Annotated in this window: 87 protein-coding genes, 9 tRNA genes, 1 rRNA gene, 1 other RNA gene, 2 pseudogenes and 1 riboswitch; of the genes and pseudogenes, 8 read left to right on the forward strand and 92 right to left on the reverse strand. The window is 46.3% G+C overall.

The window, feature by feature from the left end; all coding sequences use genetic code 11:
- On the reverse strand, positions 1-2,587 hold a 2,587-nt coding region (locus ACFQZR_RS24910; protein WP_379351016.1), incomplete at its 3' end, for a MucBP domain-containing protein.
- Between the two features lie 72 nt (positions 2,588-2,659).
- A riboswitch (cyclic di-GMP riboswitch) is annotated at positions 2,660-2,746 on the reverse strand.
- Between the two features lie 527 nt (positions 2,747-3,273).
- On the opposite strand from ACFQZR_RS24910, the gene ACFQZR_RS24915 reads away from it, so the two are divergent.
- The gene (locus ACFQZR_RS24915; protein WP_379351018.1) at positions 3,274-4,824 is read left to right on the forward strand and encodes an ABC-F family ATP-binding cassette domain-containing protein; all 1,551 of its coding nucleotides are present in this window, start codon (positions 3,274-3,276) and stop codon (positions 4,822-4,824) included.
- Positions 4,825-4,924: 100 nt separating this feature from the next.
- On the opposite strand, the gene ACFQZR_RS24920 is transcribed toward ACFQZR_RS24915, so the two are convergent.
- Complete coding sequence (locus tag ACFQZR_RS24920) at positions 4,925-5,383, reverse strand: SRPBCC domain-containing protein (protein WP_379351020.1); 459 nt, start codon at positions 5,381-5,383, stop codon at positions 4,925-4,927.
- Positions 5,384-5,515: 132 nt separating this feature from the next.
- Between ACFQZR_RS24920 and ACFQZR_RS24925 the strand changes: the two genes are divergently transcribed.
- Positions 5,516-6,322, forward strand: coding sequence for a DUF6597 domain-containing transcriptional factor (locus ACFQZR_RS24925; protein ID WP_379351022.1), 807 nt, complete (start codon positions 5,516-5,518; stop codon positions 6,320-6,322).
- 19 nt (positions 6,323-6,341) lie between these two features.
- On the opposite strand, the gene ACFQZR_RS24930 is transcribed toward ACFQZR_RS24925, so the two are convergent.
- The 30 genes and pseudogenes from ACFQZR_RS24930 to ACFQZR_RS25075 all read right to left on the reverse strand — a co-directional run bounded on the left by ACFQZR_RS24930 (position 6,342) and on the right by ACFQZR_RS25075 (position 47,025).
- Positions 6,342-7,538 carry a copper amine oxidase N-terminal domain-containing protein gene (locus tag ACFQZR_RS24930; RefSeq protein WP_379351024.1) on the reverse strand — a complete coding sequence of 399 codons (1,197 nt, stop codon included), beginning with the start codon at positions 7,536-7,538 and terminating at the stop codon, positions 6,342-6,344.
- Positions 7,539-7,617: 79 nt separating this feature from the next.
- Positions 7,618-8,535 (reverse strand): DMT family transporter, encoded by a 918-nt coding sequence (locus ACFQZR_RS24935; RefSeq protein ID WP_379351026.1) that lies wholly within the window; start codon positions 8,533-8,535, stop codon positions 7,618-7,620.
- 93 nt (positions 8,536-8,628) lie between these two features.
- Positions 8,629-9,495 carry a hypothetical protein gene (locus ACFQZR_RS24940; protein ID WP_379351028.1) on the reverse strand — a complete coding sequence of 289 codons (867 nt, stop codon included), beginning with the start codon at positions 9,493-9,495 and terminating at the stop codon, positions 8,629-8,631.
- Positions 9,496-9,659: 164 nt separating this feature from the next.
- Positions 9,660-10,133, reverse strand: a complete 474-nt coding sequence (locus ACFQZR_RS24945) for a CcdC protein domain-containing protein (RefSeq protein ID WP_379351030.1) — start codon at positions 10,131-10,133, stop codon at positions 9,660-9,662.
- Positions 10,134-10,261: 128 nt separating this feature from the next.
- Entirely contained in the window at positions 10,262-11,518 is a 1,257-nt protein-coding gene (locus ACFQZR_RS24950; RefSeq protein WP_379351032.1) for an ATP-binding protein, read from the reverse strand.
- Between the two features lie 148 nt (positions 11,519-11,666).
- On the reverse strand, positions 11,667-12,758 hold the full coding sequence (locus ACFQZR_RS24955) for a threonine aldolase family protein (RefSeq protein ID WP_379351034.1): 1,092 nt from the start codon (positions 12,756-12,758) through the stop codon (positions 11,667-11,669).
- Positions 12,759-12,893: 135 nt separating this feature from the next.
- On the reverse strand, positions 12,894-13,841 hold the full coding sequence (locus ACFQZR_RS24960; RefSeq protein ID WP_379351036.1) for a cation diffusion facilitator family transporter: 948 nt from the start codon (positions 13,839-13,841) through the stop codon (positions 12,894-12,896).
- A 190-nt stretch (positions 13,842-14,031) separates the two neighbouring features.
- Positions 14,032-14,187, reverse strand: a complete 156-nt coding sequence (locus ACFQZR_RS24965; protein WP_379351038.1) for a hypothetical protein — start codon at positions 14,185-14,187, stop codon at positions 14,032-14,034.
- A gap of 9 nt (positions 14,188-14,196) precedes the next feature.
- A pseudogene (locus tag ACFQZR_RS24970) lies at positions 14,197-14,376 on the reverse strand (DUF3995 domain-containing protein); the annotation flags it as partial.
- Between the two features lie 36 nt (positions 14,377-14,412).
- On the reverse strand, positions 14,413-15,795 hold the full coding sequence (locus ACFQZR_RS24975; RefSeq protein ID WP_379351040.1) for a DUF5808 domain-containing protein: 1,383 nt from the start codon (positions 15,793-15,795) through the stop codon (positions 14,413-14,415).
- Between the two features lie 36 nt (positions 15,796-15,831).
- Positions 15,832-16,212, reverse strand: a complete 381-nt coding sequence (locus tag ACFQZR_RS24980; RefSeq protein ID WP_379351042.1) for a GntR family transcriptional regulator — start codon at positions 16,210-16,212, stop codon at positions 15,832-15,834.
- A 174-nt stretch (positions 16,213-16,386) separates the two neighbouring features.
- On the reverse strand, positions 16,387-17,406 hold the full coding sequence (locus ACFQZR_RS24985) for a LacI family DNA-binding transcriptional regulator (RefSeq protein WP_379351044.1): 1,020 nt from the start codon (positions 17,404-17,406) through the stop codon (positions 16,387-16,389).
- 24 nt (positions 17,407-17,430) lie between these two features.
- On the reverse strand, positions 17,431-18,786 hold the full coding sequence (locus ACFQZR_RS24990) for an alpha-L-rhamnosidase-related protein (RefSeq protein ID WP_379351046.1): 1,356 nt from the start codon (positions 18,784-18,786) through the stop codon (positions 17,431-17,433).
- Positions 18,787-20,580 (reverse strand): glycoside hydrolase family 36 protein, encoded by a 1,794-nt coding sequence (locus ACFQZR_RS24995; RefSeq protein ID WP_379351174.1) that lies wholly within the window; start codon positions 20,578-20,580, stop codon positions 18,787-18,789.
- Positions 20,581-20,631: 51 nt separating this feature from the next.
- Positions 20,632-21,528, reverse strand: a complete 897-nt coding sequence (locus ACFQZR_RS25000) for a carbohydrate ABC transporter permease (protein ID WP_379351048.1) — start codon at positions 21,526-21,528, stop codon at positions 20,632-20,634.
- 12 nt (positions 21,529-21,540) lie between these two features.
- Positions 21,541-22,494, reverse strand: a complete 954-nt coding sequence (locus ACFQZR_RS25005) for an ABC transporter permease (protein WP_379351051.1) — start codon at positions 22,492-22,494, stop codon at positions 21,541-21,543.
- A gap of 76 nt (positions 22,495-22,570) precedes the next feature.
- Positions 22,571-24,247 (reverse strand): type 2 periplasmic-binding domain-containing protein, encoded by a 1,677-nt coding sequence (locus ACFQZR_RS25010; RefSeq protein WP_379351053.1) that lies wholly within the window; start codon positions 24,245-24,247, stop codon positions 22,571-22,573.
- Between the two features lie 256 nt (positions 24,248-24,503).
- Entirely contained in the window at positions 24,504-25,739 is a 1,236-nt protein-coding gene (locus ACFQZR_RS25015; protein WP_379351055.1) for an MDR family MFS transporter, read from the reverse strand.
- A 78-nt stretch (positions 25,740-25,817) separates the two neighbouring features.
- Entirely contained in the window at positions 25,818-26,843 is a 1,026-nt protein-coding gene (locus ACFQZR_RS25020; protein ID WP_379351057.1) for a LacI family DNA-binding transcriptional regulator, read from the reverse strand.
- Between the two features lie 212 nt (positions 26,844-27,055).
- Complete coding sequence (locus tag ACFQZR_RS25025) at positions 27,056-32,554, reverse strand: DUF4855 domain-containing protein (RefSeq protein WP_379351059.1); 5,499 nt, start codon at positions 32,552-32,554, stop codon at positions 27,056-27,058.
- Between the two features lie 506 nt (positions 32,555-33,060).
- Positions 33,061-33,756, reverse strand: coding sequence for a histidine phosphatase family protein (locus tag ACFQZR_RS25030; RefSeq protein WP_379351061.1), 696 nt, complete (start codon positions 33,754-33,756; stop codon positions 33,061-33,063).
- A gap of 22 nt (positions 33,757-33,778) precedes the next feature.
- Positions 33,779-34,276 carry a sugar phosphate isomerase/epimerase family protein gene (locus ACFQZR_RS25035; protein ID WP_379351063.1) on the reverse strand — a complete coding sequence of 166 codons (498 nt, stop codon included), beginning with the start codon at positions 34,274-34,276 and terminating at the stop codon, positions 33,779-33,781.
- Positions 34,277-34,460: 184 nt separating this feature from the next.
- Positions 34,461-35,579 (reverse strand): Gfo/Idh/MocA family protein, encoded by a 1,119-nt coding sequence (locus tag ACFQZR_RS25040; RefSeq protein WP_379351065.1) that lies wholly within the window; start codon positions 35,577-35,579, stop codon positions 34,461-34,463.
- Positions 35,580-35,627: 48 nt separating this feature from the next.
- Positions 35,628-36,500 carry a sugar phosphate isomerase/epimerase family protein gene (locus ACFQZR_RS25045; RefSeq protein ID WP_379351067.1) on the reverse strand — a complete coding sequence of 291 codons (873 nt, stop codon included), beginning with the start codon at positions 36,498-36,500 and terminating at the stop codon, positions 35,628-35,630.
- Between the two features lie 86 nt (positions 36,501-36,586).
- Positions 36,587-38,176 (reverse strand): extracellular solute-binding protein, encoded by a 1,590-nt coding sequence (locus ACFQZR_RS25050; protein ID WP_379351175.1) that lies wholly within the window; start codon positions 38,174-38,176, stop codon positions 36,587-36,589.
- A gap of 38 nt (positions 38,177-38,214) precedes the next feature.
- On the reverse strand, positions 38,215-39,117 hold the full coding sequence (locus ACFQZR_RS25055; RefSeq protein WP_379351069.1) for a carbohydrate ABC transporter permease: 903 nt from the start codon (positions 39,115-39,117) through the stop codon (positions 38,215-38,217).
- Positions 39,111-40,034, reverse strand: coding sequence for an ABC transporter permease (locus tag ACFQZR_RS25060; RefSeq protein WP_379351071.1), 924 nt, complete (start codon positions 40,032-40,034; stop codon positions 39,111-39,113). Before ACFQZR_RS25060 ends, ACFQZR_RS25055 begins: the two co-directional genes overlap by 7 nt.
- 247 nt (positions 40,035-40,281) lie before the next feature.
- The gene (locus ACFQZR_RS25065) at positions 40,282-42,648 is read right to left on the reverse strand and encodes a helix-turn-helix domain-containing protein (protein WP_379351073.1); all 2,367 of its coding nucleotides are present in this window, start codon (positions 42,646-42,648) and stop codon (positions 40,282-40,284) included.
- 170 nt (positions 42,649-42,818) lie between these two features.
- Positions 42,819-45,599, reverse strand: a complete 2,781-nt coding sequence (locus ACFQZR_RS25070; protein WP_379351075.1) for a glycoside hydrolase family 3 C-terminal domain-containing protein — start codon at positions 45,597-45,599, stop codon at positions 42,819-42,821.
- Between the two features lie 376 nt (positions 45,600-45,975).
- Positions 45,976-47,025 carry a hypothetical protein gene (locus ACFQZR_RS25075; RefSeq protein WP_379351077.1) on the reverse strand — a complete coding sequence of 350 codons (1,050 nt, stop codon included), beginning with the start codon at positions 47,023-47,025 and terminating at the stop codon, positions 45,976-45,978.
- Between the two features lie 189 nt (positions 47,026-47,214).
- On the opposite strand from ACFQZR_RS25075, the gene ACFQZR_RS25080 reads away from it, so the two are divergent.
- Positions 47,215-47,844: an HD domain-containing protein gene (locus ACFQZR_RS25080; RefSeq protein ID WP_379351079.1), complete on the forward strand. Its 630-nt coding sequence runs from the start codon at positions 47,215-47,217 to the stop codon at positions 47,842-47,844.
- Positions 47,845-48,164: 320 nt separating this feature from the next.
- On the opposite strand, the gene ACFQZR_RS25085 is transcribed toward ACFQZR_RS25080, so the two are convergent.
- The 6 genes and pseudogenes from ACFQZR_RS25085 to ACFQZR_RS25110 form a co-directional block, all read right to left on the reverse strand.
- A complete protein-coding gene (locus ACFQZR_RS25085) occupies positions 48,165-49,412 on the reverse strand; it encodes a prolyl oligopeptidase family serine peptidase (protein WP_379351081.1) in 1,248 nt (415 codons plus the stop codon).
- A gap of 201 nt (positions 49,413-49,613) precedes the next feature.
- Positions 49,614-50,936 (reverse strand): HAMP domain-containing sensor histidine kinase, encoded by a 1,323-nt coding sequence (locus ACFQZR_RS25090; RefSeq protein ID WP_379351083.1) that lies wholly within the window; start codon positions 50,934-50,936, stop codon positions 49,614-49,616.
- Positions 50,929-51,624 (reverse strand): response regulator transcription factor, encoded by a 696-nt coding sequence (locus ACFQZR_RS25095; RefSeq protein WP_379351085.1) that lies wholly within the window; start codon positions 51,622-51,624, stop codon positions 50,929-50,931. The genes ACFQZR_RS25090 and ACFQZR_RS25095 overlap by 8 nt, the downstream gene beginning before the upstream one ends.
- Positions 51,625-51,771: 147 nt before the next feature.
- The gene (locus ACFQZR_RS25100) at positions 51,772-52,392 is read right to left on the reverse strand and encodes a TVP38/TMEM64 family protein (protein WP_379351087.1); all 621 of its coding nucleotides are present in this window, start codon (positions 52,390-52,392) and stop codon (positions 51,772-51,774) included.
- Between the two features lie 413 nt (positions 52,393-52,805).
- Complete coding sequence (locus tag ACFQZR_RS25105; RefSeq protein ID WP_379351089.1) at positions 52,806-53,594, reverse strand: sensor domain-containing protein; 789 nt, start codon at positions 53,592-53,594, stop codon at positions 52,806-52,808.
- Between the two features lie 636 nt (positions 53,595-54,230).
- A pseudogene (locus ACFQZR_RS25110) lies at positions 54,231-55,132 on the reverse strand (helix-turn-helix domain-containing protein).
- Between the two features lie 197 nt (positions 55,133-55,329).
- On the opposite strand from ACFQZR_RS25110, the gene ACFQZR_RS25115 reads away from it, so the two are divergent.
- On the forward strand, positions 55,330-55,974 hold the full coding sequence (locus ACFQZR_RS25115) for an SGNH/GDSL hydrolase family protein (RefSeq protein WP_379351091.1): 645 nt from the start codon (positions 55,330-55,332) through the stop codon (positions 55,972-55,974).
- 288 nt (positions 55,975-56,262) lie between these two features.
- Here the strand turns inward: ACFQZR_RS25115 and ACFQZR_RS25120 are convergent, their stop codons facing one another.
- Both ACFQZR_RS25120 and ACFQZR_RS25125 read right to left on the reverse strand, forming a co-directional pair.
- Positions 56,263-56,397: a hypothetical protein gene (locus tag ACFQZR_RS25120; protein ID WP_379351093.1), complete on the reverse strand. Its 135-nt coding sequence runs from the start codon at positions 56,395-56,397 to the stop codon at positions 56,263-56,265.
- 221 nt (positions 56,398-56,618) lie between these two features.
- The gene (locus tag ACFQZR_RS25125; protein WP_379351095.1) at positions 56,619-59,399 is read right to left on the reverse strand and encodes an S-layer homology domain-containing protein; all 2,781 of its coding nucleotides are present in this window, start codon (positions 59,397-59,399) and stop codon (positions 56,619-56,621) included.
- 568 nt (positions 59,400-59,967) lie between these two features.
- Here ACFQZR_RS25125 and ACFQZR_RS25130 point away from each other — a divergent pair.
- On the forward strand, positions 59,968-60,363 hold the full coding sequence (locus tag ACFQZR_RS25130; RefSeq protein WP_379351097.1) for a VOC family protein: 396 nt from the start codon (positions 59,968-59,970) through the stop codon (positions 60,361-60,363).
- A gap of 445 nt (positions 60,364-60,808) precedes the next feature.
- Here the strand turns inward: ACFQZR_RS25130 and ssrA are convergent.
- Together ssrA and smpB are read right to left on the reverse strand one after the other, a co-directional pair.
- Positions 60,809-61,172: a transfer-messenger RNA gene (gene ssrA, locus ACFQZR_RS25135) on the reverse strand.
- 252 nt (positions 61,173-61,424) lie between these two features.
- Positions 61,425-61,904, reverse strand: a complete 480-nt coding sequence (gene smpB / locus ACFQZR_RS25140) for an SsrA-binding protein SmpB (RefSeq protein WP_379351100.1) — start codon at positions 61,902-61,904, stop codon at positions 61,425-61,427.
- Between the two features lie 224 nt (positions 61,905-62,128).
- On the opposite strand from smpB, the gene ACFQZR_RS25145 reads away from it, so the two are divergent.
- Positions 62,129-63,229, forward strand: coding sequence for a class I SAM-dependent methyltransferase (locus tag ACFQZR_RS25145; protein WP_379351102.1), 1,101 nt, complete (start codon positions 62,129-62,131; stop codon positions 63,227-63,229).
- A 78-nt stretch (positions 63,230-63,307) separates the two neighbouring features.
- On the opposite strand, the gene rnr is transcribed toward ACFQZR_RS25145, so the two are convergent.
- The 8 genes from rnr to ACFQZR_RS25185 all read right to left on the reverse strand — a co-directional run bounded on the left by rnr (position 63,308) and on the right by ACFQZR_RS25185 (position 73,871).
- Positions 63,308-66,022, reverse strand: coding sequence for a ribonuclease R (gene rnr / locus ACFQZR_RS25150; RefSeq protein WP_379351104.1), 2,715 nt, complete (start codon positions 66,020-66,022; stop codon positions 63,308-63,310).
- A gap of 161 nt (positions 66,023-66,183) precedes the next feature.
- The gene (gene secG, locus ACFQZR_RS25155; protein WP_379351107.1) at positions 66,184-66,420 is read right to left on the reverse strand and encodes a preprotein translocase subunit SecG; all 237 of its coding nucleotides are present in this window, start codon (positions 66,418-66,420) and stop codon (positions 66,184-66,186) included.
- A gap of 218 nt (positions 66,421-66,638) precedes the next feature.
- Positions 66,639-67,925 carry a phosphopyruvate hydratase gene (gene eno, locus ACFQZR_RS25160; RefSeq protein ID WP_379351109.1) on the reverse strand — a complete coding sequence of 429 codons (1,287 nt, stop codon included), beginning with the start codon at positions 67,923-67,925 and terminating at the stop codon, positions 66,639-66,641.
- A 210-nt stretch (positions 67,926-68,135) separates the two neighbouring features.
- Positions 68,136-69,674 carry a 2,3-bisphosphoglycerate-independent phosphoglycerate mutase gene (gene gpmI, locus ACFQZR_RS25165; RefSeq protein WP_379351112.1) on the reverse strand — a complete coding sequence of 513 codons (1,539 nt, stop codon included), beginning with the start codon at positions 69,672-69,674 and terminating at the stop codon, positions 68,136-68,138.
- Entirely contained in the window at positions 69,675-70,430 is a 756-nt protein-coding gene (tpiA, locus tag ACFQZR_RS25170; protein WP_379351114.1) for a triose-phosphate isomerase, read from the reverse strand. It abuts the gene before it with no gap.
- Positions 70,431-70,474: 44 nt separating this feature from the next.
- The gene (locus tag ACFQZR_RS25175) at positions 70,475-71,656 is read right to left on the reverse strand and encodes a phosphoglycerate kinase (protein ID WP_379351116.1); all 1,182 of its coding nucleotides are present in this window, start codon (positions 71,654-71,656) and stop codon (positions 70,475-70,477) included.
- Positions 71,657-71,741: 85 nt separating this feature from the next.
- Complete coding sequence (gene gap / locus ACFQZR_RS25180; protein WP_379351118.1) at positions 71,742-72,752, reverse strand: type I glyceraldehyde-3-phosphate dehydrogenase; 1,011 nt, start codon at positions 72,750-72,752, stop codon at positions 71,742-71,744.
- Positions 72,753-72,824: 72 nt separating this feature from the next.
- Positions 72,825-73,871, reverse strand: a complete 1,047-nt coding sequence (locus ACFQZR_RS25185) for a sugar-binding transcriptional regulator (RefSeq protein WP_018759094.1) — start codon at positions 73,869-73,871, stop codon at positions 72,825-72,827.
- Positions 73,872-74,141: 270 nt separating this feature from the next.
- Here ACFQZR_RS25185 and ACFQZR_RS25190 point away from each other — a divergent pair.
- Positions 74,142-74,216, forward strand: a tRNA-Arg gene (locus ACFQZR_RS25190).
- 129 nt (positions 74,217-74,345) lie between these two features.
- Positions 74,346-74,927: an ATP-dependent Clp endopeptidase proteolytic subunit ClpP gene (gene clpP / locus ACFQZR_RS25195; protein WP_314586539.1), complete on the forward strand. Its 582-nt coding sequence runs from the start codon at positions 74,346-74,348 to the stop codon at positions 74,925-74,927.
- A 76-nt stretch (positions 74,928-75,003) separates the two neighbouring features.
- On the opposite strand, the gene ACFQZR_RS25200 is transcribed toward clpP, so the two are convergent.
- The 42 genes from ACFQZR_RS25200 to ACFQZR_RS25405 all read right to left on the reverse strand — a co-directional run.
- Complete coding sequence (locus ACFQZR_RS25200; protein ID WP_379351121.1) at positions 75,004-76,074, reverse strand: PdaC/SigV domain-containing protein; 1,071 nt, start codon at positions 76,072-76,074, stop codon at positions 75,004-75,006.
- 32 nt (positions 76,075-76,106) lie between these two features.
- A complete protein-coding gene (locus tag ACFQZR_RS25205; protein ID WP_018759091.1) occupies positions 76,107-77,159 on the reverse strand; it encodes an ABC transporter substrate-binding protein in 1,053 nt (350 codons plus the stop codon).
- Positions 77,160-77,195: 36 nt separating this feature from the next.
- On the reverse strand, positions 77,196-77,999 hold the full coding sequence (locus ACFQZR_RS25210; protein ID WP_018759090.1) for an ABC transporter permease: 804 nt from the start codon (positions 77,997-77,999) through the stop codon (positions 77,196-77,198).
- Complete coding sequence (locus tag ACFQZR_RS25215) at positions 77,996-78,847, reverse strand: ABC transporter permease (RefSeq protein ID WP_379351124.1); 852 nt, start codon at positions 78,845-78,847, stop codon at positions 77,996-77,998. The genes ACFQZR_RS25210 and ACFQZR_RS25215 overlap by 4 nt, the downstream gene beginning before the upstream one ends.
- Entirely contained in the window at positions 78,844-79,821 is a 978-nt protein-coding gene (locus ACFQZR_RS25220; protein ID WP_379351127.1) for an ABC transporter ATP-binding protein, read from the reverse strand. The genes ACFQZR_RS25215 and ACFQZR_RS25220 overlap by 4 nt, the downstream gene beginning before the upstream one ends.
- A gap of 238 nt (positions 79,822-80,059) precedes the next feature.
- Positions 80,060-80,833 (reverse strand): SIMPL domain-containing protein, encoded by a 774-nt coding sequence (locus tag ACFQZR_RS25225; protein ID WP_379351129.1) that lies wholly within the window; start codon positions 80,831-80,833, stop codon positions 80,060-80,062.
- 173 nt (positions 80,834-81,006) lie between these two features.
- Positions 81,007-81,276: an HPr family phosphocarrier protein gene (locus ACFQZR_RS25230; RefSeq protein WP_018759086.1), complete on the reverse strand. Its 270-nt coding sequence runs from the start codon at positions 81,274-81,276 to the stop codon at positions 81,007-81,009.
- A gap of 108 nt (positions 81,277-81,384) precedes the next feature.
- On the reverse strand, positions 81,385-82,314 hold the full coding sequence (whiA, locus tag ACFQZR_RS25235) for a DNA-binding protein WhiA (protein ID WP_379351131.1): 930 nt from the start codon (positions 82,312-82,314) through the stop codon (positions 81,385-81,387).
- 5 nt (positions 82,315-82,319) lie between these two features.
- Positions 82,320-83,306, reverse strand: a complete 987-nt coding sequence (locus tag ACFQZR_RS25240; protein WP_379351133.1) for a gluconeogenesis factor YvcK family protein — start codon at positions 83,304-83,306, stop codon at positions 82,320-82,322.
- A 33-nt stretch (positions 83,307-83,339) separates the two neighbouring features.
- Positions 83,340-84,230: an RNase adapter RapZ gene (rapZ, locus tag ACFQZR_RS25245; RefSeq protein WP_018759083.1), complete on the reverse strand. Its 891-nt coding sequence runs from the start codon at positions 84,228-84,230 to the stop codon at positions 83,340-83,342.
- A 34-nt stretch (positions 84,231-84,264) separates the two neighbouring features.
- A complete protein-coding gene (locus ACFQZR_RS25250; RefSeq protein ID WP_379351135.1) occupies positions 84,265-85,215 on the reverse strand; it encodes an ROK family glucokinase in 951 nt (316 codons plus the stop codon).
- Positions 85,216-85,400: 185 nt separating this feature from the next.
- Complete coding sequence (locus tag ACFQZR_RS25255) at positions 85,401-85,775, reverse strand: cupredoxin domain-containing protein (protein WP_379351138.1); 375 nt, start codon at positions 85,773-85,775, stop codon at positions 85,401-85,403.
- A 250-nt stretch (positions 85,776-86,025) separates the two neighbouring features.
- On the reverse strand, positions 86,026-86,952 hold the full coding sequence (gene trxB, locus ACFQZR_RS25260; RefSeq protein WP_379351140.1) for a thioredoxin-disulfide reductase: 927 nt from the start codon (positions 86,950-86,952) through the stop codon (positions 86,026-86,028).
- Between the two features lie 50 nt (positions 86,953-87,002).
- Entirely contained in the window at positions 87,003-88,760 is a 1,758-nt protein-coding gene (locus ACFQZR_RS25265) for a tetratricopeptide repeat protein (RefSeq protein WP_379351142.1), read from the reverse strand.
- Positions 88,761-88,873: 113 nt separating this feature from the next.
- On the reverse strand, positions 88,874-89,824 hold the full coding sequence (locus ACFQZR_RS25270; RefSeq protein WP_379351144.1) for a ribose-phosphate diphosphokinase: 951 nt from the start codon (positions 89,822-89,824) through the stop codon (positions 88,874-88,876).
- Between the two features lie 112 nt (positions 89,825-89,936).
- Entirely contained in the window at positions 89,937-90,761 is an 825-nt protein-coding gene (gene hisJ / locus ACFQZR_RS25275) for a histidinol-phosphatase HisJ (RefSeq protein WP_379351147.1), read from the reverse strand.
- A 17-nt stretch (positions 90,762-90,778) separates the two neighbouring features.
- Positions 90,779-91,498, reverse strand: coding sequence for a bifunctional phosphoribosyl-AMP cyclohydrolase/phosphoribosyl-ATP diphosphatase HisIE (gene hisIE / locus ACFQZR_RS25280; protein ID WP_379351150.1), 720 nt, complete (start codon positions 91,496-91,498; stop codon positions 90,779-90,781).
- Positions 91,495-92,253 carry an imidazole glycerol phosphate synthase subunit HisF gene (gene hisF / locus ACFQZR_RS25285; RefSeq protein ID WP_379351152.1) on the reverse strand — a complete coding sequence of 253 codons (759 nt, stop codon included), beginning with the start codon at positions 92,251-92,253 and terminating at the stop codon, positions 91,495-91,497. Before hisF ends, hisIE begins: the two co-directional genes overlap by 4 nt.
- A gap of 13 nt (positions 92,254-92,266) precedes the next feature.
- Positions 92,267-93,016 carry a 1-(5-phosphoribosyl)-5-[(5-phosphoribosylamino)methylideneamino]imidazole-4-carboxamide isomerase gene (gene hisA / locus ACFQZR_RS25290; RefSeq protein ID WP_379351154.1) on the reverse strand — a complete coding sequence of 250 codons (750 nt, stop codon included), beginning with the start codon at positions 93,014-93,016 and terminating at the stop codon, positions 92,267-92,269.
- 344 nt (positions 93,017-93,360) lie between these two features.
- The gene (gene hisH, locus ACFQZR_RS25295; RefSeq protein ID WP_379351156.1) at positions 93,361-93,996 is read right to left on the reverse strand and encodes an imidazole glycerol phosphate synthase subunit HisH; all 636 of its coding nucleotides are present in this window, start codon (positions 93,994-93,996) and stop codon (positions 93,361-93,363) included.
- Positions 93,997-93,998: 2 nt separating this feature from the next.
- On the reverse strand, positions 93,999-94,613 hold the full coding sequence (gene hisB / locus ACFQZR_RS25300; RefSeq protein ID WP_379351158.1) for an imidazoleglycerol-phosphate dehydratase HisB: 615 nt from the start codon (positions 94,611-94,613) through the stop codon (positions 93,999-94,001).
- Positions 94,610-95,902 (reverse strand): histidinol dehydrogenase, encoded by a 1,293-nt coding sequence (gene hisD / locus ACFQZR_RS25305; protein ID WP_379351160.1) that lies wholly within the window; start codon positions 95,900-95,902, stop codon positions 94,610-94,612. Before hisD ends, hisB begins: the two co-directional genes overlap by 4 nt.
- Before the next feature lie 64 nt (positions 95,903-95,966).
- A complete protein-coding gene (gene hisG, locus ACFQZR_RS25310; RefSeq protein ID WP_379351162.1) occupies positions 95,967-96,602 on the reverse strand; it encodes an ATP phosphoribosyltransferase in 636 nt (211 codons plus the stop codon).
- Positions 96,602-97,717, reverse strand: coding sequence for an ATP phosphoribosyltransferase regulatory subunit (locus tag ACFQZR_RS25315; RefSeq protein ID WP_379351164.1), 1,116 nt, complete (start codon positions 97,715-97,717; stop codon positions 96,602-96,604). The genes hisG and ACFQZR_RS25315 overlap by 1 nt, the downstream gene beginning before the upstream one ends.
- A gap of 308 nt (positions 97,718-98,025) precedes the next feature.
- Positions 98,026-98,949 (reverse strand): polysaccharide deacetylase family protein, encoded by a 924-nt coding sequence (locus tag ACFQZR_RS25320; protein WP_379351166.1) that lies wholly within the window; start codon positions 98,947-98,949, stop codon positions 98,026-98,028.
- A 150-nt stretch (positions 98,950-99,099) separates the two neighbouring features.
- Complete coding sequence (locus ACFQZR_RS25325) at positions 99,100-99,582, reverse strand: acyltransferase (protein ID WP_379351167.1); 483 nt, start codon at positions 99,580-99,582, stop codon at positions 99,100-99,102.
- Complete coding sequence (ppaX, locus tag ACFQZR_RS25330) at positions 99,579-100,232, reverse strand: pyrophosphatase PpaX (RefSeq protein WP_379351168.1); 654 nt, start codon at positions 100,230-100,232, stop codon at positions 99,579-99,581. The genes ACFQZR_RS25325 and ppaX overlap by 4 nt, the downstream gene beginning before the upstream one ends.
- Positions 100,229-101,281, reverse strand: a complete 1,053-nt coding sequence (lgt, locus tag ACFQZR_RS25335; RefSeq protein ID WP_379351169.1) for a prolipoprotein diacylglyceryl transferase — start codon at positions 101,279-101,281, stop codon at positions 100,229-100,231. Before lgt ends, ppaX begins: the two co-directional genes overlap by 4 nt.
- Positions 101,282-101,316: 35 nt before the next feature.
- Complete coding sequence (hprK, locus tag ACFQZR_RS25340) at positions 101,317-102,255, reverse strand: HPr(Ser) kinase/phosphatase (protein ID WP_018759064.1); 939 nt, start codon at positions 102,253-102,255, stop codon at positions 101,317-101,319.
- A 153-nt stretch (positions 102,256-102,408) separates the two neighbouring features.
- Positions 102,409-103,536, reverse strand: coding sequence for an ABC transporter ATP-binding protein (locus ACFQZR_RS25345; protein ID WP_379351170.1), 1,128 nt, complete (start codon positions 103,534-103,536; stop codon positions 102,409-102,411).
- 89 nt (positions 103,537-103,625) lie between these two features.
- Positions 103,626-104,657, reverse strand: coding sequence for a PucR family transcriptional regulator (locus ACFQZR_RS25350; protein WP_379351171.1), 1,032 nt, complete (start codon positions 104,655-104,657; stop codon positions 103,626-103,628).
- A gap of 157 nt (positions 104,658-104,814) precedes the next feature.
- Complete coding sequence (locus ACFQZR_RS25355) at positions 104,815-105,705, reverse strand: C40 family peptidase (RefSeq protein ID WP_379351172.1); 891 nt, start codon at positions 105,703-105,705, stop codon at positions 104,815-104,817.
- A gap of 35 nt (positions 105,706-105,740) precedes the next feature.
- Positions 105,741-106,751: a glycosyltransferase family 4 protein gene (locus ACFQZR_RS25360; RefSeq protein WP_379351173.1), complete on the reverse strand. Its 1,011-nt coding sequence runs from the start codon at positions 106,749-106,751 to the stop codon at positions 105,741-105,743.
- Positions 106,752-106,813: 62 nt separating this feature from the next.
- A tRNA-Lys gene (locus tag ACFQZR_RS25365) sits at positions 106,814-106,889 on the reverse strand.
- A gap of 18 nt (positions 106,890-106,907) precedes the next feature.
- Positions 106,908-106,992, reverse strand: a tRNA-Tyr gene (locus ACFQZR_RS25370).
- Between the two features lie 52 nt (positions 106,993-107,044).
- A tRNA-Phe gene (locus ACFQZR_RS25375) sits at positions 107,045-107,120 on the reverse strand.
- Between the two features lie 67 nt (positions 107,121-107,187).
- Positions 107,188-107,264, reverse strand: a tRNA-Asp gene (locus ACFQZR_RS25380).
- Positions 107,265-107,281: 17 nt separating this feature from the next.
- Positions 107,282-107,357, reverse strand: a tRNA-Thr gene (locus ACFQZR_RS25385).
- Positions 107,358-107,366: 9 nt separating this feature from the next.
- Positions 107,367-107,442 (reverse strand) — tRNA-Val (locus ACFQZR_RS25390).
- A gap of 9 nt (positions 107,443-107,451) precedes the next feature.
- Positions 107,452-107,528: transfer RNA gene (locus tag ACFQZR_RS25395), tRNA-Met, on the reverse strand.
- 41 nt (positions 107,529-107,569) lie between these two features.
- Positions 107,570-107,661: transfer RNA gene (locus ACFQZR_RS25400), tRNA-Ser, on the reverse strand.
- 92 nt (positions 107,662-107,753) lie between these two features.
- Positions 107,754-107,833, reverse strand: a 23S ribosomal RNA gene (locus ACFQZR_RS25405); the annotation flags it as partial.

The raw sequence follows: 107,833 nt of genomic DNA on the forward strand, positions 1-107,833 counted from the left end.
CAGGCTTCGCAAGTTCTTTGTTCGTACCTTTTTCAAGGTACTTCACTGTCACTTTTTGCGCCGATGCTGTGTAGTAGAAGATCGCTTCTTGCGTTCCATTTGTGAACGTGTAATCGATTGTTGCTTGTTCAGGCGTGTAGCCTGCAACTTCTTTTGCTTCTAGCTTAACGGTCTTGCCTGTTACGCCTTCTTCAACTTCAGGCTTCGCAAGTTCTTTGTTCGTTCCTTTTTCAAGGTACTTCACTGTCACTTTTTGTTCAGCTGCTGTGTAGTAGAAGATTGCTTCTTGCGTTCCATTGATGAACGTGTAATCGATTGTTGCTTGTTCTGCTTTGTAGCCTGCAACTTCTTTCGCATCTAGCTTGATTGTTTTGCCTGTTACACCTTCTTCAACTTCAGGCTTCGCAAGTTCTTTGTTCGTACCTTTTTCAAGGTACTTCACAGTTACTTTTTGCGCCGATGCTGTGTAGTAGAAGATCGCTTCTTGCGTTCCATTTGTGAACGTGTAATCGATTGTTGCTTGTTCTGCTTTGTAGCCTGCAACTTCTTTCGCATCTAGCTTGATTGTTTTGCCTGTTACGCCTTCTTCAACTTCAGGCTTCGCAAGTTCTTTGTTCGTTCCTTTTTCAAGGTACTTCACAGTTACTTTTTGCGCTGCTGCTTTGAAGTAGAATACAACCTCTTGGTTTTTCTCAGCCGTGAATTTGTATTCCTTTGTGCTTTCCCCTACTACTGTGTACCCTGCAACATTCGCTGCTTTCAATGTTGTTGTTGCATTTGTTGTTCCAGGTACTGTAATCGATGGTGCTACTTCCTTATCAGTTCCTTCTAATAAATATTTTACTTTCACTGACTGTGCGATTGCCTCGTAGTTAAACGTAACTGTAACGTCTTTATTCGGCATCGTACCTGTGACTTGGCCACCCTTAACCTCCAAGCCACTTCCTGCACTGACACTTACATCCTTCAACGTATAACCTTCAAATGACTTGCTCTGGATGTCTATTGACTCGCCTTGAAGTTTCTTAACATCTTCTGCCTTCTCAAGCTCGATGTTCCCTACTTTATACTCGATTTTGATATTGTAAGGAGCTTTCGCATAACCGAACCAAATTGTTGGGTTAGGCTCACCATATGTTAATGTTACATCTTGAGGACTAGCACCCTTCTTAAGAAGATAACCTTCCACAATTTTTGCCGTTACCGTATACTTCTTGTTAATATCAAGCGCTTCATTGCCATTTTGTTTGAAGGACTCGCTATATAATGGTGCAGCAAGATCTGGTCGATCAACCGGCTTATTTTCTTCATTAACCGGCGTACCCTCAGCATTGACCCTGTACCCTTTGACCATAATAGAACCTTTACCAAAGCTTACTTTGGGAACTTCAAAATCTTTGGATGCAGGTTTATTATTCACATCCGTATATTCCATATATGTCTTACCATTGGTCGGATACAATGTATTTGGATCTGGGTTCTTTGTTGAATCCAGCTTCACGATGTAAGTCATCGTTGCTGGAGATCCTTCAACGATGTTTCCGATTTCCCACGTAATCGTTTCTGTTGTGTCGTTCCATTTAATCGTACCTTGCGAAACTTCAGGTCCCTTGGTTTTGTCGAACATACCGCCCATTGGATCAATGACTTTTGCGTTTTGTGCTGCGTAAGAAATCTTACTGGATAGTTCCGCGAAGACTTTTTCTAACTCAGAACTATTTGAAGCGTAATAGCCACGATTCTGGCTGTACTTCAGTACGTTTGTAGCGTTGGTGTTATCCCCGACTTCAAGTCCAATGGAATACATTTGGATCCCTTTATCCATCGCAAGCTTCGCTTCAGATATCGTCCCTTTTCCATTGTCAGTTACCTTATACTTACCTATTTTATAGCTGTAATCGGTCCATCCGGAGTCCAAATCATAACTTCCGCCTGATCCGATTGTATACGTGTAATCGAAATTCGAAAGCGCAAAGCTTTTCGTTTTGTCTCCTGGCCAAGTATAATCCAAAGCGTTAGAAGCCTTGTAGCTATATGTCGGTTCCCCATCACTTAAGAGAACGATGACCTTGTTATCCGCCTTACTTGACTTTAATAACTCATCAGCGCGGTGAATTCCTCCTTGGATATTCGTACCTCCACTCGGAGAAATATTGCCAATCGCCTTTTTCAGCGCATCGATCTGTCCGGCATTCTTGAAATCCGAAACATCCGTCACATCACCAGCAAAGGATACAGCGGCAATTCTTGTGGTCGAATCTTTATAAAGCAGTCTGTCCACGAACTTCTGGGCAGATTCAATCGCTTTGGACATCCGAGTCCCTTTCATACTACCGGACCGATCAATCACCAAAACTACGTCCGAACTACTCTTAATGTTCTTTCCTTCAACCGTTAGGGTTACTTTCCATTCCCCTGGCGTGCCTGTCGGTTCGGCCTTCTTCGTCAGATTGACCGCGCCTGGATTCGGCCAGACCAGATCGTTCGAAGCCGCCGCAGAACTCACTGGCAACGTGCCAGGAATGAATCCTGTAAAGACGGACAAGATGAACATCCATGTCACTACAAGTCTAAAACCTCGTCTCATGTCTACCTCCTATTAATATATTATTTCAGCTCCTTGGAAACGCAAAAAAGTCCGACTGCAATAACAACTGTTAGCTGCAGCCGGACTATCATAGGTCAAAGACCATTAGACTCCGAGGCTTTGCGACCTAACCTTTCGGTTAGTGTGCCGAAATATATAATTCTAGTCGTTGCAGATGGACATTATGTAGGTCTAAAGTAGGATAAAGGAACTATTTACATTGACTAATATATGCCACGAATAGGCGCAAAGTCAATTGATTTCGGGATTCTTGAACCTAAAGTTATTTTAAACTACGGGCTATAGGGCTGGGTTGACTCGTTACAATGAAGTTGCATATACTATAGAAGTAACCAACAAAATCAATCACATGAGGTGGAAAGGATATGGAAATTTTGTCGACTGTTCTTAGAAGAGAATTACCTTAACACGGGAGAAGTCTGCCCATTTTAACGTTAAGTGAATCCGAGAACAGTAGATAAAAGCCAATCCCTTTCTTACGAAACCTATATGATCGTGGGCGAGGTGTATTCACCTCGTCTTTTTTGTATATTCCACCATAGAAAAATAACGATTTCGTCGTTCATACAACCATGAATTGTTTCTTACGAAACAGAAGATTGCGAATTCTGCTGTTCTCTCGATTCAGCCGTAGCACAAGCTAAATTGAAAGGGAGAGAACAAGAATGAGTTTATTAAGCATTGAAGACGTTACCCATATGTACGGAGATAAATTGAATTTTCGCGAGATCAGCTTCCGCCTACTGCGCGGAGAGCATGTCGGCCTGGTCGGCGGCAATGGCGCGGGAAAATCGACTCTGCTCCGCCTGCTCGCAGGCGAGATTTTGCCAGATTCCGGGCGCATCGATTGGATGCCGCAGATCAATGTAGGCTATCTGCAGCAGCATATCCATTTACAGCCCGGGACGACGATTGCAGCCTATCTGCAGAGCGCATTTGCACATTTATATGATATTGAACGGCGCATGCTGGGCATGGCCGAGAACATGGCCGAGGCAGACAACGATCTAGACACGCTATTACGGCAGTACGGCGAGCTGCAAAGTCAACTCGAAGACTCGGATTTTTATCAAATCCACGCTCGGATTGAAGAGGTCGCTGCGGGTCTTGGCATTCTGGATCTCGGCATGGAGCGTGATGTCAGCAAGCTGAGCGGCGGCCAACGAACGAAGCTGTTGTTAGGTAAGCTGCTTCTTGAAGAACCTCACGTATTGCTGTTGGATGAGCCGACCAACTATCTCGATGATGTGCATATTGCTTGGCTGACGGGGTATTTAAAAAGCTATGAGCATGCATTCATCGTCGTATCCCATGATGAGCATTTCCTCAACGAGATCACGACGGTCATCTACCATCTGGAGCATCAGACCTTGAGGCGATACCCGGGGAATTACAACAATTTTCTGAAGAGTCATGAATTAAGCCGTCTGCAATTGCAGCAAGCTTATGAGAAGCAGCAGCAGGAAATAACACGACTTGAGAAATTCATCGATAAGAACCGTATTCGTAAGGCAAAGCAAGCGAAGAGCCGGGAGAAAATGCTCGGTCGGATCGAGCTCATCGATAAACCTACAACCGGACCACAGCCGCGCTTCAGCTTCGAGGTGCGTCAGAATCCCGTAAGCCATGTCATCACAGCAAAAGGCATTCAAATTGGCTATTCGACGCCGTTGATTGCCCCTGTCAATTTGGATGTGAAACGCGGGGAGAAAATTGCGATCATTGGCCATAACGGGATTGGTAAATCGACCATGCTGCGTACCCTGCTAGGCCTCATGCCTCTGCTTAACGGTACTCTTCAGGTAGGGGATAACGTGAAGGCAGCCTATTTTGCCCAGGAAAACATCGCTTCTGACCAGACACCCCTGGAGAGGCTCTTAGCCTTCCGGACCGATCTAACGCAGCAGCAAATTCGTAAGATGCTTGCAATGCCCGGCTTGACCGAGAAGCATATCCGGCAGCCCCTGCGCCACTTGAGCGGTGGAGAACAAGCCAAGGTGAGGCTCTGCGAATTAATGCTCACGGACAGCAACGTATTGGTACTCGACGAACCGACAAACCATCTGGATGTGCGAACGAAGGATGCCTTTCGCGAGGCGCTTAAAGCCTATCCGGGCACGATCCTGCTCGTATCCCATGAATCGGAATTCTATCGAGACTGGGTTACGCAAGTATGGCGTGTGGAAGATTGGTGCCGTGGTGCAATAAAAACGTAATTAATGATAGAGGACGAAAACAAGAAGAACCTGTGCGAATCCTTCGTATAAGAAGGAATCGGCACAGGTTCTTTTTTATGTAGGCCGCTACGACGTCCTTTTACCAACCGAAATCGATCGTATCTCCCGTCTCGCAATACGTCTTCAAGTTACTCAAAATCATCCACCACGAGCTCTGCGTGTTATCGTAGGATGGGTGGCCCTCCGTCCACTCATCATTGATCAACGTGAACTTCGTACAGTTGCCCACGGTCTCAAGATTGAACGTCATTCTGGACTGGAACTCTGCATGGTTCTCACGATAAGACGGACCTGCGTGCTCCGTACCGCTATACGTCTTATAAGGCTCGTAGGCGAGGACTTCACCGTACACATGAACGGTCTCATCCCCATCCGCACCCGGTCCGATATAAGCATAACGGCTACCGATTTCAAAGGTAGACTCTAATACGCATCCGAAGAAGAGCTTGCGCGTATTCTCTGGGACGAACATGGCATCCCACACTTGCTCTGGGGTTGCTTTAATATACAATTCATACTTCAATGGAACTTCACGCATTCCTTCGTTCCTCCTTCGATTTATGCAATACATATCAAGCGCATAACTATGCTAATATGATTATAAAACGTAATTATGCCCAAGTATTGTAAAAACGCGACAAAATGCACGCAGGAAAAGGAGCGGCTATTCATGAAACCCGAAATTGTAAAACCCAGTATGGGCGTATTGAATTTATCCCGTGGGACACATAAATTTCAACTGACAAGGCATGAGCCATCCGAAGATATCGATCAGTTCGTGAAGCATTTCTGGATCGTCAGCTGGGATTTAACTGAACAAGCCCCCTACTTGCAGGAGGTTGTACCGAACCCTTGTGTGAATCTCGTCATTGAATCGAATCGAAGCGCCATTTTCGGTGCTGCGAAGCAGAAATATACGCACCACTTAGAAGGTAAAGGGGTCGTATTCGGTGTCAAATTCAAGCCTGGCGGGTTCTATCCGTTCATTAAGCAACCGATCTCCGAGCTCGCGAATCAACCGATGCGCATTCAAGATGTATTCGACGTGGAGATCGGAACGTTAGAGCAGGAGCTGCTCACGCAAGAGAGTGAGTCCGACATGGTCCGTCTAGCCGAACAATTCATTCGCCCAAAGCTCCCGCCATGGGACGACCAGGTCGAGTTCATCAATCAGATCATCGACCGCGTAAAGGTGGACCGTGAGATAACGAAGGTGGACGAGATTTGCGATCTTTTTCACCTGAATAAAAGAACGCTGCAGCGTCTCTTCGACCAATATGTCGGTGTCAGTCCGAAATGGGTGATCCAGCTCTACCGATTGCAAAATGCCGCTGAGACGATCGAGCATCAGCCGCGCATCGATTGGTCCGAGCTCTCCACGGAGCTAGGTTATTATGATCAGTCGCATTTCATCAAGGATTTTCGCACCATTATCGGCAAGACGCCGGACGAGTACGTAAGGGAGCAGTTAAAGTGAAGGACACCTCTCGGGTGTCCTAGTAATTAGCATCTAAATCATATTCTGAATAATAAGTCCACCGATCATTGTCTACCCAATCCATACTGATTAATAAATCATATACATGAGGTCCAATTACCTTACTATCCCCATTATATCGTTGTGTGAATTCAACTTTGGCATTTACCACTGCATGTGATTGATCAACATATAACACACGTGCATTCATCAATTTATGAGTGGTAATTGTTTTATTGAACTCTTCTTTAATAATATCTTCATACTTACCGTAAGTTACTTTTTCATTCCATTTCTTAATTACCGTTGGAGAAATAGATTTAATAGCAGTCTCATAATTCTTCTCATTCATTGCTGTGTAATATGTGTTTAAATCTTGTAGTACCTTACCGATTTGGTCTGATTTGTTTACTAGTAATCCATCCGCTGTAACATCAATATTTTTGGGGACATCAATCTTCAAATGTATAGGATCCATCTTTGAGATCTTCCAACCTGATTTCTCTTTATTCAAAACAAACCTAGTCTCTGACGACTCATTCAATACTTGAGTTTCATAAGAATAACCCGCATGTACAACTGCTGTATTATTGTCTAGGTACTCAATCTTATTAACCCATGTCTCATAGTTTTTAATAGGAAACACCCGAGGAAACGATTCACTCGCTTCATTCACATACAATATATCAGGATATGGATAGTCTTGAGAAAACAAATCTGACAATGGTTTGTGCTTATCCTCTTGTAGATATCCTGTTAGAGTTTTTCGAATAGAATCATCCGCACCGTATCCAAACTTCGTAAAGGTAATTCTATTATAATCTTGATTATATACTATCTGATATCCGAGAGCTTCTCCGATAAAACGTAAAGGAACGTATATACTTCCTTCTATAGTACGGATAGGTTCCGGAAGAAAATATCTTTTATTTTTATACTCTACTATATCTTCACCCATCCATAAGTACATCGTCCCACCATCAATCTCTGCAGAGATTTCCTGTGCGTCCTTATCAAAACCTATCTTGGCACCCATTGCTTCAAACAAAGATCGATAAGGAATAAATGTCGTCCCCTCGATTACAGTAGCTCGTGCATTTAGCTTCACACCATTAACAATAATTTCAGTTCCCTTAGCGTTTGCTGCAAAACTCACAGCACTGCCCAATAGTAATAAACACATCGATACACAAACTGTGAATAATTGTTTTTTCATTTTTCTGTTCCCACCCATATTATGTAATAACTCTATATATAGCATTTTTTTCCACGTATTCATAGGAAAAAACCTTACTTCAAGAAGTAAGGTTGGGTGATGCCGCGGTATCTTTGCGCTCCAGACTAATCCAGACCAATCCCGCGGCCATACATACGGCACCGGCTAGCTGCCAGCCTGAGAATGATTCGCCGAAGAAGAGATAGCCCGCCGTGACGGCAGAAGCCGGTACCACATAGCGGAAGAAATTCGCGCGTGCCGCGCCGACCTTGAACATGCTCGCATTCCATACAACGAAGGAAATGACCGTGCAGATCAGCACGTTATAACCAATCGCGGTATAATGCGTCGCTGTCAATGCGCTCCAGTCCACTTTGCCCCAAGAACCAAACGTGAACGGAAGCATGCCGATTGCTCCGAACAGGATCATCCATGTACTCACCCGCAGAGCAGAATACCGTTTCATAATTGGCATGCAAGCCAGGTTATAGAGTGCCCCGAATATACTCACACCCAGCGCTAGACCATTCCCAATCATATGGTTGGAGGACAAATCGAGTCCTTCGCTTCCTCCAAGAATAATGAAGCATACGCCGATGATCGCTGCAACGCCGCCTGTCACGAGACGAGAGGAAATCCGTTCTTTCATGAACAAAGGCCCGAACAACGCTGCACAGATCGGCCAAGGTGCTACGTTCAATAGCGATGCGTTCGCCAGCGTCGTATATTTGATCGAGTACATAACGGCGATCTCGAGCCCCGTCACCCCAAGAAGTCCAATGACAGCGAGCTGTAGTGCCACTTTCACCGGGATACCGATACTTCCCTCCGTCACCTTCAATAGCAAGAAGAAGAACGGTACGGCAAGCCCGAATCGAAGAAACGTGAAAAGAATCGGATCGAACGTCTCCATCGCCTGCCTCGATACCCCAAAATTCGCTCCCCAAATGGCCGCAACCAGCACCAATCCAACGTAATGCACCCATTTCCTATCCATATAAAATAGCTCTCCCCCATCGCCGTTCATCGACTAATATCATCCATCTACTATGCAGTGTGAGGGACAAAGGGAGAAATTTCAATCTATTTCTTATTTCAATGAATGTACAGCTCTCTTCTTATTCACACTAGTCCCCTTAACCGCTTCACAAAACACAAGAACGCCAGCTGCTAACGAGACGAGGAAACATGAACCAGCGAGCAACGGATACAGCGACCATTCTAGAATAGGCTGCCCCTGGAAGGTCTGCCAGCCCATCGCAACCAGTCCGAGCATATAGGCGATTCCCGTGATATGGATCAAACCGCTGCGCGCCGAAGATTTCCACCGCGTCTGTTCTGAGAGCCACGCAACAAAAGGTAACGCTTGAAGTGCATGGAACCCTAACCCATGAAGCCAGATAATATTCCCGCTAGCGCCGATAAATCGACCGTTATTCACGGAAATCCAAATACCCGCAGCGAATGAAATGAGGACCGAGATCATCGCATATCGAATGCTGAGCACAAGCTCGGGGCGCTGCTTGTAGATTTTGGACCGGAAGTAGAACGCTGCTAAGAACAGATAGAACAACACGAGCAGCAGCGCAACAATAGCGAACCCATTGCCAACCATCCGATCAAAGGCTGAACCGTCTAACACGAATCTTGGATTTACGCCGCGGAAGTTCTGAATCGTCTCTGCACCATAAGAGTAGAGCGCCAGCAGAATATAAGACCATCGGAAGATTAACCTTCCTCCCTTAGACATCCCGGAGAATGGAATCAACGCTGCTGTGGAGATTAAGAATATGCCTATCGCTGCATTAAAGGAGAAGGCTTTCGATACATCCCCGTGTGGTGCCACCTCACCTCCGAATAGTAAGGTCCATCCCCCGCATATTCCCGCAAGTAAAAACCCAAGTAAACCTACGAATACCAACCATTTCTCACCTTCAAAAAATTTCACTTTTTGCATTCCACGCTACACTCCTCGCACCGTTTTTCTTGATGGGATTAGTGTATCGCATGAATGTTTTTCCAAAAATATCCTACGGTCTAGAATTCACCCCCGACCGGAGATGGATCTTATTACTGTCTTCAGACGTAGAAAAAGAGTGCCCTTGGGCACCCTTCTTGGAATTATGCAGCCATTGATTTCGATCTCACGTTATGGAATTTAACGAAACATGCCACTCTCCAGCAGACAATGTAACTGAATGTCATAAAGTTGAGCAGGAAGCTTAGCGTGCCTGGATCCATGCCCTTCACGGTTGCAATCGCAATGAAACGCAGCGCGAATATCGTAATGAGGAGCAGGAACATGATCTTATTACATTTGATAAAGGTGTTACCCGCTTCACGCACTTCGAAGTTCGTCGTTAGAATGAGCGGTATGGATAAGACCATCCCTGCAAGGGCTGCAATAAGCAGCTGTTCGCTCTGAATATGAAGACTCGGATCGAGCAGTTGAAGCATCGATGTACTAATATAGAGAATCGGCAGGACTAACGGAAGCCCTGACTTGGCTATTGGCGATTTCATCCCACGCTGCAGACCGCGGAAAATAAAGAAAAATATGATCATTGAAATAAACATAGAATTGATTGGACTCATTTGAAAACCACTCCCTCAAGGATTCGATTTGATAGTCTTAGTATCTCGAATTTGAGGCATCGCAACCAGTGAAATATGTAATTTGATCGAGGTTACAAAAGTCACCTCATGCATGTGACGAACGAATCTCAAGTGATGGGGAACAGCAGGACGAATTCTGTCCCTTTGCCCATTTTACTGCGAATATCGATCTTGCCGTTCATCTTCTTAATCATATTAAAGGCAACGGTCATCTCCAGACCCGTTCCTTTCTCCTTCGTACAATAATACGGGGTGCCGAGTCTTCGAATCTGCTCTGCGGTCATCCCGCCCCCTGTATCGCGCATACTAATCTTCACGTAATCATTCCACGGACACACTTGCAGCGTCAGCATGCCGCCTTCTTGCATCGCCTCAATCGCATGCTTGCCAATGTTAAGCAGGGCCTGCCGGAATTTATAACGATCCCCTGTAATATAAAAAGGTCTCTCCTGGGCAGGTATGACATGAATCTTGATCTGATTGTAATTCCCGTACGTCGTCAGCACATTCGATAGATACAAGAGCTCATCTTGAATATGCAATTCTTCCGTAATCCCGGGGTCAGGCTGCGCCAAGGCGAGGTAATCCGTAATAATATGCTCCGTACGATCAAGCTCCTCAAAACAAATCTGCTGATACATCGTCTTCTTCTCGTGGTCCAGGTGATCGGAGCCGAATAAATGAATGAAGCCCCTCACTGCAGTCAGCGGATTCCTGATCTCATGCGCGACAGACGCCGCCATATCACTGATGATCTTCATCTTCTCGCTCTTAATGACCTCTTCCTGCATGTAGAAATACTTGTTCAGGGACTCAATCAGATACACGTAGAAGGCGACGATGACAGCTTGTAAGATGTAGGTCTGCAGAATCGTCCAAGGCTTGATGAACAGAATCCCGAACTGCCCAATCCATGTGAAGTATACGGTTAACGTGAGAAATTTAATCAAGAGACTTAAGCAGACAGCGACCCCGATTTTGCAAATCGTTTTCATACCGTCAAAGATACGAAGCGACAGCATAACCAACACGAAACTAAGTATCAGCGAAAAGATATACACCCAATCATGCGGACTTTCGTTCAAGAACCGATAAACCACGATCGTTAGATATAATAAGCCCGAAACAGACAATCCGCCATACAACGAGCCTACGGCTAGCGGAATCGATCGAAAATCATATGTAATGCCATTTAGCGTTACTGGAAAAGACATCGTCAAGACAATGGCGATAGCAAAGAGTATATAGATCAGGAAGCTATAGAGCAGGTTCCGTTCTTTTATTTTATAAATATAGGGGTACATGACAAGTGGAGTAAATATGATGAAGATGTTCAGGATAAAGTCCTTGAAGTAATCAAGCATAGAACGCCTCCAACACATATTTAGTATGGTATTAGTAGAAGAATATCATGAATGACCTACGGTGAGAAGATAAAATTGTCGAATAATGTATTTTTTGGGGATGAGAAAAAAGACACCTGCTCGGTGTCCTTCTCCTTAACGATATGACTTAAAATTCCATCATCTTCTTATCCAGCCACTGCAAGGCTTCTACCAGCCGTTCCCTCGGCAAAGTCGCGTATCGATCTCCAACACTCACCTCGTAAGCGCAAGACGTATCCCCTACCTCCACGAGATAACTCGTAAGTCCGACACCCGTCTCTTCGTAACACTGAATTAATGACGGTTCAAGCTGATGCTTGGGCATATCGATGTGCACATGAAACATGTTCGACACCGGTTCCACTGGCCTTGTGGCAATACCATGGCAAGCATTATAGAGCCCAGCCAGTGCCTTGGCATCTTCATGATACTGCTGCATCTTACCGACACGCTGCTGGAAATAATAATCGGCACTGAGGATGTACGGGTATAGACTGATCAGGTCGCCGCCATGTCTTCGCTTCCACACTTTCGAGGTGTCGATAAAGTCGGAATCCCCCGCAAGGATCGCACCTGCAATACCGCCAATCCCTTTGTAAAAAGAAATATAGACGCTATCGAAAAGTGAACTTATCTCTGCTGCCGAACGGCCATAATACGGCGTAATCTCGAACAGCCGCGCGCCATCCATATGCAGCTTAATGCCCCGCTCCCGACAATACTTCGAAATCGCTTCAAGCTCTTCGTAGGCCGGTAATTGACCGCCAATCTCGCGCTGTGGAAGTTCGAGCAGCAGGCAGGAGATCTCTTCCGGCATGTTCATGACATCTTCCAGACGGATCAACCGGTCTTTGTCCGCGAGAAGGATCGGCTCGATCCGGTGTAGTTCCCGGAGCGCGTCATTCTCATGGATCTCCAGATGAGCTAACGGATGATAGGCAACCTTGGCAACGCCACGCTGATCGCACCATATCCGCAAGGCAATCTGCTGCGCCATCGTACCGCTCGGGAAGAATACGGCCTTCTCTTTTCCTAAGAGATCAGCCATTTTATCTTGAAAATCTTCAATGATCTTGCCCGTTCCGTATCGATCACTCTCAAGATCTCCATCGATCTGATCCAGCACGGTGCGTAAATTCTGCACGATCAGGTCCCCATGACCTGGAACCTTGTATACCGACTGACGAAATGCTTCAGCTAGAGCTGATTGTTTGTTCATCTTTCCTCAACTCCTCTTACCTCATATTCTAGCAATATAGCTCAAGTATAACGCAGATGCCGCAGCCAGATCACGATAGATTTTCATGCAAAAAAGCCACATCAGATGGATATCCGATGTGACTTAAATGAACGATTATACTTGCATCTCTCCATGATGGACCTTCGAGGTCTCGATTTGGATCGTTGTATGTTGGATTTTGAACTTCTCTTCAATCAGATGGATCGCATCTTGCAGAATGCGCTGACCATCCTGATCGTCCTCGATAAGCATATGGCAGGTCAAGGAATCCAAATTCGATGTAATCGTCCAAATATGAAGGTCATGAACATCAATGACCCCATCAATCCGTTCCAACGCTTCCTTTACTTCATATTGATTCACGGTAATTGGGGTGCCTTCCATCAGGATATGCACCGTATGCTTAATGACGCCCCACGCGCTGCGCAAGATTAAGAGGGCGACGACGACGGAAATAATCGGATCGGCAATGTACCAACCGAACATCCACATCACGATCCCAGCGAGAATCGCACCGACAGAACCGAGCGCATCACCAATGATGTGGAGATAGGCACTGCGAAGATTGATGTTATTCTTCACGTCGCCTTTCCGCATTAACGCCCATGCGCTGATAAGATTGGCAAGAAGACCGACCGAAGCAATGAGCATCATCGAGCCGCTAGCTACCTCAGGTGGGTTGTTGAACCGCTGGATCGCTTCCCATGTAATAAAGCCTGCGATCGCAAATAACGTGACCCCGTTGAATAATGCAGCCAGAATCTCGAAACGGTAATAGCCATACGTCTTGTTCGGCGAAGCTGGCCGTGTCGCGAACCAGATCGCGACCAAGCTTAAGATCAGTGAGCTCGTATCGCTCAGCATATGCCCGGAATCGGACAAAAGCGCCAAGCTATTCGTGATTAATCCGCCGAAGAACTCTAGCAGCATAATTCCCGCTGTAATCGAGAGCGCAATGATTAAACCTTTCTTATTGCCTTCTCTACCGTGATCGTGGCTATGCCCGTGGCTGTGATGATGATGACTGTGACTGTGTCCATGTGAATGTGAATGGCTATGCATAAGTTATTATCCCCCTTCATCGAATCAGAATATGAATCCTCTGTTTAATGTTTTTATTTAGTGTATATATGAGCATATATTCATATATTATTATGTTCGAATCACCCCTTTTTGTCAACCCTTGGAATCTGATTCAGGCAAAATAAAAACCCGACCGCATACGGCCGAGTTCTATATGTATCCTAAATGGTTAGTCCCAAATATCGGGCCGATCCAGTTGAAGCATTCGCATATATCGCAGCAGTTGACCCGTCTGGACGAAGCTCCATGCGTTATACTCCATCGCGATGGAAGACTTGGTGTGAGGCACAAATAAAACTCGACCCCAGCGGCCGAGTTTTATCATTTACGAATTCTATCTCATTGTGCCTATCAGAATATAAGAGATGCCGAGTAAGAGGCAAAGCGGGGAATAAAGCCTACTGTCCCATTTAGCGAATACCGTACCCTTCTTGCGCTCGAACAGCCCCACCCATTTGAAATCTCCGATGCCACGAATGATGAACACAGCTGCTACGACCCAGCCCCCAACTAGGAGGAGAAGATCAGAGCTATGTCATGCTCATCCGGACTACTTCTGTACCTGTATTTGAAGCTGCTCATACAATTTCTTCGTCTGCGTTGGGTCCTTCTCATTATAGAACACATAAAGATCCTTGAGCTTGATCTGAATGTACGGCGGGTTATTTTTAACGATATATAGTTTGGACCTGCCTAACTCCTTCAATCGGAAGTTCCCTCGTGCATATTGATCTGTCGCTTCCCCATTCGTCTTCGTCCCCTTCGGAATGCTGTCAACAAGGGACAATTGTTCAATATCATCCATCTTAAAATCATACGAGTACATCGGGTAATCAATATGTACGTTATGCTCAGCCGTGATCGTTAATACCGGCGACGTCAGTTCCGAACGGATCAATAGGAACGATACGCCTACAATAATAGCAGCGAACACGATCGCAGAACCCCAGACGAACACCTTTCCTACCAGCGTCGCTGAATTGATCGTAAATCCAATTCCTACCCTTTTGGTAACAAACACACTGCTGTCGTTCGGATTATGGTATGTGAAACCATTTCCCCAGTATTCATCATCGTCGGAGTAGATGATCTTCCCATCATTCGCTAATATGTCTTGCTCCGACATTTTCACACGATGATTCACCGTTAAAATAATGCCCAGCGGAATAGCTGTGAACAACAGCGCAACAACGAGCCATACGCCCTGCCATTCTAGGTTCTCATTCATCATAAGCTGATCGATCAGGAGGAAGTGGACATTCTCCAGGATCGCCATGAATAGCCAGCAGTAAGACCACAAACGTCGTTTGGTTTGATTCAAGCTGAGATTCACTTCACTGTTCGCACTGTACACTTTCCCCTTAACCTTGCGCATACTGAACGAGATCAAGAAGAAGAGCATGGACATGATAAGACTGGCGATCGGAAGCCCTAAATCCCGCGTCGTGTCACTCGCAGCCCATCCAATAAAACTAAACGACATCGCAAAGGGAATGATGAACAGCCACAATGGCGCCGAGCGCTTATTCTTCAGCTGAGCAACCCGCAGATCGCTGTGGATGACCCGCTTCATCCCTACGAACCAGTCGTGCTCACGTTTTAACGCAAGCGTCGCTCGAAAGGCTCGACGAAATGGAATCACGATCACGACAGCAAAGACCGTCAGCCATACGAGAAAATAAATCGTCTGATAAGCAAGCTGCGCGTACAACAGTACAAGGGGGATAAGCGCAACAAGGGAACCTATCATCACTTGTCTAAATTGCTTCTTGAATTGTGCCTGAACCTCACGGATCGCTGGATGGTCCATCGCCTGCGAAGGCAGCATCACCGCGAACAGCATCCCGTTGTGATATTTCGCTTGCGGCATATAGGTCGTTAACATAGCTATGTAACAAATCAGAATGGTAACGAGATAAATCACCAACAACATTGTAATCAACTCTCTTCACAATGAATTCTAGCTCTTCTAGTGCTGATAGGTCATTCGGGCGAAAATCTGCGAACAAAGCGCCTGAAAACGCGGTTGATCGACACCTTTGATCGTCGCCTCCGCAATCATTAATTGAAGCTGCTCCTCCAAATGGGCTGCGTGCTTAGGATCTTCCGCCGTACGAGTGCCCACCTTCGCACCATGTCTGCGATCAATCACAATATAGCCTTCTTGCTTCAGCAGTGTGTATGCTTTATTCACTGTCATTGTATTAATCCCGAGATCTTCGGCTAGCTGGCGAACGGTCGGCAGCTTCTCATCCGTCTCGAGTTGTCCTGTCGCAATGCCGATAACGATCTGATTGCGCAGCTGCTCGTAGAGCGGGGTTGCGCTGTCTAACTCCAATGAAATCACCATAGGGTTCACCTCTCATCGATCATTAAGTATTACTTATTATAATACAAATAATACTTAAGATCTATATGCTGCTCATAAACGAAAAAAACACTGACCATTGTGTGGCCAGTGTCAGCTTACGAACTATTGAGATGTCTTGCTTTGCACCAAATTCCGCGAAAGAACGCGTCGCCCTCAGGTTGACCCGCAGCTATTGCGGATGATTAGCTCCGTTGGCACCGTAACCTTAAGCGGCAGTTCCCTGCCAAGAAACCGGTCAACCAGCAGTTTGACGGCCGTCACACCCATTTCTTCGGTGTAGACTTTGACGGTCGTTAGCGGCGGGGTGACATATTGCGACAGATCAATATCATCGATACTTACGATGGCGACTTGATCCGGCACTTTGATCCCCGATTCATCGAGCGCCCGCAATGCACCAATGGCCATCGGGTCGCTAGCAACGAAGAACGCTTCGGGTACATCCCCTTGCTGAATGGCCTGCCTCATCAATCGATAGCCTTCATCAGCCCCCCAGCTGCCGATGAACATGCTGTTATCACGGAACAATTCTCGCTCTCTCATCATCGACATATAGACAGTCTGCCGCTCGTCTTCAATATACTGAATGCTATCATGCTGCCGAATATAGCTCGTTCCTCCCATATAGCCAATGCGCTGATGTCCTAGCTCCAACAAGCGCTCCATGGCGCACCTCGCGGCACCAGCGAGATCGAACTGGACGGAATCGTACTGGTTGGAGCCATGATGATCAATATATACGATCGGAACTTCCGAATGCGATGATTGCAGCAAAATATCCGCTTCTACTTTTCCAACGACAATAACGCCGTTCAGTCCTGAAAAATCCAGTGCCGGGCTCACATCTTCAATCCAACGGAAAATCCGACGGATCGATACTCCGTGCTTCTCACATTCTTTCTCAATCCCTTGCCGTATGGTCATATAGAACGGATCGGAGAACTCGAACTGCTCAGAGCACCAGATGACAAGTCCGATACGCCAGTCGTTATCGCGCTCGGTCCCCATACTCTTGCGATTCTTCTTAGTACGATAGTTCAACGTTCTGGCCACATCGATAACCTTACGCCGGGTCTCGTGCGGGATGCTGAAGGACATATCCTGCCGAAGTACCCTGGACACCGTCGAACTGGACACTTCTGCAATTCGTGCAATTTCTTTGATGGTCGCCATCACATCACAACACTTTCTAGTAAACTACGCTATAGCTTCTGCGACAAATCGCTCGCCAGGCACCGTATTCCATTGAATCCAACTGATCGGCCCGATCCCCTTCACGTGCTTCACTTTCGCTTCGACCGGGGTTCCATTGACGGATATCATACGCCATATACCCGAGAATTGGGGTTCCCACACGAACATCGGTCCGGACACATGCTCCAGCACAGTCTCTTGCTGACTCATATGCGATACATGAACTTCATTCGACCAGACCGGAATATGTCTAGCCTCAGCCCACGCTACAGGGCTAAGCCGCGCCTGCGTTACAAGCACACGGTCCGCTGCACTCGGAGCAATCCCCATCATCCCCGTAATCAGAGAAGTAATCACGCTATAAGACACTTCCGGGTATTCCCGCCGCGGCATCTTCGGATGCGATAACTCAAGCAATAACGAATATGCGAAATCATTCAATCCATATTGATAATAAATTTCCGCCAGATAAGATCGTTCCTCGACATTGTTCCCACCATGCTTCACAACATCGAGCAATGCCTTGTCCAGCTTCTCGGCATCATCGATCAGCCTGAAGTATAAAGGAAGATACTGCGCAGACGCATAATAAGGGGTATAGAACGAACGATCCTGTAAGATCGCACCATAGAAACGCCCCATCTGCTCATTCCACCATTGCTCCCGGTACATGGTCTGCAACGCATCGGCTTTGTCCGAATATTTCTGATGGTGCCCCTCATATCCACGAAGCTTCTGAATTTCAGCATAAGCACGGTACCCGCCGTAGAGCGCCGCTACGAGATCTCCGGCTACAAGCGGATGCATGCCATCCTCCATGTAGGAAGCAATGCCGCGGCGACCATAAAACGTATAATGCTCAGGCAATCCATCCCGGTCCTTATCCCAGCGGTCAACATAATCCGAGACGGTGTGATGGTAGAAGTTCACCAGATCTGACGCTTCGATATAGTCCTTGTCCCCGGTCCATTGATACTGCCGCAAGCAGCAGTCGACGAGATCGAAGTTCGCAGGCAGGTTATACCAAAAATCACTATCATCCGTATAATCAACCGGTGCCGGTAGGCCATCCTTCGTGATCTCCCAATACGAGCACCAATCTCTTAGGCCGGAAATATGTCTCGCAAATTGCTGCAGCATGTTCTTGTTATGCATGTGCAAGCCTAGGAGATGAGCGCCTGTGCTCTGGTGCGCGACGTCACGCATACAAAAAGCATCTCGCCCCGGCAAAGCCGCTTCATACCATGGTCCCACTGGATCATCCAAATGCGCATACGATAACGCTTGTTCTTTGGCCCAAGCAAAGGCCTCATTCAATGCGGCACTCGATGATTCGAATAGAAGACTGCTCTTCTGCAATCAAATCACCCCGCCCTTCTTGATCGTCACTATACCAGATGCAGGAACATCAAGCCGTTGAAGCCCTGCATGCAAGGTCATCTGCTGGCAATCAATGACTTGCCCTAGACAATTGCGCGTCTCCAGCTCAACGTGACCAAGGTCGTTCGCAAGTTCAAGTACAAGACGCGTATTCAATGTTCCATTGACGACAATCAGCGTATCGGGTACCACGTCGCCTACGTTCACAACGACATCTTCATAGACGCAAAGGATACGTTTCTCCGCAGTTTCCGCACTGATCATTGGATACAAGAAATCCGGCCGCCCAGGCATTAACTTGCCTTCAATCAGAGCATCCCGATGCTCGCGCCAGAAGGACAACCAGAAGGAGGTCATCTGTACGTGTTCCTCCGGGATTTGATCCAGCTTCACGGAGATCTGCGGGACAGAGAATAGAATGTTGATGAATTGGAGCGCCGCACTCTCTGCAGGTTCGTTCGGATTCCACATGATCATGTCGGAATGCACAGCGGTCTGGCCGCTTAGAAGCCTCACATCGATCGTACGAATTCGATTCTCCGTCGCATCGTTCGGACAGTCGGTCGCACGAAGCAAATTTCCGTATTTTTTCATCAGTGGACCCACATAGTTCTGACGGAACTCGATCATGACATCCGGTTTGATCGCTTGCAGCCTCGCCATGACGTCACTCAGCAACCGATCGACCGCTTCAGGTACGGATGAGAAATCCATCTCGGGGTCCTGCTTCCCCTTCGTCTCTTCCGTCGCGTAGAAGCTGTCCACGAAATCTAGCTTCAAGCCGTCTAAATCCCATTCCACGAACGCCTTTTCATATAAACCGATAATATATTCCCGTACTTCCGGATATCTTGGATCCAGCACGCCGGCGCCAAGATTGTCGAATACAGTCAGCATTTTATGTTCAAATCGATGCCACGCATCGCTTTTCTTCCCTACAAAAGGAACCGAATACCACAGCATGTATTTCAGCCCAATCTCGTGAACACGGTCCACATGGGCCCGCATATCTGGAATCTTCTCCTCGCTCACGAGCCAATCTCCACAATACGCATAACCTCGCGCGTTATCGGATGTCTGCCATCCGTCATCCACGATGACCATCTCGCACCCCAGCGCTTTGGCCAGACGGCATTGATGTTCGATCTGCTCGGGGTCGAGCTGCTGATGGAAGCTATACCAAGTCGAGTACACCGGCAGCTTCGCCGCTTCGGGTACCGAAGCCGGTGCATAGCCCGGAAGCGATGCCCACCACTGCTGTACGTCATCCAGACTCTCGTAATACGGCACATCTCTCGCATCCAAGCGGATCACGGCTTCATAAGTCTGAATCGGTGCCATCGGCTCCGTAAACAGCTTCACTGCACAGCGGAACATCGACGTCTCTTCATGAATCCCTGCCGACATCGCGGCTGCATTCATGGCATCGGAATAAGCAAAAGTCAGCCGATTGCTGCCTAATGTATTGAATAGACAACCGACCGGAGCCGAATAAGTCGCTTTGGAGGTGAGCCCTCGCTCCCAATCCACGTGAAGACGTCGATTCCGGTAGGCAGCCGGATGCCAATACCCATGAATATCGATTGCCGGGATATGCCATACAATTTCTACTTCCGAAGGCTGTACCTTAGCATCTGCTTCGAGCCGAATATGCAGCAGTTCCACACCTTCGCTAACCTCTTGTGACCTGAGCGTGGCACGAAACCGATTATCGTCTCCGATAACTGTAACATGATATTTTCCTGTATTTATTTGATTCATCTCTATCTCCATTGTCTTCACCAGCAGTTCCTCCCTGTCCTTATCTTACTTCTGTGATTTGAATTACCCCTTCACCGCACCCAATGTGATACCGCTAACAAAATACTTCTGCATGAACGGATAGACACACACGATCGGTAACGTAACGACCATGGTTACTGCCGCCCGAAGCGTAGAGCTGGATATATTGCGGTATTTCGAATAGGCTGCCTGCGCATCCTGAATTTGTTGCAGTGCTTCAACCTCAAGCAGCAGCTTGCGAAGATACGTCTGCAAGGTGTCCCATGTTCCACTCGAATTGTACAGAATAACGTCGAACCATGAATTCCAGTGACCAACCGAACTGAATACGGCAATCGCAGCGAACACTGGCAGAGAGATGGGAATAACAACTTTTGCATAAATTTTAAGCTCAGAGGCCCCGTCAATCCGTGCGGATTCGAATAACGATTCCGGCAACCCTTGCATGTAAGATGCCATAAGCAGCATGTAATACGCATTTAGAAGACCTGGTATCCAATACACATTAAAGGTGTTAGTCAACCCAAGCTGAACCATCAACAAGTATGTCGGAATCAAGCCACCGCTAAAATACATCGTGATCAAAAACAAAAGACGCATAAATTTTCTGCCGGAGAAGTTCCGGATCGTAACGATATAGGCTAGAAGTCCCGTCATGAATACACAGGTGATCGTTCCAACAATAACCCGCAAGATAGATATCCATAGTCCGGAGAACAGCTTTTCATTTTTAAACAAAAATGCATAGGAATCCAGCGAAAAGACGCGAGGGAAAAAGTAGATTCCTCCCCTTGCGGCGTCCACTCCGTCATTGAAGGAGATCGCCAGCAAATTCACGAACGGGTACAGCATAACAAAAGTGAATACCAGCATAAATACAACATTACATACGTCAAATATACGACTACCCAAAGTAGGTTTTATTCCTATCGAACTCATATCGTCTACCTCCTATAAAATCGAAGTATCTAGTTTCTTTTTACTGATCCGGTTGACGGTGAGCACGAGCACGAGCGATATCACGCTTTTGAATAATCCAATCGCTGCGCCATAGGAATAATTGCCTAGCTGAATCCCGTATTTATACGCATACGTATCGATAACCTCATGGTATTCTCTCGTCTGTGAGTTCCCGATCAGCAATTGCTGCTCGAAGCCCGCATTGAGAATGCCGCCGATCCCCAGAATAAACAGCAAGACGATCGTTGGTCGAATACTTGGCAGAATAATATGCCATACAATTCCGAACCGGCCTAGGCCATCCACTTTACCTGCATCATACTGTTCCGAATCCACGCCAGCTATGGCAGATAAATAAATGATCGTGGCCCAACCGACATCCTTCCACACATTCGTCGCTGTGATTAGTCCCCAGAAGTATTTTCCCTCCCCAAGGAACGCAATGGGTTTATCGATGAAGCCCAGCCGCATCAACATGTCATTCAAAAACCCTTCATTGCCTAGAATGGCAAACAAAATACTCGCGACAACAACCCATGAAATAAAATGCGGCAAATAGGAAATGGTCTGTACAACACGCTTGAATACTCTCAACCGTAATTCGTTAATCAACAGAGCCAATATAATCGGCGCCGTAAAACCAAATAGCATGTTTAGTCCGCTGATTGCCAGCGTATTGCGAAGAATATTCCAAAAATCCGGAGAGTGGAAAAACATCTCGAAATTCTTCAGCCCCACCCAATGACTGCTTAATATCGGCTTTCCGGGAATGTATTTCATAAAAGCAATAATAATACCAGTCATCGGAATATAACTAAAAATGATCACCCATATGATCATCGGAATACTAATTAGCCATAGCTGACGTTCCTTGTACACGGTCCGCTTAATATGTTCGAATCTTGATTTGGGTTGTGTCGATGCCTGCACAACTTCAGTATTCATCCAGTCACCTACTTTCTCTAGTCAATAAATTTCGAACGAGAGGAAGCGCTTCCTTCCTCTCGTTCACTTATGTGCGTTACTTCCAGGTCTTCATACGTTCCTTATACACATCAGATCTGTATTTCTCGATATCATGCAGTCCCGTATTGTTCAGCTTTTCCTTCATGTCGTTGAAATTTTTCGTAAGCTCATCCTCGGTTTTGCTCATTACAGCCTTCGACCACAGCGTCTCAATCTGATCGTCGATTTGCTGCTTCGTCATGCTTAGCGGATCATTCGCCGGGATCGTGATCGAGCCCATCGAGTTATCGTAGATCGTATCTTTCAAGTTCTCATTCATGATCTTCTTCCACTTGGCTTCATCGTTGAAGTTCTGGTCGAACCAAATCGTGCTTTTGCCATCATCCTTCATCGTGCCTTGGCCCTCAACAAGCATCAGGTAGTTTTGACCTAACTTATCAGAGTTATCATAATTCCACGTTCCGTCGATGATCGCTTTTTTGGCGCTTTCCACCCAGCTCCATTTTCCATTTTCATATTTCCATACCGAATCTGGTTGATTCGGAGCACCCCAACCAATGAGACGTGTACCTATATCCGTAATCGAGAAATTCATCCATTTGATGATATCCTCTGGGTTTTTCGCTTTGTCTGTAATAATCGTGAAAGATCCACTACGTGCGTTCTTCGGAGATAAATAAGCTTTCTCCACGCCCGAAGCCTTTAACGCGACTTGTACATAGCGTTGATCTTCCTTCCAGTTCTTGTTCGTCTTCTGCCACACTTCATGGCCTGCATTCCATGACTGCCACCACCAACCGATATGGCCTATGATGCGCTCAGACGAGAATTTCGCCTTCCAATCGTCGAATTTGTTGACGAAAGTGTCCGGATCAAGCAACCCGTCACGATAAATTTGGTTCATAAATTTCGTGAGTTCAAAGCCTTCTTGCGTATTAACCCAATGGGTCATATCACCCTCTGGACTAACCTTATAACCGTTCTGTAATCCCCACATGCCGGCAAGTGTCGGCACCATATTGGTCGTAACAGGGGCTATCCCTGAAAGCGCAAACGTTTTTTCGCCTTTGGCGTTCTTCGGATGCGTAGCTTGCATTTGCTTCAAGATTTCATAGTATTGCTCAGGTGTTTCAAATTTCGGCGATCCCATAGCCGTGTACCAATCATTTCGGATATGTGCGGAATAATCCGGAATCGGTAGCAATCCCCAGTACTTCGGCAGCATGTATAACTTGCCATCTTCGCTATAATATGACTTGAGCCATGTGTCTAATTGACGCTTAATGTTTGGTCCTAGTTTATCGATATATTGACCAATTTCAACCGCCTTACCCTGGTCAATCCACTGCTGCGCCTGGGACTCATTCAGACCGGTGATCACTTCCGGATAATCGCCACTAGCGAGCATGAGGTTCATTTTTTCTTTTTGGTCCACATCGTAGACGATATTGTTCAGTTTCACGTTGAACTTCTCGAGAATGTATTTTTGAAGCTCTGCTTGGTGTTTGTTAACGTTATCTGGATTATCCTGCCCGGAGTAGAAATTGATCTCAATTGTTTTGTCTGGGACTTCCCAATTGAATTCATTGACTTTCTTCTCCGAATTCTGAGTCGTCTGATCTCCTGTTTGTTTATCGGCCCCTTGTTCGGCAGCCTCATCTTTCCCCGTGCAACCAGCAAGCGTTGTTAATACAAGAATAATAGCAATTAATAATGACCAATTTCTTTTCATGCATGGACCCCCTCAAATGTATTCGCTTACATTTTCAACCTCTCCATACAACCTCTATGCACTGTTGGCCGCATACCACCCTTTTACCCGATTATAAATTTACTAAATATACATCGCTTACATTGTATATATTTAGTAAATATTGATGTCATTTTATCATCCAATTTTGAAATAAGCAAGAGCCTTGTTGCACAAAAAAGGGTAAAAAAAATAGAGCAGCTTATTCGCTGCTCTTGGGCCATTCTTACTACATTTCTTAAGGCGTGGTAGAAATGTATTTCCCTTTACTGGGAGCCTTTACGTCAGCATCAGTTCTAGCCAATTGTCGCCCCGCCTGCCGATAATGCCATATCGTTACCAAGCAAATAGCGGCTGCGATGGTGAAGACCCAATGACCAGGCCATCCTTCATACACTAGGCCTCCTAACCAAGGGCCTAGCATCCGTCCAACCGTAGAGGACGCGGCACAAGCTCCGAGCACCTTTCCTTTCGAGCTGCCGTCCGCAGATTCTACCATCCATGCTGGAACAGCCGGGAAGACCAGCACTTCCCCGCAAGTCATGATGACCATCGCGAGCACGAATTGCCAATACGATGATGCAAAACCGACGAGCAAGAGACCGGCGGTGAAGAAAAAGGTCCCCCACCGAATTTGTGTCTGCAGCGCGATCTGGTACCGACGTATAATCCATGTTTTGAGCGGATGCGACAGCAGAATAAGCCCGCCATTGACCGTCCATAGCAGACTGTATAAAGAAAAAGAAATTCCCTGCACCTTGGCGTGAAGCGGAACAACCGCAGACCACTGCGAGTAACAGAGCCATGAGACGGCAAAACCGATACAAGCTGCAATAACCGCACGCCCCGAACCGCTGTTCCATAATCGGCCGTCCCGTTGACTTCGCGATGGACTCATCGCGTCTCGATGCCCCTGATGCGGCTGACGTATTAGACTGGCGAACAATACGAAGAACACGACATACAATAACGCATTGCCGAAAAATACAAGCTGGAACGACAAATTCGCCACAAAGCCGCCAAGCGCCGCACCCAGCGCCATCCCGACATTTTGCGACACGAATAGAATATTAACCGCACGCTGCTCTTCCCCGGGACAGCCTGTTACTGCCATGGCATTTAAGATCGGATAGACGAAGCCGCTGAAAAGACCCAGCAAAGTTAACAGCACCGCATAAGTGTATAGATCATTCGCCAACCCCATTGCTGCTACCGCACAAGCTGAGCCTGCTATCGCGCAGAGAACGGGAAGCTTACCGCCCCAGCGATCAAATAGGATCCCCCCAATTAAATTGCCAACAAATGCAGCTCCGCTATTCAGCAGCAGCACCAAACCCGCCATACTTAGCGTCCCGCCGAACTGCTCATGCATATAGAGCGTATTGATGGGCCATACGAGCGTCAGGCCGGTCGATAAGACAATCGCACACAGCGATAACCGCCGGAGCAAATGTGTGCTATTTAACGTATCCACATGATGTGCATCCCCTCCATTATTTTACTAAAATAGTGTAATAAAATTTACTAAAATGTTCAATAGAATCTTATTCCCTTATCCTTTCATCTCCGCACCGCAGCTCTTCCGAATGATCAACTTCGTCGGAACGGTGACATGCAGCGACACCTCACGGCCTTTCAACCGATCTGCCATCATCTTCACGGCCGTTACCCCCATTTCCTCTGCGTACACTTTAACTGTCGTTAACGGAGGCGTCACGAACGAGGCCATTTGAATATCGTCAATGCTGACCATTGCAATATCCTCTGGTATTCTCAGTTCTGCTTCATTCGCTGCCTTAATCGCCGCAATCGCCATCGGGTCACTGCCAATTAAGAGCGCTGTTGGCCGTTCCTTCAATTGCAGCATCTGCTGCATCAATCGATACCCTTCTTCGGTTCGCCAATCTCCCACGAATACGAGGTTCGGATCGAACAGCCCACGCTCTTTCATCATAGCTTCATGCTCCAGTTGGCGTTGATCGACGTTATGTACTCTTCCTTCAGCCCTCCATATATAGCTAACGCCGCCTATATATCCGATTCTGCGATGTCCAAGCTGGAACAAATGCTCCATGGCCTGTCTCGCAGCCTTTCGAAGATCGAACATGACCGAATCACAGTCTTCCAACTTATAATCTATGTAAACTACCGATTTCGCTTCCGGCGACTTCTGAACTAAATCCAAATCCACCTTACCGATCACGAATAATCCATCTAACTGGTGCGAATCGATCTCCTGATGGCTATCCATAAGTCGAAAGACCTTCGTCACATTCATGCCTTGATTCGCGCATTCTCGTTCGATTCCTTGGCGAATCGCCAAATAGTAGGGGTCAGAAAACTCTAATTGTTCCGAGCACCAGATGACTAGGCCCATATTCAATGATTCGACTGCTGCTTCCCCATGTTTCTTCTTGGCTCGACTGCCGCCTTTCTTATAGCCCAGCATATTCGCAGCATCAAAGATCCGCTGTCTCGTATCCTCTGAGACTTGAAGGCTATAATCCTGATTCAACACACGTGACACGGTTGCACTTGAGAACCCAGCCTTTTCTGCAATATCTTTAATGGTTGCCATCCGATCCCCTCCTAAATTCGTTCACTTTTACTAAATACCTTACCAATAGATGACGAGGTGTGCAACTGCCCGTTCGCCTCGATTCAACTTCGTTGGACCATCTATCAATCTATTATGGGAATATATAGAAACAAGCCGATCAGGTATAGACCCCGTGGTCTGATACCTAATCGACTTGTTATGTTACGCCTCAAACGTTCTTACTTCGGTTATTACTTATCGTGGCCTTTGCCCGGATTTTCTTTTTGGTATTCGAAGGTCACTTTCACAGGCTCACTCATATACCCAGTGGATAGATACGCCTCATTGGTTCCCTTTAAATTACCCGTCAGTTTGAATGTGAATTGGAAGCTTGCCGCGACAGTACTCTTCGTCTGATCTTCGAGAAGAACCTTGCCTTTCGGATCAATCACCTTCAACTTCACATCTGTAAGGACGCCATTCATCAACAATCCATCAATCGTTACTTTTTTCGCTTCCTGATCAACCTTTACTTGTATGCCGTCAATGCCCTTCACGTCTACGGCACCTGAGAGGTTATAGATACCAAACTCGTAGAAGGAATATCCGTAATCGGTTGCTCTTTTTATTCCTTGGAACTTCATGTATCTTGCCTTGACCGGGTTGAACTGAACCGTTTCTTTGCCATCATGCGCGGTAATCATTCCGTCATTTGGCATGACATTGATCCAGTTCTGCTTATCGTTCGAGACAAGAAGTTTGTATTTATCGGCGCGAGCATATTCCCAATCAATTCGGACCGTATCCATTTCCTTCACTTCACCGAGATCGACCAGGAACCAAGTATTGTCCACGTAATCGCTCGCCCATCTTGAAGCAGGGAATCCATCGACGGCTTTGGCCGGTCCATAATTCGCATTATTGCCTTCGGTCGATGAAGCTTCTGCCGCTTTATTCTGCGCCAAATTGCCAATGAGGTAATAGACGCTTTCCTTCAGCGTATTGTACGCCTCATCTTTTATCGTACCCGCTTTCTTGAATTCATCCAGCTTTGCGTTAAAGCCTTTGAGATACTTGGTGACTTGCGCTGCATCTATCCCTTCGTAGCGCTTCATCATTTCCAAATAGTTGTTCAAAGAACGCACCGTTGCAGAATTCGTAAATTGCTGCGCTTTTTCAAAGCGGTCGACTAACACTTTCATACCGGATGCATTCGTCGTTGCTTCGATTACAAACGACGTTTTCTTCAATTTGCCCGCTGTTACAGTAACGACCAGCTCATGCTTTCCAAGCTTTCCGGCTAGTGGTATAACGGTTCCAGCAGTATAAGGCTTCCCATCATACGTAGCCGTTACTTTCGTCAGTCCATCATCATTTTTTAATTTCCATGTAAACGAAATGGATTGACTGTCCGGCAGGATGATCCCACTCTGGAACGGCTTCCCGTTCATCTGCACATCCACCTCTGAAGGGGCAGCATTGTTGATTTGATACGTTCCTTTCACGTACTGATAGAGCCAGTCATATAGAACGCGTGTGGCAGGGTCTTTGCTCACCGCACTATCATACACGGCATTATTTCCTTGGTAGTAAGCTCTAAAGCCATCTTTCATCAGACCCGTTTCAACACCACTGTTCAAATAATCGACATACCGCTCACGGAATACGCCATCTGTCAGCATGCGATCATCGAACTCAACTTCATTGGACATGCCATACTGCTTCGCGAGGTTCGCTGCATCTTCAAAGCGCTCATAGTCATTCGGTTCGAAGAAATAATTCGGTTGGAGAGCAACGGCATCAAACCCGACATCCTTCCACATAAAGCTCTTGTATGCGTAGAAGTGTGGGATCCAGAAGAACTTCATACTGTTATTGCCGGAAACATTCATCGTATGGACTTTAGCGCTTACCAAACGAAGTAAATCTGGTCCTGTAGAACTTGTGCTGATTTGCTCTTCGAGCCAGTACATACCCACGAGCTCAAGATGGGAATAATTCGCTGCTTCCCACTTTTGCTTCACTTCGTTTAAATACCATTGAACCGCTTTCTCTCGATTCGCAAGTGCTTTCTCTTTTCCAACATCTGAAGCGTTGAAGCTTAAATTTTCACCATTAATCATTCCAAAATTCTTAATCGACTCACCCGGATCCGGAATCATCAAGACAACCTTTTCCTTTTGATTAGGCTGACCTAATGCTGCTCCTACCTCCTTCGTCGCTTCATTCAACTGATACATTTCTCCTGTAGGAGCGAACGTTTTATTCAAGTACCAGTTCCAATCCTCCAGGTATGAATTTCCACCAAAATCACGACCCGGTGTTGGAGGATTAATTCCGAGATAAAGGACGCCATCAAAGAGCCAATCTACAGGTTTCCCTGTCTTATCGACATAACTGATGTTCGGGATAATCCGATCCTTCGTCCATGTCCCCAAATTATTCGCATATTGCCCGTTATAGAGCAATCCAAGATTCTTAATTCCCGCTGTCGCTTCGCCAGGTGCCAAGAATTTCGGCGTCTGTGTCGGAACGGTTACCGCTCCAGCAATTTTGCCATCTTGGCCGAGAATTTCAATTTCATCCACGAAGCTCATCGCTGTCGTATGCATGGTAAAGGTTACTTTTACATAACGAGCATAGGCTATCTTTGCATCTGCTCCAATGCTCTTAATTCCGTCTTTGCTGCCATCCCACTGGTAGGTCTCGTCATAGGTTCCGTCTCTCCAGAGTTCCTGTGTCGCGCTGTCCTTGAGCAATCCCCAATTCACTTTGTCATCGGAGACATACATCGAGACCGTCAGCGGCACGAGCACATTGTTCGTTGGCCAGCTTTCTAGGAAATGCGCTTTAATCTTGGAAATCGATTTCTGTTCGCCCAAATCAAACACAACTTCGCGCGTCTTCTTCTTGAGATGTCCGACCCACGCTGGATCTTTGACATCCAATTTGCCGTATTTGCCATCTGTCAACTTCTTCTGACCATCCGGATAGGATGCCTCAGGCTCCTGCGACCAGCTATATGGCAGTCCTAACGCAAGATTGCGTTCCAGCGTTATCTGCTGATCGGACAGCGAATATACGCCGAACTCATAGAAGGAATAACCGTAGCCCGTAGCCCGCTTGACGCCTTCGAATTTGATGTATCTCGCCGTAACCGGATTGAATTGAACCGTTTCTTTGCCATCTTGCGCTTTAATAATGCCGTCATTCGGCATCACATTGGTCCAAGTCTTCTTATCGTCCGATACGAGCAGCTTATACGTGTCGGCGCGAGCACCTTCCCAACTGATGCGAACCGTATCCATCGCCGTCGGCTGACCCAGATCGACTAGGAACCAGTTCGCGTCATCATAGTGACTCGCCCACCGAGTCGCTTGGAATCCGTCCACCGCGTTGGATGGGACATAATTCGGATTATTATTTTCAATCGACGATACTTCAACAGGTTTGCCTTGAGCCAGACTGCCTGCTAGGTAATAGACGCCTTCCTTCAGCGTCGCATAGGCATCGCCCGCAATGTTCTTCTTCAATTGGTCCAGCTTCGCATTGAAGCTCTTCAGAGACTTCGTGAATTCGGCTGGATTGGCGCCGCCTTCCGCCTGTTTCATCGCGTCGAGGTAAACTTTAAGTGCCGTTGCGTCGCTGCTACTCATTTTCTTGTCGTTGACGTAACTGTCCACGAGCGCAGTCATTGTCGCGGCATCTGTCTTCACTTCGAAAGTAAACGATGTTTTCTTCGATTTCCCCGAAGTGACGATAACATCCAACACATGCTTGCCAAGCATATTCTTTAACGTGATTTCCGTCCCTGCCGTGTAAGGCTTTCCATCATACATCGCAGAAACTTTGATCATACTTGGATCGGCAGCATCTTTAAGGTTCCATGTAAACTTCACTTTCTCGGAATCCGCCAGAACTCCCCCTGCCTCAAACGGCTTGCCGTTCATCTGCACTTCCACTTCAGGCGGAGCGGCATTGTTGACTGAATAGGTTCCTTTGACATAGTCTCTCAACCAATCATAGAGTACACGATTGGCTGGATCTGTGCTCACCGCACTATCATAAACAGCATTATTGCCTTGGTAGTAAGCGTTGAAGCCATTTGCCATCAACCCAGTCTCCACACCGCTGTTCAAATAATCGATATACCGCTCGCGGAAGACGCCATCCGTCAGCATCCGATCATCGAACTCGAATTCATTGGACATCCCATAACGCTTCGCGATGTTCGAAGCATCTTCAAAACGATCATAACCTGTCGGCTCGAAGAAATAGTTCGGTTGGAACGCTACCGCATCAATGCCAACATCCTTCCACATAAATGCCTTATACGCTAAGAAATGCGGAATCCAGAACAGCTTCAAATTCTTATCATGAACTTGACCGCTCACCAATTTCAGCAATTCTGGGCCTTTCGCATCCGTACCGATTTGCTCTTCCAACCAGTACATGCCTACCAGCTCAAGATTAGAATAGTTCGCCGCAGTCCAGCGCTTCTGTACCTCGTCGATATACCATTGCGTTGCCTTTGCACGATTTGAAAGCGCTTGCGAATTATCCCCAGTAAAGTTGAGATTTTCACCATTAACGTTCCCGAAGTTGGTTACTCGCTCATCCGGATACGGAATCATCAGAACAACCTTTGTCTTATGATTCGAATCACCCAACTTCCCTCCGACTTCTTTCGTCGCCTCGTTCAGCTGCTGCATATCGCCCTTTTCCGCGAAGGTTTTATCCAAATACCACTCCCAGTCTTCGAGAATGGAAGGCAAGCCCGCCGCTGCCCCTAAACTGCGTCCTTTCGGAGAGGTCGTTCCGAGATAGAGAATCCCGTCAAAGAGCCATTCTGTCGGCTGCTTCGTATCCTTGTCGACGTAACTGATATTCGGAATAATCCGATCCTTCTTCCAATTCCCTATTTCAGGTTTATCCGCATAATAGCCGTTATAGAGCAGCCCTAGGTCCTCGATCCCCGCTGTCGCGTCGCCAGGCGCTAAGAGCTTCGCCTCTTGAGTTGGCACGGTTACCGCTCCATCGGCTTGCCCGTCTTGACCGATAATTTCAATCTCATCCACAAGCGTCATCGCGCGGGTGTGCATGGAGAAAGTGACTTTGACATACTGAGCATAAGCAATTTTCGCATCTAGGCCGATCGCTTTAATGCCGTCCTTGCTGCCATCCCACACATAAGTCTCTGTGTATTTGCCGTCATTCCACAGCTTTTGTGTTGCATTGTCTTTGAGCAAGCCCCAATTCACCTTGTCATCGGAGACATACATCGATACTGTAAGCGGCACGAGTACGTTGTTCGATGACCAATCTTCGAGGAAATTCGCTTTAATAGCCGTGATGGACTTCTTCGCCCCCAAATCAAACACGACTTCGCGTGTCTTCTTCAAATGGTGGCCCACCCATGCTGCGTCGGATCTATCGGCTGCCCCATATTTTCCATCCGTCAATTTGTCGCCTTCATCCGGATAGGAAGCTTCCGGCTCTTCTGACCACTCATAAGACAGTCCTGCAGCCAGGTTGCGATAGACGTCGTTGTATACCGATGCAGTGACACCCTCTGCGTTAGCAATCGGTTGAACCAATGGATCAACCGGATCGACTCCGCCAGGCAGGTCGGTTGACGTCTGTTCTTCTTTCTGTGTAGGCAGCGCCTCTCCCGCTTGCGCGATCGGCATCATCGTTACGATCATGATCGCAGCCATGATTAGCGCAACCCATTTTCTACTCCTCTTCATATCGTGCTAACTCCCTTCTGATTCTTGAGTCAAGAAACATCAAATTCCCAAATGGTATGCGCTTCCATTTCAGCTTACCTCGATGCTCTTTCCTCCCTTCCGAGATTCCGACACGTCATAGAAGCTTATAACATATGTCAATGTCCTTACTGTAACATTATGAAATGTGGCCTTCCTTTCAAATAGATAATTTATGACATTGGGTATACACTTGTTGACATGAAGGCCCTCATGTCGCGTTTTTATAGGTATAAAGATAGCGTTTACCTCCTTAGGTCCTACCTTTTCTCTCTTAACTGTACATCAAAAAACTCCCGGCATGATAGACCGAGTGTTTCGCGTATCCGATTATGGAAGAGTGCATTGCACCGTGGAAGCCCGGATATTTACTTGTGAGTACAAGTTGTTGGCTATCGATTATCGCCTTGACTCTCCAGTTACAGGATACCCCGAACCGACGATGAAAAAGCCAAGGACGCCGCCTTGGCTTTTCGTAGTTATCGCATTCAAATATCATTGGCCAAAAGTCCGGCTGTCGAGACTTGCAACCCCGCCTCATGCAAATGGCCTATGTTTCCTAGACCAGTACAGCGGGGAACCGCCCATTCCTGACTCCTCTCCTCGAACAAAACCGTGGTAACGGAGCTTGGCGGGAGCCAAAATCCACTCCAGGCGAGCGGAAAAGGAATCTCGAGCAAATGGGCCAGCCAGGTTACCCCAAACCCGTGATGGCAGAATACCGCGATTGTTTCACGATTAGGCGACACGATGCGGTACCTGCCTTCTTCTCTTACATATCCATGACGTTGAAAGAAACCGTCGGAATCCACTTTGAGCTTATCGTAATCCTGCGCGTAATCGCAATATGGGGTGCACTCCCGCCATATTTCATGGCCAGGGTATGGCTGAATGGCCCTCACGGTTTCACCAGGAATATTCCAGGCCGCAATTTTGCTGCCTTCGAAAATAACGGGATTCAAGCTCAATTCACGTGTCCACGGTTCGATAACCGGATCAATTCCAAGCAATTCAGCGGTATACTGCATCGTATGAACCGCGCGATTTACCGGGGAGCTGAAAATCCGGTCGATTCCTTCCTTCTTCAGCCTCTTGGCAAGTGCCTTCGCTTCCAAATGCCCCGCTGCCGTAATGGTATCGTTAGGGTAATCAGGATCGGCGTGACGGATTATTAAGATCCTCATTCAATATTCTCCTTATATCCTCTTATTTTAGAGAGACTACATAGTTCCCCAGCTCCAACGCAAATTTCAGACCGGTATCCCGTATTCCGTCGGGAAGCTTGTTTACGCCATTTTGCGCTTCATAGGTGAAATCGCCGCTATATCGGATTTCTTTGAGCGCCCCCACCAGCTCAGTCCAATCGATTGTGCCTTGATACGGAAGAAGATGCTGGTCAATTGCGCCGTTGTTGTCATGTATGTGAGTCGCTTTCAACCGGCTGCCGAGTATCCGGAATGCAGATGCCTGTTCGATTTTTTGCACATGGGCATGACCCGTATCCCAGCAGGCGCCGATCAGCCGATGATCGAGTGCGTCGACGAGCTGTGCGAGTTCTTCAGCACTCGCAAAGAAGCGGTTATAGCCTTGAACATGGAATACGTTCTCAAGAGCGATGCCCACTCCCGTTTCTTCAAGCACAGGAAGTAAACGGCGATAGAAATTAATATTGTAATCCAATATTTCCTTGGTGAATGGCTTCATACCTTGATACGGAACAATTAAAGACGTTTAATGATGTAGATACTTTCATCAGGTAAAAGCTCCTTCTCCTATTTCGCTTGTTCGAATGAGATGACGATCCGTCATCGGAATCCTCTTACTTTTTGTACCGCTCATAAGCGACTATATGAATTCCAATATATCCCTAAAAACAAGCTGTTGTAAACTACTCGAAAGAAACTTGCTGGAATGTGCCCGTTAACGCCGATTGCTTCGCTTTTAAGCACAGAAGCGCGCTCTGCAGACCGTCGTCAAGTGTCGATATCGAATCCGTACCGCCTTGCATCAGCTCGATGAAGTTTTTCGCAAGTACGCTGTCTCCGCCGAAATGACCTTCATCTCCGCCGAATTCATACGTTTCTATACGCGTCGAATGATGCATGAACACTTTGACCTGCCCGGTGTAGAAGTCGAAGTCAATCGTCCCTTTGTAGCCAAGGAACCGGGCTCCGCGAGCAGCCGCCTTTTTCCGCGCAAAAAAGTTCTGCGAATACGATACGTGCATCCCGGATTCATAACGAATCAACGCGCTGCCGGAGTCTTCGTTACCCGTGTCTACCGCGAAAGAACAGTACGCCTTGTCATCTTTCCCGAACGCCTTGCTCTCGGGACACGTCTGTTTTTCGTCGCATTCGATGCATTTCAGTCCGGCAGGCTTCGTCCCTTTGAAAATTTGTTTCGATATCATCGCGGCGACGTTTTGCGGCTTCGTACCGAGGACATAGTTGATGTAATCGAAGTCGTGCGTTGCCTTTTGAAGGAACAAGCCGCCCGTTTCATTCTCGTCACGATACCACCCTTGGAAGTACACGTGACCATACGGTACGTTGTTGACGGCTTGAACATGCTCTACTGTGCCAATTTTTCCGGAATCGACGATTTCCTTCACCAGTTGGACGAGCGAAGTAACGCGCAGCGGGAACGAAACGACTACCTTGCGGTTGCCCGAAGCTTCATAGCCTTCCTTCAAAAGCTGTACATCCTGTAATGTCGTAGCCACCGGCTTTTCCAAGAAAAGCGGTAGACCGCTCGATAACACCTTCAGCGCCATGGGTGTATGGAGCGAACAACGCGTACCGATCATAATACCGTCCAGCTGTATCTCGTTCAGCATTTCTTCCGGCGTTTCGAACGTTCGCACGTCTGCATTCTCTTGCTTGACCTTTTGTCGTTTTTCCGGATTTACATCCACGATGGCCGCCACTTGGCAGTCCGATGCATGTTTTTGCACGTGGCGAATAACGCCACTAATACGGTTTCCGTAACCGATTACTCCGATTTTCAAGACAGTAGCCTCCCTTATGCTCTGTTCATATCATTCAATTCACACCCGTTACCCTTTTTCTTTTTCCAGTGAGACGACATAGTTCCCCAGCTCCAGGGCATATTTTAGGCCGGCATCTCGTATCCCGTCAGGAAGTTTGTTGACTCCATTATGCGCTTCATAAGTAAAGTCGCCACTATATTGAATTTCTTTGAGCGCTCCCACCAGCTCGACCCAATCAATTGTGCCCTGATAAGGAAGAAGATGCTGGTCACTTACGCCGTCGTTGTCCTGTATGTGAGTTGCTTTCAATCGGTCACCCAACATCTTGATAGCTGATACCTGATTGACCTTCTGAACATGGGCATGACCGGTATCCCAGCAAGCGCCGATAAGCCGATGATCGAGAGCGTCGACGAGCTGGGCGAGTTCTTCGGCAACCGTGAAGAAGCGGTTATAACCTTGAACAGAGCACCCGTTTTCGAGAGCGATGCCGATTCCCGTTTCTTCAAGCACAGGAATCAAACGGCGGTAAAAATTCAAATTGTAGTCCAATATCTCCTCGTATGTTTCTTTGCCGTCGATAGCGATATCGGTTGGGTGAAAGACAACCCATGGAATACCCAGAATAGCTGCCGATCGCAGGGATCTCTCCGCAAGGCCGACAAACGAATCGAGCGTCAACCCTGTCACGAGGTTCGTAAATGTCCCACCATGAACAGGCCCGTGCATCTGGGTGAATCGAACTCCCAATTGATCCGCGTAAGCGCGCATTTCCTTCGCCCACGCTTCCTCCTCGCTCCAGCAGATTTGCAGCATCTCATTTTGTAAATCCCAGTAATTCATATCCAGCACTTGAAAGCCTGCCGCAGCACATCTTCGAATAGCTTCAAGCCTTGATATGGAAGAACCAAAGACGTTTAATGATGTAGATACTTTCATCGGATAAAAGCCCCTTCCCAATTTCGCTTGCTCGAATGAGATAACGATCCCCCTCCTGAAAGAAGGGGGCTGTCATCGGAATCCTCTTACTTCTTATACCGTTCATATGCAGCTTTATAAATTTCCATATATTCATCCAGACCCATCTTTTGCAACGTTGCTGTATAGTTGTCCCATTGCGTAAATGGAACGTTCCCTGTAATGAATTTGGCCTGCATTTCTGTCACATACGTTTCGATATCGGCTTTTAACGCCGACATTTTGTCCGTTTCCTCTTGCGTGTAAACGAAAGGAGCCCAGACCTCCTCAGGGAATTGAGACTCTACGATCTTAACGGCTTCGATGGAGGAAGGCATCCCTTCCGATCCTTTAAAAAATTGCTGCTTCAGAATGCCGGGATAACCGCCGCCAGGCCAGGTCAAATATTGCGCGACGGCTTGGTCCTGCGTCAAACCTTTCGGATTGTTTTTAATCTCATCCACGAATTCATATTGATCATCCGCCGTTTTTTTATAAGTAACGTTTTCAAAGCCCATGAAGAACATTTTTGCGCCCTCGTCGCTGTACAAATAATCGACCCATCTCATCGTAGCTTCGGGATATTTATTGTTACTGGTAATGACAAATTGTCCGGACGATCCAACTGTCGCTCCCACATTCGCATATAATTGATCCCCGTGCGGCCCCGTCAAAGTCAAACCGCCGATATATCCTTTTTGCTTAAACATGGCTTCCGGATTATAACCCGGGTGCACTACATACTTTCCTTCAATACCATTGGCAATGGCTTGATCGGTGTTTGCCGAGAACGTATCCTTGTACAGGAGTCCTTCGCTATAAAGCTTTTGAATATATTGCAGCATCTCCTTATACTCCGGGGCGACTGGAATAAATCGCAATTCTCCCGTTTTCGGATCCACGTCAACGTTCGGATGAGACGCCCCTCTGTTGCCGAGCCCCCATGAACCTTTAATATGACTGATTAAGGTATCAATACCACTGCCGCCGATCGGGACGGCGTTAGGATCCTTTTCTTTCACTTGCTTGAGGAAGTTATATAGCTCTTCCGTTGTTTTGGGCATGGATACGCCTAGCTTATCAAGCCACTCCTGTTTGTACCACATGAAGGTACCTGAACGCATGGCCGTAAAAGACGGATCGGTTATTGTCGGAATCGCGTAAATATTCCCGTCAGGCATGGTCATAGCTTTTTTGATCTCAGGATTCTGATCCAGAATACGTTTGATATTAGGCGCATGATTCTCAATCAAGTCGTTGAGTTTGACGAAAACACCCTGCTGCCCGTATTTCTGCAGGTCTGAGCTAGTAAAGCGGCTTCCATAAAACACATCCGGATAATCCCCGCTGGCCAGAATAATATTTTTCTTCTCCACCAATTGCTCCCTGATGACATCATTCCATTCCACGTTAATATTCGTCATTTTCTCATATTCGTTCCAGAGCATGATGTCGTTCAAGTTTTGCGATGCGAATCGTTTTGGGGCAAAAAACTTGACCGTGATCGGCTCTTTAACGATCGGCATTCCGGATGCCGTCAAATTCGTATCAGCTTCTTTTTTTTCCGTCGTTTCCGTTTCAGGCGCCTTGGAACCGCATCCGCCCAGAATCGATGTGATCATAATCATTCCGATAAATAAGGTGATCCATTTTTTCATTTTCACGTACAAACCCTCCTCGTAATGGTTACAGCCTTCTACCCTTTAACTGCGCCAATCATGATTCCCTTGGTAAAGTATTTCTGTAAAAATGGATACAGCATTAGAACCGGCAGGTTCGCAACGATAATGACGGCATATTTGATCGTCTGTGCGTATAAAATCTGATCTGTCAACGCATCCGAGCTTTCCGACATTTGCTCCATTTGATTCTGGACCAAAATTTCCCTCAAAATTAACTGGAGTGGGAAACGGTCCTGGTCGGTTAAATAAATGAGAGCGTTGAAATATGAATTCCAATGTGCCACACTGTAGAACAACGTCATCACAGCAAGGATCGGCATCGATAACGGTAATATGACCTTCAAAAGCATATGGAAATCAGAGCTTCCATCCATTGCCGCCGCCTCATGAATCTCAGACGGGATGCTCTGCTGGAAAAAAGTACGCATGATAATGATGTTCCATACCGAGACTGCGCTCGGAATGACCAGCGCCCATACGGTGTTTAACATACCGAGATTTTTTACCAGCATATAGCTTGGAATGAGCCCGCCGCTAAAGAACATGGTAAATACGAACATGGCCATAATAACATTTTTTCCTGCCAAGTTTTTTCGTGACAAAGGGAAAGCCGCAAGAATCGTCATGACAAGATTAATCGACGTACCGAGGGTCGTATATAAAATCGTATTAAGGTATCCGTTCAGTATCTCTTTGTTCTGAAATATCTTCTGGTATCCGATGAAAGTGATATCCTTCGGCAAGAGCCACATGTTCCCGCTGTTTACCTCCTGCGGATTACTGATCGATGCGCTTATAACAAATAGAAGAGGGTATATGATCATAAGAAGAATGATGGCGAGCAACATATAGTTCACCCATTCAAACACACGGTCCCCTGTTGTCTGTCGCGTTACTGCTTCCGCCCTCTTTACCATAAACTGCTCCCTCCGGCTCTTCTGGCTATAAAGTTGACCGTTACCAGCAGAATAAAATTGATCACCGAATTAAATAAATCTACAGCCGTCGCGAAACTGTATTGGGCATCCAACATTCCACTTCGGTACACGAAAGTGGAGATGACATCTGAACTCTCCATATTTAGACTGTTTTGCATTAAAAAAACCTTCTCGAATCCAACGCCCAATATGGAACCCGCCTTTAAGATAAGCAGGATTATGATCGTCGGCATGATACCAGGAATATTGATGTGCCAAATTCGTTGCAATCTGGAAGCCCCATCGACTCTGGCCGCTTCGTGCAGCTGCGGATCGATTCCACTCAAGGCGGCCAAATAAATGATCGAGCTCCACCCCATTTGCTGCCAAACACCCGACATGACGAAGATGGTCTTGAACCATTCCGGTTCTGTTAAGAAACTTATCGGCTCGCCGCCAAATAGCTTAATGACTAAATTGACGATCCCGGTTTCAGGAGCCAAAAATATCGAGATCATGCCGACCAGAACGACGGTTGATAAGAAATGAGGCATATACGTGACCGTTTGTATAAACCGCTTATATGACGTATGCCGCACTTCATTGATCATAAGCGCCAGGATGATGGGGATCGGGAACCCGACTGCAAGTTCATACAAGCCGATGCTTAACGTGTTCTTTAACAGCCGCCAGAAATAATAACTGTCAAAAAAACGTTCGAAGTGCTTGAATCCAACCCAAGGGCTGCCGGATATTCCTTTTGTCGCGATAAAATCTTTGAACCCAAGTTGGACACCGTACATCGGCAAGTAATGGAAAACGATAAAATAAATGATGACCGGCGCTAGCATTACATATAAACGCCAATTTTTAAGCACCGCTTTCCGGACTCTATGCCGGATTAAATTTGAAGTCATGCTTGCAGGCAATGCTTTCATCGATACGACAACACCTTCCTCCTGTTTCTCTGCGATTGGGAACGTTCCTGTGTCTACAGTAATCGTAGAGTCGAATTTCTGCCATCGGCAGTTATTTCGTCCATCTGCTTATTTTTACAATGCGTTGATAGGGCGAGAAAACCGCTTTATTAATAGGGGTTTTCCTTCATTGTCGGCCTATAAAAATGAAAAATAGGACCAGATGTCTCCAGCCCTACTAAGCTTTTTAAATATTTATTTCAGCTTCCAACTCCGACGGGTTTCCTTTGATTATCTTTCTATATTCCATCGGTGTAATTCCTTCGATCTTTTTAAACTTTCTGATGAAATTGGTTGAATCGACATAGCCTACTTCAAGCATGATTTCCTTTAACGTCCACTCCGTGCTGCCGATTAATTTTTTGGATTCATCCATTCTTAGTTGATCGATATAACGCATGATGGAACAATCCGTATGATCTTTAAAAAATCTGGTAGCATATGATCCGGAAATACCGAACGTATCGGCTATTCTGTTCAGATCAATCGTACTGTCCCGGAAGTTATCATTAATATAAACTTTGATGCGTTCAAGCAGCACAAAATTTTTGCTCTCTTTCTTGTGCACAATGTGATCGCACACATTGCAGCAGAAATCGTTAATAAAGCTTTCCAGCTCTTCAATGGTCTCAAAACGCGGAATATACATATTTTCTAACAGTTGCTCAATCCCTTGATCGGTTTCGATATTCAATTCCATCATAGCCTTCATCATCGTATTCACAATGTTAAAACAAAAAAACTCCACTGCCTCTAACGACATTTGCTTGGTTACGATATGCTCCATTGTATCCCGAATGATATTCTGAACTGCTCCGCCATTCCCCTGCTTGATCGCCTTCAACAGCTGCAATTCCAGTTCAACGGGATACCATTTCTCGGATTTCCCGGAGCTTCGCAACTCGTTGTAGCAAATGACCTTGTCTCTTCCCCGAATAAATCGATAACGCGTCGCTTGTTTGGCCTGTAAAAAAGATTGGTGAATCATCGAAAAATTGTCGTAAATATCTCCAATTCCGACGGTCAGTGTCAGATGGAAATCTTGTTTAAAGAATTGTTTGACTTTGTCGGCTACATTTTTAATATGCTCAAGTTTAGCGCTCTCTTCGTTCATATTTAGCAAAATCACGATTCCCCGATCATCCGTCAATTCAGCTCCGAACCCGTTGCCTAGCTCTGAGGACAACTCTTCTGTAACCTTGATTAAGCTATATTTTAATAATTCTTGCATGGATTTGGGGTATTCCTGAATGAATTGATTGTAGTTATCGATCAAAAATAACAAAACGACATAATGCGATTTATCTAAATGCAGGCTTGAGATGGCAGCCATCGTATCCGGCTGTTCGTTTTCTTTCGCGCTGCCCTTGACCAACCTAAGCAGAGATTGTTCTTTTACAATACTTGCCTGGCTTTGCAGCTTATGCGTTAAGCCTTCGCATTCTTTACTGATCTCAGATACATAATCGGATATCAAATCGATTTCATTTGATTTTTTCGATAACGCTGTGAATGGGGTACGCTGACCGTGACTTATAGCTGCAATCAATTTTTTCAACGGCCTGTAGTTTCTTTCCGAAAAGGATACGGCCATCAATAATCCCAGCATAAATACAGCGGCGATTGTCCAATTAAACAATTCGCGGCTTTGATCAACTTTATTCATCACTTGCTCACTCGGCATAACGGTAATGTAGGACCATCCGTTGAAATCCGATTTAACATGAATTACGGTATATCTATGATTATTAATCTTCACTTCGCTTACGGGAGCCGTCATCGTTTGCGTTTCTACCCATTGTTGGACATGTGCTTCATTTTGCTCGCTTTCACTATTCGAATGACGTGCTATGATATCTCGGCCGTTTAATATAAACACGGATCCGCGATTTCTTCCTAGTACATTTTGAATTAATTGGTTAATTGTCCGTTCCTCGATTAAGAAAACAACGGCGCCATACGGTTTGGCCGAATTGTTCGAAATCGGATATATATAAGTAGACATATTCGCGGACTTTCCGCTAATGTCCACCCGCTCCAACGGCCTCATCACTGGCGAATCCATGGAGGGCAATGCAGTTACAAAATGCTCTAAACTCCAATGCTCGTAGTTATAAATATAGTTAAAAAAAATATTTGAATCGTAAGTTCCGCTCGATGAGTACATGGAAGTACAGGATGGGCAAGTATAATATAGAACGATGTCATTGACAAACAGATTGGTTGATTTATATTTTTTCAGCTCTGCCACGGTTCTATAGGATGAGTACGCATCCTCTGAAACCTTATATGGCGTTAACAAAGAATTGGAGGCGATTTGCATAGCCATCCGGTTCATTTCGCCGATTCTGGTATCCATATCATCTTTTATTTTGCTCATCGTTGAAACGGTGGAAGATTCGATTTCATGACTTAACGTCGTCACAAACGATTTATACACCACACCGCCAACAAACACCAGTAAGATTACAACAAGTAATATATAGGAGAATAAATAATGATAAAACCGATTCGTCCATCTACGGTTACCGAAAAACCCGAATAGTTTCCTCACAGCCAACTCCCCCTATTGTCCTTTTGAATCAAGCGGCTTTCTCCCGAGAGGGATGATCTATGTTCATTATAAAGAGTTTGTCTACATTTTTAATTAAAATTTTTGTAAATCACTTATAAAATGCCAAAAAAACCCGACCTCAAGAGGTCGGGTTTTCTGCCATTTTCCAATTACACTTGCTTAAACTCGATCCAATCAATCTGCATGCCTGGTTTGACAAAATCAAACTTCAATTCATATACGCCTGCTTCCAGTTCGATTTTCATCAGCTTCAACTGGATCCAACTGCCTTCTGTACCGTTGGTTTGAATCGTCGTCACCGTCTGATCGTTCAAGGTTACGTTACATGCGCTCTGAGCCAACTCGTTATCCGGTGACATAACATGAGCAAAGATCCGATATACCCCAGCCTGTTCAACCTTCATCAAGGTGGACCCTGTCGCAGAAACTGTAACCTGTGCATTGTGGGATAATGCTTGCACTTGTTCCGACGAAAGCGTTGGATTCGCTTTGAAAGTTAGGATTGTTTCTTCAATCACTTGCTCTCTGGAGAACACCGGTGCTTGCATCAAGAACTCACAAATATTCGTAGCACAGCGCTGCAGCTCACCGCGGGTTAAGGAGCCGTTAGCCAAGGATTCAATCGTATTGTCTCCCCAAATATTCGTCTCCGCCCCGTAGTTACCCACAACCATGTATAGATCGTTTTGTGCACGGACCATCATATTCGTAAGTTTCCGATCCGCAGGCCCTCCATGAACAACATCATTCATGATCGCCCACCAATCCGTCATCACGATGCCTTTGAATCCCCATTCTCCACGCAGAATTGTGGTGTTCAAATCATAATTCGACGCAGCCCAATGCCCGTTAATAGGATTGTAGGAGGTCATGATCGAATTTGCGCCGCCCTGTTTGACCGCGATTTCAAATCCTCTCAGATAAATCTCCCGGAGGGCGCGTTCAGATACGACCGCATTTACCTTGCTGCGGTGCTTCTCCTGGTTATTGCAGGCGAAATGCTTCAACGTGCCATTCGAGCCGCCTTTCATAATACCGCGTGTGCACGCTGCAGCGAACATCCCGGAAATGAGCGGATCTTCCGAGAAATATTCAAAATTACGCCCATTCAGCGGACTGCGCCGAATATTTAATCCCGGTCCAAGCAAGGCGTCGATGTTATTGCTTAATAATTCTTGGCCTTCCATGACGTAAAGCTCTTCGACCAATTCGGTGTTCCATGTTGCGGCAAGTAAGGTTCCAATGGCTACTTGCGTTGCCTTCTGACCGCTATCCATCCGAATCCCAGACGGACCGTCCGCCGTACAGGCAACCGGAATGCCGTAACTCAATAATGGATCACTTACACCCCCGAAGGCTGAAGCTGTACCCGGTGTGACGAGCGGACTGCTCATGCCTTCTCCTCTAACGATGGCAGCAAGATCCTCATCGCTAAGCTGGGCAATGAAAGCTTCCATGCTCACTTTCTGGTCATAAACGTCTCTTAACGTATATCCTTGGTTTCCCGTCTGCTCCAGCGTCTTAGGAAGATTCTGCTCGATCCGTTCCGCCATCGAAACCTTGCGTGTCGACACCTCTGCATAGGTAAGTTCATAGGTACCATCTTCATTCCGAGTGCCCGGTTTCATTCGCGTAAAGCTTTCCGTTGGCGCCATCGCCTCTTGAAGCTGTTCTACCACTTGAAGGGTCTCCACGATGTATCCTTTTTGTCCTTCAACGTCGATTTCAACGACATTCTTGACACTATTCCCCACGTACAGGTGATACGTTCCGGCTTCCAACACATAGGCGGAAGGATGCCCTGTCACTCCGACGTCATCATAAGAAGCCATCGCATGAATAGGGAAACTCACGTTAAGACGCTGCGATTCGCCCGGCTGAAGCTCCTTCGTCTTTACGAATGCTGCCAAGACTCTTGCCGGTTGGCCCAGCTTCCCTTGCGGCGCTTCATAATACACTTGAACGACCTCTTTACCTGCAAATTCGGCTCCCGTATTTTGTACAGTTACGCCGATTTCAATGTATTGTTTCCCCTCTTTAACTGTCAGCTTAGCTTCCTCAGGTGTTATGCTAAATACGGTGTAAGATAAGCCATAACCAAACTCAAACTGGACCTTTTTGGGTAGAAACGTTTCGAAAAAACGGTAACCGACGTAGATATCTTCTTCATACACGCTTCTTAGCTCATGGCCGTAGTTGCGAGTTGAAGGATAATCGTCGATCGAAAATGCAATCGTATCCGTTAATTTACCGCTCGGTGTCACGTCTCCAGCCAGCACGTCTGCAATAGCATTGCCGCCTTCCATGCCGCCATGCCACGCGTAGATCACGCATGAAATCGGGTGCACGTAGCTGGCATCGTTCATCCAGCTCATATCAATAATATTCGATACGTTGAGTACAACAGCCGTTTGTTCAAAATGTGTGGTCACCCGCTGCAGCATTGCTTTTTCTTCTGCCGTCAACTGGTAACTTCCCGGCGCATCAGCGTTATCCTGATCTTCTCCTGCTGTACGTCCGATTACAATGATCGCCTTGTCGGATTTGTTTCTGGCTTCCTTCACCAGTTCATCGGTTAAAGGCATTTCCTTCTGGTGCCACGGCTCAGCCGCCCAACCGCCTCCGCCATTATCGAATGGATTCTGCTCAATCCATGTCTCATATACCGCTGCTAGATCTTCATTGACGGTGATGTTCTCTTTACTCCGAATACCGTCTAACAGATTGGTTGTATGGGTAACATGGACACTGCCGCCCGAACCTGTACCGCTGCGATAATAGTTCACTTGGGTTCTACCAAAAATCGAAACGTTTCTCCTAACGGGAAAAAAATTCCCATCATTCTTTAGCAACACAGCACCTTCTGCGGCTACTTTTCTGCTAAATTCAGCAAATCCTTCTAATGGAACTCCAAATTTTTGGTTTTTCAATACATTCCCTCCACAATATTAATTAATTTATAACACTTATAGATTACTTCCATTCGTCTTAGTATCATAGTAACAAATCTATAGACAAATATGGAAGGTAAATCTCGCTGTAATTCAATGATTTTACGGAAGTATTCTTGTAAAAATAAAAACCCAACCTTATGGTAGGGTTCCTATCATTCCGTTCACTTCATTTTTTGTAATATATAATCGATACGATTCGATTAGAGATTGAGTACAAATGAAAAATATTCGATTTTGAATATGATGATTAGGCAGCCTTGTATGTACAGTCTTCGCTGCCAAGCACACAAAGGGCTGTCTTCTGTCATCTTCGATGACTGGACAGCCCTCTTCGTGTAGCCCGTTCGTCAGACTATTTTTTCAGAATCGCAAAACCTTTTTTCACGTTCAAATCTTTGAACATTTGATCAAACTTCTTGCCGTCAGCTGATTGAGGGTCAAACGGGTTAGATTGAGACGTTGTTAACACATATACCATACCGTTTGCCTCAGCAAGGGTACCTCCGATTTGGCTCTTGTCATCATCCGAAAGCTTGTTCCAATCGTTCTGTGCGAAGACAGAGATGGTAATTAGCGATTGGGAATCCTTTTTATCCTTCGTTGTGTAGTCAAAGTAAACGACATGCTTGGCCGAAGGGAACATGCTGTCGGACTTTTCAGCGCGTACCTTATAGTTACCATTCCAAGAGGAAGGTATTTCTACACTGAAGTTTGCTTCAGAATTTTTGTAAACCGTGCTTTTCACCTGATCCTGAGACGAATTCGGTTCTTTCTTAGGCTGCTCTATTTTGACGTTAAACAGCTCCCATTTGCTCTGGTTCCACTTCCAATCGGAGGTCACGTAAGCGATTGTATCCGAAACGGTAGTTCCAACTCTCTCAACCCCTTGCAATGTGTAGGCGCCTTTTTTGTTCAGAACGATTGGCTTCAGCTGAATGAAGGCATTTCCCTGCACGCCGATCTTACCTTTAGCAAGTCCCGGCTGCGGAAGTTCTACAGGCTTGTTGTTCTTCAAAGTGTAAATATGGCTTGTCTTATAACCGCCGCTTCCACCATCATCTGCAGTAACCATGATATCTGCTACTTTATCACTGGTAAGATCCGGAACTAGGAGCTGTGGGGAATACCCGCCATCATGGAGCGAAATAGAGGTCATTTTCTTTGACTTTCCATCTTGAATGACAAGCATTAATTCGTCATTATATATATCGCTTGCCTTCTCCTTCTGGCCATAAAGTGTGATGATGTCCGCTTTTTTGTCACCAGTCACGTCGACTTGTTTTTGCACCAGCTTGTGCATGTTGGCTGGCAGCTTAAAGCTATTATTGCTTGCGGCCATAGCGGTTCCGCTGAGTACGAGCGATGCAACCATAGTACTTGTAAGGATTTTTTTGAAGTTCATGTTGATTCCTGCTTTCTTTTTTAGGATGATGAGATGTTCTCTTCTTGATACAGTACTGACGTTACAGCGGGTTCAAAAAGTTTGACTTGTAAAAATTCCCTGCTCAACTTAATCATCCATTAACAAATGGAAGATATACTATTCATAAAGCAACACCCACTTCATTCATCAAAGAAAGGAACTCACCATATGGGGATTCATACGTATTTCCAATCACTAACGGATTTAGAGCGAATTATTCGATGCCCGGGTAAGTTCAAGTTTCAGGCGCATAGCGTATCCGAGCATTCTTGGAAGGTTGTTCAATATGCCAAAACCTTGGCAGATATTGAAGAAAGCAACGGCGCCACTGTCGATTGGAAGAAGCTATATGAAATCACGAGCAGTCATGATTACGGGGAAATTTTCATTGGCGATATCAAGACTCCCGTGAAGCACCATTCCCTGGAGCTTCGAGCGATGCTGCAGCAAGTCGAAGAAGGCATGGTCGCACATTTCATTGAAGAGCATATTCCGGATGAATTCAAACCCATCTTCCGCAAACAGCTGCGCGAAGGCAAAGACGATTCCTTGGAAGGGCTCATCCTAGAGGTCGCCGATAAAATGGATCAGGTCTATGAAGCTTTTGCAGAGCTCCAGCGAGGAAATACTGAGAAAGAATTTATCGTGATGTACCGTACTGCGCTAATCAAAATCAAAGGAATCAAGCTTCATTGCGTCGATTATTTCCTGCAGCATATTCTACCCGATTTGGTTCGTGAAGGAACACGGTCTCCGATTGATATCGAAGGCATTACGAATGAGGCGTTATCCTCTTAGCTGACCTCCAGCCCCTCTTTCGCTCCCTCGTTTTATGGCCTACCGAAGAGAATTCAATGCAAATAAGCCAGCCTCATAAGGCTGGCTTATTCATATATCCGCATCATGCAATCCAAATGCTGCTCCTACAACTTATTCAATGATTAACAGCCCCGATGATGACAATCGGTACGAAGTTTAATGCGATTTGGTTCATAAGCTGCAGTCTATAAAAGAAATAGTCAACCCTATAAGCACTCCCTCAATATATCACGATGAGGAAGATTACGGACATTTGAACACAAAAAAGTCCCAAGAAGGGACTTTTTGTTAAGGTTCAACTATTTCGACTGGCTAAATAACCAATCGATCATTTCTTGATCTTGTAATGCTGGAACCCAAGAGAAGTGCCCCATCGGAAGAACCGTTCCTTCAGCATATTCTGTGTACTTCACATTCTTTCCGCCTAATTCTTTGATTGCTTTCTCAGCATCTCTACTATATTTAACGTCAACTAATGGATCATCCTCGGCATGGTAAATCCAAATTGGCATATCTTTGATATCCTTAAATGCTCCAGGATCCTTTAAAGGCTCATATTCCCTACCAATTTCCATCCCTCTAAGATCGCCTACCCCGCAGATTGGAACCGCGGCTGCGAATAAATCCGGATTTTTCTCAATGATGTTCCAAGTACCGATACCACCGTTAGACATTCCAACAACATAAATACGATTTTTATCGATATCATACTTTTCAATCGTTTCATGTAACAGGTCTAAAACAGTTGTGTAATTGGGCTCTTCTACCCAATACATATTTAATTCCTCTTCAGCTTTTGCTTGTGGAGCTAATACATAGGCAGGGTTTTTCTCTTGTTGTTTCGGGTCTGCCCATACAACTGCACCTTGATTTCCAGTTAAGTGCATTTCATTGTCGCTGCCTCTTTCACCGGACCCGTGCAAGAACAAGACTAATGGATATTTTTTACCCTCTTCTTTTTTAGGTTCAAAGAATCGATAGTCGATCGTGCTTCCTGATTTATCTGTATACGTTATTTTTTTAAAATCATCTACAATTGGCGTTACTACCTTTGAGTTTTTAACCTTATCGGTTTTCTCATAAGTTGTGCCACCTTTAGTTTTGATGTCAGCGGTTTGCGTTACGGTATAACTGATTTCTTTTGGAACATCCAAAAACTTGTCATCATCGAATCCGAATGTACTTGCAAGTTTATCTTCTGGATCCAGTTCAATAACGACATATTGCCCTTCTTTGGATGTTTCGGATACAGCCGCCTCATCATTGGTATAAACCTTCGTTATTTTTCGATCCCCTGTTTGATCGCCAACCGTTGCTGCTACCTTAAAGTCTTCAGGTTTAAGTTGAGAAGCATCCACCTTATCTCCAAAATCAGCAACCAATGCATAACCAACTTCTCCATAAGGAAGAACTTTCGTGATCAGTGTTATATCTGAAGTATCTAGCGCTGCTTTTTTATTCTCTGCTTGGCACCCTGAAATAATGAGGCCAAATACGGATATCGCAATTAGAGCTGAAATCTTTATCTTTTTATTTTTCTTAAACATATGAAAACCTCCCTTTATCTGTTGAATTCAATTTACTAGCAAACACTGCAAAGGCTTTCAAAACACCTTGCTAATCTCATCTACTATGTCCCCCTATTATTATTTTCTCTACATTATTAACTCTATTACATTCTGACAAAATCCACTATCAACCAAAAAGTTAGGGGGTAAACTTTTAGTTACACCACCAAAAAAGTCGCTTTAATTAACGATTGGGAACTTAAGCTGCAACGAAAAACGTGTATCACTCTCATGTACAATCAATTCACCTGATTGCTGTTCCATTAATTTCCTTATATTTTCCAACCCTATTTTTGTGCTAGCAATTTTTTCACGTTGCTCATAGATCTGATTATCAAACTGAATCATGTAGTAGTGTTCATCGGCCTCTATGGATATTCGTATATTTTCTGATCGATCCGCATATTTCATCAAGTTAGAAAATATATTGTCGAAAATCCGTAATAAGGAACTTATGCATACCTTAATCTTAAAGTCCGTCTCAGATACCGAAATCGTAAAGGCAAACCCTTGCTCTTCCATAAGGAGTGTTTTTTCAGAAATAAGCTGCATGAACAGTTCGAGCCCCTTAAATTCCTTTAACTCCATTTCCGGTTCATCCATATCACTTTTAAATGCCAAAAAGTATTCAAATAATCGGTCTGACATTTGCTTCATCTGCTCACAGGTGGCTAGACATTTTTCCACATACCGATCGTGTTCCTCTTGGGTTGACCAATGTTTTTCCTTCAGGATTTCTAAATAACCCGTCTGTGTTGTTAGTGGTGTACGAAGATCATGAGACAGAGCGGTGATCAACTCCTTGTTGGCAAGACGCGCCTTCTCCTCTGTTTCAATTTGATTGATAAACGTTACCCGCATATCATTCAGACTGCTTGCCAAGGACGTCAGTTCATCATTCCCTTGGAGTGTGATGGCATACTTTAGATTCCCGCCCTCTAGTATTTTGATTTCTTTCTCCAGTAGGGTAATATAATTTAGCTTTTTTCGTATTAACAGCGTAAGAATAACAATGAACAACAGAACAGACATGACGACCTCTGTATAGAACAAATTCACATATGTCCGGTAATCAAAAAAACCCATCAAATAGGCAGTCGCTTCTGTATCGGAAAAGGTGATCGTGTACTTTTTAAACCACGGCATATCTCCATCAAAGCCATATTTTTCATGCTCCGGCATGTTGTACTGAGAAGAATTAAATACAATTCGATTATCAACAGATATTCCTACAAAAACGACCTTTTGTTCCTTAACCCATTTCAGAATTTCTTCGGTAGCTGTAACCGATAGCTTATTTTCCGTAATATAATCTTGCAGCTCGGAAGCTGCCTGGTTGGTTCTTTTATCCAAGTAATCTGATGTTTCAAAATAATGATCAAGAATAGAGGTTGTGGCATATTGGATGACACCAAAAAATGCAGCAGCAAGCACCAATGCAACCGTCGCTGCCAAGATGAGTTCCAAATGCAGTTTTCCAATCCAGGTTCTTTTTTTATCCAATACGATACCCCTTTCCCCATACGGTAACGATACGCTTAGGGTTTTGCGGGTCGTCTTCCAGCTTGAGGCGCAGCTTGCGGATATGTACCATCACCGTTCCGTTCGAAGTGTAGAAATAAGGCTCGTTCCATACGGATTCGTATAACATTTGTGTTGAAAAAATCTTTCTGGGGTAACTTGCCATCAGCCTTAGGATCTGATACTCGATTTCGGTCAGATTTATGTCTTCTCCATGAAGAAAAACCTCGTTAAAGTCCTTGTTGATTTTCATGTTATCCATACTTATATAAGGATCGCTTTCGACTGTATCTTTTCCCTTATATACATGATACCTGCGAAGCAATGCCTTTACCCTTGCTGTCAATTCAAAATGGGAAAAGGGTTTCGCTAGGTAATCATCTCCACCCATCAGAAGTCCCATCGATTTATCAGAGTCCTGTGTTTTGGCGGTCAGAAAAAGAATAGGAACATTATAGTCTTCTCTGATCTTCTCACAGGTTTTTAATCCCGATATCCCCGGCATCATAATGTCCAAAATAACGAGGTCAATCGATTGATCCAGCAGTTCCAAAGCTTCTGTTCCATTCACTGCCTCGATGACATGGTATCCTTCACTTTTTAATAAAACTCTGAGTATTTCACGGATTTCCGGGTGATCGTCAACGATTAAAATGTTTTTTTGATCCATGGTAATTACCTTTCTCTCTTGCAAATAATTTTCTTTCCTTAAACGAATCAATCTGAATGCCAAAGCACTACTCCGAGCTCGTCCTTGTTCTAGTGCTGGCAATTTTTCTACCAATCATATCACAAACTCTGGAAAGGATAAGGCAGATCACCGTGCGTAGTTAAATATCCAATCATATGCTCCTCCTCCATTCAAAGAGAAAGCGCCGAACAATATGCTATACAGTAAAATACACCAAGGCTTCGCAGTAATGATAATCCATGTGAATTTTTTTTTACTCATCTTGGTCAAACCCGAAAAATAGCAAAAAAAGTCATCCGGTGCAAAAGGCAACAAGATCATGAGCCATAGCACAAGTGAATAACTTTTTTTGTTGCTGATCCAACCTGCGTACTTCTCATATTTTTCTTCTTTAATGATACTCTTTACAAGTTTAACGCCGTATTTTCGAGCAAGCCAAAAAGCGGCAATAGATCCCGCACTAATTCCAATAAAATTACAAATGAATCCTCCGACAGGTCCATACACTACCCCTCCAACAGCGCATCCTAACATCCCTGGAAGGATGGGAATGACCACTTGAAATGCTTGAAAGAGTGTCAGCATAATGGGACCCCACCAACCCATCTGCCCGATGTATCTTTCAAATGCTATAACAGAACTAAAAGCTCCATCCCAATATCCTTTCAAAATAAGCAGAGCAGGAACTAAAAGTAAAATAACGGTTGCAATCAGGAATCCTTTTTTTATATTGCTACTTGCCTCCAAGCTCCATTTCCTCCTTTGTTTCTGTAGATTACAGAAATCAATACTACAGGAAGAAGCTTAATAGATTGACTATATAATTCTTAAAGTTTCTTAACCTTGAAGCATGGGGATGTAAATCTTGATTCCGATCATCTCATGTCTACAATCAGTATAATTTCACGCCATAAAATGCAAAAAGAACACCTCTGAGGTGTCCCTTTCATGTTGGTGGTGGCGAATTCCATAGCCCGTTCTATTCAAGTTGAATTGTCTGGACAGCCTCAAAGAAATTTGTTCTAATAATTTCTTCTTTCAGAGACTGTGCTTGATTTATGCTGAAGCCAGCTCCAGATATAAACGTTTTATAAATATCTGCCAAGGAGTAGTCCGGAGACGTTAAAACTCCCTTTACTAGATGTTTTGACTGAGAGCTTTTAAAGCTCTCTATAGGCTGGCATCATCCCTTGAGTAGGCTGATCCTCCTGGTACTCATAATATTGCGGCTGAACCGTCGGATGTATTTGTGTTTCCACTGGTACTGACGACTGCTGATATGGCTCATCCACATACATGATTCTTCGCTGAATTTGCATGAGCCCATTCACGACGCGAAGCGCGACCCAAAAAAGTACAAGGCCAACTCCTACGTACAACAGATATTGCTGATTATAGGTCCAATCTATATGAAAATAACTAAACAAGCTATTCTCTAAAATATCAAGCTGCATTTCATTCATCAAAATGATATGCACGACTGGAAGAGTAATAAATCCTAGTCCTAGTGAAATCACCGTTACCATAATAACAAAGAATACAATGCCTGTTACAAATCTTAGTAATACGAGCAGCAGGTTTCGAATGAATAGCCCCCCGTCAAAACCTCTCATCATTCGCATCAACCAGTTCTGCCCAGCTTCAGACTGTCGATTGTAGGTAAACGAAACAGGAGGAGTAGGTAAACCTAAAATTTGTCTAATCATGGTTTGTTCAAAATTCACAATCCCATTCAACAGCTTAGCTACTCCAAAAAACAGCGGTATTCCGATAAATATTGGAGTTAAACTGATTGATAGTGCAAGTCCCGTTATCGCTACTGTAAAATAGATAATCCCTAATGGGAGGGATAACAATAAATAGAGGATCGTTGCATAGGTTTTTGGATTAAAAAGCACCCAACGCACCTTACCTGCCCGCGCCATTGCTGTCGCTTCTATTGCCTTCATATTCAAACACTCCTTTGGCTTCATAAGTCACGCTCTGAGTTATAAATCCATTATATCCGCCTTATTCGCCTGACATAACCGTCTTAGGGGGTATCTGAAGCTAGACCTTAGGCTAGGACTGGTCCTGATGATTTTGTGTACAGCTTAGACCCACTTACGTAGAAAGCTATACAAATCCTCTTGGTGCAACAGATAAGATAGATTACAAGTGGTCCAAAAATGAAGTAGAGTCTGACAGCAACAAGGGATGGACAACGTCTACAGGCAATGAATCAATTGCTGCGCCTACAATGTCAGGAATTTGGTATTCGCATATACGTATTCAAGATGGGAACGAAAATAAAAAAATCACATAGTCCATTCCATAATTCCAATATCTTTATTACTTAACACAAAGAATAGAGCTTCTTTTCTAACACAAAAAAACACCCTCTTGAGTGTCTTTTTGTGTGCTCGATATGGCCACTCAACAATAAGTATATAGTCTCCAGTATACGTGAGAGTACGGGTGTAGTCACGGTTTTGATGTTCCGCCGACAAATGAGTTTTTCGACTGTAAGGAGGAATATGCCAAAAATAAAAAGACAGCCACCCTCGAGGGAATGGCCGTATTAAACTCTTTAAACTTTTGAAACGCTATATTTTCTTCACAGGACGCAGCACGGCATAACCATACCCCTCCGGGAAATGTCTTTGGTAATCATACTTTGTTCCTTCATCCCAGACAAATCCCATCTCAGTTGGATCAAAATTCCATGCCTTTTGCTCAACAATGCTCATGACCTCTCCATTAGCTCTTAAGTAATCAAAGGGTGGATAGAAAAACACCAAGCAATCGGACTCCGGAATGTCACGACATTCCATCCCTTCCGGAATCTCTCCGTCATATTCGGCGGCCACTGGTATTCCATAGAGATATCCCTTCTGCCCATCCTGATAGAACCAGCCTGCAGTCTGTCCCAACTGTCCGGGAAGACAGAGATGGGACATGCTATCCAGCGTTCCGCTTATCTCATCGCAATTATGTCCGTTGTTCCAGAATTCCCCGTAATTCTGGGAAGAAATATCCCATATCCCGATAAACTTGTGTGCAGGTATACGCTCAGTTTTGATTTCTACTTCTTGCAAATTAACCTCAACCATCTTGCCCCTCTCCTTCACATTGAAATGATAAGGAGAGAACACTTCAACACGAATAGCCAACGGAATAGGCCGCGGTGCTCTTCGATATACAGCCGGAGTAACATGAAAAGCTTTCACGAATGCCCGGGTAAAAGCCTCTTGTGAGGAAAATCCATACTTAACAGCAATATCAAGAATACGGGCATCCGTATCCCTCAGGTCAAGGGCTGCACAACTAATTCGCCTCATCCATATATAATCTCTCAATGTCAATCCTGTTAAGAATGAAACTTCTTAGTGCAGTAATAAGGTGAATACCCCAGTTGCTCGGACATTTTCAACAATGTAGGAGTCGAGGTGAGGTTATTATCGATCCAACTGATCATGAGCTGAACCATTTCGTTCCACTCGTACATGAAGCTTCCCTCCTTTCGACTCCATCATACCAAGCAGGATAAGGACATATTTGACTTGAGTTGCAGGTATTCCAAACGCTCATATTGATGGATTCGTTGTTAATGTCCACACAACTTGTACATGATTACACTATTATATCTATATGATGCACGACACAAACAAGCACAAATTTGAACATTAGGTTGGTGATATGCCTATGATCTATACGGCTCTTGGGGATTCTATTACATTTGGGAAAGATGCCTCCTCCAAGGTAAATGCTTATCCCCAATTGATAGTATCTGCATTAAACACACGCTCACGTAAGGTTACCGGGTATGTTCTAGCTCGGTCTGGTTGGACCAGCAAAAATTTATTAGATGCAGTGTTATGGCGAGGCGCCTCCATGATTCATCAATCGGATGTGGTTTCTATATGGATCGGAGGAGTAGATTTAGCGAATGCCGCGATTTCTTCCCTTAGAAGCCAATCCCCCATACCTGCCAAACAACTTGCAACCAAATATAGTCGAAATTTAAGCTCACTTCTCACTCTGATCAAAAAAAGGAGCCGTGCCCGAATCATTTGCTGTACGCAGTACAATCCATTTCCGAACAGCTCTCTTGCAGGCGAGTCGATCAGCCAATTTAATCGTATCATACAAGACACAGCTCGTCGTTATGATGCCACAGTAGCCCCTGCTCATATGTGGTTTGAAGGTAGACAGGCCAATCTTATCTATGGATATCGCAGCGGAAAAATTGAGGATGCGTTAAGCGGATCTCCGCCTATTCACCCCAATGATCGGGGGCATCGCCTGATTGCAACGGGATTGAGCCCGTATCTTATCGCCGGAAAGTAATCACTATCCGCCGCGCGGACAGAACCCCTGACAGGGGCGATCCCCTGTCTCGTCTACACCAACGCAAAAAGGACACCTCTGAGGTGTCCCTTTTCATGTCGGTGGAGGCGAACCGTGGCTATGCAATACCACAATTCGCCGCCGAGGGTTCCATGTCCACACTTTTCAATCGTTTGATAACTATCTGAAAACGGAGCCATGAAGGTGATCATTTCCTCTGTAATAGCCCATCGGATGCATATTCCAGATGACTTTTTCTCAAAACGTTATTTATAATTAAATTTGGAATTAGCCCAGTGCTTTGACAAATGCTGTACCGAAATCTTTGGCACTGTCAGGACCATCGCCTGTAATAATATCATCATAGGCTACAACTTGTTGTTCAACATACTCTACATTCGCGAGCCGATTGAATATCGGCACGCGCTGGCTGCAGAAACAGCGTTTGTTCTGAACACGTATCAGGAAGCCGTAAAAACCGCTTAGTTGCTTATTTATGTACCCTAATCTTCAACAATACCGTTGTCCCATTTACATAAAAAAAGAAAGTGCACCCCCTAGAATTCATCGATTAACCAAGTCGGCTTTACCAAATGAATTTTCTGGAAGGTGCACTTTTGTCCATTTGAAAATGGTATTTATTATTACATTTTAAAGGTAGTCATAAAACGATTAATAATTGCTGCGACTTCAGCACGTGATACAGCACCCGTCGGATCCAGCATGCCATTACCCTTACCAGAAAGTAACTGGTTGCTTACGGACCACTTCATGGCATCAACTGCCCAAGCTGAGATTTTCTTCGCATCTGTGAAAGCGACTAATGACTGGCTAGCGTTAACATTCAATTGGTTTGCTTTTGCATAATTGAAGAGCATCTGTACAAGTTGTTCACGAGTAATCGGTTGATCTGGAGCAAAGTGACTACTATCAACCCCATGGACAATGTTATTCTGACTTGCCCAAGCTACCGCATCACTGTAATAGGCATTCGTATTAACATCTTTGAAGTGACTTGACCCTACTTCTGGTTTACCAGCTAAACGGTGCATAACCGTGACCAGCATACCACGAGTCATAGTTTGGTTCGGGCTAAACGTATTTAGCACGGTACCCGTGAACAATCCATGCTCCACAACATAGTTAATGGATGAAACCGCCCAGTGATTCGAAACATCACTAAAAGTAACAACAGGTTTAGCAGGCTCAGTTGGCTTCTGAGGTTGCTCCGGAAGCTTCTCGAAAGTCACAACAACTTGATCAGAAGATTTCATACCTGTCAATTGAGTGAGTGCTCCCTTAGATATCCCATTGATCGTAACATCTTTAACCTGGTAACCTTTATCAGGTGTTATTGTAATATTGCCATTCGAATCAGCAGTAACTGTTCCTCCACCACCTGAGACAGACGCATTCGGCTTGCTAGAGTTGTTGCCTGGCGAAGTATTGCCTGATGACGAGATATTTCCTGACGAGTTGTTAGAAGGGTTGGCTCTAACGATAAAGGTGTACGGTTTATCTACGCTGTGATCCCCGCGAGAGATCGTTGCAGTTAGTGTGATACTCATATCCCCCATGTCAGAGGATGGACGTGTGACAACCGCGGTGTTGTTGTCGATGCGAATGACATTCGTATTACTGCTCTTCCATTCAATCTGTGCACCATACAATCCTTCAGAAGGAAGGGGAATGTTAGTGGTAATCGCACTCGTATCTCCAAGTGTTGAAGTTACACTAGTAATCGTATCGTTAACTGCCTGCTCATCACTGAGTGCGGTGACATCAACAAAGATCGGGTTGGAATAAAACCACAATCCTGTATAGTTACGGTCATTAATATTATTGAAGCGTTCCTCGTTCTGCTCCGGCGTGTCACTACCCCTATCAAATGATTGATCTTGTAAAGGCTCTCCGCTAGCTGTAAAGCCTGCTACGTCTGTACCCAGATTCGTACCGCGCAAACGATAATAACGGTTTGTATCCGCAGGCACCTTATAAGAGACAGTATAATAGCCTTCGGCATCGGGTTGTCCCCAATCGTCTTGGGTAAAGCGTTTAATGACTTTCGTCGTGGCATTGGTTGTATTGCTGGCATATTGGCTTTCATCGAGCTTACCAGTCACTTCTCCAGAGATTAGATCGACATGATCTACTTTGGTATCGTTAGTGACTGAGGTATTATGCGGGCTGATTGGTGCGTAATTGTTGTGCTCTGGGCTCTTAAAGCGAATGCTGATTGTTGTAAGATCCCCTTCGGTTACCTGTAGGTTCTCGCCCATTTCAGCTTGAGCGCCATTTCCAGTGGCTTTGAAGTCAAGCGCATTGATGAGATCGCCATAAACCGCATAAGATTTACCTGAACGCATACCCTCAACAATATCTTTGAAGGTATTACCCTCGACCCAAGTATTGTTTCGCGAGTACTCGCTAGGCCAGTAACCGCTTGAATAACTCCGATTGCTGCTCACCTTAAAATGAAAGTCGGAATTTGTGAAGTTCCAGAAGTGGCGACCTTCACCAAGCATGGCATCCCACATTCCGCCGACCTTTGCGACCATGACATCAGCTCCGCCGTATACGTCAGCTAATTCCGATCTATTCCCACCGGCTGCCATTTGGTTACCCGGCAACCCTTCCATGCCAAACACAATTTCAGGAGCAATATCATTCATCTTACGAATGTCTTCGATAGTGACAACACCCGTACTACTGCCGTTATGTCTAGACGGATGGTTAAGCAATACATAACTCTCCGGGTAATTCGTTTTCAGCCATTCAATGGCTTCAAATGTTTTATTTTTATCGAGTTTCAACGTATTCTTATCAAGTCTCGGTCCCCAAAGAGCATCCTCATTTGAATGAAACATACCTGGAGTTGTATCGTAGCTGTACAACCATTCGAATTGATGAATAGCATCGATGGGTACTTCATTACTTTTGGAATCAATAATACCAACAGAACCATGATCCAAACCCATCATGTCCCATTCGAAGCCAGAATAAATGAATTTACCTACGTATTTTCCAGTAGATTGGAGCGCTGCAAGCTTGTCCTGCTGTTCTTTAATCGCTTCCCAACGTGCAGTAGGCTTACTGTTACCATCTGGATCTCGCGGTGAATCGCGCAGATGATCAGATAGCACGATGAAATCAAAGGGATTGCCGTACGTCAGTGATGTGACTGTTTCTACAGGCTTATTGTCAAGATCCTCTCGAAACGCAGCGTCGAGTACATTTTCCAATTTCATAAAAGATTCGGATGCATCTGCCGATTGTATGGTGTGGGTATGGTACTCACCAGACATCCATCTTCCTGTTGAATTGGTGGAAGGTGTGTTCTCTGTTGCAGACACCGTCGCCATACTCTGTGCGAACATGAAAAAGGCGAATGAGGTACAAATTAAAGACTTCAGCTTGCTGTTCATGTAGTTATAATCCCCTTCGAATACATTATGATATCGATTTAAGTATATAGATGAACTGTAAATTTACATGTCAAAGAGTTGCAGTAATTTGTAAAAATATCGCTTGGGAGCACAACCTTCTATAACTTGTAGACTTTTCGTCTACAGGATAATCAAAAAATAGACTTCTATTTCTCTGATGTCTACAATCCGTCTACAATTCCGAGCAAATCAAAAGCCCGACCGCGTGAGGTCGGGCCTTTCATGGTGGAGGCGAGGGGAATGTTCATATCTCCATCTTACTTGCTCACGATGCCCATCCTCCCCCGACGATATTAGAGGTTGGATATAAACGCTGTGCTCGTTCGCGACGCTACCCATCCGAAGCATCTCATTCGCTCCCTGCGCGCGGACTGAACCCCTGTCCGAAGATAACGCAACATAAGCTTCTACGGGTGTAGTCACAGATTTGATGTACCTAAGGTTGCTGATGAACATGAAAAATTTACAATATTTTTTTATAAATCAAGTAGGAAAGGAGAACATAATAAAAGAAAGAGATAAGGAAGTCAAATCATAGGAGGAAATCATGGGCAGAATAGTTCATTTCGAAATTCATGTAGATGACATGGAACGTGCTAAGAAATTTTATGGAGAGGTATTTGGATGGACATTTGAGGATTGGAGTGATTATGCTGGAATGCCTTATTTGGGAGCTGTGACAGGCGATGCAAATGAACCCGGAATCAACGGGGCTTTGATGCAACGTCAAGGTGCTTCCCCCCAACCTGGACAGGCTATGAATGGTTATGCATGTACTATGGGAGTAGAAGACTACGATTCTACTGAAACTAAGATTCTTAATCTTGGAGGCAAGCTCGCATTACCAAAGTATGCACTCCCTGGAATGGCATGGCAAGGGTATTACATTGACACTGAAGGAAATATTTTTGGTATTCATCAGCCAGATAAGAACGCAAAATAATATTTTCATTGCATAGACAAAAGCCCAACCGCGTGAGGTCGGCCTTTTCATGATGGAGGCGAGGGGAATGTTCATATCTCCATCTTACTTGCTCACGATGCTTATCCTCTGCCGACGATATTAGAGGTGGGATATAAACGCCGTGCTCCCTTCTCTTCGCTCCAGTCTGCGCGGGCTGAACCCCTGACAGGGGCGCTCCCTGTCTCGTCTCCACACAAAAAAGAACACCCAGACCTCATGCGGTCTGGGTGTAGAGGCTATAGGGAATGTTCATATCTCCATCTTACTTGCTCACGATGCTTACCCTCCGTCGACGATATTAGAGGTTGGATATAAACGCCGTACTCGTCCACTTCGTTCCCTGCGCGCGGACTGAACCCAGGGTTCGCCCCCCCGAGACTCCACCAATGCAAAAAGGACACCTCTGAGGTGTCCTTTTTCATGTTGGTGGAGGCGAGGGGAATCGAACCCCTGTCCGAAGATAACGCAACATAAGCTTCTACGGGTGTAGTTACAGTTTTGATGTCACCCGAGTATCGCCCCGTAACCGGCTATACTTTGGGTCAGCCTGATTGTCTTCTTCAGCACACCCCAGGCAGAGATGTGACAGCGTATCCCACTAAAGTTGGGCCCCGGTCTCGGCACATGGGCGATGCAGAGGCGAAGCTCGCTAACAGGTTATTAAGCTGCTAATGCGAAGTTGTTTTGTTGTTTGCCGTTTAATAGGCTTTAGCGTTGATGAAGCGGTCGCGTCCCCACTACCCGCTACTCATGCCCGAACTACCCCCGTCGAATCCAAGAACGCCCCCATGAATGTAGAAACGTCTGCGTCCTCGTAAGGACCACTGTTTCTATAAAGGGAATGCGCCGATCGAACCAACTAATATTCGATCTGGACCAGTGATAATTCTGAAGTCCACCGACTTCAATCGAGCATGGTAGATAGTCATCGTGAATATGTCGGTCACTCACGATTACATTCTCATTATACGGCCTTGGACCCTCAAAAGTAAAGGAACACCAAAATGTTCATCATCTCACTAGGTTTATCCAAGGCAAGATTATCTAGCCACTTTCTGCTTCTCACGAAGAATACGCTGAATATCGCGTTGTGCATCCCGCTTCGCAGCAGATTCACGTTTGTCGTATTGTTTCTTCCCTCGACCTAAGCCAATCAGCAATTTGGCATAACCATTGCGAACGTAGATTTTCAGAGGAACAATCGTATATCCTTCGGTCTTCGTCTGTCCCAACAGCTTATGAATCTGAACACGGTGCAAGAGCAGCTTACGCGTACGCGTTGGATCTGTCGGATTAAACCGATTCCCTTGTTCGAACGGACTAATATGCATATTGTGAATGAAGATTTCCCCGTTACGAATCGTCGCAAACGCATCACCGATGTTCGCTCTTCCTGTACGTAAGGATTTGATCTCCGTCCCGGTCAGCACCAGACCCGCTTCATACGTATCTTCAATAAAATAATCATGGGATGCCTTCTTATTCTGGGCGAGCACTTTGCCATCACTCTTTTTACCCATGATAATCACTCCTTTCGAGCGTCCATCCGCCCGATGCTATAGACCTCTATTGTAGCAAACCCCGCAGCGTCAAATCAAGGAAAAAGGCACGCTCAGAACCGCTAATGCAATTGAATTTACTCTCTACAGAAAAATATTTACATCGAACCGCCTTGTCAGATGGTTGGTTAGAAGCTACGATTCATATGATACGGTAATAGCCTTGAACGAAGGAGGAACAACGCATGCAAGAGAAGCATGAACCCCAGATCACTATGCACTCTCCTGCTCCTAGCGACTCACTTCATGAAGAACAAATGCCGCACTACCCTTACAGCGAAGCAGACTTCAATACGACGCACAAGCTCGCCAATTTCCGGATAGATCTTCGTAACCCCGACAATGTCCACCTCGATCGATTTATCAATGCCAAGGCCGTCTATGACTGGTCCCAACTTCGTTGGAAGGACATCGGCCGCCCTTTCCAAGTGAAGAACATGTCGGAAGCCCGCCGAGATTGGGAACAGCAGCATGAACAGACGATGCCGATCCGTACCTCCTGGCAGCTCTTCAACCAGTCATTTCATACCCTATTCGAAAAAGATGTCCCGAAGGAGCTGCAAGCCACAAGGGCATCCTTATGGAAATCACTCAGCCGCTTCCATCCTAGCGAAGTCCGAACAGCTCTGAGCGATCTCGCCCAGCTCAGCGTCTGGAATATCGCACATCGTGTCACCGACGGCGTGTGGGACCCTCGAGGCAAAAGAGCGCTATTCCACGGACTCGATGTCACACGACCACGTATTCTGTTTCTAGGAGCTGCGGAAGGATACGAAGCCATGCAGCTGTATTCCATGTATCCTGGCGGAGAAGTCGTCCTCGTCGACTATGACGAATTCTGCCGAACCGATCGATTCGGGCAATTCCCAGAATCCTATCCCTTCCTAGGATCTCACCCTTCCACGAGACATCCCAAGGTATGGTACAAGGACCAAATGAATCTCCATTATATCGTTGATGATATACGCAACCTCACGTTCGGCCCGGAATTCGATATCGTCATTAGTGTCGGTCTGCTCGAGCATTTCCCAGATGAGCATAAGCCTGAAGTTATGAATTGGCATCGCAAGTTCCTGAAACCTGGTGGATACGCCATTCTGACGACACCGAAGAAACATTTCAAGACGCGTCTCTTCTACACCGTCATGGAAGATATCATGAACCATACGTACCGCGAACTCATGGACATCCGTCAGATGGGGCTCTATGTGTACGAGAACGGCTTTGACATCCTGAGACACGGCACCATCAAAGTGCATAACGGCATCGTTGCCAAAGCGCGCTAGCCCCATCGTCCGCGATATTACGATCCGAAATTCAAAAGGAGCCTGCGCGATCCGCAGACTCCTTGTTTATGTTGCCCCTTATTTCCGCTTCTTCCGAACGAACGAAGCCGTACCGTTCTTCGACTTTCCGCGTCGCTTCGATGCGCCCTGGCCTTCACCTACAAAAATACCGCTCTCTGACGTATTCTTGCGCGGTTTACTCCGGCCTTCACCAAGGCCAAATCCGGTACTGCTTGGTTCTGACCCGGGCTCCGATGGTGTCGGCGCACCATAGCCGCCTTTACCCGAACCAAAGCCAAATTTTTTGCCTTGCTCCGATGATGGGTTCTTCGATTCACCACGGTCTCCACGCGTACGATCCCGCGACTCGAACTTACCGAACTTTCCACCCTTTTTCCCCGGACTATCTGGTTTGAACGGGCTAGATTTCCCACCTCTGCTGGCTCCTGCCGTGCCGCTGCGAGATGCATCCGAACTCGGTTTCCCTGCTCCGGATCGCTCTGATTTGCCGCTGCCGGGTTTACCGCCACGATCGCCTTTGCCGCGTGAACCAAAGCCGCCTTGCCCGAACCCTTTGCTCTTGCCCTTGCCGCCGCGTCCACCGCGTTCACCAAAGCCTCCGCCAATCAGATTCAACTGACCGCCGCGCGACTTCGTATCCAGCATCTCAAAATCAATCGTATGATCGTCCATATTCACACGCGCAACGCGAATCTTCACTTCATCGCCAATCCGGTACACCTTCGATGTACGTTCACCGATCAGCGCCATATGCTGCTCATGGAAATGGTAGTAGTCATCCGTCATATCGCTTAGACGAATCAAACCTTCCACCGTGTTATCAAGCTCCACGAAAATCCCGAAGCTCGTCACGCTGCTGACCATGCCTTCGAATTCTTCGCCGACCTTATCAAGCATGAACTCCGCTTTCTTGAGCTGCTCTGTATCACGTTCAGCATCCACAGCTACGCGTTCACGCTCCGAAGATTGCTGTGCAATTTCCTTCATCCGAGAAGCGAGGTATTCATGACGCTGTTCAGTGAGCGCTCCGCCATTCTCTGCTACCTCGCGAATAATACGATGGATCACCAAATCTGGATAACGACGGATCGGTGAAGTGAAATGCGAGTAGAATTCAGCAGCCAAGCCAAAATGACCTAAGCTTTCCGAATCATATTTCGCCTGCTTCATCGAACGCAGCATCATCGTGCTGATGACGGTCTGCTCCTTCGTCCCTTGAATCTGTTCGAGTAATGTCTGGAGTGCCCGAGGATGCACGGAATTACCTTTCCCCCGCACCGCATAACCGAAATTCGCCGCGAATTGCATGAATGTCATCAGCTTCTCAGAATCTGGGTCTTCATGGATTCGGTACAAGAAAGGAACACGCAACCAGTGGAAATGCTCAGCCACCGTCTCATTGGCCGCGAGCATGAACTCTTCAATGATCATCTCGGCGATTGAGCGCTCTCTTTTGATAATATCAGTCGGTTTGCCATTCTCATCGACAATGACCTTTGATTCTTGGAAATCAAAATCAATCGCGCCGCGCCGCATCCGGTGCTTACGCAGCCGTTCTGCTAACTCACGCATCAGCTGAAAGTCCGGCACCAAGTCCTGATAGCGTTCCATGAGTTCCGGATGTTCTTCGGGTTCCGTTAGAATTTTACGTACATTCGTATACGTCATCCGTTCTTTCGTCTTGATCACACTCGTGAAGATATCATGGTTCACAACTTTCATGTGCTCATCGAATTCCATCTCACAGGATAGCGTTAAGCGATCCACCTGCGGATTCAAGCTGCAGATCCCGTTCGACAGACGATGCGGCAGCATCGGAATAACCCGATCCACCAAATACACACTGCATCCACGCGCATAAGCTTCTTGATCCAGCTTCGATCGTTCTGGGACATAGTAACCTACATCCGCGATATGAACACCAAGCTTGTAATTCCCGTTAGGAAGACGTTCCACATTTACCGCATCATCCAAATCCTTCGCATCTTCTCCGTCTATCGTTACAATGCGCTTATCCCGAAGATCCCGTCGACCTTGCTCAACAATCTCTTCGTCTGTAATCGAATCCGGTGCCGAAGCTGCCTCTTCCATAACTTCTTCAGGGAACGCTTCAGGCAATTGATGTTTGCGAATAATCGAGAGAATATCGACGCCTGGGTCATCTTTATGGCCCAGAACCTCCACAACTTCCCCTTCCGCTGCCGCACGGCCTTCCGGGTAATTAACAATCTTCGCAACAACCTTCTGACCCGTCACTGCACCTTGGAATGCATCTTTCGGTATGAAAATATCACGATTAATCCGCTTGTCATCCGGGATGACAAACCCATATGTCTCATGATTCTGGAATGTACCCACGACTTGCGTTACCGCACGACTGACGATACGCGCGACTTCACCTTCTAATTTCCCACCGGCCGCACCCTTCGTTGTTACACGTACAAGGACGATATCTCCATTCATCGCACTCTTCAAATCGTTCGCGTGAATGTACACATCCGGATGTTCTCTATCATCTGGAATAAGGAATGCGAATCCCTTCGCATGGGCCTGTAACCGGCCGCGCAGGAGATTCATTCGCTCCGGAATACCGTACCGTTCAGAACGCGTGCGAATGATTTTCCCTTCCTGCTCCATCTGGATCAGCAGCTTCAGAAATGCCTTGAATTCCTGCGCATCCTCAATTCCAAAATGCTGCTCCATCTCCTGATACGTCATCGGCTTATATGCCGTCTCTTGCATAAAATCTAATACATCTTGTTCAGTTAACAAGAAATCACCTCAAATCAATCCCATCGATTCGTGTTGCTATGTATATATACTCAGTATACACGAAATGTCGCTTAGACATCCGTAATCCTAAAAAAGAACCTTATACCTGTATAAAATAAAAAAAGCAGGAGAAATCATCTCCCGCTTGTTCTCATATTCAATTAAGCTTTAACCAAATAAGCAACGACCATTGCAAGAACGAAGAATCCTACTGCAAGTCCGACCGTCAAACGCTGCAAGAACAAATCCAAGCCGCGTGCTTTTTGTTTACCAAAAAGATGTTCCGCTCCACCGGAGATGGCACCCGATAGCCCCGCGCTCTTCCCTTTCTGTAGAAGAACGACAGCAATCAAGCCTAACGAAAAAATGACGAGTAAAATTGTGAACAAAGTTTCCATAGTTCCACCTCCTGTAAGAATAGCTTCACATCAAAATGATAAGTTATGTGTAAAACGTTAGGTTACATCATTAAAGAACAGTATTCTTATTGTATCATTAACACATTCGAATTACAAGGTCAATCCCAATCATTGCCTGTATGAAGCCATTACAAGCCAATTCTGCATACAAAAAGGGCTAACCAGTCACCTGGCTAACCCTTTTGATAGAAGATCAATTATTTTTTCAAGTTGTAGAATGCTTTCAAACCGCCGTATTGAGCCAAATCAGCCAATTCGTCTTCGATGCGAAGCAATTGGTTGTATTTTGCAACACGGTCTGTACGGGAAGGAGCACCTGTTTTGATTTGACCAGCGTTTGTCGCAACAGCGATGTCTGCGATTGTGCTATCTTCGGATTCACCGGAACGGTGGGAGATAACTGCTGTGTAACCAGCACGTTTAGCCATTTCGATTGCATCGAAAGTTTCAGTAAGTGTACCGATTTGGTTCACTTTTACCAAGATGGAGTTACCGATTCCTTTTTCGATACCCATGCCAAGACGCTCTGTGTTCGTAACGAACAAGTCGTCACCAACCAATTGAACTTTGTTGCCCAATTTCTCAGTAAGCAATTTCCAACCTTCCCAATCGTCTTCGGACATACCGTCTTCGATCGTGATGATTGGGTACTTCTCAACCCATGAAGCAAGAAGGTCAACATACTCAGCGGATGTGTAGGATTTACCTTCACCTGCAAGTGTGTATTTACCATCTTTGTAGAACTCCGTGGAAGCTACGTCCATACCAAGGAATACGTCTACGCCTGGTTTGTAACCAGCTTTTTCGATCGCTTCGATGATTGTAGTGATTGCTTCTTCGTTGGAAGACAAGTTCGGAGCGAAACCACCCTCGTCACCTACAGCTGTGTTAAGGCCTTTTGCTTGCAATACAGCTTTCAAGTTGTGGAAGATTTCTGCACCTGTGCGAAGAGCTTCTTTGAAGCTAGGAGCACCAACAGGAAGAACCATGAACTCTTGCACGTCGATGTTGTTGTCTGCATGCTCACCACCGTTGATGATGTTCATCATTGGTACTGGAAGCGTCTTAGCGTTGAATCCACCAAGGTATACATAAAGAGGAATGTCCAAAGCTTCTGCTGCTGCGCGAGCTACTGCCATGGATACCGCTAGGATTGCGTTCGCACCCAATTTACCTTTGTTCGGCGTTCCATCCAATTGGATCATCGCTTTGTCGATACCTACTTGGTCAAGTGCGTCCATACCGATGATTTCTGGAGCGATTGTTTCGTTTACGTTCTCAACAGCTTTAAGAACGCCTTTACCCATGTAACGGGTTTTGTCGCCATCGCGAAGCTCTACCGCTTCGTGAGCACCTGTGGAAGCACCTGAAGGTACGATTGCGCGGCCTTTAGCGCCGGATTCAAGGTAAACTTCTACTTCAACCGTTGGGTTACCACGGGAGTCCAAGACTTCGCGTGCGTATACGTCAGAAATAATTGTCATGTTAAATAACACTCCTTTTAGATGTTGTTAATAATCAGCCTTTTGATCACGAAGATTAGCTCTGCCGCTAATTCGACATCGCATCTTGCATTCACCTTCGAAGTCCGTTGCTCATGTAGGTTTCTCCTACACTCCGCTACTCCTTCTTCAGCTTCATACAACCTGCTCGGTGCTGAAAAGTCGGATTATCAACTCTCAATTTAATTTTAATTACTTATTTACAATTGTTGTGCCCGTCATTTCTTCCGGCTTGTTCAATTGCATCAGGTCAAGAATGGTCGGAGCCACGTCCGCCAAAATTCCGCCTTCTCTTAGCGTAACATCTTTCGTAGTCACGATACAAGGAACCGGGTTCGTCGTATGCGCGGTATGTGGACGGCCATTCTCGTCGATCTCAACTTCGGCATTACCATGGTCCGCGATAATGATGGCTACACCGCCTTTTGCGATGACAGCATCAACCACTTTACCAAGGCACTCATCCGTTGCTTCAACTGCTTTGATCGTCGGCTCGAGCATACCGGAGTGACCCACCATATCCGGGTTCGCAAAGTTCAAGATAATGCAATCTTGGCGCTCCGCTTCGATCTCAGCCACCGCTGCTGCTGCAACTTCTGCTGCACTCATCTCAGGCTGCAAGTCATACGTTGCAACTTTCGGTGAAGGGATCAGGATACGTGTCTCGCCTTCCAATTCCTTGTCACGTCCGCCACTGAAGAAGAACGTAACGTGCGGATATTTCTCAGTCTCAGCGATACGAAGTTGTTTCTTGTTGTTCTGTACGAGCACTTCGCCGAGTGTATTATCAAGGTTCTTCGGTGAGTATGCGACGAATCCGTCCACACTCTCGCTGAACATCGTTAGACATACATAGTGTAAGTTCTTCGGTGCTTTGTCCCCACGGTCAAATCCACGGAAGTCCGCGTTCGTGAACACTTGGGACAATTGGATCGCACGGTCTGGACGGAAGTTCAAGAAGATAACGGAATCTTCCGACTCCATCAAGCCTACAGGTTGTTCGTTCTCATCCACGATAACGGTCGGCATGACGAATTCGTCGAATACCGATTTCTCATAGGATTCCACGATTGCTTTGAGTGGGTCTTGGTATTTCGGGCCTTCGCCGTATACCATCGCGCGGTAGGATTTCTCCGTACGCTCCCAACGCTTATCGCGGTCCATCGCATAGTAACGGCCTTGAACCGTTGCGATTGTACCTACGCCGAGTTCCTGAATTTTCGCGATCAATTGTTCCATATAGCCTTTTGCGCTATCTGGCGATACATCGCGGCCATCCAAGAAAGCATGGATAAATACGTTGTTGAATTCTTCTTTTTTGCAAAGCTCTAACATAGCGAACAAATGACTGATGTGACTGTGCACACCACCATCGGATAGCAATCCATAGAGATGCAATTTTTTATCGTTATTTTTCGCATGACGAACCGCCTTAATAAGCGTCTCGTTATCGAAAAACTCACCGTCACGAATGGATTTGGAGATGCGAGTCAAATCTTGATACACGATCCGGCCTGCGCCGATGTTCAAGTGACCCACTTCCGAGTTCCCCATTTGACCTTCAGGAAGCCCTACCGCTTCACCACAAGCCGTAAGCGTTGTGTGAGGATAAGTCGACCAGTAACGGTCAAAATTCGGCTTGTTCGCTTGTGCAACGGCGTTACCCACCAAGTTGTCACTAAGCCCGAAACCGTCAAGGATAATCAGTGCTACCGGTTTAGGTGCTGTCATTTACTTCGCCCCCTCAACCAATGCAATGTAGGAAGCTGGCTGCAAGCTTGCGCCACCGACCAAAGCGCCATCGATATCGCTTTGTCCCATGTACTCTTGTACATTTTCCGGTTTCACGCTGCCGCCGTATTGAATGCGAACCGCATTCGCTACTTGCTCTCCATACAAACCTTTCACAAGTTCACGAATGTAGCTAATGACTTCATTCGCATCTGCTGCAGTTGAAGATTTACCCGTTCCAATCGCCCAGATTGGCTCATAAGCAATAACAGCTTTCGCCGCTTGCTCTGCGCTTAATCCTTGGAATGCAGCTTCGGTCTGCACTTTGCAGACATCTTTCGTCTGACCTGCTTCACGCTCTTCAAGCTTCTCACCAACACATACGATCGGAGTAAGACCGTGTTTGAATGCTGCGTGCATTTTTTTGTTCACGATCTCATCTGTCTCTGCGAAGTATGCGCGACGCTCGGAGTGACCCAAGATCACGTATTCCACACCAAGATCCTTCAGCATAATGCCGCTGATTTCACCTGTGAATGCGCCGTTATCTTCGAAGTGCATGTTTTGTGCACCAATTTTGATGGAAGTGCCTTTTACCGCCTCAACAAGTGCTGGCAAGTTCGTGAATGGTGCGCAAATCACGCTCTCCACGCCTGCAACTTCTGCTTTCCCCTTCACATCTTGAACGAAAGCTGTTGATTCACTTACAGTTTTGAACATCTTCCAGTTCCCTGCAATGATTGGAGTTCTACTCATGGTTTTCACGTCCTTCTATTTTCCTCACCTAAGGAGTACTGATCTTATTTATCGTTAAGAGCTTCAACGCCTGGAAGTTTCTTGCCTTCCATGAACTCAAGAGATGCGCCGCCACCAGTAGAGATGTGGTCCATTTTGTCTGCCAAATGGAACTTCTCAGCTGCTGCTGCAGAATCACCGCCACCAATAACTGTGTAGCCTGCTGTATCTGCACAAGCTTGTGCAACCGCACGCGTACCGTGGGAGAATGGCTCGATTTCGAATACGCCCATAGGTCCGTTCCATACGATGAGCTTCGAGTTCTTGATCACGTCTGCATAAAGCTCACGCGTTTTCGGTCCGATATCGATACCTTCCCAGTCTGCTGGAATGCCGTCAACATCAACGATCTTCGTATTGGCATCCGCACTGAAATCGTCCGTTACAACGTAATCCACTGGAATCATGAAGTTTTTGCCAAGTTGTTTGGCTTTCTCGATAAATCCAAGCGCTGTTTCCAATTTCTCGTTATCGCAAAGCGATTTGCCGATTTCGTGACCTTGTGCTTTGAGGAATGTGTAAGCAAGTCCGCCACCGATCAGTACGTTGTCAGCAATTTCGAGCATTTTGTTGATAACATCGATTTTATCTTTTACTTTCGATCCGCCGACAATCGCTGTGAATGGACGCTCAGGGTTCAGCAATGCTTTACCAAGTACGTTCAATTCTTTCTCCATCAGAAGTCCGGAAACGGCTGGTAAGTATGCAGCAATACCTGCTGTCGAAGCATGCGCACGGTGAGCAGCGCCGAATGCGTCATTCACGAACAAATCTGCAAGGGATGCAAATTCTTTCGCGAGTTCCGGATCATTCTTCTCTTCACCTGCGTAGAAACGAACGTTCTCAAGAAGCAATACATCGCCGTCTTTGAGCTCAGCGATTTGTGCTTTAACCGCATCGCCAATCGCTTCGTCTGCTTTAACTACTGGTTTGCCTAGCAATTCGCTAAGACGAACCGCAGCTGGTGTTAAACGCATCGAATCCACGAACTGACCTTTTGGACGGCCCATGTGACTTGCTAGAATAACTTTTGCACCGTTCTCGATCAAATATTTGATCGTAGGCAGGGTTTCACGAATGCGTGTGTCGTCCGTAATTTTACCGTCTTCTAATGGCACGTTAAAATCGACACGGACAAATACGCGTTTACCAGTTACTTCTACATCACGTACACTCTTCTTGTTCATTCGTCGGTTCCTCCAAACACATATTAGTTAAAGAGCGGAAACAATTATGAACTGTTTCCGCTCTACAATCATGCTACAACCGCTATTACTTCGTAGCTAGTTTAGCGAAATATTCCAACGTACGGATCAATTGCGCTGTGTAAGACATTTCATTGTCGTACCAAGCTACTGTTTTAACCAATTGCTTGTCGCCAACTGTCAATACTTTTGTTTGTGTTGCGTCGAACAAGGAACCGAAAGTCATACCTTTGATATCGGAAGATACGATTTCGTCTTCTGTGTAGCCATAAGTTGCTGGGTCAGAAGCAGCTTTCATTGCAGCGTTGATCTCGTCAGCTGTTACTTTTTCATGAAGAACAGTTACAAGCTCAGTCAAAGAACCTGTTGCTACAGGAACACGTTGTGCTGCACCGTCAAGTTTACCTTGAAGTTCAGGGATAACAAGACCGATTGCTTTTGCTGCGCCAGTTGTGTTAGGGATGATGTTCTCAGCTGCTGCACGAGCGCGACGGAAGTCACCTTTCGCATGCGGAGCATCAAGTGTATTTTGGTCACCTGTGTAAGCGTGGATTGTTGTCATCAAGCCTTCAATGATACCGAATTTGTCTTGCAATACTTTTGCCATTGGAGCTAGGCAGTTTGTTGTGCAAGATGCGCCAGAGATAACTGTCTCTGTACCATCAAGAATTTCATGGTTTACGTTGTATACGATTGTTTTCATATCGCCAGTTGCTGGAGCCGAGATAACAACTTTTTTCGCGCCTGCTTTGATGTGTTTCTCAGCAGCTTCTTTTGTTGTGAAGAATCCAGTACATTCAAGAACGATGTCTACGCCAAGCTCGCCCCATGGCAATTCTTCAGGGTTACGGTTCGCAAGAACTTTAACGTCTTTACCGTTTACTTTGAAGAATCCTTCATGTACTTCAACGTTTCCTTGGAATTGACCTTGAGTTGTATCATATTTCAACAAATGAGCTAACATTTTAGCGTCTGTCAAGTCATTGATTGCTACTACTTCGATACCTTCTACTGCTTGAATACGGCGGAAAGCAAGGCGTCCAATACGTCCAAAACCATTAATACCAACTTTAACCATTGATGATTCCTCCTAAAATTAATTTATATATACTCAAGACAAACCTGAGGGCTCGTCAAGACCACAACATTGTTAACTTACTTCTTGTTCTTCAGCATCCATCAATCGAATGATTTCAAGCGCTGCACCTTCGTCAATAATGAGCACATTCTCTCGCCCGAATTTTAAGACGGAATGAATCGCTGCTCCTTTGCTAGCACCGCCAGCAATCGCAATCACAAGTTCCATTTCTTGAATCTCTTCGAGTCGAAGCCCTAAGGACACCATCTTGTGAACCACATTGCCTTGTCGGTCAAAATAGTACCCGTACGCTTCCGCTAGAGCACCCTCCTGCCTTAGAGCATCCACCATCTGTTGATCGACCCGTCTTCGTTTGGCCATCACAAAGGCGTCTCCAATCCCATGAACGACAATGCGAGCTTTCCGAATGAACTCTACAATCTCCAGAATATTCGGTTCTTGCATCAAGGACTGATATGCCTCTTCGCTGAGAAGATCCGGGACATGCAGTAATCGATATTGCGCACCTACACGCTTTGCCATCTTCGATGCGATGGTGTTGGCTTGATAATCAAGACTCTCGCCTAAACCGCCACGAGCTGGCACGAACCAATTGGATTTCATCGGCGTCGTTGAAGTCATCTGTTCTGCCATCTGAGCCAGTGTGGAACCGCCAGTGAGAGCAACGACATCATCTTTACCCATCACTTTACGAAGCACTTTACATGCTGCAAGACCAAGATCTCGCTTCGTAAGCGGCGAACGATCCGAATCACCCGGTACAATCAGCACTTGCTGAAGACCGAAAGACTTGCGAATTCGCTCCTCCATATTTGTTAGACCGAACAGTTCTTTCACAATGGATTCTAAGTCCTCTAGCAGCTTCTCTCCGGCTGAACTTAGGCGCATCCCTGCGCTCTCAATTTCAATGAGTCCTTGTGTCTTTAATAAATCTGTCTCTGCACGCAATACCCGCTCGGTCATCTCTAAGGAAGTCGCCAGCGTCCTGCGCCCGACTAACTCAGACAGCTTGATTTGATGAAGGATTTCATATCTCTTTTTTAGTATTTCCATGAGATCAGGCAGAAGTTGCTTTTCTATCTCTAATATTTTCCGCATTTCTTTCCACTCCTGCAACTTTAGTTGGCCCGAAAACGTCCCACGGAAACCTTTTTAGTCCCACCTCTAGTTTAACCCTTTCGAGAGCAGTTTGCAAGTGTACCGCATGTAGAATTCACATGTTTTCAGAAACTTATACATCGTGGACTAGCCCTTTTTGACTCGGCAGCTCATTTTCGAATGTTCTCGGTAGAAGCTTTCTCCTGATAATCAGATTAGGACTTGCAATTCTATGATTTATAGCATATAATTCTCTTTGCTATCCTTTTTGCGCCCGTGGTCCAATGGATATGACGTAGGCCTCCGGAGCCTGAGATCTAGGTTCGATTCCTAGCGGGCGCGCCATACATACACACACAGAATCAGCTTCGGCTGATTTTTTTGTATCACCAGTTTGACTATCTTTGACTTTTGTTCTAATTTGGAGTATGATTTGGTGGAAAGCTAGTCGATGTGAGTAGAGGAGGATTTTCTGTGAGTTACATTCCTATGGTCGTGGAACAGACGAACCGCGGCGAACGTTCATATGACATTTATTCAAGGCTGTTGAAAGATCGTATTATTTTCTTAGGCTCACCCGTTAATGACGTGGTAGCGAATTCGATCATTGCGCAAATGCTATTCCTTGCAGCAGAAGATCCAGAGAAGGACATCTCGCTGTATATCAATAGCCCGGGCGGATCGATTACGGCAGGTATGGCGATTTACGATACAATGCAATTCATTAAACCGGATGTATCGACGATTTGCGTCGGTATGGCAGCTTCCATGGGTGCCTTCTTGCTTACAGCAGGGGTGAAGGGCAAACGCTTCGCACTGCCGAACAGTGAAGTCATGATCCATCAACCATTAGGTGGAGCAGAAGGTCAAGCCAGCGATATTGAAATTCGCGCGAAACGTATTATCAAGATGCGTGATCATCTGAACAAAATTCTTGCGGATCGCAGTGGCCAGCCGCTAGAGCGTATCGAGAAGGATACCGACCGCGACTACTTCATGAGCGCTTATGAAGCTGCGGAATACGGATTGGTCGACAAGGTTCTTGAGAAGCTGTAAGTTAAACGCAAGACGACAAACCCCCATGCATCCAATGCATGGGGGTTTCATTGTATGAGCTACCACTCAAAAACTTCTAGAAAGGCAGCTTGCCTTCAAAGCTCGGTGATACGGAACGGAATGGAATATAGAATTCAGGGAATCCAGCTGCGTAAGGCGTATATTCATACACCCCGAAATAAACCACAACACCCTCGTCTTTCACATAGAAAGTTGTATCTTCGTTAATGCTCTGGAATTTGGCATCGTACATCAACATCGGTGCAATCTCTTTTTTGATCTTTTCATTGATGACTTGCTTGTATTCCGGAACAAGCTTGAACAGATCATTCAGCGTATAGACGATGCCAGTATCAATATTGATGGTATAAGACCATTGCTCTGGCATGCCATGCGCGCCGCCTGTATATTCATTGCTCGAGAATAAGAGGCTGATCACTTGGTTCGAATTATATTTGATATCATAATTCGACGTGTATTCATATTTAAATCCAAGTTCTTCGTAGGCACCCTTCGAGCTCTCTTTGGCCGTGTCGACATACTTCTTCGCTTCCGAAGCGAACAATGTGTTGATTTTCTCTTGAACCTCCGCATTTTTGAGCCCGCTTACCTGCGGATATTGTACATTGATAATCGCATCTTTGGTATTCTCATCGATTTTCTTCGATGACCAGATGATGTCGTTTTCTTGTACCTTGGTCAAATGAACGGATTTCGTCTTCGGATCCCAAGTCGAGTGGTAGCCGAAATTATCTGTCAGAAGGCTCAGAGCGACATAGTTACTACCATTCAAGAGGATGCGTCCGTAAGCATCCCATAATTCGTGACCATTCACAATCGAATTGACGGCGTATTGATTAACTTGAATAACAACATCTTTTCCCTTTGCTTTTACACGCATGACTTTCTTCTGCGCATCATAAGCCGTATCGAGTTTCAGATCTTTCGCAAGGATGTTAAGCGGAATATATGTACTACCGTCCTGTACAATCCCTTTGCTGAGCAGTGGTGCTCCATCCAGCGTAATCTGAATATTTGGCGTCGCCACGGATTGCCAAGGCGCTGTAGCCGCCGATGCATAGGAAGTTGGAATTAAAAATACGAGGCATAGAGCAACAAGCGTAATCGTTCGCAATACGTTTTTCATGGGTGAACGCCTCCTCTTTGATCGTTAACGTCTTATTCGCGTCCGCTCTTGATTTCAGTCCAGTAGCGGTCGTAGACTTGCAATGTTTTACCTACATCCATCAACCATTCGGTACGTGCAAACTCATCATTACTTAGGTTAATCATCTTATTCGCTTGATACTCAGGGCTATGGAACGGTTTTGCTTTTTCATTGGGATCACTGTATCCGATGGACTCATAGTTCTTCGCACTAACTTCTGGATCCAGCATGAAGTTAATGAATTTCTCTGCTAAATCTTTGTTCTTCGCACCTTTAGGAATCGCATAGTTATCGGAGAAGATTGTACTGCCTTCTTTCGGAATCACATAAGCAATATCCGGGTTCTGAGCAGCAATATATGCAGCATCGCCGGACCATACGGTTCCGATCCAACCTTCTTCTGCAATCAGCTTCTGTTTAATATTATCGGTATCAAACGCCAATACACTCGGAAGCAGTTGTTTAATATCATCTACAGACTTTTTAATCTCATTCTCGTTGGTCGAGCTATTCGAGAATCCGTTCTTCTTCAGGCCCATGCCAATTACTTCACGCATATCATCAAGCAACAGGACTTTATCTTTAAATTCTGGTTTCCATAGGTCGGACCAGCTTGTAATCTCGCCTTTCACATACTTCTTGTTGTATGCGATTCCCGTGACACCGGATGTGTAGACGATGGAGTATTTATTATCTTTGTCGTAAGGAAGGTTCTTGAAATGGCTCGATATATTGTTCCAATTCGGAATATTATCTTTATTGAGCGGCTCGAGCAGATCCTGCTGGATCATCGTCGCAACCATATAATCCGATGGCTGAATCACATCATACTTCGATCCGCCGGCCTTCAATTTGGCGAGCAAATCTTCATTATTCGCAAACACTGCATAATTGACCGTTACGTCATATTTCTTCTCGAAATCTTTAATGACATCCGGATCGAAATTATCAGCCCAGCTATATAAGTTGAGTGTCTCCTTCTGAGAACATCCTGCTGTCACGACGAGTGTCGCGATCATTGCGCCAGCGAGGACTGTGCTCGCGAACCATTTCATTTTTTTCAATCGTATTACCCCTTTCTGCTTTAAAGAATCATAATATTAAAAAGGAAGCGTCGAAGCTTTCTTGCCCCGATTCCCTTTATTCTGCAACCATTGCGCAATTAAAATCAATCCAACACTAACAATAATCATAATTGTACATAATGCGTTAATCTCTGGGGAAATTCCGCGTTTGACAAGCCCATAGATATAGATTGGCAATGTCGTCGAGTCCGGCCCCGCCACGAAGAAGCTAATCATGAAGTCATCGATCGACAACGTAAACGCCATAATCGCACCAGCCAATACCCCTGGCCAGATCGCAGGTAGCGTAATGTAACGAAACGTCTGCCATGGTGAGGCACCCAAATCCTGCGCGGCCTCTTCTAATTGTTTGCCCATTCCTGAAATTCTCGATGCAACGATCACATACACATACGATATGCTGAACGTGACGTGAGCGATAATAATCGTCCATTTGCCCAGCGGGAAATGGAATTGACTGAAGAGCAAGAGCAGCGATAAACCCATAATAATATCCGGTACAACGATGGGGAGATAGAGCATGCCGAGCACCGTCTTACTCTTACGAACTGCATTACGAAGGGCTAGAGCCGCTACCGTACCGAGTACCGTCGCAATCACCGTCGATGTAAAAGCGATCGTCAAGCTGTTCATTAATGCATCCATCACGTTACGGTTCTGAAATAACGAGCCATACCATTTGAACGTGAAGCCTTCCCACGTACTGTTAATCCGCGAATTATTGAACGAGAAGATAAGGATCATGAGCACAGGCAAGTAGATAAACGCCATCACCAGGTAAGCGTGAATCGATAGCAATGGATTGGTCTTCTGCTTCATGCTCGTCCCTCCTTCGATCGTTCATGGCGTGAGCGGAGTGCCATATTGAATAAGTAGATCAACACCAGCGATGTGATCGCGAATATAACCGATAACGCCGCGCCGAACGGCCAATCCCTCGCCCCGAGGAACTGGGTCTGAATAATATTACTCAGCAGCGTCGATTTGGAACCGCCGAGAATATCCGTCACCACATACATTCCTGCCGTGGATACGAATACGAGCACCGATCCGGTCATCATGCCGGATTTGGTCTGAGGTAGCGTAATATGCCAGAATGCGCGCCAACGCGAAGCACCCAGATCACTTGCCGCTTCGAGCAGTTTGCGATCCATCTGTTCAAGCGATACATAAATCGGCAGCACCATGTACGGAATGAAGGTATAGACCATTCCCAGCAGCACAGCGCCTTTTGTATACAACATCTTCAAGGGTTCATCAATGATTCCGATATCCATTAAGAACGAATTGACAACACCCTGAGAACGCAGCAATAGGACCCAAGCATAGGTCCGGATTAGGAAATTTATCCAAAATGGCACCGTAATGAACAGCAGCCATATTTTTTGCCTTGTCGGTCCTGCATTTGCAATGTAATACGCAAGCGGATAGCTGATCAAGACGCAGATCAATGTGGTAAGAACAGATAACGCGATGGTATCCCAGTAGATCCCCAAATAGAGGGAGTCGAAAAACCGTGCATAATTATCCAAGCTGAATTGAATGACCAAATTCCCAAATTCATCGCGCCCGAGAAAAGAAATGACGACCACAATCGCCATCGGCAAAATCAGAAACAAACTTAGCCAGAGGACTACCGGGGAGATCAACCATTTCGTTTTTTTCATAACCCGATATTCACCTCATCCGCATCAAGCCAATCCACGCCGATATGCTGGCCAATTTGCCATTCATCCTCGTCTGTGAAATCGAGACAGATCGATACGGTCGTCTGTTCATCATTCAGATGAACCATCAATTTGTGTACGTTACCTAAGTATACAATATCTTGAATAATACCTTTGCGCTTCGCCTTCTGTTCCCTGTCCCGAACTGCCTTGAGCTTCTCAGGACGAATCGCGAACATCCGCTCCGCTTCATGGAACACATTGTTCTCACCAATAAAGGTCGCTGCGAACAACGTCTGCGGTCGATTGTAAATTTCCTTCGGCGTGCCAATCTGCTCAATTTTCCCGTTATTCATAATGACGATGCGGTCACTCATCATCATCGCTTCTTCTTGATCATGCGTGACATAGACGAATGTGATGCCGAGGCTGCGCTGCAATTGCTTCAGCTCGGCTTGCAGGTTCTTACGCAGCTGTAGATCCAATGCGCCAAGCGGCTCGTCCAACAGAAGAACGCGAGGTTTGTTCGCAATCGCACGCGCAATCGCAACCCGCTGTTGTTGACCACCAGATAATTGATGCGGATAACGCTTCGCAAGAGGCGTCAGCTGAGTCAATCGGATTGCTTCAGCAATTCGTTCCTTCTGTTCGGCAGCATCAATCTTCTTCATTTTGAGACCAAATTGAATGTTCTGCTCCACCGTCATATGCGGGAACAGAGCATAGTGCTGAAATACGAGATTCAAATCCCGCTTGTTAGCCGGCAGTTCTGTAACATCCTTACCATCGAGAAAAATTTCACCTACTGTAGGTTGCTCAAACCCAGCAATCATCCGTAAAATCGTCGTCTTTCCACAACCGCTCGGCCCGAGCAATGTCAAAAATTCGCCCTCGCCAATGGTGAGGGATAGAGGGTGTACGACGGTCTGACCGGCAAAATGCTTTTCTATATTCGTGAGTTGTATCATCGGCATCAACCCCTTACTCTTATATTTCAAAATAACCCCACAAAGTGATGTTATTGCTTCGAAGCGTCCCAGGTACTTTGCGGGGACCCCGAATACTCTAAACTTTCAAGAAAAAGAAAGCCATATCCATTGGTATGGCTTTCATCGACATTTCTTCGTTTACAAAGCATCTTCACTATACCGTGTTTTGTCCGATGATACAACTATTTTCTCGTTAATTCGCTAATAAATACATGAAACTTTCTTATTTTATTTCATAGACGACAGTCACGTTGGATTTAATGGAAACTTGACCCGTTTGGATGGAAGTATCTGCTGCGGCCGACTCCGTTTTTGCTGTTGCATAGACTTGGTTCGTGAACATTGGATAGACATCTGCACTTGATTCCGACACCGTGATCACCGAGACAATCTGCTGCTTCGCTGCAGAGGCAATGGCTTTCGCTTTCACTTCCGCATTCTTCATCGCCTTCTCTAACACTTGTGTCTCATACATTTCTGGATGTTCCGTATCAAAACGAACACCCTGTACCTGATTCACTCCTGCTTCCGAAGCGGCATCGATCAGATTGCCGATGGTATCCAAGTCGCGATACGTTACTTGCACCATATGCGTCGCGGAGTAACCTGTTAATTTCGGTCCTGACTTCTCATTGTAGGTGTACTCTGGATTCACATAGAAACTAACCGTCTGCACATCCTCTGCTTTGACCTTGAAATTCGTAAGCGCTTGTTTCAACTTGGCGAACTTCGCTGCATTAGCTTTCTGCGCTTCCTTCGCTGTTGTCGCTTTGGTCTCGATTCCGAGCGTCACATACGCAACATCCGGCGTTACTGTAATTTCTCCTTTACCCGTTACATTGATCGTGTGAACGACACTCTGACTCTGAGCTGCTGGCGCTTCGGCCGCATAAGTCTTCGATGTTGGAGCAACCCATGCAAATGCGACGAGCAGTGCGGTTGCTGCGAGTAATCCTAATCTTTTTGATCTATTGATTCTTTTTACATCCTGATTCATGTGAAAAGCCTCCCTTTTATTATTCTTCACTTGGTTCTACCTACATAGACGCTCTCATTTACCAAATGTTACATTGAAAAATAAATTATTTAGGCAAGCTTAATCTATTTTTTTGAGGCCCTCATACAACAAAAAGCCCCTGATCCCAGGGGCCTTTGTATGTACATCATTCATTATTGATTTTCAAGTTCTTCCTTACTAACCAATTGAACCAATGCAGAAATAGCTTGCTCAGCGTCCGAACCTTCCGCACTTATATATATTTCAGTTCCCGAGCTGATCGCCAAGCTCATTATTCCCATGATACTTTTCGCATTAACTTTCTTCTCGTCTTTCTCCACGAAAATCTCTGACGAATATTTATTCGCTTCTTGAACGAACAACGCTGCCGGTCTAGCATGGAGACCCGTTTTTAACCGCACAACTACCGGGTGCTTTGTCATGGAAAAATTACCCCCTATTACTTATTCGATCTGGCGATTATCCTAATAATTTATTAGTCTTTTACAACATTATACCATTATAACATGAACAGCACTAGGAAAAAAGTTTTACCCATTCCTAATTTTTTCCGCCAATTCGTCGATCTTACGCAGTCTGTGGTTGACCCCAGACTTGCTCACCGACCCCTTGAGCAGCTCGCCGACTTCTTTCAAGTTAATATCCGGATGAGCCAGACGCACCTCTGCCACTTCACGAAGTTTGTCCGGTAGACTCTCCAGACCCACTTCCTTCTGCAGCAATTTGATGTTATCAATCTGACGCACCGCGGCTCCGATGGTTTTGTTCAAATTCGCCGTCTCACAGTTCACGATCCGATTCACCGAGTTGCGCATATCGCGCATAATTCGCACGTCCTCGAACTTGAAGAGTGCTTGATGCGCGCCAATCATGCTGAGCAAATCGATAATCTTCTCGCCTTCTTTGATGTAGAAAATAAACCCTTTCTTCCGCTCGATACAACGAGCATTCAGCCCATATTCGTTCGCAAGGTCGACTAACGCCTGACAATGCTCCTCGTACATCGAAGCAATCTCAAGATGATACGATGAACCCTCGGGATTGTTCACAGAACCTCCAGCCATGAAGGCACCGCGTAAGTAAGCTCGCTTACAACAGTTATTTGCAATAATCTGCTTATCAATACCGTCCGTAAAATTGAAACCTTCTGAAACGATATGCAAATCTTTCAATATTTCCTGCACCTGCGTTGGAATTCGCACGATATAGACATTATTTTTCTTCAACCGCATTTTTTTCCGAACGAGCAGCTCCGTGTGTACGTCATAGTACTTCTTAATTAACGAATATATACGTCTCGCTATCGCTGCATTCTCTGTCGAGATATCCAGAATAACCTTGCGATTCGTCAACTGTACGGAACCATTCATTCGGAGTAGAGCTGATAACTCCGCTCGCTCGCAGCACGTATCCGCCTCAACCTGGGTTAATTCTTTTTTGGTCTGTGCCGCAAAAGACAAGCGACTCACCTCTTTCGTATCATCCAATTTTTGACGAGTTGATAGATATGATGACTAAGTTTATCCGCATCATGGCGCAGATACGTTCGGAATAGAACAAGACGGTCCGCGATGACTTTATAGCCTCGATTCGTCACAGCCTCTAAATCCAAATGTACAGCCTTTGCACCTTTTTCTGCGTATTTGTCTTGAACCTGCGGCGGAATCTCGCCGTCGTTCACGATTACATAATCGAAGATGTGATGCCCGATGTGGTCATACACTGCGTCCAAGTGATCGCTCACCGTATAGTTGTCCGTCTCGCCCGGCTGCGTCATGACGTTGCAGACAAAGATTTTGACCGCACACGAATCGACAACCGCTTGAGCCAGTTCAGGTACCAGTAGATTCGGAATGATACTCGTATAGAGACTTCCGGGGCCGATCAGAATTGCATCCGCTTGACGCAGCGCCTCTACAGCTTCTGCGAGCGGCTCAACATTCGAAGGCTCCAAGAAGACGCGCTTGATTCGTTTGCCTGCTGTCGGGATGGTCGATTCACCTGTTACAACCGTGCCGTCTTCCATCTCTGCATGCAGAATAACCGCCTGGTTCGCAGCAGGAAGCACACGTCCCCGCACAGCCAGTACTCGGCTTAGCTCCCGAATCCCAGTAACGAAATCCCCAGAGATATCTGTCATGGCTGCTAATATCAAATTGCCCAAACTATGCCCGGCTAAACCTGCCCCCGAACTGAATCGGTATTGCAGCATCTCCGACAAGAGCGGTTCAACATCTGCAAGTGCACCGAGCACGTTGCGAATATCGCCCGGAGGCGGCATATGCAGCTCATTCCGTAGAATCCCTGAACTGCCGCCGTCATCCGCAACCGTCACGATGGCCGTAATATCTAAAGGCTTTTCCTTCAGCCCGCGCAGCATGACAGACAATCCGGTTCCTCCGCCCATGACGACAATCCGCGGACGCTGTACTGCTTCAAACTCTAGGCTCATCTCATCACCTCGTACATATTGTCTTGCCTTTAGTTAATGACGGTCTTTCTCTGCATCTCGGTGGGCTACACGAACCATTTCAGTCTCACTGGCCCCAATGATACGACCCAAATATTCTGCAATGGCAACCGAACGATGTTTCCCTCCGGTACACCCGATCCCGATCACAACTTGGCTTTTTCCTTCTTTGCGATATTGAGGAATGAGGAATTGCAGCATATCGACCAACTTCGTCAAGAACATCTGCGTCTCCGGCCATTTCATCACGTAATCATAGACTTCCGGATCCTGCCCGGTATGCGGACGCAAGGCGTCTACATAATGCGGGTTCGGAAGGAAGCGTACATCATAGATTAAATCCGCATCAATCGGGATGCCATATTTGAATCCAAATGACGTAATATGCACGGATAAGGTATTACCCTCTAGATTATTAAAACGAGATACGATCCGTTCCTTGAGCGTCGCCGGCTTCATATTGCTCGTATCGATGACTTGGGAAGCCCATCCCTTTAAGTCTTCGAGCAGCTTCCGCTCCAACTGAATCCCTTCAAGCGGCATGCCTGTCGGTGCCAGCGGATGCCGTCTCCGACTCTCCTTATAACGTTGAACAAGTACGCCGTCCGTTGCATCTAGGAAGACGATCTCGCAATTCAGCGTATAGTGGTCTTTAATATAATTTAATGACTCGGATAATGCCGTGAAGAATTCGCGGCCACGAAGGTCAATTACAAGTGCTACTTTGCCGATTTTGCCGTTCGATTGTTCGATGAGTTCTGCGAACTTCGGAATAAGAACCGGAGGCAGATTATCCACGCAGAAAAACCCAAGATCCTCTAAACTCTGAACAGCAATCGTCTTCCCGGCTCCAGACATGCCTGTAATAATTACCAGTTTTGCTTTTGCCATCGATGAAGTGTCCATCACGGCCCTTCCCCCTTGTATTTAGAACTTCCTCTTAAGAACGACTACACAATCCTGCTGCCCCGATCACTCCCGCATCATTGCCGAGTGTTGCTGGCACAATCTCAATACCCTTTTGTAATGAATCCGGTGTCAGCTTGTAGAACACTTCACGAATCTCATCGAATAGAATATCGCCTGCTTTGGACACGCCGCCGCCAATAATGAACCGTTCCGGATTCAGGACGACTGCCACTGCTGCCATTGCTTTGCCCAGATAGAATGCTGCACGATTAACGATACGTGTCGCGACTTCATCCCCTGCCTTGGCTGCATCGAACACATCTTTAGCCATCATATCCTCGAGCGTGGATAGCGATGTGCGATCGCCGCGTTCAACAGCATCTTTCGCCATACGGATAATGCCTGTCGCCGAAGATACGGTCTCTAAGCATCCCATTTTGCCGCACCCACATTGGATTGCTTCCAAATCAGGAATAACCGCCATATGTCCGAGCTCACCAGCTACGCCAGCAAATCCTTGATAGATGCTGCCGTTAATAATAATACCTCCGCCTACACCTGTTCCAAGCGTGTAACATACACAATTGTCGATCCCTGCACCCGCACCGCTCCATGCTTCACCAAGCGCCGCCACATTCGCATCATTATCCACTCGAACCGGTTTGTCCAGTCGATCAGAAAGAATCTGACGGATTGGTATATCACGAAATGGTAGGTTAGGAGAATGTAGAATAATTCCCTCTTTCAAATTCATGAAGCCTGCGAGACCAGCGCCTACGCCGCCCACTTGATCCCACGAAAAAGGGGACTGCTCGACAACTAGATGAACATATTTCACGATGTTATCAATGATCGTCTCTGCTCCCTTTTCCGTCTCTGTAGGGCCCTCATACATATGCAGCAGTTGTCCCTGTTCATTGCAGACTCCAACTTTGATTGCTGTTCCGCCCAGGTCCACACCAACATAGATTGTTTCAGACATGCTAAATCCACCTTTATCTAAGTTAATTGTGTTTCAGTACCCACTATAAGCTATGCTGTATTATCGGTCAAGATAATAGGACACTCCCTCATGAGGTATAGACCTCTAGGGTATACAAGTGAAAAAGCTGCTTCTCGTGAGTATTCTCAACGAAAACCAGCTTTTCGCAGTCATTCATCTTAGCGTTATTCTACAGTAATTTTACCAACCATTTGCCCATGGCCGCCGCCGCACATAATCGAACAGTTAAAATCAAACGTACCCACTTTATCGGCTACGAATTCTTTGGTGCCGGATTCATCCATATTAATGTCAAAATCCTTGATCATCAGACCATGGACGCCTTCTTCCGAATTGAATGTAAGCTTGACCGTATCGCCTTTTTTCACTTTGATCTCTGCTGGCGAGAACTCAAAATTCTTCGCAGTGATCGTTACTTCTTTCGTTACGCCCGTTGGTGCAACAGCCGGTTCACCTGATTTGCTGTCTCCTCCACAGGCCGATAGAACAAACATAAGACATAAGGCTAGACCTAGTACGAATAATGATTTTTTCATCATTATACCTCCGTTTTAGATAATAAGGATGGATCGATAGACTGCATTTCGGGACCAAACGTGTTGCGACAAAAATCACATCGACCTCTTCGAGACTCATTGTATCACCATGATCTGGAATATTCATCCGCCGTACAAGTAAGGATGACTGAAATTCGATTGGTTTCCGATGAAGTTACCAGAATGTTCATAATTGAAGAAAAAATCAAAAAGCCGACGGGACTACCCGTCAGCTTCTGTAACCATCGATATATTAATGAATTTCGTTCGCTTCCAAGAACTTCTCTGCGTCTAGCGCAGCCATACAACCTGTTCCTGCTGCGGAGATCGCTTGGCGATACTTCGTATCCTGAACGTCGCCGCAAGCGAATACGCCAGGAATGTTCGTCTCCATGGAGCCCGGCTTCACATTGATATACCCTTGCTCGTCCGTATCCACTTGACCGCCGAGGAATTTCGTATTCGGTGTATGACCGATTGCAACGAACAAACCGTCTGTCTCGATCACTTCTTCTTCACCGGTCTCATTGTTCGTCACTTTAAGACCCGTGACACCGTTGTCGCCAGCAAGCACTTCAATTGGGGAGCGGTTAAGCGCCCATTTAATCTTGCCATTCTCACGTGCACGGTCTTGCATGATCTTCGAAGCGCGCAGTTCATCGCGACGGTGAACGAGTGTCACATCGCCGAAGCGCGTCAAGAAGTTCGCTTCTTCCATCGCGGAGTCACCGCCACCTACGACGATGATCTTCTTGTTACGGAAGAAGAAGCCGTCGCACGTCGCACATGCACTCACACCGCGTCCTAAGTTATCTCTTTCCCCAGGAATACCAAGGTATCTCGCGGAAGCCCCTGTCGAGATGATCACCGTTGCAGCCTGCAATTCACCGATGCCTTCCACTTGAAGCGTGAATGGACGTTTGGAGAAGTCTACGCTGTTCACCCAGCCCGTCTTGAACTCTGCGCCAAAGCGTTCTGCTTGCTTACGCATATTATCCATGAGCTCCGGACCCATAATCCCTTCCGGGAATCCAGGGAAGTTCTCAACATCCGTCGTTGTTGTTAATTGGCCGCCTGGTTCAGGTCCTTCAATGACCAGTGGGCTAAGGTTCGCACGTGCTAAGTAAATGGCAGCTGTTAATCCAGCAGGCCCTGTTCCGATAACGATTGATTTATACATCGATCTTATCCTCCTTATGTATGGAAGGAACGCGCGAATCGCGCATTCCTCTAGAATTCTTGGGTGTAGGATGGAAATATCGCATCCATCTTTTTCTTAATACCACATACTTCGTCCATCCATTTTACATATTTACTCACCGTTGTGATGGATGTGCTATATCGCTGCGCTACTTCATGATATGAGATCGCTCGGCGATGCATCTTGGCTGTAAGATATTCCAGCGCCGCTGCCCAGCCCTCGGCCTTATGAATCTTCGGCATGTCGGGATAGACGCGGGTTAGGAACTCGACCCATAGTGTCTGCAGATCATATTGCTGCAGCATATCGTAACGCTTATTCATTGTACGAAGCGCAAGCGTAAGTACCGTCTGCCACTGTTCATCCCAAGCCGGGAGTCTTGCGGATAGATCGTTACCTTCAATGATGGTGCGCTTCCCATCCATAATTGCTTCCACTTTCGCATCATAGCCCATGGAACGCAGCACGAACACCGCAACCTGCTTCAAATAATCTTCTTCATTCGGTTCGAGCAAGAACCCGAGCAGCGCCTCTTGCACTTCATAGTCCGCAATCATGCCTAACGCTTGAATAACCTGAAGCTTGGTCTGCTGATCCCCGTGTCGAAGAGCCCAGAAGAACGAGGATCGCACCAGCGGATCCCGCTTCAGATGATCCGGCAATCCGCCAGACGTCTTCTCCCAGAGTCGGAACTGTTCTTCGAATGGTAGATGATAATGATAACTCCACATAGGCTTTTCCATGCCTTCGCCGCTCTCTTCCACCTGGCGATACTCCTTCAGCTGCGCCAGATAGAACTTCGGAATTTCAGATCCCGGGTCAAGCTTCTGCGCATGATTCCAGAGCCGATATGCTTCTTCCATTCGTCCGATATGACACGCTGCCACCGCAGTATAATGATAGAGACAAGGATCGAAATTGACCTCTTCATCTTTCAGCAATCTCCGGAAATGCCGATATGCTGTCTCATGCTGCCCCATGATTCCCATGGTCGTCGCAAGCTTAAATACATGTTCTTGGTGAAAAGGTACCGTCTTCTTGAGTGCCACAATTAACTGAGCCAGATCCTTGACATTGCCTTCATGCTGGTAGAAAATCGCCAGATTACAGAGCGCATGCAAATTGCCTGGGTCACGTTCCAGCACATCATTTATGGTATCCATTGCTTTCTCAAACAATCCCATATAGTAATAGGCCAGGCCTAAGTTGTTCCGCGCCGCTAGAAAATCTGGCTGACCATCTACAATCTGTTCGAGCACCTTAACTGCCTCGCCGAACCGACCCTCTTCGAGCATCGAACGAGCCTCATCATGCTCCACCATACCCTCACGGGATTTAATGGTCGTCAGACGCGTTGGGCGGTTCAATTCATATTGCAGCAAATCCATCATTTCCTCGGCTTCGCCCAAGTATTGTCCGCTCGCATCTTCCTCAAGATATCGAATCAACGCTTCCTCAGCTTCTTCGAACTGATCCATATTCGCGTAATTGTTAGCCATATAGAAATAACACTCTGAGAGACTCGGTTCGATCGAATCGAGCACCATCTGCAGAATCTCATTAGAGTCCTCATACTTGCCCATCTCCGACAGAATCCCGGCCATATTACAATGGTTGACAGGATTTTCCGGCTCATATTCCACCGCTTTGCGGAAATACTTCAATGCCTTGTCATAATGATAGCGATCCAAGGAACGAACGGCCCGCTCAAAGAAAAAAGTAGCATCCATTTGGATCGGTATGATTTTCTTTCGATGGCTTTCAGGTAGCATCTTTTTTTCTTTCATCAACAAGGCACCTCCTATGGTTCCTAACCATGCTTTATTCGCAACTAAGTATACCATAGATCGAAGAGATTACCTAAATCGTTTTCCAAAAATTACTTATATCTGGTAAAAAATCAAATCCCTGCATCTCTGAACAATGTGCTAATGGATCCGCCATTCGTAATAATTCGCATCGCTTCAGCGAGCATTGGCGCGACCGATATCACTTTGAATCTTGCAGGGTGGCTGTCCGGGATCATAATGGAGTCGGTGACGACCACTTCACGGATATTCGGATGGTCAAGTCGCTGTAAGGCAGGTCCCGAGAAAACAGGGTGTGTCGCACAGACGTACACATCATGCGCACCGCGCTCCTTCAAGCCTTCCACAACGTTCACGATCGTCGTTCCGGTATCAATCAAATCTTCAATAATAATCGGTGTGTGGCCTTTCACATCACCAATGACATGTGTAATGACGGATTCATTATGGCTAGGGCGTTTCTTAATCATGATGGCAAAAGGGGAGTCCAGTTGGTTGGCAAGCTTCTCAGCTGTCGATGCGCGTCCTGCATCCGGGGATACAATAATTGGGTTCTCGATATTCTCTTTGCGGAGATATTCACTGATCAGATCTAATGCCGTCAAATGGTCGACTGGAATATTAAAGAATCCTTGAATCGCCGGTGCATGCAGATCAATCGTAATGACACGATTCGCTCCAACGGTTGTTAGTACGTCTGCAACCATTTTCGCAGAGATCGGTTCTCGCGGAGCTGCCTTGCGTTCCTGTCTTGCATAACCGTAATAAGGCATCACAATGTTGACTGTCCGTGCGGAAGCACGCTTCGCAGCATCGATCATCACGAGTAACTCTACGAAATGATCGTTAATCGGATGAGAGAGGGATTGAACGATAAACACATCGCAATTCCGAATCGTCTCTTCATAGTGAACATAGATTTCTCCGCTCTTAAATCGAGATAGCTTGACATTTCCGAGCTCTACGCCTAGATCTGCACAGATCTTCGCTGCCAGTTGCGGATTGGAAGATCCGGAAAACACACGTAACTTATTGCTTGACATGGTACCCTCCTGAAATATGAATAAAAACGCATCAATCGAGCTCGACACCATCACAAGAACATTGTCGAACGACGTAACTTATTGCTAGTTCTATTATTATACATGGATTGATTTACGTTTGAAAAGGGACTAGGTTTCGTCTTCGTTCCTTAAAAGTCGCGAGTTCCCTATATCCGATATCAAAGAGCATAGCACGTGCCTGATCCAAATATTGGCCAAGCCGTTCCGGCTGATGGCAATCCGAACCGATCGTGAGTGGAATGCCTTTGCTATAGCAAGTTTCGAGCATATGCCGGCTTGGGAACATCTCTGCACATGGCATGCGCAGCCCGGAAGCATTCAGCTCGATCGCTAGATTATGGGCTTGAACCGTATTCAGCGCAGACATTTCCATCGCTCTCACTTCAGCGGTTTGCTCCGCAGGAGGGGCGAAGCCGAACCGCTTAATGACATCGATGTGTCCGATGTAATCATAGAACCCTGTCCGGATTGCTTTCTCAATCGCATCATAATATTGAGCATACACGGCAAGACGATCGCGGCCTTCCCAGCCGTGTGTCTGACGGTGGTCTGAGATATCCCATTCCCCAAGGAAATGAACAGAGCCGATGACATAATCCCAAGGGTACGTCTGAATAATCTTCTCGATCTGTTCCTCATAACCTTCAATATAATCAGCTTCCATCCCGATACGAACATCGATTTGGGACTTATATTTATCTCTGAGCTGGAAGCATTCCCCCACATAACGCGGAAGCTCTTCCATGGGCATTGCCATTTCTGGATAGTACGTGGCAGGATCCACGTGAAGGAGCGGCATATGATCGGAAAGGCCGATCTGCTGCATCCCGATTTCTATTCCGCGAAGAATGTATTCTTCGAGTTCTCCAACAGCATGTCCGCAACGGACATGGTGGGTATGATAATCGATCCGCATAAGTTATCGGCCTCTCTTTATTTGGTTTTATTTTTGATGTCGGTTTTATAATGACGTTGCTCTAGCACATGCAATACTTCATCGATCGGCATGTTCTGCGCCCGGAGGAGTACCATGAGATGATAGATGAGATCGCCCGCTTCAGCACTGAGCTCTTCCCGGTCATTGTTCTTCGCGGCAATAAGCACTTCGGCAGACTCTTCACCGATTTTCTTCAGGATCTTATCCAGACCCTTGTCGAATAAATACGTCGTATAGGCACCCTCTGGTCGTTCCGCATACCGTTCTGCAATCGTCTGATCGAGCTTCGACAAGACCGCGAATCGATCTGCCCCTTTAGCTTCTAGCACTTGGCTATCAGCCTGCACCGTTGCCGTAGGGATCTCATTGAAGAAGCAGCTGTACTTCCCAGTATGACAAGCCGGTCCCTGCTGTTCAACACGTACAAGCAATGTATCGCCGTCACAATCATAGTGCATCGACTTGATACGCTGCGTATGGCCGGAGGTTGCGCCTTTATGCCACAGCTCCTGGCGGGATCGGCTCCAGAACCACGTCTCGCCGGACTCAGCCGACAATTGCAGGGATTCGCGGTTCATGTAGGCCAGCATCAATACTTCTTTGCTGCTGTAATCCTGTACGACTGCAGGGATCAAACCGGATGCATCCCATTTGAGCTTGGCGGATAATTCTTCTAGATTAAGTAGGTTATCGGCTTGCGCTTGTGATTGTGTCATCGAATCTCCACCCCTTTCCCCTTCAAATCGTCCTTTACTTCCTGAATCGTCATTTCTTTATAGTGAAAAATGGTTGCGGCAAGTCCTGCATCCGCCTTCCCTTCGGTAAAGACATCATAGAAATGTTCCTTACGCCCTGCACCGCCAGAAGCGATCACCGGGATTCCGATTGATTCGGATACCGCTCGGGTTAAGCGGATATCGAACCCATCCTTCGTACCATCGGCATCCATACTCGTTAGGAGAATTTCGCCTGCACCAAGCCGCTCCGCTTCACGCACCCAATCGAGTGCCTTCAGGCCGCTTGGCGTCCGTCCGCCATGGGTATACACTTCCCACTCGCCCCATGCGTCATTGAACTTCGCATCCACTGCGACGACGATGCATTGGGAGCCGAATTTGCGAGCCCCATCCGAGATTAACTGCGGATTACGCACTGCCGCTGTGTTAATGCCAATCTTGTCCGCACCCGCGCGCAGGATCCGTTTCATATCGTCGACTTCAGAAATCCCACCACCAACGGTGAATGGAATTGCAATTTCGCCAGCCGTCTGGCGAACGACTTCGATCATCGTCGCCCGACCTTCGACAGATGCTGATATATCCAGGAATACGAGCTCGTCGGCGCCTTCGCGGTCATACAATGCTGCGAGTTCAACAGGATCCCCTGCGTCACGCAGATTGACGAAGTTCACACCTTTGACCACGCGTCCATCCTTCACATCTAAGCAAGGAATAATTCGTTTGGCTAGCATCGATCTCTCCTCCTTAGTTCGGCGCGTTTACTTTACGAGTCTCTTCAATCGCTTGCGCCAAGTCGATATTGCCGATATAGAGCGCTTTGCCAACAATGGCGCCGCCGACCCCTTCGTTCATATGCCCGGCAAGACGTGTCAAATCGCTCATTTGGCTGACGCCACCGGAAGCGATCACCGTCTGACCGGAGATGCGAGCGAGGTTCGCGATCGCTTCCGTATTCGGTCCGCCCATCATGCCATCACGGGAAATGTCCGTGAAGATGAAGGTCTTCGCACCTTTGGCTGCCAGCTCTACCGCGAGATCCTCAGCACGAACCTCCGACGTCTCAAGCCATCCGCGGATCGCAACCAGACCGTCACGCGCATCGATGCCGATAGCGACTTTATCGCCATACTTCGCGAGTACATCTTCCACGAACGCACGATCTTCAATAGCCGCTGTGCCGAGAATAACCCGTGACACACCAAGCTCCATGTAGCGTTCTACATCTGCGAGGGTACGAATCCCACCGCCGATTTGTACGGGTACATTGACGCTGCGAGCAATATTGCCAACGAGCTCGTCATTGACAGGGTGACCTGCCTTAGCCCCGTCGAGATCGACAAGGTGAATCCAGCTGGCACCGCCTGCTTCCCATTCCTGCGCAACTTCAACCGGGTTTTCATTGTAGACCGTCTCTTGATTGTAATCGCCCTGTACCAGGCGTACACACTTGCCGCCGCGGATATCAATCGCGGGATATATGATAAACGATGACATAAATTCGTTCTCCTCCATATTGAGATGAATGCCAACCCCAGTAAGATCAACTCGAACCTTTGCATCCAACGATGGTCATAGCACCAGCTATCGCCACGCATTACCCATCATGGATTTTTGCACGAATGCTGCAAGAAGCTCGCTATACTGGATATATCCATTAACTTTGAAGCGTAATGGTTCAAATCGAACGATTCCTGCCGTCTATCCCGCATGGAATCCAACATAGACGACAGAAATAAGCTAATTCGAGCTATATAATGTATGGATTCCAACATAGGCACTCCGCTAACGTGCGCACCCTATTCCAACCACCTCAAAAAAAGATGGAATTGGAAAATGGCCTATACGTGTACCGTACCTGCCGCAAGCTTCAAGAAGTTGCTGAGCAGCTGCATACCGAATTCGCCGCTCTTCTCGGGGTGGAACTGCATGCCGTACACATTGTCTCGGCCAACAATCGCCGTCACTGGGCCGCCGCCGTATGAGGTTGTTGCAAGCAAGTCCGTCGCCCGCTCCGGCTGCACGTGATACGAGTGCACGAAGTACACATGGCCTTCTTCGAGGCCTGTGAACAGCGGGCTGTCCGGCTGCTGCACCTGCAGCCGGTTCCAACCCATATGCGGCACCTTGTATGTGCCGCCCTGGAACCGCACCACGTGGCCGGGCAGCAGCCCGAGGCCCTCGTGTTCGCCGTGCTCTTCGCTGCGCGTGAAGAGCAGCTGCATGCCCAGGCAAATGCCGAGCAATGGCTTGGCATTTGCCGCCGCTGCTTGCGCGACCACCGCGCCGAGGCCGGTGTCGCGCAGGCAAGCCATGGCGTCGCCGAACGCGCCGACGCCGGGCAGGATCACCGCGTCCGCCGCGAGGATGGCGGCCGCGTCGCTCGTGATGAGCGCCTCAGCACCGAGGCGCTCCACGGCCTTGGCAACGCTGTGCAGGTTGCCCATGCCATAGTCTACAATCGCGATCGTCGTCATGCTTACAGCACTCCTTTCGTCGAAGGAACCCCCTGCACCCGCGGATCAATGCTTGTCGCTTCATCAAGGGCACGTCCCAGCGCTTTGAAGATCGCCTCAATCATGTGATGCGTGTTCTGACCGTAGTGAACGATAACGTGCAGCGTCATGCGCGCTTCAAGCGCGAACTTCCACAAGAACTCATGTACGAGCTCCGTCGAGAAGCTGCCGACTTGCTGCGATGGATACTGTGCACGATATTCGAAATGCGGACGGTTGCTCAGATCAATTACGACTTGCGCGAGCGCTTCGTCCATCGGAACGAAGACCGATGCGTAACGCTTGATCCCTTTCTTATCGCCGAGCGCTTCCTGAATGGTCTGTCCCAGACAAATGCCGATATCCTCAACCGTATGGTGATCATCGATATCCACGTCGCCGCGAGCAACGACGTTCAGATCGAATTGTCCATGCTTCGTGAATAGATCAAGCATATGGTTCAAGAACGGCACATCTGTCTCAATTTCAGAAATCCCCGTACCGTCTACATTAAAGGCCAATTGAATGTCCGTCTCATTCGTCTTGCGCGCAACGCTAGACGTACGCCCTGCACGTTGTTCGTTCACTACATCTGTCATTGTGAATTCCCTTCCTTTTCTAGCCGAATTTGTATCGCTCTCGCATGCCCTTCTAGACCTTCATGTCGCGCCAGCTCCATAATGGTAGCACCATTCGCGAGCAGCGCTTCCTTGCTATAATGAATGAGACTCGATTTCTTGATAAAGTCATCGACATCAACCGGAGAAGAGTATCTAGCCGTGCCATTCGTCGGAATGATGTGGTTCGGTCCCGCCAAATAATCGCCGACAGGTTCCGAGCTGTAAGGTCCGAGGAAGATAGCCCCGGCATTCTCGATCAGCCCCAGATATCGCATTGGTTCTTCAACCATCACTTCCAAATGCTCCGGTGCAATTCGGTTGATCACGTGGATCCCCTCTTCAATGGAACCCACAACGATTATGGCTCCATATTGATCGATGGAAGCCTGTGCGATCGAGCGCCGCGGGAGCTCTGCCACTTGCCGCGCTACTTCACGCGACACCGCTTCCGCCATCGCCATTGAGGTGGTCACGAGAATGGCAGATGCCATCTCATCATGCTCCGCTTGGGATAGCAAATCAGCTGCGACATAAGCTGCATCTGCCGACTCATCTGCGAGCACGGCGATTTCACTAGGTCCTGCCATACTGTCAATATCGACAGCCCCATACACTTCACGTTTCGCGAGTGCGACGTAAATATTCCCTGGTCCGCAAATTTTATCGACCGGCGCAATCGTCTCCGTTCCATATGCCAGGGCAGCAATTGCCTGTGCACCGCCAACCCGATAGAGCTCCTTCACGCCCGCTTCAGCCGCTGCGACCAGAATATACGGATCAATCCCTTCCTTGCCGCCTGTAGCTGGCGGTGTTACCATCACAATCTCTGGTACACCCGCGACCTGCGCTGGGATGACGTTCATGAGTACGGAGGAAGGATAAGCCGCTTTCCCGCCCGGCACGTACACCCCGACTCGACGAAGCGGCCTGATAATCTGTCCGAGCATCGTACCATCTGGCTGCAGATCGAACCAAGATGTCCGTTTTTGTTTCTCGTGATAGACTCGAATATTATCAGCCGCTTTACGAATCGCCGTAACGAACGATGCTTCCACTCGGCTATATGCAGCTTGAATCTCATCTTCTGTCACACGAAGCTGAGATGATTGCAATTGCACGCGGTCATGTTCCGCCGTATAACGTAGCAGTGCTGCGTCTCCTTCCCGTTTCACACGTTCAACAATCGATTTCACGATCTGATTCTGCTCTGGCGACCCATACTCTACTTCTCGCTGCAGCGAGAATTCACTTGCAGGTACAATACGCATAAACATCAACCCTCCCCACATTTCTAACCTGATCCATCTGTTTATCCATTCATCTGATATGATTTCATTTCGATATGTTCGGAATCACTTTCTGCAATTGATCACAGAGTCCCTGAATCGCATCATTCTTCATCCGATAACTTACTCGGTTCGCAATCAATCGGCTTGTAATACTGAAGATTTGCTCCATCTCCACCAATCCGTTATCCCGAAGCGTCTGCCCCGTCTCGACCATATCCACGATGCGATCGGCAAGCCCGATCAGCGGCGCAAGCTCGATGGATCCGTTCAGTTTAATCACATCCACCTGCTGCCCGAGTTCACGGAAATATTGCGAAGCAACATTCGGATACTTCGTCGCGACACGCGGGTGAATCACCGGTTTCCAATCAGGTAGTCCAATCACAGACATCCGGCAAGGTGCAATCCCGAGATCAAGCAGCTCGTAGACATCTTTGTTCTCCTCCATGAGGACGTCTTTGCCAACGATACCGATATCTGCGACCCCGTATTCAACGTAGGTCGGTACATCGACTGGTTTGGCCATAATGAACTCCATATTCGCTTCCGGCAGCTCAATAATCAGCTTGCGCGTATCATCGAAATCCGTCGAGATTGGCAGTCCCGCTTCACGGAATAGGGCAGAAGCCTGCTTATAGATACGCCCTTTGGGCATCGCTACTTTTAACGTATCCCGCATCAGATATCCTCCTCTACGTATCTCGTAACAACACAATTTCCCGCCTCCCGCAGTGCACGTGCTTCTTGGAATATTTGCGCACGATTCTGCGAGGTATAATTTAACGTCATGACTGCTATCTGCTCTTGATCCTCATCGCCCACGACATCAAGAATCCGTGTCGTCTTTAATGCGAACCCGGTGGCCGGAGCAGGGCGTCCGAACTGCTGCAACAGATTGTCGTAGCGCCCGCCGCTGCAGACAGGTGAACCTAACTCCAGTGCATAACCTTCAAATGTCATCCCCGTATAATAAGAGAAATCCCCAATCATCGTCAGATCCAAAAGGACATGTTGACTTACACCATAATCTTCCAGTGATTCCCAGACCTCCAGCAAATGTTCAATCGAAGCCCGTGTCTGCTCGTCTCCACTTAATTGCAGAGCCTGTTCGCATATCTCTTTGCCTCCACGGAGTCTCAGAATACCTTCCAGCTTCTTTTGTTCCGCTGCATCAAGCCCCCACTCGCGAATACGTTCCCGATATCCGACATAGTCTCGGCTCAGCAAGCAGAACTTCAATGTTTCTTGATCCTCGCTGCGGCCATGCAGCACTTCTTCGAACAGGCCATTTAAGAAACCGACATGTCCCATAGCAAATTTAAACTTGGCGACCCCTGCAGCCTGTAGTGAGGCGATAGCGAGAGCCACGACTTCCGCATCCGCCTCAGCAGATGCATCACCGACGAGTTCCACACCAGTCTGGAAAAATTCCGCTTCTCGTCCCGCTTCCTCTTCGATCGTCCGGAACACATTGGAGTGATACGACAACCGAATCGGAAAAGCTTCATCCTTTAATAAAGATGAGACAACACGCGCGATCGGGGCCGTCATATCCGAACGCAATACGAGTGCAGTACCCCGATTATTTAACAGCTTGAACAGCTTATGATCCGATGTAGCACTTGCAACACCGACTGTATCGTAATATTCAATCGTTGGCGTCAAAATTTGCCGATATCCCCAGCGCCCCATACAATCTAGTACATTTCGCTCAATCGTGCGCAGCTTGGATACCGCATGCGGCAAATAATCTTTGACACCTACAGGTTTTTCGAATACTTTAGGCTTTGACATTCCATCCACCTCGAATGATACTTTAGTAAAGTAATGTGCTACCATGGTAGTATGCTACCAAATTAAAGATTATTGATCATGTTAACATGATCCATACCTCACGTCAATCACCAACATCCTAATTAAACTTCCTATTTATTTTACCAGAATTAACCGAACTCGTCCCATTCATGTCACAATTTCAGCTATTTACGGAAGGATAGTGACAACGTGAATCTAATCACTCTTCATGAGAAACACAACAAAGCCCAGCAACCTTCATGTTCAACCATGAAAGCCGCTGGGCTTTATATGCTGTAGAGCAAATGCTATACGGTTGGCAGCATGGAATAAGGTGTCATTGGGTGAATATCCTGCCGTCTGCCCTGATGCTTCATCAACTGAATCAGCTTATCCGGATTCATCTTCTGATTCCCTGCATTCAACCGATACCCGATACGATCCGCACGTGTATTGATGCCCGCATTTACGGTGAACATGAGCGAGATATCCGTCTTCTTAGCAACTTGAATGACTTCAGGACGATATGCACCATAAGGGAAAGCCAACACACCATACGTATTTCCAAGTTTTTGACGCAGCATCCGCTCCGATAGAGTCAGATCCTTCGTAACGCGAATCGTGAATTCCTCTTTTGTCTCAATACGCTTGTAGTCTTTCAAATAAAGACGTTTGGACAGCACAGGCTTCATATCGCCCTTCCCATTATAAGGACCATATTGATGGGAATCAAACGTGTGATTGAAGAAGCTCATCCCGCCTGCTTTCATCTCCTTCATTTGCTCCCATGATAATTTTGGACGTCCTACGTGCTTCGGGTTATCAATCGATGAGACGATGACGAAGTTGGTCGCCGTCAACCGCCACTTTTTCAGAATCGGATAGACTTCTGTGTAGAAGCTCTCATATCCATCGTCAAATGTCAGCAATACAGCATTATTAGGTACGGGTTTATGATCTAACATAAACGCAACATAATCGTCCATCGAGATCACCCGAAAACCACGATTGACGATGGTTTCCAGTTGATCATTGAAGAGCTCAGGCGAAATGATCGATTTGATCTTCGGGTTATCCGAAATCTCATGATACATAAGAACCAAGACTTTATCTTTATAATAAACTCCATTTGGAACAGAATTAGGTTTCGCCACCGCTCTCTCTCCGCCACCACCAAGCAATTCAATCATCATTAACATGACTGCCCCTAGCAGCCCTATTTTCCACTTCATTCCCCTAAATACCTCCCCAGACAACCCATGGAACAAAAATCCATGACATACTCGCTACATTAAATTACCATGTTTTCTGGAATACGTCATTCTATTTTCACAAAAAAATACCTACAGCACGGGACCGTAGGTATCTGCTTCTATGTTAGGTTATTTGGGGGAGATGATCTGCATCGGATTGCCACCGACAAATTGGCCTGCTGCCACATCTTTGTGTACGACGGAACCTGCCGCTACAACCGCATGGTCGCCAATCGTCACCCCAGGTAAAATCGTGGAGTTCGCACCGATCATGACGTTGGAACCAATCTTCACATCCCCTAGGCGATATTCCTTGATTAAATATTCATGGGCCAGAATCGTCGTATTGTAGCCAATAATTGAGTTATCGCCAATAGTAATACGTTCAGGAAAGAACACATCCACCATGACCATCAGGCCAAACGCCGTGTCTTTGCCAATTTTCATGCCAAGCATATGGCGATAGATCCAATTCTTTAACGGTAAATGAGGACAATATCTAGCCATTTGAATGCAAATAAAGTTTTTGACGCCCTTCCATGGACTGACTGTGCGGTAAATTTGCCAGAGCGCATTCGATCCTTCTACGGGATATCGCTCAACATTTCTCACACGCCATCCTGCTCCAATCCGACTAAGGTGTATAAATCCCGCATATCATGAATGACATGCTTCGGCTCGTATGGCCTTAACGCAGCCTCACCTTTCAGTGACCAACCGACAGCAACGGAAATGGCACCAGCCGCATTCGCAGCTTGAATATCTGCCGGGCTGTCACCCACCATCAATGTCGTCGCAGGATTCGCGCCTAGCTGATTCATGGCCATTAATACCGGTTCCGGGTGCGGCTTTGGATGTTCCACATCTAGAATCGTAACAACCGTTCCCAGATAAGGAAATAAGCCAAACATCTGTAAGGCGCGTTCTGTCGTCTCACGAACCTTGGTTGTAACCACTCCGAGCTTAATCCCGTGACGATGTAAATTCTCAATGACTTCAAGTACATAGGGAAACTCACGTACCAATTCATCATGCCGTTCACGATTATATGTCCGATAAGCATCTACGAATGGCGTAACATCCTCTTGCCCTGTGAACTGACGCATCTGACTCTCAAGCGTCTGCCCCATGCTCGGAATGATCTGTTCGCGTGTGAACGTCGGCGGTGTATGTTCTTTGAGTACATGGAGGAATGTCTCAATAATTAATTCATTCGTATCAATAATCGTACCATCTAAATCAAATAAAACTGTTTCAATCACGATGTAGGCTCCTTCTTGTCTGACGACTCACCGGCTGAGCCATCCTCATGTTGCGGAGTGCGGTTAACTGGTTCTGCGACGCTTGTTGCCTGGACTGCTGCAGCGATCTCTTGTACCGCAGAGGTTTTCGTATTGATAATTGGATCTAAGTAACGTGTGTTAGCATAGCCTTTGACGCGGCGCACGATAATTATAATAATCGCTGCGACAATAATCAGAATCGCGAGCAATTGCGAGATACGTACATTGCCGTAAGCTGGATCCAAATGACCTGGTTCGAACACGACTTCCATTGGCGCCCAGAAGAATCCGACGAAGGAAGCGAGCCAATCGGGGCCGAGGAATGCAAGGCTATCCGTCCGCAGACCTTCCACGAAGAAACGTCCTACTGAATACCAAATGAAATAAGACATGAATAATTCCCCTGCGCGCAAGAAGGATTGACGACGCAGCACGAAGAGTATAAGCATCCCGATGAGATTCCATACCGATTCATACAAAAATGTCGGATGATGATAGACCATGCCTGCAGCTTCTTGCACATACATCTGATTGACGATAAAATCCGGTAAATGAAGCGTATTGCGAAGGAAGGACTCTGACACAGGGCCGCCGTATGCCTCTTGGTTTACGAAATTCCCCCAACGGCCAATCATCTGCCCTGCCAATAAGGCAGGCGCACAAATATCCGCAATTCGCCAGAATGAATATCCCTTCTTGCGGACCAAGATGATCGCACAGATAATCGCACCGATGAGCGCGCCATAGATTGCGATCCCACCGTTCCATATTTTGAACACATCCAAGAGATTGTCCTTATATTCATCCCATTTAAACGCAACATAATAAATCCGCGCACCAATGATTGCTGAAGGTACACCGAACAATAACAAATCCATGAAGAAATCTTGCGGAATGCCGAATCGATTACCTTCGCGAATCGCAATTAATAAACCCACTAACGCCGCAGTTCCGAGGATGATGCCATACCAATGAACAGCAATCGGTCCGATAGAAAATGCGATAGGGTTCAACAACAAATATTGCATAACTCACACTCCTACTTCTGTCCAATTCGTAAATCTTAATCCAAATCGTCCGTATCCTCGGAGATCGTCTCTGTCAGCTTATTCGTAAACTGCAAAGCAGCGTTATAACCCATCCGTTTCAGGCGATAGTTCATCGCAGCTACCTCAATAATAACGGCTAAGTTTCGGCCCGGACGAACAGGGATCGTAACGAGTGGAATATCCGTATCAATAATCCGTGTTTTCTCTTCATCAAGCCCAAGACGATCATATTGCTTGTCTTGCTGCCAAGCCTCCAGCTTGATGACAACACTAATACGCTTATTGTTCCGTACCGCACCGGCACCGAACAATGTCATCACATTGATGATCCCGATCCCACGGATTTCGAGCAAGTGCCGAATCAATTCGGGTGCAGTTGCATGCAGCTGGAAATCGGAAGTTTGGCGAATTTCCACCGCATCATCCGCGACAAGGCGATGACCGCGCTTCACGAGTTCTAGTGCTGTCTCACTTTTACCAATTCCGCTGCTTCCTGTGATGAGCATCCCTACACCATATACATCGACGAGTACGCCGTGAATCGTTGTCGTAGGTGCGAGGCGTCTCTCCAGGAATCCTGTAATCCTACTTGAAAGAGTTGTCGTTGCAACTGGGCTGCGTAATAATGCAATATTCTTCTCATTCGCCAAATCAACAAACTCTTGCGGAACATCCAAATTTCTTGTGACGACGATACATGGTGTCTCTTCTGAACCAAATTGCTCAATCCGGCTCTTCCGCTCTTCAGGCGATAGCATCTGGAAGAAAGCCAGTTCCGTCTTCCCTAGAATTTGCACGCGGTCAACGGGATGATATTCGAAGTAACCCGCCATCTCAAGACCTGGACGGTATAGATCATCGACCTTAATGACGTGTTTTAATCCTGCTTCCCCTGCAAGAACCTCTAAGTTGAATTGTTCGACCAATTCTGAAACTTTTACCTTCTTAGACATATCTTCCTCTCCTTATCACCGATGTCATTATCGTAGCTGATCTTGGCATTGAAATCAAATTCTATACGCCATATGAGGCAATAACTCCACAAATTTATGAGAAAAACCGCCCTGCAAGAGGACGGTTTTTGATTATAACACGCTATGACGTGCTTACGCTTCGTATTGGAATACGTTCAGCTCATTTTCTTTATCGAATACATGAATTTTGTTCATGTCGATTGCTAGCTTAATGTTTTGACCTTCTTTAGTATTCGAACGTCCGTCTACACGAGCGATTACGCTGTCTTTACCTACACCGTTCAAGTATAGCAACATTTCATGACCCAAGTTCTCGGATACTTCAACATGTGCGCTGAAGATGCTGTTAGGCGATGCTTCCAAGAATACTGGCTCTTCATGCATATCCTCAGGACGAACACCAAGAATAACTTTTTTGCCAATGTAGCCTTTATCTTTAAGTGCTTGAGCTTTACCAGCTGGCACCTCAACATCAAGTCCAGTTGCTCTAAAACGAACTGCTCCACCTTGCTCAGACAAGTCACCTTCGATGAAGTTCATTGTAGGAGCGCCGATAAATCCAGCTACGAAGATGTTCGTAGGGTGGTTGTACAGAATGTCAGGGGAAGCTGCTTGTTGGATGATACCGTCTTTCATAACAACGATACGATCACCCATCGTCATTGCCTCGATTTGGTCATGCGTTACGTAGATAACAGTTGTCTCTAGACGCTTAGCCAATTTGGAGATTTCCGCACGCATTTGTCCACGAAGTTTCGCGTCCAAGTTGGAGAGCGGCTCATCCATCAAGAATACTTGCGGTTCACGAACGATCGCACGGCCCAAGGCAACACGCTGACGTTGACCACCAGAAAGTGCTTTTGGTTTACGATCTAGTAAGTGCTCGATATCAAGGATTTTCGCTGCTTCACGAACACGTTTGTCGATGTCGTCTTTTTTGAACTTACGAAGTTTCAAACCAAACGCCATGTTTTGATATACGTTCATATGTGGATACAATGCATAGGATTGGAATACCATCGCGATATCGCGATCTTTCGGCGCTACATCATTTACGACACGATCTCCAATATACAATTTACCTTCGGAGATTTCCTCCAAACCTGCGATCATACGAAGTGTTGTTGATTTACCGCAACCGGATGGACCAACCAATACTAAGAATTCTTTATCTTGAATGTCTAAGTTAACATCGATTACTGTCGCTTTGTCGGAACCTGCATATTTTTTGTAGATGTGCTCTAATTTAACGCCTGCCATTGAATATTCCCCCTACACAGAGATTTATTTTGTACACTTATCTTATCTCATGTCCCATCATCTGACTATACACATACTTCACAAAAATACTACTTCCTTTTCGTCACTTTATACAATAAGAGAATCAACTTTACAAGAACCGCATCGCCAAACGTTCTTACGTCAAGCCCTGTCTCTTGTTTAATCTTATCCAATCTATATAATAGCGTATTCCGATGGATGTATAATTTCTTGGCGGTATCACTAACATTGCAATCCAGTAAGAAGAAGGCCTCAAGCGTTGTCAGGGTCTCTGGATCTAGGAACACATCGCTGCGAGAGAGCACCCGATCGATAAATTGTCTGCGTACCCCATCTGGGATACTGTTAATTAAACGCTCCATATGCAGCATCCACGGCAGATGAATGTTCGATGTGACATGGAAAGCTCGTCCGAGATACATGGTCTCTCGTAATAATCCTACCGTCGATAGGAGCGTATGGGCAGGTACCATCGGATAAGATATAGCTAGATGACATTCCCCAAGCCATTCATTCGATAAAAGTTCGTACAGCCCTTCGCAGAACAAAGCCAACGCTTCTTCCGGCTTCTCTGAACCGTCGTCTTCCCGATCTTCGGCTGATGCCAAGAGTTCCTCCGCACATAAAATGAGCCATTCTTTCTCTTCGAGCGGAATCAAGTACACTTCACCGCCAAAATATGACTTAAGCAGCTTATAGAGCTCCGTATAAGTCGTGTGCGTCAATTGCGGATGCTCCGAGACGAGTAGGAAAGGAATCATCGAAGGCAGCAATCGGCTTTTTAATCCGATACTCTCCGGAAGCTCCTCATCTTGCACGCCTGTGTATTGCCCGCCAAGTTTCCCATGGATCCACTGACCCAGTTGGTTCGCCCGTTGTTCTTCACTGCTTCCCGATTTATGACTTCCTTCCTTATTCGATAACTGTGAAAATTGTAGAATCCACTCAATTAGTGCACGTTCCGCCCCGGTCAAATTATCCGATTCGACAGTCAACAGTTCAACATCCGAACCGACCTTCTGATGCCAGCGAAAATAAACCTTACCACCCAACTCAATGCTAAGCGCCTGTTCATTCATCACATCAGCTGACTCTTGCATTGATCGCCATTCGGTTTCTGAGCATGCTACTACAGAACATGTTACGCCCAACAGCTTCTCCAATCTGCTCTTTGTTGCCATATCCGTCATTAGCCCAACCGCCTCTATCCGAATCATTCACTGCTTGTTCGCTACTATTGTAACATAACCAATAGAATTATTTCACGACGCGACGAGCCATGACGAATCGCTGCCTCCAGATCGGATGATTTATTGCCGTATATTGAACGCCGCCTTTTCCATAGGTATGGATCATCAAACCACTACCCGCATACATGGCCACGTGTGCAATTTGCCGACGGGACTGTTTGCCGGTAAAAAATAATAAGTCTCCAACGCGAAGCTCCTGCTGGGAGATACGCTCCCCCACCTTCGCTTGTTGTCTGGATACACGTGGCAGCGAAATGCCTTCCTTCGCATAGATGGTCTTGATAAAAGATGAACAGTCGAACGTATCCGTCTGCCCGTAACGAGCACCAAGCACATAGGGTACGCCAATATAGTTCCCCGCACGCAATACGAGAGAGAACCGCATGCGATCCGTTTGTGATAAGACGCGTCGGACGCCAAGTAGAGGGTACCGACGGTTCACTTCCTTCATCGAGCGGTAGACAATTGACTGTTCAGGGCCAGCATAGGCAATGTGCTCTTGGTCAACGACCACCGAGACCCACATCTGCTGACCATTATTCGGATGCGAATCGCCATAGTACAATAAATCACCAGGCAGCCACGCAGCTGCAATTCGCGCTACAGGTATTCCAACTTGATATTGCCCTTCAACTTCTTTGGGCATATGAACGTCCAGCTTGTGAAAAATATCCGTCATCATCGCAGCAGTAGTAAGACTCGATGGTTGTACTGGCGAAAGAGATAGGGCTGCTTTGTTTTTTTGTGCCCATGCAATTTGTGAGAAAGGGAAGGAATCTGTATCCTTTCCGTGTACCTCTCCTTCTTCTGCATGAACGAGTGATGCCCCCAGTCCTAAAGATACCGTTAGGAATATAAGCAATACACCCAGCCATAACAGCCGGAATATGTGATGCATGTTACCTTGTGCCTCCTTCAATTTTGCCAGTTGCATTAAGGCATGGAGAGCATAACGACAATCGACAGCAGGCCAAATAATACCGTAACCAGGTATATGAATGATACAACCTGCGGCTGCGTTAACCCCCAGCGCATTAATGCATGATGTGTATGTAATTTATCCGCACGATGTAGTCCTTTACCTTCCTTAAGACGTCTGGAGAACACGATAATGGTGTCCAAGATCGGAAAGCCTAAAGCAAGCATCGGAATGAGAATGGTGACGAAAGCTGTACTTTTGAATGAACCGTTCACAGCAATGACAGCCAGTGTATACCCCAGGAACGTCGCTCCCGCATCACCCATAAAAATTTTAGCTGGATAGAAATTATATAGTAGAAAACCTAAACATACGCCGCACAGCGCAATCGTGACGATCGCAGTCTCAGCATCTCCTTTGATAAGTGCAACGACGCATAACGTCAATGAGGAAATCGAGGCTACACCCGCAGCTAACCCATCTACGCCATCGATGAAATTCATCATATTCGTCATGGAAAATACCCATACCACTGTCGATACATAGACGAACCAGCTAGGAAACATCAGCATCCCTTCATGGAAATCACGAATGCCGGTAATCTGGATATGGAACCATAGCGGGATGGTGGCCGTCAGCAAATAGATGATCAATCTCGGCCACACAGGGAATTCCCGCCCAAGTGCCTTAAATCCATCATCGACTAGACCAATGATAACTAATAATGTCCCGCCAATTGTAATCGATAAGGATAGCGCATCAAACCCTCGCATGAGGAGAATCGTCACCATAAATCCTATATAGATAGCGATTCCACCCATCAGTGGAATCGGATTATCATGAATTTTACGCGTCGTAGGTCGGTCAACAAATTTCATGCGGATCGCCAAAAGACGTACGATTGGCACAACAGCAGCAACGATACCAAAACTAATGACAAGTGCAAGAATATATCGGATTGGTGATCCCCCCAGGATAAGACAGTGCTTTGTGCTGGTAGTCTCCCCCGATTCCTTCGAAAGCATGCAAAAAACGCTTCAAGTCAAATGACCTGAAGCGTTGAATGTACATGATTTAGATAAAAAACTGGTGAGCCATGAAGGACTCGAACCTTCGACACCCTGATTAAAAGTCAGGTGCTCTACCAACTGAGCTAATGGCTCTTATTAAAAAATAAGAAATGGTGGAGGCTGATGGATTCGAACCACCGAACTCGGAGAGAGCAGATTTACAGTCTGCCGTGTTTAGCCACTTCACTAAGCCTCCATACTATTCAATTATGATTCCCATAAGTGTTAACCTTATGCTAGGAATCAAATGGTGGCTCGGGACGGAATCGAACCGCCGACACGAGGATTTTCAGTCCTCTGCTCTACCGACTGAGCTACCGAGCCATAATGAGATTTTGAGCAAAAAAATAAAGTGTAGGAGATGTTAGTCTCTCCACTTTAGGTAATATAATGGCGGAGCTGACGGGATTCGAACCCGCGGTCTCCTGCGTGACAGGCAGGCATGTTAGGCCTCTACACCACAGCTCCATATGCAATTATATTGATGGTGCCGTCGAGAGGACTTGAACCCCCAACCTACTGATTACAAGTCAGTTGCTCTACCAGTTGAGCTACAACGGCGTATTAAGATGGTGGAGGCTAACGGGATCGAACCGCTGACCCTCTGCTTGTAAGGCAGATGCTCTCCCAGCTGAGCTAAGCCTCCGTATAAAATTGGTAGCGGCGAAGGGAATCGAACCCCCGACCTCACGGGTATGAACCGTACGCTCTAGCCAGCTGAGCTACACCGCCACATTATTACTTATTATATCTCATTTGAGTTGCTTGTACAATGGCGGAGAGAGAGGGATTCGAACCCTCGCACCACTTACGCAGTCTAACCCCTTAGCAGAGGGTCCCCTTATAGCCACTTGGGTATCTCTCCAACTGAGATATCGTAAGGATATCAGGAATATCCAGCACTTAAGCCTTTTGCTCCCTGAAAACCGGATGCGAAATAAATTTGCGTTTTATATTTAGGATAAGCCCTCGACCGATTAGTATTGGTCAGCTCCACACATTGCTGTGCTTCCACCTCCAACCTATCAACCTCGTCG

It is taken from the genome of Paenibacillus sp. GCM10027629, from assembly GCF_042676425.1.
In the GTDB taxonomy this organism is placed as follows: domain Bacteria; phylum Bacillota; class Bacilli; order Paenibacillales; family Paenibacillaceae; genus Paenibacillus_K; species Paenibacillus_K terrigena.

Bases quoted from the DNA above. Each gene is read 5' to 3' on its own strand.
- ACFQZR_RS25055 (WP_379351069.1), bottom strand. From the start codon at position 39,117: ATGGTAAAGAGGGCGGAAGCAGTAACGCGACAGACAACAGGGGACCGT.
- hisD (WP_379351160.1), bottom strand. From the start codon at position 95,902: ATGCGTATTGTACCTGCAAGTGAATTCTCGCTGCAGCGAGAAGTAGAG.
- ACFQZR_RS25045 (WP_379351067.1), bottom strand. From the start codon at position 36,500: ATGAAAGTATCTACATCATTAAACGTCTTTGGTTCTTCCATATCAAGG.
- ACFQZR_RS24955 (WP_379351034.1), bottom strand. From the start codon at position 12,758: ATGAACAAACAATCAGCTCTAGCTGAAGCATTTCGTCAGTCGGTATAC.
- ACFQZR_RS24940 (WP_379351028.1), bottom strand. From the start codon at position 9,495: ATGCAAAAAGTGAAATTTTTTGAAGGTGAGAAATGGTTGGTATTCGTA.
- ACFQZR_RS25250 (WP_379351135.1), bottom strand. From the start codon at position 85,215: ATGTCTGAAACAATCTATGTTGGTGTGGACCTGGGCGGAACAGCAATC.
- ACFQZR_RS25130 (WP_379351097.1), top strand. From the start codon at position 59,968: ATGGGCAGAATAGTTCATTTCGAAATTCATGTAGATGACATGGAACGT.
- ACFQZR_RS25145 (WP_379351102.1), top strand. From the start codon at position 62,129: ATGCAAGAGAAGCATGAACCCCAGATCACTATGCACTCTCCTGCTCCT.
- ACFQZR_RS25200 (WP_379351121.1), bottom strand. From the start codon at position 76,074: ATGAAAAACGTATTGCGAACGATTACGCTTGTTGCTCTATGCCTCGTA.
- ACFQZR_RS25000 (WP_379351048.1), bottom strand. From the start codon at position 21,528: ATGAGTTCGATAGGAATAAAACCTACTTTGGGTAGTCGTATATTTGAC.
- ACFQZR_RS25210 (WP_018759090.1), bottom strand. From the start codon at position 77,999: ATGAAGCAGAAGACCAATCCATTGCTATCGATTCACGCTTACCTGGTG.
- hisF (WP_379351152.1), bottom strand. From the start codon at position 92,253: ATGCTAGCCAAACGAATTATTCCTTGCTTAGATGTGAAGGATGGACGC.
- ACFQZR_RS24915 (WP_379351018.1), top strand. From the start codon at position 3,274: ATGAGTTTATTAAGCATTGAAGACGTTACCCATATGTACGGAGATAAA.
- ACFQZR_RS24975 (WP_379351040.1), bottom strand. From the start codon at position 15,795: ATGTTGTTGGTGATTTATCTCGTTACCATTCTGATTTGTTACATAGCT.
- ACFQZR_RS24980 (WP_379351042.1), bottom strand. From the start codon at position 16,212: ATGGTGATTTCATTGGAGTTAGACAGCGCAACCCCGCTCTACGAGCAG.
- smpB (WP_379351100.1), bottom strand. From the start codon at position 61,904: ATGGGTAAAAAGAGTGATGGCAAAGTGCTCGCCCAGAATAAGAAGGCA.
- ACFQZR_RS25060 (WP_379351071.1), bottom strand. From the start codon at position 40,034: ATGACTTCAAATTTAATCCGGCATAGAGTCCGGAAAGCGGTGCTTAAA.
- ACFQZR_RS24995 (WP_379351174.1), bottom strand. From the start codon at position 20,580: ATGGAGATAGAGATGAATCAAATAAATACAGGAAAATATCATGTTACA.
- hisA (WP_379351154.1), bottom strand. From the start codon at position 93,016: ATGTCATCGTTTATCATATATCCCGCGATTGATATCCGCGGCGGCAAG.
- ACFQZR_RS24985 (WP_379351044.1), bottom strand. From the start codon at position 17,406: ATGGCGACCATCAAAGAAATTGCACGAATTGCAGAAGTGTCCAGTTCG.
- ACFQZR_RS24930 (WP_379351024.1), bottom strand. From the start codon at position 7,538: ATGAAAAAACAATTATTCACAGTTTGTGTATCGATGTGTTTATTACTA.
- hisJ (WP_379351147.1), bottom strand. From the start codon at position 90,761: ATGCGGATCGATTATCATACCCACCATGTCCGTTGCGGACATGCTGTT.
- ACFQZR_RS25315 (WP_379351164.1), bottom strand. From the start codon at position 97,717: ATGTCAAAGCCTAAAGTATTCGAAAAACCTGTAGGTGTCAAAGATTAT.
- tpiA (WP_379351114.1), bottom strand. From the start codon at position 70,430: ATGAGTAGAACTCCAATCATTGCAGGGAACTGGAAGATGTTCAAAACT.
- ACFQZR_RS25025 (WP_379351059.1), bottom strand. From the start codon at position 32,554: ATGAAGAGGAGTAGAAAATGGGTTGCGCTAATCATGGCTGCGATCATG.
- ACFQZR_RS25270 (WP_379351144.1), bottom strand. From the start codon at position 89,824: ATGTCAAGCAATAAGTTACGTGTGTTTTCCGGATCTTCCAATCCGCAA.
- secG (WP_379351107.1), bottom strand. From the start codon at position 66,420: ATGGAAACTTTGTTCACAATTTTACTCGTCATTTTTTCGTTAGGCTTG.
- hisB (WP_379351158.1), bottom strand. From the start codon at position 94,613: ATGACAGATGTAGTGAACGAACAACGTGCAGGGCGTACGTCTAGCGTT.
- eno (WP_379351109.1), bottom strand. From the start codon at position 67,925: ATGACAATTATTTCTGACGTATACGCACGCGAAGTCTTGGACTCCCGT.
- ACFQZR_RS25020 (WP_379351057.1), bottom strand. From the start codon at position 26,843: ATGGCAACCATTAAAGATATTGCAGAAAAGGCTGGGTTCTCAAGTGCA.
- rapZ (WP_018759083.1), bottom strand. From the start codon at position 84,230: ATGGACACTTCATCGATGGCAAAAGCAAAACTGGTAATTATTACAGGC.
- ACFQZR_RS25005 (WP_379351051.1), bottom strand. From the start codon at position 22,494: ATGAATACTGAAGTTGTGCAGGCATCGACACAACCCAAATCAAGATTC.
- ACFQZR_RS25125 (WP_379351095.1), bottom strand. From the start codon at position 59,399: ATGAACAGCAAGCTGAAGTCTTTAATTTGTACCTCATTCGCCTTTTTC.
- ACFQZR_RS24960 (WP_379351036.1), bottom strand. From the start codon at position 13,841: ATGCATAGCCATTCACATTCACATGGACACAGTCACAGTCATCATCAT.
- hprK (WP_018759064.1), bottom strand. From the start codon at position 102,255: ATGTCTAAGAAGGTAAAAGTTTCAGAATTGGTCGAACAATTCAACTTA.
- ACFQZR_RS25050 (WP_379351175.1), bottom strand. From the start codon at position 38,176: ATGAAAAAATGGATCACCTTATTTATCGGAATGATTATGATCACATCG.
- ACFQZR_RS25175 (WP_379351116.1), bottom strand. From the start codon at position 71,656: ATGAACAAGAAGAGTGTACGTGATGTAGAAGTAACTGGTAAACGCGTA.
- hisIE (WP_379351150.1), bottom strand. From the start codon at position 91,498: ATGACACAATCACAAGCGCAAGCCGATAACCTACTTAATCTAGAAGAA.
- ACFQZR_RS25035 (WP_379351063.1), bottom strand. From the start codon at position 34,276: ATGAAGCCATTCACCAAGGAAATATTGGATTACAATATTAATTTCTAT.
- ACFQZR_RS25220 (WP_379351127.1), bottom strand. From the start codon at position 79,821: ATGCCGATGATACAACTCACGAATATAGAAAAGCATTTTGCCGGTCAG.
- ACFQZR_RS25075 (WP_379351077.1), bottom strand. From the start codon at position 47,025: ATGAACTTCAAAAAAATCCTTACAAGTACTATGGTTGCATCGCTCGTA.
- ACFQZR_RS25225 (WP_379351129.1), bottom strand. From the start codon at position 80,833: ATGAATCAGGATGTAAAAAGAATCAATAGATCAAAAAGATTAGGATTA.
- ACFQZR_RS25255 (WP_379351138.1), bottom strand. From the start codon at position 85,775: ATGATGAAAAAATCATTATTCGTACTAGGTCTAGCCTTATGTCTTATG.
- ACFQZR_RS25240 (WP_379351133.1), bottom strand. From the start codon at position 83,306: ATGAGCCTAGAGTTTGAAGCAGTACAGCGTCCGCGGATTGTCGTCATG.
- trxB (WP_379351140.1), bottom strand. From the start codon at position 86,952: ATGTATAAATCAATCGTTATCGGAACAGGGCCTGCTGGATTAACAGCT.
- ACFQZR_RS25215 (WP_379351124.1), bottom strand. From the start codon at position 78,847: ATGAAAAAAACGAAATGGTTGATCTCCCCGGTAGTCCTCTGGCTAAGT.
- hisH (WP_379351156.1), bottom strand. From the start codon at position 93,996: ATGACGACGATCGCGATTGTAGACTATGGCATGGGCAACCTGCACAGC.
- lgt (WP_379351169.1), bottom strand. From the start codon at position 101,281: ATGCAATATTTGTTGTTGAACCCTATCGCATTTTCTATCGGACCGATT.
- ACFQZR_RS25095 (WP_379351085.1), bottom strand. From the start codon at position 51,624: ATGGATCAAAAAAACATTTTAATCGTTGACGATCACCCGGAAATCCGT.
- ACFQZR_RS24925 (WP_379351022.1), top strand. From the start codon at position 5,516: ATGAAACCCGAAATTGTAAAACCCAGTATGGGCGTATTGAATTTATCC.
- ACFQZR_RS25185 (WP_018759094.1), bottom strand. From the start codon at position 73,871: ATGCGGAAAATATTAGAGATAGAAAAGCAACTTCTGCCTGATCTCATG.
- ACFQZR_RS25320 (WP_379351166.1), bottom strand. From the start codon at position 98,949: ATGAAGTGGAAAATAGGGCTGCTAGGGGCAGTCATGTTAATGATGATT.
- ACFQZR_RS25030 (WP_379351061.1), bottom strand. From the start codon at position 33,756: ATGAGGATCTTAATAATCCGTCACGCCGATCCTGATTACCCTAACGAT.
- ACFQZR_RS25345 (WP_379351170.1), bottom strand. From the start codon at position 103,536: ATGGCAGGCGTTAAATTAGAGCACATCTACAAAAAATATGCAGGTTCC.
- hisG (WP_379351162.1), bottom strand. From the start codon at position 96,602: ATGCGGGATACGTTAAAAGTAGCGATGCCCAAAGGGCGTATCTATAAG.
- ACFQZR_RS25355 (WP_379351172.1), bottom strand. From the start codon at position 105,705: ATGCATCACATATTCCGGCTGTTATGGCTGGGTGTATTGCTTATATTC.
- ACFQZR_RS25230 (WP_018759086.1), bottom strand. From the start codon at position 81,276: ATGACAAAGCACCCGGTAGTTGTGCGGTTAAAAACGGGTCTCCATGCT.
- ACFQZR_RS24965 (WP_379351038.1), bottom strand. From the start codon at position 14,187: ATGATAAAACTCGGCCGCTGGGGTCGAGTTTTATTTGTGCCTCACACC.
- gpmI (WP_379351112.1), bottom strand. From the start codon at position 69,674: ATGACAGCACCTAAACCGGTAGCACTGATTATCCTTGACGGTTTCGGG.
- gap (WP_379351118.1), bottom strand. From the start codon at position 72,752: ATGGTTAAAGTTGGTATTAATGGTTTTGGACGTATTGGACGCCTTGCT.
- ACFQZR_RS24945 (WP_379351030.1), bottom strand. From the start codon at position 10,133: ATGAGTCCAATCAATTCTATGTTTATTTCAATGATCATATTTTTCTTT.
- ACFQZR_RS25360 (WP_379351173.1), bottom strand. From the start codon at position 106,751: ATGCTTTCGAAGGAATCGGGGGAGACTACCAGCACAAAGCACTGTCTT.
- ACFQZR_RS25085 (WP_379351081.1), bottom strand. From the start codon at position 49,412: ATGTTTAAGAAAAATAAAAAGATAAAGATTTCAGCTCTAATTGCGATA.
- ACFQZR_RS25105 (WP_379351089.1), bottom strand. From the start codon at position 53,594: ATGAAGGCAATAGAAGCGACAGCAATGGCGCGGGCAGGTAAGGTGCGT.
- ACFQZR_RS25350 (WP_379351171.1), bottom strand. From the start codon at position 104,657: ATGCAAGAGTCAGCTGATGTGATGAATGAACAGGCGCTTAGCATTGAG.
- ACFQZR_RS25010 (WP_379351053.1), bottom strand. From the start codon at position 24,247: ATGAAAAGAAATTGGTCATTATTAATTGCTATTATTCTTGTATTAACA.
- ACFQZR_RS25265 (WP_379351142.1), bottom strand. From the start codon at position 88,760: ATGAAAGAAAAAAAGATGCTACCTGAAAGCCATCGAAAGAAAATCATA.
- ACFQZR_RS24920 (WP_379351020.1), bottom strand. From the start codon at position 5,383: ATGCGTGAAGTTCCATTGAAGTATGAATTGTATATTAAAGCAACCCCA.
- ACFQZR_RS24935 (WP_379351026.1), bottom strand. From the start codon at position 8,535: ATGGATAGGAAATGGGTGCATTACGTTGGATTGGTGCTGGTTGCGGCC.
- ACFQZR_RS25115 (WP_379351091.1), top strand. From the start codon at position 55,330: ATGATCTATACGGCTCTTGGGGATTCTATTACATTTGGGAAAGATGCC.
- ACFQZR_RS25080 (WP_379351079.1), top strand. From the start codon at position 47,215: ATGGGGATTCATACGTATTTCCAATCACTAACGGATTTAGAGCGAATT.
- ACFQZR_RS24950 (WP_379351032.1), bottom strand. From the start codon at position 11,518: ATGCTTGATTACTTCAAGGACTTTATCCTGAACATCTTCATCATATTT.